Here is a 114870-nt window from a genome sequence, read left to right on the forward strand (position 1 = left end):
GAGCGCAACCCTTGTCTTATGTTGCCAGCATTTGGTTGGGGACTCATGAGAGACTGCCGGGGTCAACTCGGAGGAAGGTGGGGATGACGTCAAATCATCATGCCCCTTATGTCCAGGGCTTCACACATGCTACAATGGTCGGTACAACGCGCAGCGACACTGTGAGGTGGAGCGAATCGCTGAAAGCCGGCCTTAGTTCGGATTGGGGTCTGCAACTCGACCCCATGAAGTCGGAGTCGCTAGTAATCGCAGATCAGCAATGCTGCGGTGAATACGTTCCCGGGCCTTGTACACACCGCCCGTCACGTCATGAAAGTTGGTAACACCCGAAGCCGGTGGCCCAAACTTGTTAGGGAGCCGTCGAAGGTGGGATCGGCGATTGGGACGAAGTCGTAACAAGGTACCCGTACCGGAAGGTGCGGGTGGATCACCTCCTTTCTAAGGAGCTTTTATTTTTCGGGTGCAGTTGCACCCTTGGTTGGTTGAGTATGCGAGTGTCATGCTGCCGGCCTTTTATTATTGAAAATTGTCCGGGTGAAACACACACCGATGAGGCAAAACCAAGTGTTTGAATGGCGCTTTGTGACACACGTTGTCCATGCACAGTTGAACAAGAAATAATGTTGTTTGTATGTTGGTGCATTGTTGGGTGTCTGGGGCATTATCCCCTTTTTTGTGCCTGACCATAAGGCTTGTTGACACGGTTCGTGTTGGCAGGGTGTGGTTGGGGTGTTGTGTGAGAACTGTATAGTGGACGCGAGCATTAAACACAGATGAATGGGCCGTGTGGTTTGTTTGTGTGTGTTTGTGTGATTTCTTTTTTCTTTAATCAATTTTTTGTCAAGTTCACTTGTGTGGCCACCTGCGCTTTTTGGTGTGGGTGGTTTGTGTGTTCGTTATTAAGGGCGCATGGTGGATGCCTTGGCATGCTGAGCCGATGAAGGACGTGAAAGGCTGCGTTAAGCCTCGGGAAGTTGTCAATTGAGCGTTGATCCGAGGATGTCCGAATGGGGAAACCTGGCCCTGGTTATGTGGGGTTACCCTTCAGTGAATTCATAGCTGTTGTGGGGGTTTACGCGGGGAAGTGAAACATCTCAGTACCCGTAGGAGGAGAAAATAATAATGATTCTGCTAGTAGTGGCGAACGAACGTGGATGAGGCTAAACCGTGTGCATGTGATACCTGGTAGGGGTTGTGTGTGCGGTGTTGTGGGCCCCAATTGACGGTGACTACCATCATCGTGCTCGTGTGTTGTTGTTAGGTGAAGTGGTTTGGAATGGCCTGCCGGAGAAGGTGAGAGTCCTGTAGTTGAAGACAATGGCATGTGGGTTGTTGGGTTGCCCGAGTAGCAGCGGGCTCGTGGAATCTGCTGTGAATCTGCCGGGACCACCCGGTAAGCCTAAATACTCAGTGTGACCGATAGTGTATGAGTACCGTGAGGGAATGGTGAAAAGTACCCCGGGAGGGGAGTGAAATAGTTCCTGAAACCATGTGCTTACAATCCGTCAGAGCACCGTGTGTGTGTGTGTGTGATGGCGTGCCTTTTGAAGAATGAGCCTGCGAGTCAGCGGCATGTCGCGAGGTTAACCCGTGTGGGGTAGCCGTAGGGAAACCGAATCCTAATGGGGTGCAAAGTGGCATGTCCTGGACCCGAAGCGGGGTGATCTACCCATGGCCAGTGTGAAGCAGCTGTAAGAGGTTGTGGAGGCGCGAACCCACGTAGGTTGAAAACTGCGGGGATGAGCTGTGGGTAGGGGTGAAAGGCCAATCAAACTCCGTGATAGCTGGTTCTCCCCGAAATGCATTTAGGTGCAGCGTCGTATTATAGCTTGGTGGAGGTAGAGCGACTGGTTGGTTGAGCGGGACTACAATCTTAGCAATGTCAGCCAAACTCCGAATGCCACTAATTGTGTTGTACGGCAGTGAGACTGTGGGGGATAAGCTTCATAGTCGAGAGGGAAACAGCCCAGATCGCCGGTTAAGGCCCCTAAGGGTGTACTAAGTGGAAAAGGATGTGGGATCGCGAAGACAGCCAGGAGGTTGGCTTAGAAGCAGCCATCCTTGAAAGAGTGCGTAATAGCTCACTGGTCGAGTGGTTCTGCGCCGACAATGTAGTGGGGCTCAAGTACACCGCCGAAGCCGCGGCAAACATTTTTTGTTTGGGTAGGGGAGCGTCGTGCATGGGTGGAAGCGTTACCGTAAGGAGGCGTGGACTGTGTGCGAGTGAGAATGCAGGCATGAGTAACGAATTGATAGGTGAGAATCCTATCCGCCGGATGACTAAGGGTTCCTGGGTCAAGTTCGTCTTCCCAGGGTGAGTCGGGACCTAAGGCGAGGCCGACAGGCGTAGTCGATGGATAACCAGTTGATATTCTGGTACCCGTACATGCGCGCCCATGATAAAGCACTGATACTAACCACCGCGGATGCACTGCTAGTCTTCTTTGAAGATTGGTGGTGTTGATGTCGTGGGGCCTGATGTGTGGTTCAAGTGATGGGGTGACGCAGTGAGGTAGCCACGCCACTTATTGGATTGGTGGTGTAAGCGTGCAGATCGTGTGGTAGGTAAATCCGCCACACATTTGGTTGAGACGTGATGCGTAGACCCACAAGGGTTGATGGTGGTGATCCTGTACTGTCGAGAAAAGCCTCTAGCGATGTGTGTGTATGGCCCGTACCCTAAACCGACACAGGTAGTCAGGTTGAAAATACTAAGGCGTTCGGGTGAACTGTGGTTAAGGAATTCGGCAAAATGCCCCCGTAACTTCGGGAGAAGGGGGGCCTCACGACGTGAAGGTCTTTGCGGCTGGAAGCGTTGTGGGGTCGCAGAGAATAGAGGGAAGCGACTGTTTATCAAAAACACAGGTCCATGCGAAGACGTTAAGTTGATGTATATGGACTGACGCCTGCCCGGTGCTGGAAGGTTAAGAGGACCGGTTAGTAGTCTTTGACTGCGAAGCTGAGAATTTAAGCCCCAGTAAACGGCGGTGGTAACTATAACCATCCTAAGGTAGCGAAATTCCTTGTCGGGTAAGTTCCGACCTGCACGAATGGCGTAACGACTTCTCTGCTGTCTCAACCACAGGCCCGGTGAAATTGCACTACGAGTAAAGATGCTCGTTACGCGCGGCAGGACGAAAAGACCCCGGGACCTTCACTATAGCTTGGTATTGGTGTTTGGTTCGGTTTGTGTAGGATAGGTGGGAGACTTGGAAGCTATCACGCTAGTGGTGGTGGAGTCGTTGTTGAAATACCACTCTGATCGGATTGAGCATCTAACCTTGGCCCATGATCTGGGTTGGGGACAGTGCCTGGTGGGTAGTTTAACTGGGGCGGTTGCCTCCCAAAATGTAACGGAGGCGCCCAAAGGTTCCCTCAGCCTGGTTGGCAATCAGGTGGTGAGTGTAAGTGCACAAGGGAGCTTGACTGTGAGACAGACATGTCGAGCAGGGACGAAAGTCGGGACTAGTGATCCGGCACCTACTTGTGGATGTGGTGTCGCTCAACGGATAAAAGGTACCCCGGGGATAACAGGCTGATCTTCCCCAAGAGTCCATATCGACGGGATGGTTTGGCACCTCGATGTCGGCTCGTCGCATCCTGGGGCTGGAGTAGGTCCCAAGGGTTGGGCTGTTCGCCCATTAAAGCGGCACGCGAGCTGGGTTCAGAACGTCGTGAGACAGTTCGGTCTCTATCCGCCGCGCGCGTTGAAACTTGAAGAAAGCTGTCCCTAGTACGAGAGGACCGGGACGGACGTACCTCTAGTGTGCCAGTTATCCCGCCAGGGGTATCGCTGGTTGGCTACGTACGGAAGGGATAACCGCTGAAAGCATCTAAGCGGGAAGCCTGTTTTAAGATGAGGTTTCGTTAAGGTCCCCTAAAGACGATAGGGTAGATAGGCCAGACCTGGAAGCACTGTAAGGTGTGAAGGCTACTGGTACTAATTGACCACAACAAACACCAACACACATTGGTGTAACTCAACAAAAAAGTAAGAAGAAGAAACAGTCACTGTCGTGACCGCGTCCACTATGCAGTATCTGACACAACACCCGAAAGCACACCTAAGGGTTGGAATGCTTCGTATGTTTGTCGGTGGTCAATAGCTGCAGGGAAACGCCCGGTCCCATTCCGAACCCGGAAGCTAAGCCTGCACACGCTGATGGTACTGCAACCGGGAGGTTGTGGGAGAGTAAGTCACCGCCGACACCAAACAAAAACAAACAACAAAATACAGTATTAATGAGAAGGAGACGGCAAACCACCGTCTCCTTCTTTTTATGTTTTGCTATTCTCCTCACCATGGACCAAAAGCAAATTTCTTATGTGGTGGACCAGGTCGAGCAAGGAATTCTTGGCCTCGAAGGCGTCGATAAGCTGCTGGCTTACTTGGACAGCCTGCATCCGGATGATTTGGCCGGCGTGGATTTCCTCGTTGACCGCATGTTTGAGGAGGAGCGTAACCAGATATGGGAGCTCACGGAAGCGCTGAAGGAGTTTCTCGCGGATCTAAAGGAATGCCAGAAGTAGTGCAGACGTTTGACGAAGCAACCAACACCCTTGTAAACCCCTCAGGTTTGAATCTGACTGACCCCGACGATTCACGGGCGTATGCCGACCAGGTGTGGCAGGCGGGTGTGCTTTTGAATGTGGCAATTGATGAGCCTCAACGCCTGACCAGCGAAGGCGTCAAGTCAATAGAGCCTTGCGATATCTTTCCGGTCGCGCAACGGGCGCTAGAAGAGGTTCTGCTACAGTTGCCGCTGGTTAATGATCCGGTTGGGTCCGTGATCTGGTGCGCGGGGCGCTTGGCCCAGGAACTACCTCAGGCCGCCCAATTGGCCCAGGTTGACGGGCTGCGCTTAGCCGAGTGGCTCTTGGGCGTTCTTGAGTCGCCGTATGCGGAGCAGGTCGATATCGACCCCGTACAGTACGCGGAGGCTTTAGGGCCTGAAGGCGTCAAAGAGCTGCGCGAGCGTGCGCAGGGTGAGTATGTCGGTCGTCGGTTAGCGGTGCTTTCCGGTTCTGTCGAGGAGGTATTTCGTACCCACACGGACGGATACGAGCAGCTCATTAGCGGGCTTTCGGAGATCGGCCGGTTCGACCTTGCTTACACGTACTCGGAAGAAGCGATGCGAATCCTCCCCGCTGAGGAAACGTTCAACATTGCTGGTGGTTGGGCCGCGATTACCGACGTCCACTTTCCTCACCGCAGCCCTTACGTCAATGAGCGAGTATTCGACGCGTTTCCAACGCTTTCGAGAGCGAAAGGTCTTTTTGCGGCGGTGGGGGATAGCGCAGTGGAGCACATCGAGGCTCGGCTGCGCGATAAGCCCTGGGATCTTGCAATGTTTCAGTATCAGTGCCTACGCGATCCGCAACGAGCATGGGCGACAGCCTCGGACGCCGGGCTCCAACGCAATGTGGCAGAACGACTTCTTCCGTACCTGCCGGACGAGACCATTCCCGTTCTTATGCAGCTTATTGAGAAGAAGCTGGAAACAGAAGATGCCTATGGTCGCGACCAAGCGTATGGGTTGCTCGGGAAAGTTCAGAAAGCAGCTGAGCCGGCTTTATTTGAGGACTTCTTAGGTCGCCTGCAGCGGAAGTTTGCTGACTGCCCTGAAATTAGCAACCAGCTTGCCGACGCCGCCCAACCCTAAACCTTTGCTTTTACCCCTGCCAATGTGTGGGGTGCGATTCTGGGGTTCCCTGCGGATTTAGGGTATCCTATTCGAACATAAACACCCCCACACAAGGCACATGTCCACCAGCTGGGATACTATAAGGACGCTCGTTAGAAAACACATACGAACCCTGTTCTTCTCTTCTGGAGTGTCCCGTCCATGACTGCCACACTTGCCCCGCCCGAACCAGATACCACCCTCGACTACCCAGACACCCTCCTCATCGGTGACCACCCCGCAAACGCACACGACACCGATTCCCTAGACGATGGTGATATGCCGGAAGTGTTCTACACCACCAACGCACCCGGCAACCACATCGGCAAAGCCGGCACCTACACACGCAAAACCTCCTGGTTCCTCTACCGCGCCATCCTCCCCCAACTAGACGACGACGTTGACCTGAGCCTCACCAGCCTCGCCAAAGACCTCGGCATCTCTTACCACAAGCTTCTAGGCTTCCTGCGCGCTCACTTCCGCATGCGCCAACTACCCCTCGTCACCGAAGTCCAAGGCCACCATTGGATACTCGACCTGACCAAACTGCGCATCATCGACCGAGAACTTACCCGCCTAGAAGACAACCCCGACCACCTCGAAGCCATCGACGCCGCACTCGCAGACTTTCTGACCCCCACCACACCCAACCAAACAGTCCCCACCGATGCGGATCTGCGCCGGTTTATCCGCACTTTCATCGACACCCACCTGCGCCCCGAAGACAAAGAAGACAAACCCGAACCGCGACTGCGCATCAACTACAACCCCGATAACACCACCACACTATCGCTTACCTGCGTTAGTGCCACCGCCACCATCATCGCCCGCCACATCGACGCTTACACCAACCAGGCCGAAACCACCGCCGCACAAGCACTCATCGACCTCATCTTGGAAGACACCCACACCAGCGTCGCCATCAACACGTTTACCACCAACCCCGACACCAACCTCGTCTATCACCCCGGTGCCGGATGGATAAACCTCAACCATGCCCCCACAGACAACACCTTCATCCGCCGACTCAACGCCGACGAGGCAGACTCCTACACCCCCAGCACCGACATCCGCGCCTACACCCAAGGCAGAGACGCTACCTGCCGCTGGCCCGGCTGCACCGTCCCCGCCACCAGATGCCAACTCGACCACCGCATCGAATACCATCTCGGCGGGCCTACCAGCCCAGACAATCTAGTAAACCTCTGCCAACACCACCACAACATCAAAACCGACCGCAGAATCCACTACATCCTCGACCCCATCACCGGAACCATCGCCTGGCTCCACCGCGACGGCACCTACCAACTAGACCACCCCACCACACACACTGGAACCACACCTGGGCCCAGTACCTCACACACCAACAACAACGAACAGAAAGGAAGACCTCCACAGGGTAGGGGACGCCGTTAAAATGGGCTGATAGCGTACCGAGGAGGCTAGTCTCATGAGCCCACAGGCTGTCATCGCCTTGCCATTTTTTCAGAGTAGGACCCGATCCTTTCTTGATGAGGATCGGGCAGCTAGACGTGCACTGAAAATGCAAGATGGAATTGGCGTGCTCGATTTTGCCGTGGAGGACCCTTCGGAGGATCCAGCCCAAGTCTTCTCGGTTGTGCAAGAAGCGCTGGAGATTGCCGTAGATGTGATAGCCAATGCGGATGACTCACTTGGCATGTTAAGTGAGGTTGTTGAAGAGCTTATCGAGCTCCATGCTAAGAGCGCACAGCGCGCCAAGCCTGCGCCAATGGAGCTGGCCGAGTGGTTCATTGATTTCCATGAGAGCAACGAGGTTGATTACTTCGATCTTGACCCTGTTGCATATTCAACGCTCCTCGGAGAAGACGGCCTGACTCGGGTGCGCGCTTGGGCGGAAAACGCAGATGTTATCCGCCGTAAGTATATGGAGAAGCGCTTTGCGGTTTTAGATCAAGACGTCGAAGCAATTATTCGTACACACTTGGCTGAGGGTAGCTACGCGGTTTATTTCGAAGAGGCAGCTAAAGCCTTAGAAGAAATCGGTGAGAATGACGCTGCGTGGGAGTACGCGAAGCGTGGAACCGAATCTGATCCAGATTGGCAGGCGCGGTCTTGCGGGCAATTCTGGGTGGAACTAGCGAGGGATCATTTCCCCGAAGGGGAGGAATGTGAAGTCTCGAGACATCGTTCCGGTCGATGCCTCGAGATTTTTCGTTTTCAGTTGCCCTGTTGGGGGTCAAGTTCGTTGTCTTTCTTGTTGTAATAGATCTTTTCTTCGGCGAGTGTGTAGGCGGCGATTTGTGCCCCAGTGGTGGTTATTTTGATGCTTACGCGGTTGTCGATGCAGACCATGGTGATTGGTTCGCCGCCCCATCGGCGCCCGATGTAGAGGCGGCGTAGTTTGCCACCCCATCGCAGGGTTGTCTTGCCGTTGGTGCCTACTTTGTCAGTGCGTAGGCGGTAGTCGTGGTCTGGTTTGATGTCTGCTGGGAGAGCTTTGGGCAGTGCTGTGTAGGCTTCTGCGGGGGTGGTTCTGTTTAGGGCTCTATGGGGGCGTTTGTGGTTGTAGTATTCGATGATTTCTTTTAGCTGAGAGTTGAGTTCATCGAGACTTTGAGCTGGTATTTTGCTTGCTAGGGCTAGTTTAAGGGTGTAGTGGAAGCGTTCAACTTTTCCTTGTGTCTGGGGGTGGTAGGGTTTACCGTTTTTCTGCTTGATTCCTAGGTCTATGAGCAGTTGCTCGAATCCGTTTCGCGCGGGGTTTGTCCGGTCTGTGCTGGTTGTGAATGCTCGGCCGTTGTCGGTGAGGGTGGATTGCGGAAAGCCGTGTATTTGCCCTGCGTTAATGAAACTTTCCATGACGTTTGCCACGGTAGCGTTGTTGTAGGCGTGGCACGAGATGATGAACCGGGAGTGGTCATCCAAGATGGTGAGGATGACTACGCGCTTGTGTCCTGCGATGGTCCAGTCACTGTAGTCCATTTGCCATGTTTCGTTAGGTTGATCGGCTTGGAATCGTGTCCATGAGCTGCGGGGACGCTTTTGTGGCTGTGGTGTGACGTGACCGTTGTTTGTCAGAACTCGGTGGATTGTTGACGGTGCTGGTGGTGGGTCGATTCCATCTTGTTGTAGGTGCCATCGAATGGTGTGGGCACCGGCATCGGTACCGCGTTTTGTGAGGTCTTGGCGCAGTTGAAGGATGCGGTCGACAGTACTGGGATCGAGTGCTCGAGGATTCGTGCGAGGGCGTTTAGATCGTGGTTCTAGCGCCTTGATTCCGCCGTCTCGGTAGCGGGCTTGAAGTGTTCGGATCCATCGTGTGCTGACATTGAAGTGTTCAGCTGCTTCGGCCTGGGTCATACCGGTGGCGAGCATGGTTTCGATGATGATTTTTGGGCTTGGTTTTGAGCTCTTCTCCATTTTTAAAGCATGGAGGATCGATGTCTCGACACATCGCTTTTCGCCATCTCTGGGCAGTTTTAGCCTCACGGCTTTCTACCGGATCGATGTAATGAGACATTAGTGCTGGTTAGACCGGAACTATCTCATAAGACATGCGGAACGATGTCTCCGAACCAGACACCCGAAGGGGAGGAAGAGGTCGCCCAGATAGTTCTCAACAAGTGGCCGGACCCGCTCCTAGAAGTAATGCTGTACCCAGAAAGGTTTATGGAGTCCTAGAGAACTAGAAGGTCGAACTTCGTGGCCTTCACGTCGGAAAGGCGCTTGCGGGCGCGCTCGAGGCGCTGCCATTCCTCCTGGGGGATGGACTTTCGGGCGATGGTGACGGTCTCGGCGTCGGGGGTGCCCCAAGCGATGGGCATCGGGGTAATTTGCTGCCAGTGGTTATTGTCCGCGCGGCCGGAAACAGCGGCGACGGGAACCTTGGTGCCCACGGTTCGCTGGATGCCGGGAATGGCAGTCACGGTGCGCAGGCAAGCAGCCCAGCGGGGAGGCAGGGAAGGATCCACGTTGGTGTTGACCAGGGCGAGCAGGACCATGTCGCGCTCGTTGACCTCAGCGATGACAGCCGGAGCAAGGGGATAGGAGTCATAGAGTTGCTGGGCGGTGCCGACTTTACGGGCGGCGGCGAAGCCGACGATGGCCACCATGATTCCGAAAAGGATCATGCCGAGGCCGATGGTAATGCCCCAGGAAAATCCCCACCAGATGGCCGCGCCGCCGATGATGAGCAGGATGCCCAGTACGAGGCCGGAGATGCGAAGGCGGTTGGAATCGCGCAAGAGCTCGTTGTTGGCCTTGGCAAAGGACTCGTCTACGTCGAACTTGAAGATTTTCATTGTTCTAAGTCTAGTGCGTCGATAAGCCGGTAGGCATATCCCTGCTCGGCGAGGAAGCGTTGGCGGTGCACGGCGTAGTCCGCGTCGAGGCTATCGCGGGTGACCAGCGAGTAAAAGAGAGCCTCTTCTTCCTTCGGGCGGAGTAGTCGGCCGAGGCGTTGGGCCTCTTCTTGGCGGGAGCCGAAGGTGCCGGAGACCTGGATGGCTAGGGCCGCCTCGGGAAGGTCGATGGAGAAATTGGCCACCTTGGACACGACGAGTACAGGGAGCGTGCCGTCCCGGAATTGTTGGAAGAGGCGTTCGCGCTTGGCGGTGGAGGTGGAGCCGTCGATAACGGGGGCGTCGAGATGCGCGCCGAGCTCTTTGAGCTGGTCGACATAACCGCCGATGATGAGCGCCTGCTGTGGGTGGCGGGCCAGGATCTTGTCCACCGCACGGAGCTTGGCGGCGGCTTGGGCGGCGATGCGGTAGCGGTCGCGAGGTTGGGCGGTGGCGTACAGCATGCGTTCCTCGGCGTCCATATCCACGCGGACCTCGATGCATTCGGCGGTGGCGATATAGCCGGCCATTTCGAGTTCTTTCCACGGGGCGTCGTAGCGCTTGGGGCCGATAAGGGAGAAGACGTCGCCCTCGCGGCCGTCCTCGCGCACGAGGGTAGCGGTAAGCCCTAGCCGACGCCGCGATTGAAGGTCCGACGTCATGCGGAACACCGGGGCGGGAAGGAGATGGACCTCGTCGTAGATGATGAGGCCCCAGTCGCGGGAATCGAAGAGCTCGAGGGCGCGGTATTCGCCCTTGGTTTTGCGCGTGACCACCTGGTAGGTGGCGATGGTGATGGGCTTGATTTCCTTCTTTTCGCCGGAGTATTCGCCGATTTCGTTTTCGGTCAGGGTGGTGCGGCGCAGGAGCTCGTCGCGCCATTGGCGGCCGGCGACGGTATTGGTGACCAAGATGAGCGTGGTGGATTCTGCCTTGGCCATTGCAGCGGCGCCGACGATGGTTTTGCCAGCGCCACATGGGAGTACGACGACGCCGGAGCCGCCGGACCAGAAGGCCTCGGTGGCGTACTGCTGGTAGTCACGCAGCTGCCAGCCGTCGTGATTGAGGGCGATCGGATGGGACTCGCCATCGACGTAGCCGGCGAGATCCTCGGCTGGCCAGCCAGCCTTGAGGAGGGCTTGTTTAAGGCGGCCGCGCTCGGAGGGCGGGACGGCGATGGAGTTCTCGTCGATGCGCGCGCCGAGGAGTTTTCCGGTAGCGCCGCGGGTAAGTTCTTCGAGGATGGGCGGCTCATCGGACTCGAGGATGAGGCCGTGGGCTGGGTGGGCGTGGAGGCGGACGCGGCCGTAGCGGGACATGGTTTCGGCGACGTCGACAAGCAGGGCTTGGGGGACGGGAAAGCGGGAGTAGTTTTCCAGGACGTCGACGACCTGCTCGGCGTCGTGCCCGGCCGCGCGGGCATTCCACAACGCGAGCGGGGTGATGCGGTAGGTGTGCACGTGCTCGGGGGCGCGCTCGAGCTCCGCAAAGGGAGCGAGCGCGGCGCGGGCCTCGGAGGCTTGGGCGTGATCCACCTCGAGCAGAACGGTCTTATCCGACTGCACAATCAATGGTCCATTCATGGCTCCAGCGTAACGGAGGTGATCCGGTGCAAGGGAAACCGGATGGTAGAGCCATCGGCCGCGCGAGCGTCGATCTGCCCGCCCGCCACGGTCAGCGGGGTGACGGTGCGCTTCTTTTCGTTGCCGTTTTTGTCCGCATAGCCGATGGTGATCGGCCGGGCAGTGCGTGCGGCGGCGTGGACTATATCGAGGCTGGGAGTGGAAGGTGCGGCGTCGTCGCGCAGGGTGCGCATCGCCTTCGCGATGTCCGGGGAAGCGGTGGCTCGGCGGGCGGTGGGGGTTGGCAAGGTAGCCGGTTCGGGCGCGACGTTAAGGCTGGCGCCGCTTTCGTCCTCGGCTGCGGGAGAGAGTCCGTGGTCGCGTAGTCGTTCTAGCAGGTCGTGCACCGGCAATTGAGACACCGCGACGGTGGGCGCGAGCAGGCGCAAAGGCGCGGCCTTGAGCGCAATCTGGAGGAGCGCCGGGTCCTCGCTGCGCAGGTAGGACAGCGCCGGGCCCGAGCGCAGGGTGCCATGGCGCTTGGCGACGTCCCCGATGTGGAACTCCAGCGTCTGCGGCACCTCCCCGTGGGCGGCGAAAAAGGCCTGGATTTCCTCCCCAGTCATGCCGCGATCCAGTCCGCGGCGCAGGGAAGCATCCGAGATGCGATAGACGCTGGCCAGGCCGGGGGACTCGAGGTCGGCGACTGATTCGAGCCGCTGGTGGGTCTCCGGATCGAGCGGGCCGGGAACCAATACGGTCATATCCGCTTGGATGAGAAAGTAGTCGACCGTGTCGGGGGTGAGGCGGGCAGCGGCGTCGGGGGCGTCGATAAGCACGCTGGTGGGGTGCTCGAGGGCAATGGCGCCGATCCACTCGGCTTCCGCGCGGAGTTCGGCGATGGTCTCGTCCGAAGTGTGAGTGGCAAAGAGCGGAAAGTGGAAGCGTAGGGATTCTTCGAAGGTGGGTTTCGCCCCACGCAGGTAGACCTGCAGGACCCTTTGTCTAAATTCCGGCAGTCGGTCATTGGTGTGCGCTAGCGTGCGGCCCTCCTTTGTCCATGGGGAGGCAGTCCATGCCTCGAGAAGAAGTTGCCATTTTTCTGCGAGGCCCGCATCGATCCAGGTCTGGGCGAGCTCCGTTGGCGCGAGGAAATTGCCGTCGAAGTTTTTCGGCTCGCCGCGGCTGAGCAGGCGGGCGCTCATGCCCAGGCCGATGAGGCGGCGTAACTCCTGCTCATCAAGGTTGAGGGTTTTGCTCAGGTTGGTGAGCTGGCGAACGCCGACGGTCTTGTCCTTGAGCAGTTCTATCGGCCGCCTGCCTAGGGCGTCAATGACGCGCTGCATGCCGCGCACGGCAGAAAGGCCGGCCGCGGTACCGGCATCATCGGCCTTGGAATCCGGGGTAGGGGATTCGGTGATTCCTTCCACCGGGATTGGTGCGGTGGGCTTGCCGTTGAGCGCCAGGTGCACGGGGCGCGGCAGGCGGACGGTGGTCGCGTCTACGCGCTGGAGCAGCTGCTTGGCGATGAGCCGCGGAATCGGCCGGGCCGGATCCGCATCGATGGCCGCGTCTCGCGTGGTGCCCAAGCCATTGGAACGCGACAGGGTCTCGAGAACCTTCCGTTCTTCGTCCGGCAGCTCGGCGATGTCCTCCGGGCTGATCTGGACCTGGTCGAGGAGTGACCAGCCTGTGGGAAGGGCAGGCATGACCTCGGGCGGGATGAGGATGTTGCCGTAGGCCAGGCCGCGCTCCTTGAGCTGGCGGGTGATATCCGGATTAAGGTCTTCTACTTCTTCGAGTTCCCCTCCGCGGCGCGCGATGTCTTCAATTTCCGCAAGCTGCCGTGCAGTGCAGTCCATGAGCGCCCGCGCGATAGAAGTGCGCAGTAGCAGGCGGGTAGCGAGCGCGGCGATGCTCGGGGGTAGCGGATTGAGCACATCCGGCCGGTTGCGGAGGATGGTGGCCAGCTCTTCTTCCTCAAGGGAGGCGAGCCACGTGCGGAAATGCGGGAGGTGGGAAGACTGAGTCATGATGTCACCCCAGTTTAGTTATCGTTTGAGTTACGTTTTTGCGCAAGGTTTGAAATAATAAGGGCTATGTCGAATGAGAAGAAGGGTCACGTTTCCCCGGCTTGGCCGAAGAACGAAAACCGCGAGCACGCAATCACCGAAATCTCTGCGCCTTTTGCTGGTGCATCCAGCCCCTACGGCGATGATCTGATCTTGCCCATGCCGGCAGAGAAGCTGAACTACGTTCACCCTTATACTCGCATCAATCGCTAGAGTATTTCCCCGCTTTAGAGCGGGGATTTTTCTTTCATACAAAAAGGGCCCCTTGCTACTGCAAAGGGGCCCTTTATCGCTATGTCTTAGCGGGTGATGTTCTCAATCATCTGCGCAATCGGGTCGATGACGTTGCGGTTGGCAGAGTAGAAGTTGTTGAAGTCGTGGCGGTTAGCCTTGTACAGCTCGGTGAACTGCGCAGGCAGTGCCAGGCCGTAGGAGTTAGCGGCATTCTTGATGGTGTTGTACAGAGCATCAACAGCCAGCTCGTCGGACTTCTGAGCGGCAGCCTGCTTGACCGGAGCCGGTGCCTGGGCCGGAGCCTTAGGGGCAGCGGACGGAGCGGTGCGCTGGGTCGGAGCGGAGTTCAGGCCAAGGGAAGCGGAGCAAGCCGGCCATGCGCCCCAGCCCTGGGAAGCAAGCACGCGCTCGGCGACGACAATCTGCTGCTCGCGGGTAGCCTGGTCAGCGGTAGCAGCGAACTGGCCGCCACCATTAGCCTGCCAGGTCTGCGGGTTGAACTGCAGTCCGCCCTGGTAACCGTTGCCGGTGTTGATGTGCCAGTTGCCGCCGGCCTCGCACTGTGCCAGGCGGTCCCAGTCGGAATCTGGGGCAGCGGATGCGGTCGGTGCCATGATGGCAGCGGCGGCGCCGAAGGCGACGGTGCCGGCGGTGAACTTAGCGGCCATACGGTTCTTAGCGGAGTGGCGTCCCATGTAGTTAGTCCTCTCTGTGTGCCCGCATTAAGTGCAAAGAATATGTACCAAAAAGAAAGGGCGGGCGAGGGCAACTTTCTTAACGGCTCTTAAGTGTCTAGGGGACAGCGTAGCGGTTTATAACGAAAGTGTCACGTTATGGGCACTAAACGGGAAAGAAAAGGGACAAATGTGGTGGGTGAGGGAACATTTTTGCAGGTGAGCAATAATCTGTGATCTGTATCACGTAACGCGGGTGTGTCGCGGTAGAGTGCGCGACTTCTGTTGTTTTGACCAGGCGGCTAAAATAAAGATTTTCCCCTAGAGAAGAGGTGGGTACCTATGCCTATTGGCAAAGTGAAGTGGTATGACGCCGAGAAAGGTTTCGGTTTCGTCAGCAACCCGGGCGATGAAGACGTCTATGTTGGCCGCAACGTGCTGCCCAAGGGAGTAGAGGAACTGTTCCCCGGCCAGCGCATCGACTTCGATTTCGCGGCCGGGCGCCGCGGTCCGCAGGCGCTGCGGGTCAAGGTATTGGATAAGCCGCGTCGCCGCACGCCGGCCCGCAAGCCGGAAGAGCTCGGCAGCATGGTCTCTGACGTGATGACCTTGCTGGAGTCCCAGATTCAGCCGGTGCTTAATTCCGGCCGCTACCCGGAGCGCAAGACTGGGCGCCAGGTAGCAGAAATCCTCCGCGCAATCGCGAAGGATTTGGATAGCTAATCAGAAGCCTTCGTGGATTCCTCCGCGGAGGCTTCTCGTTCTTTATCGGTCATCGTGGTAAGTGACCACACGGTGGCCAAGGGGGTTTCGTCACCGTTGTCATCGGTGCCGATCATCATGGAGGAAATTTCCACCACCTTGAGGCGGGGACGCTTGCCGGTGGAGGCCTTGATGGGTTCTACCGAGCCTGGGATCGATACCTCGGTGGTCTCGTTCGCGCCGTGTGCGGTTTCATCGTTGGCGGCGGGGTCATCGTAGATGGAAAGAATCTTCCACTCGTGGTCGGAGATTTCTTCGGGGATCTCCAGTCTGAGGGTGTCATCATCCCCCACGGTGAGGTTCGGGACCTCGCCTTCCGGGCATTCGGTGCCGGGCTCGCATGCAATGTACGGGGCGACGTCGATGGACTTATCGCCCACGGAGGCGGTGACCTTGATGTCGCGGGGATCGGGACCCGGGCGCTGGTTCCACCAGTTTTGGAAGATCACTACGGCGGCGACGATGACCGCCACGACCACGATGAGGGCCAAGATCTGCAGCAGCGACTTTTTCCTTGCTTCCTTACGGGTTGCCATGGGCCTTTACCTTACTCGAACGTGGAAGAGTTACTCGAACGTGGAAGAGTTCTTCCCACCGCTTGCCGGTAAGCCAGAACTCATCGCCTGTGATGTGTGCGATGCCGTTGAGGACATCATCGGGGTCGGTATAGCGGGATTTATCAATCGCGTCGGTGGAGATTATGGCGGTTACGCGGCCGGTGGACGGATCGATGCGGTAGATGTTGTCATCCATCCAGACATTGGCGTAGACGGCATCGTCTACGCACTCGAGTTCATTGATGTCTTCGAGGGGCTTTCCCTCTAGGGTGACGTCGGTAGTAGAGCGCTCCGCGAAGGTCTCGGGGTCCATATGCCGCAGGGTCGCGGAGCCATCGGACAGGAGGAGATCCTCGCCGGTATTGCACAAGCCCCAGCCCTCGCCCGAGTAGGCGGCGGTATCTACCTGGCGCAGGTCGTGATCGTATTTCAGGGCTTGGCCGGACTTCCAGGTCAGCTGCCAGATGGAATCGCCGGCTTGGGTAATGCCCTCGCCAAAATAGTGGTTATCCAGGCGCGTTTCGGCCAAGGTTTCGCCGGTTTCGGGGGAGAAGCGCTCCAGGCGGGATTCTCCCCATTGGCCGGTGCCTAGAAGCAAGTTGCCGTCTGGATCCGTTTCGAGGCCCTGCGTAAAGGAATTGGGCGGCAGGGAAGCGGTGCCGAGAACCTCGACAGAGAGGTGCTCTACTTCGGGTTCTGCTGGTGTAGAGGAACAGGCGACGAGCGTGCAGGGGAGGAGAATGCAGGCGGCGCGGGAAAGAAACGACATGCACCATATGTACCATCGCGTGCGCTCCATAATGAATAATGAGGGGCGTGAGTAAGCGAAAAGCAAATCCGTTGATCGATTCCCGCGCCGTGCGCATCGCGCGCGAGGCGTTGGATGAGGTGGGGGAAGGGGGCGTCGGCAAGCATATCGGCGTCGCCGGGATGGGCCGAAACGTTGCTACCCACCGATTTGAAGCAGAAATGCCTGGCTACCCCGGCTGGGAATGGCAGGCGGTGCTCGCCTGCGCGGAGGGATCGCGCTACGTCACCGTCAATGAGGTGGCGCTGGTGCCGGGCGGGGAGGCCCTGCAGCCGCCGGAATGGGTGCCCTATGAGGACCGCGTGCGCCCCGGTGACCTTGGACCCGGAGACCTGATGCCCCCGGCCGTGGATGATTCCCGCCTAGATGGCAATAACCTATCCACGTCCGGCCTAGAAGACGCCAAGAAGCGCTGGCGCACCGAGTTCGGCCCAAATACGGATATGGCGGCCAAGGCGCGCCTGCAATGCCGCACCTGCGCGTTTTATGTGCAGCTGATGGACAACTACGGCGTCTGCGCCAATGAGTACTCGGCGGACGGCCGGGTGGTGCACTCGCGCTATGGCTGCGGCGCGCATTCGCAGACGCGCGTGCGGGAAGAAAAGAACCCGGAAGTGGCCTTCGATGATGAAAAGCCCATCTTCCAGGATTTTGAAATCGAGGATTAAGGCAGCACACTTATGGCGTAAGACTCGCTGTACGTGAAAGGCGCAGGCGTTGAAAGTCACTCTCGATCGCTACTTCCATATCTCTGAACGTGGTTCCTCCATTGGAACCGAGCTACGCGCGGGAACGGTCTCGTTCTTCGCCATGGCCTATATCATCCTCTTGAACCCGCTCATCCTCGGTACTACCGAGGACGCGGAAGGCTACGCGCTGGGCGTGCCACAGGTCGCCGCCGCCACCGCGCTGGTCGCCGGCGTCATGTCCATCCTCTTCGGCGCCATTGCCAAGTATCCCTTCGCCATGGCCGCCGGCTTAGGCATGAATACCTTCGTGGGCGTGAGCATGGTCGCCACCAGCGGGCTGACCTGGCAAGAATCCATGGGCCTGGTGGTCATCGAGGGCATTATCATCGTCCTGCTGGCCATCTCCGGCTTCCGCACCGCCGTCTTTGACGCCATCCCGCAGTCCATGAAGGCGGCAATGGGCGTGGGCATCGGCATGTTCATCGCCATGATTGGCCTCGTGGATGGTGGCTTTGTCACCCGCGTGCCGGACGCCGCGCACACCACCGTGCCGGTGGGCCTGGGCATCAATGGTTCGATTTCTACCTGGCCGGCGCTGGTCTTTGTCATCGGCCTCATTATCTGTTCCTTCATGGTCATCCGGAACGTGCCGGGCGGGCTCTTCATCGCCATCGTGCTCACCACCGTCATCGCGTTTATTATCCAGGCGTTTACCGGCTCCGAGGACTGGGGCATGGCCGCGCCCGTGAAGCCGGAGGCGCTCGGCGGCATTCCGGATCTGTCCATCGTGGGCGATGTGAACCTGGTGGGCGCGTTTACGAAGATCGGCGTGGTCTCCACCATCCTGCTGATTTTTACCCTGTTGCTCACCAACTTCTTCGACGCGATGGGCACCATGACCGGCCTGGGCAAGCAAGGCAAGCTTGTCGACGCCGACGGCAACCTCCCCGATATGAAGAAGGCCCTCGTCGTTGAGGGCTTTGGTGCAGTGGCCGGCGGCCTGGGCTCTGCTTCTTCGAATACCGTCTTTGCGGATTCCTCCGCCGGTATTGCCGATGGCGCCCGCACGGGCCTAGCCAACCTCATGACCGGTGTGCTGTTCCTCGCCGCGATGTTCCTGACCCCGCTCTATGAGATCGTGCCCATCGAGGCCGCCTCTCCGGTACTCGTCATCGTGGGCGTGATGATGGCCGCGCAGCTGACCGAGATCCGCTGGACCAAGATGGAGATCGCCATCCCCGCCTTCCTCACCATCGTGACCATGCCGTTTACCTATTCCATTGCCAACGGCATCGGCGTGGGCTTCATCTCCTTCGCGCTCATGTCCACCTTCGCCGGCAAGGCCAAGGACGTGCACTGGATCATGTGGCTCTTGGCTGGCCTCTTCGTGATTTTCTTTGGCATGGATCCGATTTCCAATGCCATCGGCTAGCCTAAGGGCATGCTGATTACTGACCCCGCAGACCCTCGCCTGGACGATATTCGGAACCTCAACAAATCCGATAAGTCCGGCGAGGGTCTCGTCATTGCAGAGGGCCCGCTGGTGGTCTCCCGGCTGGCCGAATCCCGGTTCCCCATGCGCTGCCTCGTGGGCTTTCCCAAGAAGGTAGAGGCCTATTTTTCCGAGTACGGCGAACCCGAGTGCCCCATCTACGAGGTCTCTCGCGAGACCCTGGCGGAGGTGGCCGGCTTCGATATGCACCGCGGGCTGGTCGCCGCCGCGGACCGCGCTCCTGAGCCGGAGGTAAGCGAGATCGTGGAATCTGCCCAGACCATCGCCGTGCTCGAGGGCGTGGGCGATCATGAAAATATCGGCGCCATCTTCCGGCACGCCGCCGGCATGGGCGTGGACGCGGTGCTGCTGGGCTCCGGTGCGGCGGATCCGCTCTACCGGCGTTCGGTACGCGTGTCCATGGGGCACGTGCTGCGCTTGCCCTTTGCCCATTTAGAAGGCGGGTTTACTACCTGGCAGCGTTCCTTGCAGGCGCTTGCCGACGCCTCCTTTACCCTCATTTCCTTAACCCCCAACCCCGAAGCGGTGCACTTGGCCGAGGCCATGCACGGCCTGGATAAGGTGGCGATGCTCGTCGGAGCGGAGGGCCCCGGCCTTACCGAACACGCAATGAAGGCCACCGATATACGCGCACGCATACCGATGGCCCCTGGCACCGATTCTCTTAATGTGGCGACCGCCGCCGCCATTTCCTTTTATGAGCGCCAGCGCTCCTTGAGCGACTTAAACGTCTGAGCGCTCCAATTGCCAATGAGCGATCCCAAGTGCTTGGCGGTGGAGATGATTTCCTCGCCGGTGGATTCCGGCTCGGCGCTATGGTCTTCGTAATCGTCGTAGTCGTTCAGGCCCAGCTTATTGGCCGACTGCGCGGCTAGTTCTCCCACGGTCCGCTTCGGCTTCGGCGGGTCGATCTTTGGCTCTGGGCGGCCATCGACGGCGTAGCCCACGACGTCTAGGTCTGGGCCATCGTGCCCGACCTCGATGTCGAGCCAGTATTCCTGCGCCGCTTCCATGATGCCCTGCGGCTCGAAAGGCAGGGAGATTCCGCCCAGCGGCTCGTATTTTTCGCCCGCCCAGTAGGGCGCCTCAAAGGGTTCGGGCAGGCCGGTGTCCTCGTAGAGGTGCTCGCGGGTAGCGCACAGGCAGCGCTTGAGATCGCCGCCCTCCCACAGGGCGAAGCCGGCGTAGCCTTCCTTCTCATTGCTCGCCAGCGCAATGACGCGCTGGGCGGGCACCGCGTTGAGCAGCGTGTCCGGCAGCTGGGAAAGGAGAACAGAATCCCCCTCGCAGACCGTTTGCACCACGGTGATGCCGGGGTAGCCGCCGATGTAGTACTCGTTCGGATCCGTCTGCGCGGAACGGTTAAGCGGGAATTGCCCAATCGGCGTGACCGGAAAGGTCGGATCCAGCTGGGCGAGGAATTTCCGGCCAAAGCCGCGATCCGCCTTGGGCTCGGTCTTCAACACCTCTTCCGCATTGGGCTGAGAGATGTACCAGAGAGTAAGTACTGCGTGAGAGATGTCCACGATTAGTCCCTAGGGCGCTTGGTATTGGAGCGAACGCCGAGCAGCACGTCCTCCCAATGCGGGGTGACGGCCTTGCGGCGGCGCTTGGTGGGCTTTTCTTCTGGCGAGGGGTTCTGCAGGAACTCCTCTTCCTCCGGCTCTTCCGGAGGGGTGGTCGGCGCGGTGAGGTCCGTGACGTTGCTGGGCTGGTCGCCGTCGATAGCTTCGTCATAGCGGCCGCTGCCCAGCGAGGTCAGCGAGCGCACCGGCTGCACGAAATCCGGGTCCGTCAGGTCCGCGGCCACCGAGTTGCGAGCCTCCACCGTGGCAGGCGAGGACATGGACTGCTTGAAGTACCACTCGGCCTCGTTCTCGGACAGGCCGGCCTTCCACGTCACGCGCACGATCCAGGCCTCGCCCTGGTGGCGGTAGGCATCCCAGGTGGACTCGGAGAGCGAGTGGCCGCGGGCGGCAAAGGCGGTGGCCAGAACCTCCCACAAGGTGAGCTTGGCCGGTCCGTCCTCGCGGACGGGGTGTGCCTGCTTGGCAATCTCCGCGATGCGATTGCGCTCCAGCATGACCGGGTAGGCGAAAGGCTCGATGCGAGATTCGGTCACGCCCATTTCTTCCGCCAGCTCCGCCGCGGAGGCGCCGGCGCGAATGCGGTTTTGGATCTCCGCCGGGCGGATCTTTGTCTCTTCCACCGGTTCCGGCTTGGCGGGCTTGGCCAGGCTGATGGCCGGAGCCGCCGGTTCCTCTTCCGGGGTTTCCTCCTGCTCGCCCTGCAGGGCCTCGCGCAGCTCATCGGTGATGGAGAGGAAAAACTCTTCGCCGTCTTCGGTGCGCAGCACCAAAGAGGTTTCGGTCGACTCGCTGTCAACTGGGAACAGCTCGCGCATAATAGGGCGCTCCTTTTGCCTATCGACGGCGGACATATCTGTGATGCATTCAACTATAACGTGAAAATGCCCCGCGGCCTGCGAGGCGGCGGGGCATGTTGGGTGAGATGCGTTATTTCGCATCCAAGACGTAGTCGATGCACTGGGTCAGCTGGGCGATATCGGCCGGATCAATAGCCGGGAACATGCCGATGCGCAGTTGATTACGGCCCAGCTTGCGGTACGGCTCCACGTCCAGGATGCCGTTGGCGCGCAGGGTGGCGGCGAGCGCTGCGGCGTCGACGGACTCTGCGAAGTCGATGGTGCCCACCACGAGCGAGCGGGACGCAGGCTCCGCGACGAAGGGAGTGGTCTCCGGGCGGGATTCGGCCCAGCTATACAGCGTGGTGGAGGATTCCGTAGTGCGCTCAACCATGCCGTCCAGGCCGCCGTTGGCATTCATCCACTGGAGCTGGTTATCCAACATGAGCAGGGTGGCGATTGCCGGGGTGTTATAGGTCTGGTTCTTGCGGGAGTTATCTACTGCCGTCTGCAGGTTGAGGAAGGTGGGGATATAGCGCTCGGAGGCGTTGATTTTCTCAATCCGCTCCAGTGCGGCGGGGGACATGGCGGCGAGCCACAGGCCGCCGTCGGAAGCAAAGCACTTTTGCGGCGAGAAGTAGTAGACGTCCGTATCGGAGATGTGCACGGGCAGGCCGCCTGCACCCGAGGTGGCGTCCACGACCACCAGCTGCTGATCGTTGCGGGGGTGCGGGCGGGTGACTTCCGCCATCGCGCCGGTGGAGGTTTCATTGTGCGCCCAAGCGACAACGTCCGCCTCCGCAGAAAGATCGTGCGGGTCGGGTGCGGTGCCCACTGGGGACTCCACGATGGATGGGGCATCGAGCCAGGGTGCACCCGCGGCGGCCTTGGCAAATTTGGTGGAAAACTCGCCAAAGGTGAGGTGGGCGGAGTGGCGTTCAATGAGCCCAAAGGTGGCCGCATCCCAGAAGGCGGTGGCGCCGCCTAGAGAAAGGACAATCTCGTAGCCCTCTGGCAGGGAGAAAAGATCGCTCAAGCCTTCTCGCACCGAACCTACGAGGTTCTTTACCGCCGGCTGGCGGTGGGAGGTGCCCATGACCGCGGGGTCAATGGCCGCAAGCTGGTCGGGGCGAACCTTGGAGGGGCCGCAGCCAAAGCGGCCGTCGGCAGGCAGGAGGTCGGCAGGCAGCGTAAGTTCGGGTGTGCTCATGTAAGTCAGTGTAGAACAGTTCCGGTCGAACGGCAGTTATTTTAGCCGGCCAAATCCTGTTGGCGGCGTCACAAAGTTTGCTAAAGTGTGAAGAGGTATCAAGCTAGCTTCCTTAAGTTAGTGCTTAATAGTGACTCTTCACATAGAGAAAGGAACTTCCGTGGCTTCTGAAGACAACAAGGTAGTGCTCCAGTACCCAGGCGGCGAGTACGAGATGGACATCAAGCAGTCCACCGAGGGCGACTCCGGCTTTGACATTTCCAAGCTCCGTAACGAGACCGGGCTCGTTACCTTCGACCCTGGTTATACCTCTACCGGTTCCACCGAGTCCAAGATCACCTTCATTAACGGTGAAGAGGGCATCCTGCGCCACCGCGGTTACGATATCGCGGACCTGGCGGAAAACGCTTCCTTTAACGAGGTTTCCTACCTGCTGATCAAGGGTCATCTGCCTAACGAGGAAGAGCTCAGCCACTTTAACCGCGAAATCCGCCACCACACCCTGTTGGATGAGGACTTCAAGGCCGCGTTCAATATCTTCCCGCGCAACGCGCACCCAATGGCCGTGCTGGCTTCCTCCCTTAACATTCTTTCCGCGTACTACCAGGATCAGCTTGACCCGCTGGATCCGGAGCAGCTGGATAAGGCCACCGTCCGCCTGCTGGCTAAGGTTCCAATGCTGGCGGCCTATGCTTACCGCGCTTCCCAGGGTAAGCCTTATATGTACCCGGATAATAGCCTGAACGCCCGCGAGAACTTCCTGCGCATGATGTTCGGCTACCCCACCGAGGAGTACGAGGTTGACCCTGTTGTAGCTAAGGCCCTGGATAAGCTGCTAATCCTGCACGCTGACCACGAGCAGAACTGCTCCACTTCCACCGTGCGCATGATTGGTTCCGCTCAGGCTAATATGTTTGTCTCCATCGCCGGCGGCATTAACGCCCTGTCCGGTCCGCTGCACGGCGGCGCAAACCAGGCCGTTCTGGAGATGCTGGAAGATATCCAGAACAACCACGATGGTGACGCTACCGACTTCATGAACCGCGTGAAGAATAAGGAAAAGGGCGTTCGCCTCATGGGCTTTGGCCACCGCGTGTACAAGAACTACGACCCACGCGCGGCAATCGTCAAGGAGACTGCTCACGAGATCATCGATCACTTGGGCGGCGACCCAATGCTGGATCTGGCCATGAAGCTGGAAGAAATTGCGCTCAATGACGATTACTTCGTCTCCCGCAAGCTCTACCCGAACGTGGACTTCTACACTGGCCTGATCTACCGCGCTATGGGCTTCCCGACGGACTTCTTTACCGTCCTCTTCGCCATCGGCCGCCTGCCGGGCTGGATTGCTCAGTACCGCGAGCAGCTGGAGATCAACACCAAGATCAACCGTCCGCGCCAGATTTACACCGGCGAGTCCCTGCGTAAGGTTACCCCGCGCAACGAGCGCTAAAGCGCCCCGCGGGTCTGTCGAATTAAGCCGAATCGGGTGGTAGCACCTATAATAGGTGCAGCTCGGTTCGGTTTTTAATGCGACCGCACGAACAAACTAGATTTCCCAAGGAGAATAATCCCCATGGATAAGCCTGTTATTGAAGCCCAGTCTGGCCCAGCGCCGACCGACCTTGTCGTAGAAGACATCGTCGTCGGCGACGGTGCTGAGGCGCAGCCTGGTGCCGTAGTGGAGGTCCACTACGTCGGCGCTGAATACGAGACCAACCAAGAATTCGATTCCTCGTGGGACCGTGGCCAGTCCATCGAGTTCCCGCTGACCGGTCTCATCGCCGGCTGGCAAGAGGGCATTCCGGGAATGAAGGTGGGCGGTCGCCGCAAGCTCATCATCCCGCCGGAAAAGGCCTACGGCCCCGCCGGCGGAGCGCACCCGCTGTCCGGCCGCACCTTGGTCTTCATCATTGACCTCATCCGCGCCGACTAAAAGCGTTCAACCCCAGGGTTTGCCCTGGGGTTTCGTCGTTTTCGGCGCGGTCAGAAAAACTGCGGCACAATGGAGGGCATGACTGTGCCAACCGTAACTTTCAATGATGACCGCGAAATGCCCCAGCTGGGCTTGGGTACGTACAAGCTATATGACGAGGAATGCATCCGCGTCATCCGCGAGGCCATCGATTTGGGCTACCGCCACTTCGATACCGCCACGCTCTACAAGAATGAAGAGGCGGTAGGCACCGCCCTGAAGCAGGCAATGGATGCCGGCGACGTCACCCGCGATGAGCTCTTTATTACCTCCAAGGTGTGGCACTCCCACCAGGGTGCGCACAAGGTAGAAGAGGCATTCCAGCAGTCGCTAAAGGATCTGCAGCTGGACTACCTCGACCTGTATCTTATCCACTGGCCGTGGCCGCAGGGTGGCCTATACAACGAGACCTTTGAGGCTATCGCCCGCCTGCAGGGCATGGGTTAGATTGCGTCCATCGGCGTGGCTAATTTCTACGAGGACGTGCTCAAGGACCTAATTTCCACCACCGGCATTTCTCCGGTGCTCAACCAGGTGGAAATCCACCCGGGCTTTACCCAGTCCAGCCTGCGCGCCTTCCACCACGATAATGACATCGTCACCGAGGCATGGGCCCCGCTGGCGCGCGGCGTTGTGCTCAATAACCCTGTGATTGAGCAGGCTGCTGCTGACCATGAGGCCACCGAAGGCCAGGTCGTACTGGCTTACCTCATGTCCAAGGGTATATCCGTCATTCCGAAGTCCGCGCGCACCGAGCGACTGAAGGAAAACTTGGCCGCCACCGAGCTAGAGCTCACGGCGGAGGAGGTATCCGCCATCGACGCGCTTGAGGGCCAGGAGGGCTTTGGCCGCATGTTCAATGACCCGCGCGAATTCCCAGGCAACGAAGAGTAACGTCAATCGCAGATTAAGCCCCCTCACGGGGGCTTTTTCTTTTGCCAAGCGGCTGTTAACAATCTTTACAAGGGGTAAAAGATTCTTCCTTCGGGGGTAGTTTGCTAAAGATGTTATTCCAGTTCAGTGAAGCCTATGGGGTTAAAAGGGTGGGAGAGTGGAAGGTTTTCTTGGCAGAGTTTACAACCTTGCAGAAAATGTTCTGTAACTTACAGATCAACGTGGATAGTGAGCAGTGACACACTATCTCGTGTGACCTAAGTTCCTCTCACCCAAGGAGACGATGCTCTATGAGTGACGTAGCTGCAGCTCCTGTCTCGCGCCGCGAACCCACCGGTAGCGAGTTCATTGCGATGCGCGACTCCGCCCAATTCGGCGAGCTGCGCCGCACCTACCGGAGTTTTACCTTCCCTATGACCGTGGCCTTCTTTGTGTGGTACGTGGTCTACGTTCTTGCCGCCGTGTTTGCTCCTGATTTCATGGCAACCGAGCTCGGCGGCGGTTGGAACATCGGCCTCGTCTTCGGCCTTGCTCAGTTCCTTACCACCTTCATCATCACGTGGATTTACGTGAAGTACGCCAATAAGAATATCGAGCCGAAGTCGGCCGCCATCCGTGAAGAATTGGAGGGCAACTAATGACTACCACCACCCTTGCCGCCGAGACTTCCGCCGGCAACCCCATCCTGAATATTTCCATCTTCGGTCTCTTCCTCATCATCACCATGGCAGTGGTGCTGCGCGCCGGAAAGACCACGAAGAAGGCCTCGGACTTTTATACCGGCGGCGGCAGCTTCTCCGGACGCCAGAACGGTCTGGCCATCTCCGGTGACTACCTCTCCGCTGCATCGTTCCTGGGCATCGTCGGCGCTGTGGCGCTCAACGGCTACGACGGCTTCTTGTACTCGGTGGGCTTCTTCGTTGCCTGGCTGGTAGCACTCATGCTCGTTGCCGAGCCCATGCGTAACGTCGGCCGCTTTACCATGGCGGACGTCCTGTCCTTCCGCCTGAAGCAGAAGCCCGTGCGCGTGGCGGCGTCTATCGCCACCCTCTTCGTCACGCTTTTCTACCTCATCGCGCAGATGGCCGGCGCCGGCTCGCTGGTGGCCGTGCTGCTAGATATTCACGACTTCAAGTGGCAGGCCCTCGTCGTCGGCATCGTGGGCGTGCTCATGATTGTCTACGTCCTAGTCGGCGGCATGAAGGGCACCACCTACGTGCAGATGATCAAGGCCGTGCTCCTGGTAGCCGGCGTGGTCATCATGTGTTTCTTGGTCTTCATCGCCCTGCGCGGCGGCTTCAGCACCCTGTTTAATAACGCCATCGACATGCACGCCGCCTCCGAGCAGATTAAGGAGAAGGGCTACGAGGCTAAAGACATCATGGCCCCAGGCCTGAAGTACGGCGCCACCACCGCCACCAAGCTGGACTTTATCTCCTTGGGCATTTCCCTGGTGCTCGGCGTGGGTGGCCTGCCGCACGTGCTGATGCGCTTTTATACCGTGCCCACCGCCACCGAGGCGCGCCGCTCCGTTACCTGGGCCATCGTTATCATCGGTGCCTTCTACCTCATGACCCTGGTCCTGGGCTACGGTGCAGCTGCGCTGGTGGGTCCGGACCGTATCTTGGCCGCGCCGGGCGGAGCCAATGCTGCGGCACCGCTACTCGCATTGGAGATTGGCGGCTCTATCTTCATGGCGATTATTTCCGCCGTGGCCTTCGCTACCGTGCTCGCTGTGGTTGCCGGCCTGGCCATTACCGCCTCTGCGTCCATTGCGCACGATATCTACCACGCGGTTATCCGCAGCGGCGAGTCCACCGAGGCTGAGCAGGTCCGCGTCTCCCAGGCCACCGTGGTGATCCTTGGCATCGTCTCCATCATCTTGGGCATCCTGGCCATGACCCAGAACGTGGCCTTCTTGGTCTCCCTGGCGTTTGCGGTTGCGGCCTCCGCCAACCTGCCGACCATCCTGTACTCCCTGTACTGGCGTCGCTTCAATACCGCGGGCGCGGTGGCCTCCATGTACACCGGCGTGGTGTCCTGCCTGGTGCTCATCTTCTTCTCCCCGGCAGTCTCCGGTTCTGAGAGCTCCATGTTCCCGGGCGCGGACTGGGCCATCTTCCCGCTTTCCTCGCCGGGCTTGGTCTCCATTCCGCTGTCCTTCTTCGTTGGCTGGTTGGTGTCCATCATGACCAAGCCGGATAACTTTGAGGAGCTTTCCGCAGAGATGGAAGTTCGCTCCCTTACTGGCGTGGGCGTGGAGGCACCCGTGCAGCATTAATTGCTTGAAAAGTGCACAGACCCGGTAATGTGGTTGGACGTGCTTAGAACGTCTGTGACCCGCAAGGCGGCATCAGTTAAGGCTGGTGCCGCTTTAGCCGTATGCATGCTCGCCTTGACCACCACCGCGTGCAGCAATAGCGAGCGTGAAAGCGACGCGCTTGCCGACGCCCCCTCGGAAGCAACAGACACCAACCGCGATGTCCCACCGGAAACCAATGAGTTCCTGGAGGGCGATGAGGGTCATTCAATTACCTATATCCGCCTGCATGATGGCATGCACATGGGCTCTGCCTCGGAGCACGAGGCCCGCCCGGCGCTAAGCCTCATCAAGCTCTATATCGCCACCTACGTAATCGAAAAGGGCGAGTACGAGGACAAATATGAGGCGCTGGATATGATCGCTAGCTCCTCTGATAAGTCCGCCGAAGACCTCTTTGACAAGTACCCGGATTCCATCGACGCGATTGCCGATGAATTCCACCTCGAATCCACCAAGGCCGGTGAGCAGTGGGGCTACTCGCAAACCTCCACGTATGACGTAGCCAGCTTCATCTCGCAGCTCATTGACCGCGATGAAACCCATCCAGTGCTGGTAGCTATGGCGCATGCCGATCCCATCTCTGAGGATGGCTACCTTCAGAACTACGGCACAGCCAAGCTCTCTAACGTAGTAGGCAGCAAGTGGGGCTGGTCCAATGATAAGTCCATTAACTCTTCGGTTTCCTTTGGTGAGAACTTCGTCGCCGCAGCCTCTATCACCGGCTCATCCGATGACCTCACCGACTACGTCAAGGACGAGGTGACGGGGAAGAATCTGGGCAAGGCCACCGAGCGCTTCCTTAAGTACAAAGACGGCGAGGACGTTCCACCGATCGAGACCTCCACTTCAGAGACCCCCACCACGTCCTCCAACAAGAAGGACAAGGACGAGAAGTCCGGCAAGGGCAAGAAGGATAAGACTTCGTCGAAGGAGCCCACCAGTGAATCCACTACGTCCAAAAAGAAGGACAAAGGCAGCTCCGATAAGAAGTCCACAGATAAAAAGAAAAGCTCAGAGAAAACCTCCGAGCCTTCCAAGAAGTAGTACTACCGCGCCTTAGAGACCGTTTCTGCGACGATCTTCGCTAGCTGACGAATCTGATCGTTGCTCAACGTCTTGCCATTAAAGTTCACGCCATTGGCGGTGACCTGCGGAAGTTTCGGTAGCTCCGGGTGCTTGCTCTGTAGCTGTGAGCTCAGCTGATTGACTAGGTCGGACGAGCCATTGCTTGGGGCCTTGGTCTGCGGCTGCGGCTTTGGCTGTGGTTTCTTGGTGGTCGGCTTCTTTGCCGGTGCAGGTGCCGCGGACTTGCCAGGCGTCCACTGTCCCCAGTCCTCGGCATAGACCTCATTGACGTCAACGATGACGCCTCCAATGGTCTGCTGCTTGCCGTGCGGCAGCTGGTGAATAGTGGTGCGCGGGTGAATCTTGCCGTTGGAACCCCAGTCATGCATCCAGAAGTATTTGCCGATGCCATCCTGTATCGCCCACTCGATGGTGTTGTAGTTGCCGTAGATGCCCGTCTGGTAGCCGGCCAGCTCTAGCGTCTTGGAGAATGCCTGCAGGTATGGGCGAATTTGGCGGGTGTACTGCTCGCGGGTGGGGTTATCGTCGATCGCGATGTAGATCGGGCGTTTGGTAGGACCGCCTGCCTTCTTGTGTAGCGCAATCGCCTTCGGTGCGTGTACTGCCGCACCTGCTGCGCCCTGCTTCCAATCGGCAGTTTCCGCACGGCCGAATTGGTATACCGACGCAGTGGGCAGGCCTGCTGCTGCATTGGCCTTAGTCTCCTTGAGGGTTACCGGCTTGCCGGTCATCCAGGTCGCGCCGGGGCGCTTGTCGGAGACGTAGCGAATCGCACCCATATGGCCGGCATTCTTAATCGCCTGCGGGGAAGGTACGCCGGCGGAGAAATCAATGATGGTGCCGCGCACCGGTCCGAGCGCCGCCGCGCTCGGGACGGCAGCGCCGATAGCGCCTGCGGTCAGGACGAGAGCGCCGGCCTTAAATAGGCCGCGACGGGAGAAAGATGGTGACATGTTGAGCTCCTGCAGTAATCACATTTGTCACAGTAGTTAACAACTGCACCATAGCAGCGGGTCTGGGGTCATCCCCGGAGCGAAACCGCATGTCGCGCTTCTATTTCGGGAAACTATTTCGAGTCGTTCCTAAACGCCACTTGAGTGGGATTCTCAACCGTGCGTAATACCGTGCAGTCCTTCTCATGGGAAATGCGAATCAGGTTGTCCACGAGCTTGCGTGCCTGGTCGCCCTCGGGGGTATCCGGGAACGATAGATCGAAACCCACGCGAACCTCCGACAGGCGCGATGTGCCATCCTCGTTTACCCGGTCGCCTGAAGTGCCCCAGGTTTTGTTCCGTTTGAGTAGATGGGAAAATTTGGAACATGCCGAGAAAATTTGATCAGGATGCGAAGGACCGTGTGGTCCGCCTCGTGGAAGACCGCATCCTGGCGGAGAACATTTCCATGCAGGCAGCCTGCAAGATCGTGGCACCAAAGCTGGGTGTGTCGTGGCACACGGCGAGGCAATGGACGCAGGCCGCTCGTCGCGAAGGACGTGTTGTGGAATCAATGCCCGAGGACCTTGCTGCAGAAAACGCACGGTTGCGGCGCGAGAATCAAGAGTTGCGGGACACCAATGAGTTGTTGAAAGCCGCCTCAGCTTTTTCGCATCCGAACTCGACCCGAAACGTCGGAAATGATCCGATTCATCGATGAGCATCGGAATCGTTTCTCAGTCGAGTTCATCTGCCAGACGTTAAACACGCATCGCGAAGGCGGCTTCCTTACTTCGCGTGGGTACCGCCAATCCAAGGCCCGGGGCTTAAGCTCCCGTAGTCTTCGCGACGCTGTTTTCGTGGAGCATATTCGTGATGTGCATTCCGAAAACTACAGCGTCTACGGCGTGCGGAAGATATGGCGCGTGCTTCACCGCCCAGGGCAGTGACAGTGGACGCGAGTAAACAGCCTGTCTGATGCGCAGCGCTGGACTGTCCGGCAAGAACAAAGGTGGGGCACCAATCACAACGCATAAAACCCAAGGGCTCGGTTCTTTGCCCAGACTTGGTACATCGTGATTTTAGGGCTCCTAGCCCTCATCGGCTGTGGGTGGCAGGCATTGCTTATGTGCGCACCAAGAAAGGCTTTGTGTACACCGCGTTCGTGACCGATGTATTCTCCCGGAGGAATGTCGGGTAGGCGCTGTCGGATTCGATGCGCACCGAAGCCTTGCCGCTGCAGGCGTTGAACCAGGCGATCATGTGCGCCAAGGAAACAACGGGCTTGATTCACCATTCAGACCACGGCTTACAATATGTGAGCATCGTCTACAACGAGCGCCTGGCCGAGCACGGTATCGCAGCCTCCACTGGGACGGTGGGTGACTTCTATGACAATGCTTTGGCTGAGAACGTCAACGGCTCCTACAAGAATGAGCTGATTCATAGGCGAACGTGGGCCGATGTCGTCGACGTGGAAATCGCCACGTTCGAGTGGGTTAACTGGTGGAACGAATCACGGCTTCACCAGAGCTTGAACTACCGCACGCCGGCCGAAGTAGAAAACGATTTTTGGGAACACCACCCCAGTCGAGGAATAATGGAAATCAAGGCACAAGCCTAGGAACAAAACCCGGGGCACTTCACACCGGCAGGTGAAATGCCTCAACAACATCCTTGAAGGCGATCATGGTCGGCTGAAGCGGATCCTCGGGCCGAAAGGCGCGTTTAAGAACCGGACATCTGCATATCGGACGTTGAAAGGGATGGAGGCGATGCACTCCTTGCGGAAAGGGCAAGGCACGATGTTTGCCTACGGGCAACCGAACCCAGACGCGGTGATCGTCAGCCGGATATTCGAGATAGCTTAAGCACCCCGGAGCAGGGACAACTGATGTCTTGAGGTTGGGCTTTTCGACCCTGGCCCAACTTTGCAACAGCACCCAGACGCATAACGCTGGCCGCACGATAAAAATGGAGCCTTCTTGGCTCACACCCCAAGTTTGCAACACCACCCTGAAAACTAACTCGAAATCTTATCCAGAAAAGGACGTAGAATGAATATTGAGAAGGTAGCTGTCAACGAAATAAACCAACTACTCGAATCCTGTGACCATCTGGAACCGCTCATCGACGCCAACGACCGTACCCCTCTAACTGATGGTCATATTTCCCTCTACTCAAATGCGTCGGATAATCATTCGAAAGAGAACTTTCTGGGTCGAGTTGATGTACAGGTCAAAGGAAAAACTCTCAAGGATCCTTCGAGACTTCAGACCTATCCGGTAGATCGTTCCGATCTTGAGGGCTACGGCAAGATGACCGGCGTCCTCTTCTTTGTCGTCGCTATTCGAAGAAGCAATAAGAGGAAACAGGCTTACTATTCGATTCTCAGTCCCTTCACGATCGCCAACATCCTTGCGGAGATGAATCCTTCCCAAAAGAAGAAGTCTCTTCCTTTTAAGAGATTGCCCTCCACTCCCGAGAATATTGAGCGAATCGTGGACCTCGCCATCAAGAAAGGCCGCGAGGATCCACAACTGGGATTTGAGACTATCCCCCAGGAGAACGTGCGAGGGGTAACGCTCTATACCACCGACGAGCTTGATCTTTCAGCACCGGCGAGCCTCAAGCGGGGCGAACTGGATTTCCTCGTTGAGATAGAGGCCGAGGACGGCAGCCGCTTACCGATAGACGCCGACATCGAGCTCATCCCCCACACCTATCTGCCACAACAATGTGCGATGGACATCGAGAGTGGCGATTTCAAGATCAGCGAATATCAACGGCGTCGCACCGGCCCCCACACTGTGGAGAACAAACTTACGGACGGGATTGCGATCACGCTGGAACGTGAGGGGGATAAGTTCCGCTATTCGCTTACCTATACTGCCAACGATAACCTTGCCCAGCGTCTGTTTGACCTCGGCTTCCTCACCCACTGGCTGGACAGTCAAGAACTGAGGATCGAGGGTAAGGTTGTCCCTTTCCCTTTAGCCTGGCCCCAGGGTAGAGGGGAGCTAGACGCCGAACTGGGATTCTTCCGCAAGATTGAACAGTTGTTCACCACCTTGCGGGTCGACCCTCGACTGATATCTCTCGAGGACGTCACCGATAAACAGTGGTGGCAGCTTGAAATGCTCTACGCCAACATGGTCGAAGGGGAAGAGCTTACCCAGCAGTTCACCGAGGCTGGTCGAGTGCTTCAACCCGTGGGCCCCTGGTTTATTGAACTGATTGCGCAAACTGGGAAGACACCCAATCATTGGAAATATCACGGACTCACGGATCTAGATGCCGGCGTGTTTGCTTTACGTGAGCCCGAGGCGGAAGGCGGGCGGTTTCTCGCTGTCACGCCCTACGAGCTCATCGACCCCTCACGACTGCCCCTGACCTTGAACCTGCGGCCCGATACCATCGTGAAGCAATACGAACGAATCAAAGAGCACAAGAACACCTTCTCGATGGCCAACTGGTGCGTTCTCCGTCTCATCAAAGCTGCAGACCTCCAACCGAAGCGACGCACGGAGCTGTTGCTCATGGCGCAGTCACTCAATGACTGGCTCATCGGCAATGACGGGAATAAGCCGCACCACCTGGTGAATCAGTGGCAGATTACGGCCAGAGAAAAGGACTTGTCGGTGGATGACCTTAAGTCCATCCGGCAGCTTCGGCGCCAAATCCAGCGGAATGAGCCTGACCTGTTAGTAGAGCTAGGCTGTTCCATCCTTTTGGGGGACAGGCCTGAAGTCGAAGATCTCTACGAGGAGTTGGAGGATGAGCAACGGTCCCAGCTGCAGGAATGGCCAATCTGGACTCTCTGGAATAGTGTTTCCCCTTAGGGAAACCACCATTTTCCCAATTGCATTTCCTTCGAAGATGGTCATTCGGCGTTGCAGAAACCGCCACCCGAAGGCAAGCGGTCATTGGCAGGACCTGCCACCCCTACCTGTCGATTTGAGGTACACCCTAAGTGAACAGTTCGGGAATTGCATCCATCGCGTTTAACCTACTGTTCGCTAGGATGGGTTCATGAGTAATGAAACGGAACCGTCACTACCTCTAGACATTCCCGAACAGTCAGAGGTGATTAAGGGTCAAAAAATTGGTTACGCGCGTGTTAGTTCCAAAGACTAGAATCTTGACCGGCAAACCGCAGCATTAAAGAAGGAAAAAGTCTTCCGCATCTTCACTGACACGGTTAGTGGTTCGTCCACCCAGCGCCCCGGCTTAGATGGGGCGCTTAATTATCTGCACGCCGGCGATCAACTCATTGTAGTCAGCATGGACATGCTTGCCCGCTCCCTTATCGACCTCCACCGCCTAGTCGATGAACTCACCGAACGCGGAGTATCCGTCAAGTTCCTCAAAGAGGGGCAGGTGTATTCGCAGGATTCCATTCCGATTACCAAACTGATGCTCGGCCTACTCGGGTCAGTGGCGGAGTTTGAACGCGCGATTTTTCGCGAGCGCCAGGCAGAAGGGATTGCCAAGGCGAAAGCCCACGGTGTCTATAAGGGGCGTGCGAACGTCCTCAGCGAGGAACAAATAATGCAGGCGCGTACCGGGGTGAACGAGGGGATTCCGAAGGCAGAGGTTGCCCGCCGACTCGGGATAGGGCGCACCACACTGTATAAGTACCTCAACCAGTAAGGCCTGACGCACCACGCAATACCTATTGCTATAGGTATTGCTATGCCGGTTGCTATTTGTAGCGTTATGAGCATTATTGTCGCTGGCAGTGCACACTTATGCCCGGCGGTTACGCCGGTAGGAACAAGGGGCGTCGAGGACAGTTGCTAGTGTTTGAGATGGTCCACAAACACCCTGTGCTTTAGGTGTGGGGTGCACGTAGCGTCCTCGTCGGTGCATGATTGGTCCGCGCGTGTACGTAGGCTGTTTCCGTGCGTCTTGTTAGGCGAGAGAACGATCCTACGACGCTAGGGAAGTAGACGCTTCAATGACTTGGTTCGTGGTATGTTCCAAGCCTCGATTACTAGGGGCTTGAACGCGGAAATGGACGCCCACCTGGGCTATGGCCCTGGCGGCCGGGACGCTAAAGTGGCTGTTGGTACCAATAATCACCGCAACGTCACGCGAATCCCTCGACGAGGGCGACTTCGACACCCAGTACGGCTGCCCCCTCAACGAAGTCGAGAACACCATCACCAACTGGGCAAACTCCTAGCCCATCCCGCCACCGCCATTTGGTGGGGCTGTCGGGTTGTTGCTGCACACACGCTTCGTAAGCTAGAGGGCAACAACCCACTATCCCAGGAGGCTCCAATGACTTCCGCAGCGTTTACCGCCGCCAGCACCACCCTCGCCACCCAGCTCGCCACCATCGACCGCGAACTTGAAAGCGACCGCCGCACGAGCCCCGAAGACCAGCTGAAAGTCCCCGTCTCCACATTCCTGACCACCATCGGCGACCAGCGTCCCGCACAGGTCAACGTGTTCACAGAACACCGCCAGTTAACCGGCGACAACGTCCAGGGCGTGCGCCTCGACATGGCCATAAAAGACGGCTTCGGCCGCCTGGTCGGCCACATCGAGCTGAAAGCCCCCGGAAAATCCGCCAACCCCCACCGCCAGGCAGGCTGGTCAAAACACGACAAAGCCCAGTGGAAACGACTAGAAAACCACGCCAACCTCGTCTACACCAACGGCTGGGAATGGACCCTGCTCCGCCACGGCATGGACCGGCCGGTAGCCCACGTCCTGCTCAGTCCCAACACCGACGGCACCCTGCCGGAGGGGCAGGTGGAGCAACTGTCCAACCTGCTCGACCAGTTTCTTTCCTGGAAACCCACCACCCCCTCCAACCCACGCGGCTTGGCCGAACAGCTCGCCCCACTGGCACGCCTGCTGCGCGACTCGGTTAAAGAAATCGTCACCGACAAAACCCCAGACGCGCTCGACAGCCTCTATGAGCACTGGCAAAAAGACCTCATGCCGCGCGCAACACCCGCCCAGTTCGCCGACAGTTTTGCCCAAACATTCACCTACGCCCTCCTTTTGGCGCGCGTCGAATCCGACCTGCCCTCCAGCCAGTTCACCGCCAACGCCATCACCCCAGCATTGCGCCGCAACGGTCACCGACTAATCGGCTCCGTGCTGGAGTTGATGGGACAAGACCAAAACCGCTCCCTGGTCGACGGGCCAGTCTCCCTGCTGGAGGCAACCATCGGATCTGTGGACGTGGACAAATTCACCGCCAACGCCGACCCGTGGCTGTACTTCTACGAAGACTTCCTCGCGGCCTACGACCCGAAAATGCGCGCCGAGGCGGGCGTGTACTACACCCCTGTCGAAATCGTCGAAGCCCAAGTACGACTGCTGGACACGGTGCTGAAAACCCGCTTCGGCCGCCCCGACGGGCTGGGGGATGACAACACGAAACTGCTGGACAATGCCTGCGGAACAGCCACATATCCATTGGCGGTTGCCCGTCACGTCATCGACAATTCCGCCGCGCCGCAAGACGAGGCCCGAAGCCTTGCCAAACGCCTCCACGCGTTCGAAATTCTGATGGGGCCATACTCGGTGGCCCACATGCGCCTCACCCAACTGCTGGAATCCACCGGCATCCAACTCGGCAAAGACGGCGTGCAAGTGTTTCTCACCAACTCGCTTACCGATCCGGGGGAAGTGTCCGCCGACCACCAGCAAATCTCACTGTGGGAGGTCATGGAGGACATCAACGAGGAAAACCGTCGTGCGGGACTCGTTAAAGACGACCACACTGATATAAGGATAATTTTAGGAAATCCGCCGTACCACCGTCTCTCACGTGCGGAAGCGCTGGGTTCTGCGTCTGGTACATATCAGAATGTTGTTTTGGAAGAGGCGCGCGGCAACCGCCCCCTCCTCGACGATTTCATCGAACCGCTCAAAGCCCACGGACTTGGCGGCCAAGCCAAAAACCTCTACAACTCCTACATCTTTTTCATGCGCTGGGCCATCTGGAAAGCCTGCGAACAGCACAAAAACGAAACCGGCGTAGTCAGCTACATTACCGCCTCGTCCTACCTGCGCGGCCCCGGCTTCGCGGGCGTGCGCGAATACATGCGCCGCGTCTTCGACGAAGTCTGGATCATCGACCTGGGCGGCGAGGGCCGCGGTGCCCGCACTGAGGAAAACGTTTTTAGCATCGGAACCCCCGTAGCCATCTTCCTGGGCATACAACACCCCAATACCTCAACCGGCACACCCAAACGCCACGCCGACCGCATCAAACAGAAAGCCGCCGTCTACTACCAGCGCATTTCGGGAACGGGCCTGACCCCCGGAAAGTGGACACGTCGGGGGTTAGCTATGCTGCTCTAGTCAGTGTAGCTGAATTCTCGGCTTCAAAGACGTCAGGAGCTGAAAGATTGCACCAGGAGTGCCGTCGGCGTGTGTTGTAGCGCATGCACCACCGGAAGACTTCTTGGCGGCAGGAGATCGGATTGTCAAAGACTTTCCTGTCACGCAAGATTTCCCGCTTGAGCGTGGCGTTAAACGATTCTGCTAGGGCGTTATCAGCACTCGTTCCTACCGCTCCCATAGACTGGCGCACACCCAACGACGAGCAATAGTTCCTAAAGGCTTGTGAGGTGTACACGCTGCCGTGATCAGAATGGAAAATTGCCCCTTTAAGGCTTCCGCGGACTTTCCTGGCATGGGACAAAGCTTCGATAACCAGTGATACCCGCATGTGATCGGCGAGTGCATGTCCGACAAGTTTGCGCGAGTAGACGTCGATGACCGTGGCCAGGTACATGTTCTTGCCGCCCTTACACGGCAGGTACGTAATGTCGCCTACATAGACGTGGTTTGGCCTGTCAGCTGTGAATCTGCGGCCTACTAGATCTGGCATGACGCGGTGACCAGGCTTACGCCTGGTAGTGACGCATCGGCGGCGTTTGGTAAAGCCTTTAAGTCCCATGGATTTCATGATTCGTGCGACTTTCTTGTGATTTATCGGGCCAAAGCTCGTATCGGCTTTAAGGCTTGCAGCGATGCGTTTAGCACCATAAAGCCCGTATTCATCATCGAAGATGGTCTTGATTCTTGCACCAATAAGAGCATCCGAACACGTCTTTAACCTGCGTTCTTCGCGGGTTTGCACCCATTTGTAGAACGAGGAGCGATTGAGCTTTAACACCTGGCACATCCGCTTAACCGAGAATTCGGTTCGGTGGTCATAGACAAACTGGAAGCGGATCACCAGTGAGTCTCTTCGGCAAAATATTTCGCGGCCTTGCGCAGGATGTCACGTTCTTCGCGCAGCTTTGCGTTCTCTTTTTCTAACTGGCGGATCCGTTCGGAATCATTCGCTGCTTGGACCTTGTCGCGCATGCTTTTTGTGCGGGCACGTTTGCCGGTGCCGTACTTCTTGATCCAAGAATGCAGCGAGGCACGGTTGATACCGAGCTCTGCTGATGCTGAGTTCAGTGAGAGGTCCTCATTGTTTTCGTAGAGGGCCACGGCATCGCGTTTGAACTGTTCGGAGTACCTGGACATGGTGGTAGATTACCTTTCTTCCAGCCCGACTGGGCTGGATATCAGGTGTCCACCAAACAGGGGTCAGGTCCAACCCGGACAGAAAAACTGTCCGCACTCCAATTCGTCGACACCCCAGAAAACGACGATAAGTGGCTACAACTGCCCAACGAAGACTGGGGAGACAAATTCGTTCCCTCCAGCGCAGCGGCCCTATCGGACGGCGTACCCCTCGACAACGTTTTCCCGTGGTACTACTCAGGGTCTAAAGCTGGTCGAACGTGGGTTATTGCACCCACAGAAGCAGCACTGAAATCTAGGCTGCAAACCTTACAATCAGTCGCTGACTCTGCCGAGGGAAAGACCTTGTTCGACGAGTCGCCCTCCGGCCGGAAGTACGATTCCTCCAGCTCCTCGAACCTAATTCCAGCGTCCGCGGATCGGAGCGCAGCAATCAGCACGGATGCGGATTTGGACAAAGCTGCGACACAACGCTACGGATACAGATCTTTCGACAGACAGATGGCCATTGCCGACCATCGGTTGGTAGATCGCCCTGGAGCATCGTGGCAAATAGTTAGCAACAACCAGATATTTTTAACCTCGCTATCCACCACAGCTCTAGGCAACGGCCCTGCCGTCACCGTGAGTCCATATGTTCCCGACCTTCATTTTTTCCGTGGCTCTTTCGGTGCGAAAGACATTCGTCCCCTCTACCGCACCGACAGCACCTCCCAGCCGAACATTTCCGCCAGCCTGCTCCAGGCGCTGGAGAACGCTTACGGGCAGCCGGTGGATGCTTTCGACGTGGCCGCCTACGTGGTGGGCCTGCTGGGCACCTCTGCCTACACCGCACGTTTTGAGGAGGAACTTTCCGAAGCCCCGGCACACGTCATTTTCACCGCCGACAAGACCCTGTTTGACCAGGTGGCCGAGTTCGGCCGTACCATCATTTTTGAGCAAAGCTGGGGCGAGCGCGGCGCGAAACTCAACCAGTTCGGCCAGCCGGTCGGCCAGCGGTTCCGTGGCAAAGCCAGCCTGGGTGTGGCCACACCGGCCGATGATTACCCCGAGTCGTGGTCGTATGACGAAGACACCCACCAGCTCACCGTCGGCGGGGGTCGCTTCGACCATGTTTCCCCCGAGGTTGCCCACTTTGAGGTTTCCGGCATGAACGTGCTGCGCTCCTGGCTGGGCTACCGCATGAAAAACCCTGCGGGGAAATCGTCGTCGCCGCTCGACCAGATGCAGGCGGCAACATGGCAGCACGACGGGGAACTGCTGGAGCTTCTGTGGCAGCTGGAGTTTATGGTGGCGGCGGAGCCGCGCGGTGCGGAACTGCTTGACCGTGTGATTACAGGCGAAAAAATCACCCCCGCGGAGTTGGGGGTTCCGACGGCGGCGGAGATGAAAGCCCCGCCGAAGAAACAGCAGGGAACCATGTTTGAGTAAAGCTGCAAACAGCTCGGGCGGTCGGGCTAAAATCCCCACGGTGTGCAGGGGTACACGATGGTGTGTAGTCCGTCGAAAGTGCCCCATGGGCCATACCCACGTGTGCGGGGGTAAGCATTCATTATCCACTAGAATCCGCCCTCTGACGCTTCCCATTGCTCGAGAAAACGGTGAAGGATAACCGAGAAGCTCTCGAGATTAGAGCCGAGAGCTTAAACTAAATCCCTGTTGATGCTGGTCAACGGGGAATTTTTGTGAAAGAATTTGTGCCCCAGAGTGTGTCTGGTTCCATGACATCGTTCCGCATGTCTTATGAGATCGTTCCGGTTTGTCCTGCGGGAATGTCTCGTTACATCGATCCGGCAGCACGATTTTGGGCGGGAGTGCCCCGCGGGGGTGAACCGGCATGTCTGAGAGTGTCTGATGGTTTGTGTGTGGGTTTCCAACCTGCATAAGGAGATAAGCCAGAATGACTACTGTGACAAGACGAGATCCGGCCGATAAGGCCAAGATTGACGCGATTGAAAAGAAGCTGCTTGCTAACCCCGAAATCGCGAAACTGATTGATGACCTAGGCACATCGACAACGGATGCCAACGACCTAGTTCGGGGCATGCTGCAAGCCTCAATCACCAGAGGTTTGAATGCTGAAATGGATGCCCACCTTGGCTACGAGTCCGGCGACAGGAGCGGCAAAGCTGCAGCTGGGACAGACAATCACCGCAACGGGTCGTACACAAAGACCGTGGATTCGAACTACGGGCCGGTAACCGTTGATGTCCCTAGGGATCGGGCGGGAACATTCTTGCCGACTATGGTCCCTAAAGGCTCGAGGCGATTGACTGACGTTGATGACATGATTGTCAGCTTGTACGCCGGTGGAATGACCATTAGGGATATCCAGCACCACATGGCAACTGCGATGCGGGTTGATATCTCTCATGAGACGATTTCTGCGGTTACTGACGCCGTCTTGGATGAGGTCATGGTCTGGCAAAACCGCCAGCTAGACGAGTTCTACCCGGTCATTTTCCTGGACGCACTACGCATTAAAGTCCGCGATGGAGGCCGAGTTGTCAACAAGTCCGCGTACATGGCAATCGGCGTGGACCTCGACGGGATCAAGCACATTTTGGGATTGTGGATTGCCAAGGAAGAAGGTGCCTCCTTTTGGGCGCAAGTGTGCGCCAACCTTTCCAATCGTGGCGTCAAAGACGTCTTTATCGTCTGCTGTGACGGGCTGAAAGGCCTACCAGAAGCAGTAGAGGCAACCTGGCCGAACTCTATGGTGCAAACCTGTATCGTGCACCTGATACGTGCCGCGAACCGGTGGGTGGCCTACGGTGATCGCCGGGCTGTATCCGCCGCGTTGAAGAAGGTCTACACCGCCGCAGACGAGTCCACAGCCAAGGCAGCTTTAGCCGAATTCGAGGCTTCCGAGTTGGGTGAGAAGTATCCACGCTCAGTCAAGGTCTGGCAGGACGCATGGGGGCGGTTTGTCCCGTTTCTGCAGTTCCCGCCAGCAGCGAGAAAGGTCATCTATACGACGAACTCCATTGAATCGTTTAATAATGAGCTGCGTAAAGCTACCCGCAACAGGGTGCAGTTCACCAATGATGAATCCGCGCTGAAGACGCTGTGGTTGATGATCTGCAACATTGAAGATAAACGAGCGGCAAAGAGGGCAAAGGAGGGCAAACGGGTCTCCGCGACAGCCGGCAGACTCATGGAAGGAGCCCGAGTTTCCGGTTGGAAACAAGCCATCAACCAAATGGCCGTGGCCTACCCCGACCGCTTCGACAAATACCTATAAACCCAGCCCCACACACAAACAACTTGACGCTGATAATGGGAATACAGGATCGGAACCACGTGGAATGACCCACTTCTTGACTGGCCATGATCTCCTCATGTGCCTTCAGCGTGATCTGTCTTCCATGTTAGTTCCGACCCTGTACCGCAATCTGGTGAATCCGCCCATGACCTTATAGGAGCGTGACGTCTCCACCGTGACCACCCCGGCAGGTGTCTAGTGTAGTCGTCCCATCAGCGTCTTGTCTGCCCGGAAACCCCGGATCGCGGGTCACCCGCACGTTTGCTCACAGACAGGACCTGATCCCCAATGTCTACCACTTTCGACTGCCCCACCGGCCCCGTTGCCGGAATCGACACCCACACCGATACCCACACTGTTGCCGTTATTTCGGACACCGGCCGGCACATCGCCACCGACACCTTCCCCGCCACCAACCCTGGCTACGTGGCGATTTCAGAGTTCATGGCAACCTACGGTGTCACCACCGTCGGTGTGGAAGGAACCAGCTCCTATGGAGCAGGCCTGACACGCCACCTTCGCACCCAGAAATACTCAGTCGTAGAAGTCTTACGCCCTACCCGGGCCGTTCGACGCCGGGACGGCAAATCAGACCCCGTTGATGCTGTCGCTGCCGCCCGCCAGGTGCTCACCGGGGAAGCCTTAAGCATCCCGAAAGACACTTCCGGGCCAGTGGAATCCCTCCGTGGGTTGCAGATCACCCGCCGTCAGCTCGTGATGACAGCAGCGAAACTGATGACAACGATCAAATCGTTGCTGGTCACAGCACCCGATGAGATTCGACGCCGCTATAGTGCGATGTCCACATTGGTCATGGTGGAGGCCTTGTCCCGGTGCCGACCATCAGCTGACCTGGCCGACCCCAGAAATGGGGTGCTCCTCGCGTTGAAGACATTAGCCACCACCTATCGTGATTTACAGAAACAGGGTACGCAGCTGGAAAAACACATCAGTATCCTGGTTGAGATGATCAATCCGCATGTGACCTCGATATTTGGGTGTGGTTCCGTGGTGGCTGCTGATCTGATTGTCAGTGTGGGGGATAATCCAGGCCGGATTCACTCCGAGGCAGCATTAGCTCATCTGTGCGGGGCCGCACCGATTCCGGCTAGTTCTGGACGGACTCATCGGCACCGTCTCAACCGGGGTGGTGATCGTCGGGCGAATTCTGCGTTGCATCGGATCGCGTTGGTGCGGATGCATCATGACCAACGCACCAGGGACTACGTAGCCAAACGCACCAAGGAAGGATTGTCGAAAAAGGAGATCTTACGGTGTCTGAAACGCGCCATTGTCAGGGAGGTCTACCGGGTGTTGTGCTTGGGTCAGGCCGTTCTTCCAACGGGCCAGGTAGAGGTTGATGAACTCAAAGCTCGACGGATCGAGAGGCAGTTATCGCAAGCCCAGGTTGCTGAAAAACTCGGGTGTGCCCCGGCGAGAATCAGTGATATCGAAACCGGCAAGCGCCCTTTGCCGGAGTTGAGGTTGGCTTATGAAGAACTTCTCAAATCAGCTTGACACAACATAGGAGCATCACGCTCGGGCGAAATGCTTTTGAAAAAGTCTTGAGTACGTACAAAATTCAGCAGAAAAACGGCCGCCCAGGCCACCCACAAACGCAAGGAAAAATTGAGAGATTCCACCAAACACTCAAAAAATGGATCACCGCCAGACCACCCGCGAAAACTATAGGTGAGCTGCAAGAACAACTAGATGAATTTCGCGACTACTACAACATTCACCGCCCTCACCGAGCGCTTGGCAGACGCAGCCCGCACCACAGCTACACGACAGGACCCAAAGCCAGCCCAAGTGATAATCCAAAGCAAGAATGGCGCACCTGAGGTTACCCTCGTTTAGTGGACACCCTATTTGTGCGGATCTTGTGTCCGTAGGAGAGGATGTTCATTGTGAGTCAACAGCGCAAGAAGTACACGCCGGAGTACCGGCGTGAAGCCGCGAACCTTGTAATCGAGTCAGAGCGCCCGATCGCTCATGTGGCTAAGGAGATTGGCGTCTCCGCCGGGCTTTTAGGCCGGTGGGTCAAACTCGAGCGTGAACGCCGAGGGGCCTCGGATGGGATGAGTGAGGCTGATCTTCGTGCTGAGAATGCTCGTCTGCGCCGTGAGTTGGCGGAAGCCAAGATGGATAATGAGTTCTTGTCAAAAGCGACAGCCTTCTTCGCCGCGAAGCAACGCGAGCAGAAAAGTTCGAATTGATGCAGCAGGAGAAGGCAAACTACAGCATCAAACGCATGGCACGGCTATTAAAAGTGTCTCGGTCTGGATACTACAAATGGGCTGATACGCAGCAGAAGCGACTATCTGGCGAAAATGATCGTGCTGCATTTTACGATGGCGTTGACCGAAAGATTCATCAGATTTGGAAAGACTCCGATGAGGTTTATGGTGCTCCGCGGATCACCGCAGAACTTACCGAGCGCTACCAGATCACCCTGAATCGCAAGACTGTGGCTAAGCGGATGCGCATGATGGGCATTGAAGGGATTTCACCGCGTGCCTTTGTCCCGGTGACAACGATTCAATCCAAGCGTAAGTCAGCTCTTCCTGACCTGGTCAAGCGCATGTTTGATACTGGTGAGCTCAACCGAGTGTGGATGTCGGATATTACCTACCTACGCACCAGCGAGGGATGGTTGTACTTGTGTGCGGTCCGCGACGGCCATTCCCGCAGGGTGCTGGGATGGGCAATGGATAGCGTTCAAGATACATGCCTGGTCGAACGGGCCCTGCGGATGGCACATACACTGCGCGGTGACGTTCCTAATGGGCTGGTGTTCCACGCTGACCGCGGAACGCAATTTACCAGCGAGAAGCTCTGGGAAGTCTGCCATAACCTGGGCATTGCTCAGTCTGTGGGGCGTACTGGTGTGTGCTTTGATAACGCGATGGCTGAGTCGTTCTGGTCGACGCTTAAAACCGAGTTCTACGACCGTAAGCGTTGGCCTACCCGCGATGCTGCGCGCAAGGCCGTTGCCTACTGGATGGAAGTCGTTTACAACCGTCGGCGCCGGCACTCTGCACTAGGGAGGACCTGACCCCTGTTTGGTGGACACCTGATATCCAGCCCAGTCGGGCTGGAAGAAAGGTAATCTACCACCATGTCCAGGTACTCCGAACAGTTCAAACGCGATGCCGTGGCCCTCTACGAAAACAATGAGGACCTCTCACTGAACTCAGCATCAGCAGAGCTCGGTATCAACCGTGCCTCGCTGCATTCTTGGATCAAGAAGTACGGCACCGGCAAACGTGCCCGCACAAAAAGCATGCGCGACAAGGTCCAAGCAGCGAATGATTCCGAACGGATCCGCCAGTTAGAAAAAGAGAACGCAAAGCTGCGCGAAGAACGTGACATCCTGCGCAAGGCCGCGAAATATTTTGCCGAAGAGACTCACTGGTGATCCGCTTCCAGTTTGTCTATGACCACCGAACCGAATTCTCGGTTAAGCGGATGTGCCAGGTGTTAAAGCTCAATCGCTCCTCGTTCTACAAATGGGTGCAAACCCGCGAAGAACGCAGGTTAAAGACGTGTTCGGATGCTCTTATTGGTGCAAGAATCAAGACCATCTTCGATGATGAATACGGGCTTTATGGTGCTAAACGCATCGCTGCAAGCCTTAAAGCCGATACGAGCTTTGGCCCGATAAATCACAAGAAAGTCGCACGAATCATGAAATCCATGGGACTTAAAGGCTTTACCAAACGCCGCCGATGCGTCACTACCAGGCGTAAGCCTGGTCACCGCGTCATGCCAGATCTAGTAGGCCGCAGATTCACAGCTGACAGGCCAAACCACGTCTATGTAGGCGACATTACGTACCTGCCGTGTAAGGGCGGCAAGAACATGTACCTGGCCACGGTCATCGACGTCTACTCGCGCAAACTTGTCGGACATGCACTCGCCGATCACATGCGGGTATCACTGGTTATCGAAGCTTTGTCCCATGCCAGGAAAGTCCGCGGAAGCCTTAAAGGGGCAATTTTCCATTCTGATCACGGCAGCGTGTACACCTCACAAGCCTTTAGGAACTATTGCTCGTCGTTGGGTGTGCGCCAGTCTATGGGAGCGGTAGGAACGAGTGCTGATAACGCCCTAGCAGAATCGTTTAACGCCACGCTCAAGCGGGAAATCTTGCGTGACAGGAAAGTCTTTGACAATCCGATCTCCTGCCGCCAAGAAGTCTTCCGGTGGTGCATGCGCTACAACACACGCCGACGGCACTCCTGGTGCAATCTTTCAGCTCCTGACGTCTTTGAAGCCGAGAATTCAGCTACACTGACTAGAGCAGCATAGCTAACCCCCGACGTGTCCACTTTCCGGGGGTCAGGCCCGGATGGTCAGCCCCGTCGACTTCGAAAACCACATTGGTCTAACCACCAGTAGAAAAGAAATAGCTGCCTAAGCACTAGGTAGCCCCACTACGTGTCCACGATTTGCGGGCAACCCCACACCAGAAACGACATTGTCTGGGACAACGGCAAAGTCACCGTGCGCTACGCTGGCAAGCTTTTCCACCTAGGCATTGGCAGAGCCTTTAAACGACAAAAAGTCCTCATGGTCATCGCCGACAATCACGTCATCACGTCACTAGCCGAAACCGGCGAAGTAATCACCGAGCACTACATCGACACAGCCCGCGACTATCAAAGGCCCTACTGGAAACAAGGAGACCCACCCCAAGCCACAAAATAAAAGAAACCGGCACCCCAGAACAAAAAGCAACTGGAATGCCGGTTTGTCAACGATGTCGCGACTCATCTGTCAAACATGTCGCGTGGGGTTGACCGCAATTCGTGGACACGTAGTGGGGCTACCTAGTGTTTAGGCAGCTATTTCTTTTCTACTGGTGGTTAGACCAATGTGGTTTTCGAAGTCGACGGGACTGACCATTCCTAGTGCAGAGTGCCGGCGCCGACGGTTGTAAACGACTTCCATCCAGTAGGCAACGGCCTTGCGCGCAGCATCGCGGGTAGGCCAACGCTTACGGTCGTAGAACTCGGTTTTAAGCGTCGACCAGAACGACTCAGCCATCGCGTTATCAAAGCACACACCAGTACGCCCCACAGACTGAGCAATGCCCAGGTTATGGCAGACTTCCCAGAGCTTCTCGCTGGTAAATTGCGTTCCGCGGTCAGCGTGGAACACCAGCCCATCAGGAACGTCACCGCGCAGTGTATATGCCATCCGCAGGGCCCGTTCGACCAGGCATGTATCTTGAACGCTATCCATCGCCCAGCCCAGCACCCTGCGGGAATGGCCGTCGCGGACCGCACACAAGTACAACCATCCCTCGCTGGTGCGTAGGTAGGTAATATCCGACATCCACACTCGGTTGAGATCACCAGTATCAAACACGCGCTTGACCAGGTCAGGAAGACTCGACTGACGCTTAGCTTGAATCGTTGTCACCGGGACAAAGGCACGCGGTGAAATCCCTTCAATTCCCATCAGGCGCATCCGCTTAGCCACAGTCTTGCGATTCAGGGTGATCCGGTAACGCTCGGTAAGTTCTGCGGTGATCCGGGGAGCACCATAAACCTCATCGGAGTCTTTCCAGATCTGATGAATCTTGCGGTCAACGTCATCGTAAAATGTTGCACGATTATCTTTTCCGGATAGTCGTTTCTGCTGCGTATCAGCCCATTTGTAGTATCCAGACCGAGACACTTTTAATAGCCGTGCCATGCGTTTGATGCTGTAGTTTGCCTTCTCCTGCTGCATCAATTCGAACTTTTCTGCTCGCGTTGCTTCGCGGCGAAGAAGGCTGTCGCTTTTGACAAAAACTCATTATCCATCTTGGCTTCCGCCAACTCACGGCGCAGACGAGCATTCTCAGCACGAAGATCCGCCTCACTCATCCCATCCGAGGCCCCTCGGCGTTCACGCTCGAGTTTGACCCACCGGCCTAAAAGCCCGGCGGAGACGCCAATCTCCTTAGCCACATGAGCGATCGGGCGCTCTGACTCGATTACCAAGTTCGCGGCTTCACGCCGGTACTCCGGCGTGTACTTCTTGCGCTGTTGACTCACAATGAACATCCTCTCCTACGGACACAGGATCCGTACAAATAGGGTGTCCACTAAACGAGGGTAACCTCACGCGACTCATGACATTTGTGCCCCAGAGTGTGTCTGGTTCCATGACATCGTTCCGCATGTCTTATGAGATCGTTCCGGTTTGTCCTGCGGGAATGTCTCGTTACATCGATCCGGCAGCACGATTTTGGGCGGGAGTGCCCCGCGGGGGTGAACCGGCATGTCTCGAGACATAGTTCCGCCATGCTGAATAAGTGGAGAACAACTCGAAACCCGCCCCTAAAATCATCATTGAAACAATGCTTGCTACCGGCATGACTCAAGCTGAAACAGCCGAACACTTCAACATCAGCACCAGATGGATCCGAACCCTTCAGCGCCGCTATCACAACGGCGGAATAGAGGCCTTAGAACCCCGGTCCAAGCGCCCACACACCAATCCCCGAGCCCTAGCCCCCACGGTGGTTGACCGAATTCTAAAGCTACGACAAGAACTCATAGAGCAAGGCACAAACGCAGGAGCACATACTATTGCGTGGCACTTGCAACGCGACGGCATCAATCCTGCCCCTGCACCATCAACCATTCACCGAGTACTGGCCAACAACGGACACATCACCCCACAACCGCAAAAGCGTCCCCGCAGCTCATGGAGACGGTTTCAAGCAGACCAGCCCAACGAAACCTGGCAAATGGACTACAGCGACTGGACAATAACTGGCCATAGAAAAGTCGCTATCTTAACCATCCTCGATGACCACTCAAGGTTCATCATTTCCTGCCACGCCTACACACACGCCACAGTAGAAAATGTCTTAGAAAGCTTCATCCACGCAGGAAAACGTCACGGATATCCACAATCAACCCTCACCGACAACGGTAGAGCCTTCACCACCAACTGTGACCGCACTAAACCCACCCGCAACGGCTTCGAACAACTCCTAGTAGACCTAGCAATTATCCAAAAGAACGGAAAGCCATACCATCCCCAAACCCAGGGAAAAGTAGAGCGCTTCCATCACACACTTAAAGTAGCCCTTGCAAACAAAGCCACAGCTAAAAGCATCGAAGAACTCAATGAACAGTTAACCGAAATCATCGAATACTACAACTACAAACGCCCACACAGAGCGCTACACCGCTACACCCCAGCCGAAGCCTACAACGCACTGCCTAAAGCTAGACCCGCATCCATCAAACACACACATGAATTTCGCTTACGCACAGACAAAGTAGGCAAAAACGGCAAAACTACACTGCGGTGGCGCGGAAAACTACGCCGCCTATACATCGGGCGCCGATGGACAGGAAAACCCATCACCATGACATGCAAAGATGAACACGTCACCATCAAAATAGCTGCAACCGGGGAACAAATAGCCGCCTACACGATGGAAGCCGACAAGGTCTACTACAACCAAAAAGACAACGAAATCACCGCCACCCGGGGCACAACAAAAACGAAAAATCTCGAGACACCATAGGAACGATGTCTCGAGACTTCACATTGTGCCCCAGAGTGTGTCTGGTTCGGAGACATCGTTCCGCATGTCTTATGAGATAGTTCCGGTCTAACCAGCACTAATGTCTCATTACATCGATCCGGTAGAAAACTCTGAAGTTAAATTTGCCCGGCCGCGACAAAAAGTGATGTCTCGAGACATCGATCCTCCATGCTTTAAAAATGGAGCAGAAATCAAAACCAAGCCCAAAAATCATCATCGAAACCATGCTTGCTACCGGCATGACTCAAGCCGAAGCAGCTGACCATTTCGGCGTCAGCACCAGATGGATCCGAACACTTCAAGCCCGCTACCGAGAAGGCGGAATCAACCGCCTAGAACCACGCTCTAAACGCCCGCGCACTAATCCCCGAGCGCTCAACCCCAGCACTGTCGACCGCATACTTAAACTGCGCCAGGACCTCACAGAACGCGGCACTAACGCCGGAGCCCATACAATTCGCTGGCACTTGCAGCAAGAGGGAATCGACCCACCACCAGCACCATCCACAATCCACCGAGTGCTCGCAAACAACGGTCACGTCATCGCCCAACCACAAAAGCGTCCTCGCAGCTCATGGATACGATTTCAAGCAGATCAACCCAACGAAACATGGCAAATGGACTACAGTGACTGGACCATCGCAGGTCACAAGCGAGTAGCTATCCTCACCATCTTGGACGACCATTCCCGGTTCATCATCTCCTGCTGTGCCTACAACAATGCCACCGTGGGAAACGTCATAGAAAGCTTCATTAATGCAGGCCAGACACACGGCTACCCCCAGTCCACCCTCACCGACAACGGCCGAGCATTCACAACCAGCACAGACCGGACAAACCCCGCGCGAAACGGATTCGAGCAACTGCTCATAGACCTAGGAATCAAGCAGAAAAACGGTAAACCCTACCACCCCCAGACACAAGGAAAAGTTGAACGCTTCCACTACACCCTTAAACTAGCCCTAGCAAGCAAAATACCAGCTCAAAGTCTCGATGAACTCAACTCTCAGCTAAAAGAAATCATCGAATACTACAACCACAAACGCCCCCATAGAGCCCTAAACAGAACCACCCCCGCAGAAGCCTACACAGCACTGCCCAAAGCTCTCCCAGCAGACATCAAACCAGACCACGACTACCGCCTACGCACTGACAAAGTAGGCACCAACGGCAAGACAACCCTGCGATGGGGTGGCAAACTACGCCGCCTCTACATCGGGCGCCGATGGGGCGGCGAACCAATCACCATGGTCTGCATCGACAACCGCGTAAGCATCAAAATAACCACCACTGGGGCACAAATCGCCGCCTACACACTCGCCGAAGAAAAGATCTATTACAACAAGAAAGACAACGAACTTGACCCCCAACAGGGCAACTGAAAACGAAAAATCTCGAGGCATCGACCGGAACGATGTCTCGAGACTTCACATTGTGCCCCAGAGTGGATTCGAACCACCGACACCGGCTTTAGGAGAGCCGTGCTCTATCCCCTGAGCTACTGGGGCGGGGTTGCGTGTGCAACTTGGCTAATCATAGCAGTGGGGCGGGGGCGCCCCGAAATGGCTTAGTTCTCCGCCAATTCCTTCTGCTTATTGCGCACGGAGGAAGCCGGCGGGTTGGTCTCGTGGGTGCCGTCGGAGTAGAGGACGGTGGGGATGATGCGGTTGCCGTCGTTGACGGATTCGATCCAGGCGTTGATGTCTTCGGTGTTGTCACCTTCGACGTCGACAAGCTCGTATGGGGTCTCGGTGCGGTCCAGGTTCTTGATGAGCTTGGCGCAGAATGGGCACCAGTCGGCGTAGAAAATGGTGACGTCGGAGTTGGTTTCGGGGGTTTGTACAGTCATTAGGCTGCGTCCTTTCGGTCGTAGGTTAAAAAGCGGTACTTGATGGGAAGATCGCTGGCTTCTTTATCCGGCAGGGCCAGGTGGCCCTTGGCGGAGGTGAGCCAGTCGGTGCTGTGGGCGAGGCCGAATTCCTCGGGGATGTCGGGGGCATAGATGGATTTATCGCCATAAACATTGCCGATATTGACGCCCATGAGCGTGACCTCAATGCGGTCCACCTGGTCCAAGGTGGCGGTATAGATTTGGCCACCGCCGATAACCCAGGCGTCGGAAAGCGAGGGCATTTCGGTGAGGACTTGGGCGCCGGCGGACCACTGGCCGGGGGCGCGGGAGGAGAGCACGTAGTTCTCGCGGCCGGGAAGCGGGCGGAACTTGGGGTTGAGGGACTCCCAGGTTTTCCGGCCCATGATGACCGGCGCGCCCATGGTCACGTCCTTAAAGTGCTTGAGATCCTCCGGCACGTGCCAAGGCATCTGCTCGCCATCGCCAATGATGCCGTCCAGGGACTGCGCCCATATTGCGCCCAACATTAAACGGACACCTGCGCCTTGATGGTGGGGTGGGGGTCGTAGCCTTCAATCTCAAAGTCGGCGAAGTCATAGGAGAACATGTCCTCCGCCTTGTGGAGGTTGAGCTGCGGGTACGGGCGCGGTTCGCGGGAAAGCTGCTCTTTGACCTGTTCCACGTGGTCGTTATAGATATGGCAATCGCCGCCGGTCCAAATGAGCTCGCCCACCTTGAGCCCGGCCTGCTGGGCAAACATGTGGGTCAGCGCCGCGTAAGAGGCGATATTGAAGGGCACGCCCAAGAACATATCGGCCGAGCGCTGGTAGACCTGCATGGACAAGGTGCCATCAGCCACGTAGAGCTGGAAGAGCAGGTGGCAGGGCATCAGCGCCATCTGGTCGAGCTCCGCGACGTTCCACGCGGAGACCAAGTTGCGGCGAGAATCCGGGTTGTTTTGCAGGGTGTCGAGCGCCTGCTGGATCTGGTCAATGTGCTGGCCGTCCGGGGTGGGCCAGGAGCGCCACTGCACGCCGTAAACCGGGCCCAGCTCGCCGTTCTCATCCGCCCATTCATTCCAGATGCGGACTTTATTGTCCTGCAGGAACTTGATATTGGACTCGCCCTTGAGGAACCACAACAGCTCGCCCAGCACCGCATGGAAGTAGACCTTCTTGGTGGTCAGCAGCGGGAAGGACTCGGCCAGGTTATAGCGCAGCTGCGCACCGAAAATGGAGCGCGTGCCGGTGCCGGTGCGATCGCCTTTGGGCGTGCCGGTCTCTAGGACCTTTCGCAGAAGATCCTCGTATGGGGTCTCAATCATGGGCATTAGTTTAGAATCCGCCATGCTCCGCGGCAAAGGCCTGGGCGTGCTCCAAGATTTCATCCTTGAGCTCGGGGCGGCAGATGAGGATATCCGGGATGAAGGTGTCCTCATTATTGAAGCGGATTTCGGAGCCGTCGAGACGGCAGCAGTGCAGGCCGGCCGCCTGGGCGACGCCCACCGGGGCGGCCTGATCCCACTCGTACTGGCCACCGGCGTGGATATAACCGTCATAATCGCCGAGCAGCACGTGCATGGCCTTGGCGCCCGCGGAGCCGACGCCCACGACTTCATAGCCCATTTTCTCCGCAATGTAGTCGGCTACCTTGGGCGGGCGATTGCGGGAGACGACGAACTTCTTAGACAGCGGGCCGGTGACTGCTCGAACGTCCGAGGACTTGAAGGTAACGCCGAGATCCGGCAGGCCCACCGCCGCGTGGATGGGGATGCCATTTTCTACGAGGGCAATATGTACCGCCCAGTCCTGGCGGCCGGTGGCAAATTCTTTGGTGCCGTCGAGCGGATCCACGATCCACACGCGGTCCTTCTTCAAACGGGCTAGGTCATCGGAGGCTTCCTCAGAGAGCATGCCGTCCTGGGGACGGTGCTGCTCGAGGACGCGGGCGATCCATTCTTGGGCGGCTTCATCGCCGGCGTCGCCAAGCGAAAGGCCCCGTAGCAGGCCCCCGTTGCGCACGCCTTTCAGGATCTCACCGCAGCCCTGGGCGAGGGAATTGGTCAGGCGGGAATCAGAAATCTCGACGGTCATGGTGCCCACATTACAACGCAGACTAGAGTGTGGGCATGCCAGAAAACATCCTCGACCGCTTCCGCCCCCAAGTAGCGCAGTGGTTTCAGGATGTATTTGCTGATCCTACCGCCGTGCAGGCGCAGGCCTGGGCGAGGATTTCCCGCGGTGAGCATGCCCTTGTGGTGGCCCCCACCGGCTCTGGTAAGACCCTCGCCGCATTCTTGTGGGCGCTGAATAATTTGGTTGAGCGCGAGGGCCAGCTGGCGCTGCCGGTGGGCTCTGGGACTGCTGGATCCGCCGCCGGGGTGAAGGTGCTGTATATCTCGCCGCTCAAGGCGCTGGGCGTGGATGTGGAAAATAACTTGCGCGCCCCGCTGACCGGCATTGCGCGCACCGCGGAGAACCTAGGGCTGGACGTACCGGATATTTCGGTGGGCGTGCGCTCGGGCGATACGCCGTCTGCCGAGCGCGCGCGGCAGGTGCGCAAGCCGCCGGATATCTTGATCACCACCCCGGAGTCGGCCTATTTGATGCTGACCTCCAAGGCGGCGGGGATTTTAAAGACGGTGGATACCGTCATCATCGATGAGATCCATGCCCTGGCCGGTACCAAGCGCGGCGTGCACCTAGCGCTGACCTTGGAGCGCCTACAGCAGGTGGCGGGTAACTTCCAGCGCATTGGGCTTTCCGCCACCGTGCGGCCGCTGTCTGCGGTATCAAACTTCTTGGGCGGCAACCGGCCGGTGGAGATTGTGGCCCCGGATGCGGAAAAGAAGTGGCAGCTGGACGTGCACGTGCCCGTGGAGGATATGTCCGATCTTCCAACGCCGGAGCAAGGCTCCACCATCGGGGAGATGACCGTGGATGATGCCATCGGCATTAGCGCGCCCTCCGTGGATGAATCCGCGCTGCCCACGGCCAAGTCCATCTGGCCGTATATCGAGGATGACCTCTATGCGGAGATCATGGCGCACCGCTCCACGTTGGTATTTGTGAATTCCCGCCGCACCGCCGAGCGGCTGACCAGCCGGCTCAATGAGCTCTATGCGGCCGAGCACGATCCGGAATCGCTCTCGCCGGAGACTCGGCGCGACCCGGCCCAGCTGATGAAGCAGGTCGACGTCGCCGGCAAGGCCCCGGCCGTCATCGCCCGCGCCCACCACGGCTCGGTGTCCAAGGACGAGCGCGCGATGACAGAGACGATGCTGAAGGAGGGCACGCTCAAGGCCGTGGTGGCCACGAGCTCGCTGGAGCTGGGCATCGATATGGGTGCCGTGGAGCTGGTGGTGCAGGTGGAATCGCCGCCCTCGGTGGCCTCCGGCCTGCAGCGCGTGGGCCGCGCCGGGCACTTTGTGGGCGCGGTATCGCACGGCTCCTTTTATCCCAAGCACCGCGCGGATCTAGTGCAGTCCACACTGACGGTAGCGCGCATGCGCGCCGGGCTCATTGAGGAGATGCATACCCCGCGCAACCCGCTGGACGTACTGGCGCAGCAGACGGTGGCGGCCGTGGCCGCAGCCGGGGACGATGGGCTCGATGCCGATGAGTGGTACGAGATGGTCCGCCGGGCTTGGCCCTACCGCGATCTGGCGCGCGAGGTCTATGACTCCGTGCTGGACCTGGTCAGCGGCGTGTACCCGTCCACGGACTTTGCCGAGCTCAAACCCCGCGTGGTCTATGACCGTGTTTCTGGTGTGATGACCGCGCGGCCTGGTGCCCAGCGCGTGGCCGTGACCAGCGGCGGCACGATTCCGGATAGGGGCATGTTCGGCGTATTCCTCTATACCGGCGCTGGTGAGGGCACCGCGGGCACGCCGCGCCGGGTGGGCGAGCTGGATGAAGAGATGGTTTACGAGTCCCGGGTGGGCGATGTCTTCACCTTGGGTGCGACCAGTTGGCGCATCGAGGACATCACGCGCGACCAAGTACTGGTCACCCCCGCGCCGGGGCATACCGGCCGCCTGCCCTTCTGGAATGGCGATGGCGCAGGTCGCCCCTATGAGCTGGGCAAGGCACTGGGCGAGTACCGCCGCGAGGTTTTTAGCTCGCCGGAGACAATTGCGGATGCCGACGATAATGCGCGCTCCAATATCGTGGCCTACCTGCAGGAGCAAAACGAGGCCACCGGTGTTATTCCGGATGAAAAGACTTTGGTGCTCGAGCGCTTCCGCGATGAGCTGGGGGACTGGCGCGTGGTGCTGCACACCCCGTTTGGCCGGCCGGTGAACTCCGCGTGGGCACTTGCGGTAGGCGCCCGGGTGGGCGAGCGCACCGGCATGGATCCGCAGGCGGTGGCCGGTGATGACGGCATCGTGCTGCGCCTGCCGGAGTCAGAATCCGATCCCGATGGATCCATCTTCGCCTTCGATGCCGATGAGATTGCCGATATCGTGGCCGAACAAGTGGGCAATTCCGCGCTCTTTGCCTCCCGCTTCCGCGAGTGCGCCGCCCGCGCGCTGCTTTTGCCCAGGCGCAATCCCGGCAAGCGCGCGCCGTTGTGGCAGCAGCGCCAGCGCGCCGAGCAGCTTTTGGACGTTGCCCGCAAATACCCGTCTTTTCCCATCATCTTGGAGACGGTGCGCGAGTGCGTCCAGGACGTCTACGACGTTCCTGCGCTCACGGAGGTCATGCGGGAGCTGGGCCATCGGCGCATCCGCATCGCGGAGGTCACCACCGAACAGCCTTCGCCTTTCGCCTCCTCGCTGCTGTTTAACTACACCGGCGCGTTTATGTACGAGGGCGATTCCCCGCTGGCGGAAAAGCGCGCGGCCGCCCTGGCCCTCGACCCAGCGCTTTTGGCCAAGCTGCTGGGCACGGTAGAGCTGCGCGAGCTGCTCGATCCAGAGATCATCGCCGAGGTCCACGCCCAGCTCCAGCGCACCGATCCCGCGCGCCGGGCCCGCACCACCGAGGAGGTGGCGGACGTGCTGCGCGTGCTCGGTCCGATTCCCGTGGACGAGCTGGGCGAACATACCGACGTCCCGCTATCCGCCCTGGACCAGCTGGGCGCCCGGATTATGCGCGTGCGCATTGGCGGGCGCGAGCACCTAGCCCAGGCTCAGGACGCACCCCTGCTTCGCGACGCCCTGGGTATCCCCATTCCTCCCGGCATCCCCGCCCAGGTGGCCACCATTTCCGATGCCCTGCCGCAGTTGGTCTCGCGCTGGGCGCGCACGCGTGGTCCGTTTGTGCTGCGCGATCTCACCGAGGCCTTCGGCATATCTGTCTCCGCCGCGCACACCGTCCTCGGCGCGCTCGACGGGGTAGTAGAAGGCCGCTACCGCCAGGGAGTGGAGGAGCAGGAGTACTGCGCCGCGGCTGTGCTCAAGACTATTCGCTCGCGCTCGCTCGCCGCAGCTAGGGCGGCCACCGAGCCGGTCTCGGGCGCTACCTTCGCCCGCTTCTTGCCGGAGTGGCACAGCATCGCCCCGGCCGGCAAGCGCCCCGCGCTGCGCGGTGCCGATGGCGTCTTTTCCGTCATCGAACAGCTCGCCGGGGTGCGCCTGCCTGCCTCCGCGTGGGAATCGCTCATCCTGCCCGCCCGCGTGGGCGATTATTCGCCCACCATGCTCGATGAGCTCACCTCCAATGGCGAGGTGCTCATCGTCGGCGCCGGCAAGGCCGGTGCGGCCGACCCCTGGATCATGCTGCTGCCCTCGGACTATGCCGCCCAACTCGCCCCAGAAACGGATGCCGAGGGCGTGAGCATGCTGCAGCGCGCCATCCTCGATGTCCTCGGTCGCGGCGGGGGCTTCCTCTTTGCCGATATCTCCGCCGAGGCCCCCGGCACCACCGAGGAGACCCGCGAGGCCCTCTGGGGGTTAGTGGAGATGGGCCTGGTAAGCCCCGATTCCTTCGCGCCGATCCGCACCCGGCTGTCCTCCGGCGGCTCGCGCTCAGGCCGCACCGCGCACCGCTCGAAGCGCCGGCCTACCCGCTCGCGCCTGCGCATGGGGCGCACCTCCTTCGCCCAAGCGCAGAACGCCGCGGGCGCGGGGACCCCGCCCGATGTCATGGGCCGGTGGTCGCTTGCCGTGTCTGCCGCCACCGATGCCACCTCCCGGTCCGTCGCCCACGGCGAGGCCTGGCTCGACCGCTACGGCGTGCTCACCCGCGGCTCCGTCGTGGCCGAGGACGTGCTCGGTGGTTTCGCGCTGGCCTATAAGGTGCTCTCCGGTTTTGAGGAATCCGGCAAGGCCATGCGCGGCTACGTCATCGATGGGCTCGGCGCCGCGCAATTCTCCACGCCCGCCATCATCGACCGCCTGCGTGGGCTGGCCGATTCCCCGGATGTTACCGGCTGGCCGTCTGGTACCACCGAGCCCGAGACCTTTGTCCTCTCCGCCTGCGACCCGGCCAATCCCTACGGTGCGGCCCTGCCGTGGCCGCAGCGCGACGACGCCGACGGCAAAGCCACCGGCGGGCCGACCCGTTCGGCAGGCGCGCTGGTAGTGCTTATCGACGGCCTACCCATCGCCCACCTCACCCGCGGCGGCAAAACCCTCACCACCTTCCTGGAATCGCTGCCGGGTGGTATCGACCCAGCAGAGGTATATCCCCGCTTGGTAAGCGCGCTCACGGACATGGTGGCGAGGGGAGCGTTGTCCCCGTTGGTTATCGAAAAGTGCAATGGCAGCCCCATCCATAAAACCGATGCGGCGGCCCACCTGCGCGAAGCCGGCGCCGGAATTACGCCTAAGGGCGTGCGCATCTCTGCCCGCGCCGCTGCTCCGCGCACCCCACGTGCAGGACGCCGCGCGAGCGAGGCCATCGAAGAACTCAGCTTTGATGATCCGCCGCCCGCACCGCGCAATAATGGTGGCTTCCGCCCGCGCGGCGGGTACCGTCGCTAAAGATCCACTGGAGGTGTTATGCCCGAAGGCGATTCCGTCCTGCAGCTATCCAACCGCCTGCAGTTCATGGCCGGACGCGAGGTTACCGGCTGTTCCGTGCGCGTACCGCGCTATGCCACCGTGCATCTAGAAGGCATGGTGTGCGAGCGCGTCTGGCCTTATGGCAAGCACCTCTTCATGCAATTCGACCAGACCATCGTGCACACCCACCTCAAGATGGAAGGCACCTGGGCCATCCATTACGCAGGCGACCGCTGGCGCAAACCCGGACATACCGCGCGCATCGTCCTGCAGCTAGCCAACGCCCCGCGCGATATTGAGGTCGTAGGTCACCAGCTGGGCTTCGTGGATATCTATCCCGCCGACCACTACCACCAGCGCATCGCGCGCCTCGGTCCGGATATCCTCGACCCCCACTGGGACCGCGAGGAATCCCTGCGCCGGCTTAATGCCCGGCCCCAGCGCGCCATCGGCGCGGCGCTGCTCGACCAAAAGGTCGTCGCCGGCATCGGCAATGAATACCGCGCCGAGGCCTGTTTCCTATCGGGGGTCCACCCGGCCACACCAGTATCCGAGGTGGATACCGCCCGCATCCTCGACATCTCTCGGCGCATCATGTGGGCCAACCGCACTTCCCCGGTGCGCGTAACCACCGGCGTGCGCCGCGCCGGGGAGACGACCTATGTCTTCGGCCGCAACCGCAAGCGCTGCCGCCGCTGCGGCACCTTCATTACCAAGGGAGTGCTTGGTGGCGTGGATGCCGGCGGCGATGAAGGCGAACTCGAGCGCATCATCTGGTGGTGCCCGTACTGCCAGCCGCTTCACCCCGCGCAATAAGATTCCCGCGCTAGTGTGGGGGACATGCGTACCTTTCTTAACATCGTTTGGTTTATCACCGGCGGGTTCCTCCTAGCCCTTGCCTATTTCCTCTTTGGCATTATTGCCTGCATCTTCATCGTCACCATTCCAGCGGGCGTGGCGTCGTTCCGCATGGCTAATTTCGCCCTGTGGCCATTTGGCCGCTCGGTAGTGCAGCCGGTCAAGGGCAGCGGCTCCATGTCCACCTTCTCCAATATCGTCTGGTTCGTGGTCGCCGGCCTGTGGCTGGCCATTGGCCACGTCACCACCGCGGCGGCACAGGTAGTGACCATCGTGGGCATCCCGGCCGCGCTGGCCAACCTGAAGATGATCCCGGTGACTTGCTTCCCGTTCGGCCGCCGGATTGTGAACTCGGAGGACATTCCCTTCGGCTGGGAGCCGATGGTTAAGCTCTAAACCGCATTCCGCTGACACAACAAGCACGTTTCGCCCGATTTCGCGCTGATTTGGGGCAGAACGTGCTTGTTTTACATCGCCGTGGGGCGAGCGAGGCCATAAAGCAGCCGCGTTATCCGCCCCGCCGAGTGGGTGGGAGGGGATAACGCGGCTCAAAGTGGGCTTTAGCGGTTGGAGCGGTACCAACCGATGAGCTCATCGGTGGACTGGTCGCCGGAGTCGGCAGCCTCAGCGCCGGAGACGGCCGGGGCCAGGTCATTGGCCTGCTGCTTGCCCAGCTCCACGCCCCACTGGTCGAAGGAGTTGATATCCCAGATAACGCCCTGGGTAAACACGATGTGCTCGTAGAGGGCGATGAGCGCGCCGAGCACGGCGGGGGTGAGCTCCTCGGCCAGGATGGTGGTGGTTGGGCGATTGCCCGGCATGACCTTGTGCGGCACGACGGCCTCGTCTACGCCTTCGGCCGCGATTTCCTCTGCGGTCTTGCCAAAGGCCAGTACCTTGGTCTGGGCAAAGAAGTTGCCCATGAGCAGGTCATGCATGGAGCCGGAGCCATCGGCGGTGGGGAAGTCCTGCTTCGGGCGGGCAAAGCCGATGAAGTCCGCCGGGATGAGGCGCGTGCCCTGGTGCATGAGCTGGAAGAAGGCGTGCTGGCCATTGGTGCCCGGCTCGCCCCAGTAGATTTCCCCGGTGGATGGGGCGGTAACCGCGGTGCCATCGCGGCGCACGGACTTGCCATTGGATTCCATGGTCAGCTGCTGCAGGTAGGCCGGGAAGCGGCCAAGGTCCTGCGAGTAGGGCAGCACGGCGTGGGTCTGGGCGCCGAAGAAGTTGGTGTACCAAACGCCGAGGAGGCCCATGAGCGCCGGGACATTTTCTTCCAGTGGGGTGGTGCGGAAGTGCTCGTCCATGGCGTGGAAGCCCTCGAGGAAGCGCATGAAGTCCATCGGGCCGATGGTGCACATGAGGGACAGGCCGATGGCGCAATCCACGGAGTAGCGACCGCCGACCCAGTTCCAGAACGGGAACATGTTCTCGGTATCGATGCCGAACTCGGCTACCTTCTCCGCGTTGGTGGATACGGCGACGAAGTGCTTGGCCACGGCGGATTCATCACCATCGAATTGCTCGATGAGCCAGCGGCGCGCGGCGTGCGCATTGGTCAGCGTTTCCTGAGTGGTAAACGTCTTGGAGGCGATGATGAATAGGGTAGATTCTGCATCCAGGCCATCGAGCGTGGCGGCCATATCGGCCGGGTCAACGTTGGAGACGAACTCGGCCGAGATGCCAGCGACCTCATAGGAGCGAAGTGCCTTGGCCGCCATGGCCGGACCAAGGTCGGAGCCACCAATGCCGATGTTGACTACCTTTTTAATGGTGTGGCCGGTATGCCCCAGCCAAGCGCCGGAGCGCAGCGCGGTGGCAAAATCACGCATGCGGCCCAAGACCTCGTGGACATCGGCGGCAACATCCTGGCCGTCAACGGTCAAGTCATCTTCGGCCGGGATGCGCAGCGCGGTATGCAGCACGGCGCGGTCCTCGGTGTTATTGATGTGCTCGCCGGCGAACATGGCGTCGCGGCGGGCCTCAAGGTCGGCGGCCTTGGCTACCTCAACCAGCTGCTTGACGATGTCCCCGTCGATCAGGTTCTTCGACAGATCCACGTGCAGCCCGGCGGCGTCGAAGGTGAAGTTGCGGGCGCGGTCTGCATCGGCGGCAAAAAGCTCGTGGAGGTTGAGGTCCTTTTTGTCCTCATATACCTTCGCGAGCTCGCTCCACTGGGCAGATGCGGTGATATCCATGGTGGTAGGCCTTTCTGGCAACTAGCGCATTGGCAACATGTACCCCTCCCACCGTAGTCCAGAAAGGGCACCCGCGTCGGACCCTTCTAGAGGATGAGTGCGCCTGCCCAGCCGGCGATGAGCAGCGGAATATTGAAGTGGATAAAGGTGGGAATGACCGAGTCGCGGATGTGGTCGTGCTGGCCGTCCGCGCCGAGGCCCGCGGTGGGGCCGAGGGTGGAATCGGAGGCGGGAGAGCCGGCGTCGCCAAGCGCGCCTGCGGTGCCAATAAGCGCCACGGTGGCCGCGGGGCTAAAGCCCAGCGACATGCACAGCGGCACATAGATAACGGAAATGATGGGCAGGGTGGAAAAGGACGAGCCGATGCCCATGGTGACCACGAGGCCTACCACCAGCATCGCGCCGGCGGAGAGGACCTTATTGGTGCCAAAGAGGCTAGCGGTGGCATCTACCAGCGGGCCGACCTCATTGGTGGCCGTCATGACCGAGGCAAAGCCCTGGGCGGTGATCATGATGAAGCCGATGAGCGCCATCATCTTCATGCCATTGGTAAAGACATCGTCCGCGTGCTTCCAGTCCACCGCGCCGGTAAGCAGCAAAATGCCCAGGCCGGTCAGCGCGCCGACCATGAGGCCATCGGACTCGAAGTCGAGCGCCTGCATGACAATCTGCACCGCAAAGGTGGCAATGATGGCCACGACGGACACCCACACCTTATAGGCAGAGGGGGCCTCCTGGTGCTCCTCAGCCGCGATGGGCAGGTTTTCATAGTCGCGCGGCTTGCGGTAGCTAAAGAAGATGGCGATGAGTAGGCCGGCGAGCATGCCGAGCGCTGGCACGCCCATGACCTGCATGATATTGATATCGGAGGTATCAAGCCCCGCCTGCTGGATATTAAAGAGCAGGATGTCATTTAAGTAGATGGAGCCAAAACCCACCGGGATAAACATGTAGGTGGTGATAAGGCCGAAGGTCAGGCAGGTGGTAATCAGCCGGCGGTCCAGCCGCAGCTTATTCATCACTGTCAGCAGCGGCGGGATGATGAGCGGGATGAAGGCAATGTGGACCGGGATGAGGTTCTGGCTCATCACGGACATGGCGATGAGCCCGAGGATGAGCATCCACTTGGTGGCCAGGGCGGCTTTGGGGTCTGCTTCGCCGCTGCCGCCGAGCTTGCGGATGAGGAAATTAGCCAGGACCTGGGGCAGCCCGGCTGAGGCTACGCCCATGGCAAAAGCGCCCAAGAGGGCATAGCTCAGCGCAATCTTGGCGCCGCCGCCCAAGCCGTCTTGGAAGGCAACCATGGTGGCATCAAGCCCCATGCCGGACATGAGCCCGCCGACGATGGCTCCTAGGAAGAGCGCTACCACCACATGCACGCGCAGGAGGGCGAGCACGAGCATGACTATGACGGCGACGAGAACTGCATTCATGCTAATTCAGGGTACTGTATAGTATCGGCTGGCCAGTAATTATTCGGCTAACCCAGCCGGCCGCGGCCCATGCGCAGCAGCGCCGACGCGATGGTGGGTCCTTCCTCACCGAGTTCATCGCGGAACTGATTCAAAATGGCGATCTCGCGCGTGTGGACCAGGCGGGTGCCGCCGGAGTTCATGCGGGTGCGGCCAATGGCCTGGGAGACTTCCGTGCGGCGCTTGGCGGCATCCAAGATGATGCGGTCCATGCGGTTGATTTCTTCGCGATACTGTTGGATCTCCGCATCAGAAAGGGGATCATCCGTGCCCGAAGGCGTGCGGATGTCCAGGCCGTTATCGACGATGTCATTGTTTTCTTCTGCGGTCATAAGACCATATTGTGCCACCCGCCCGCGCAAAAGGAAATAGCAGCTCGCACGGCGGAAACGGGTCGTGTCCGGTGGGGCTAGTAGGTTGGAAGACACTATGAACGAAAACTCTCCTTTTAGCCCTTCCCCGTCCACCGGTGGTGCCTCGAACCCTAGCCCCTTTAGCGGCTTCGGCGCACCGCGCGTAGCGAGCCCGCAATCCGAATCCCCCGATGCTTTGACCGACGGCCTCAACCCACAGCAGCTTGAGGCCGTTACCCACTCGGGCAGCCCGCTACTCATCGTGGCCGGCGCTGGTTCCGGCAAGACCGCCGTGCTTACCCGCCGCATTGCCTATCTCATGCGCCATCGCGGGGTAAATCCGTGGGAGATCCTCGCCATTACCTTTACTAATAAGGCCGCCGCGGAAATGAAGGAGCGCGTGGGTGGGCTGGTAGGCCCCGTGGCAGAGCGGATGTGGGTATCTACCTTCCACTCCATCTGCGTGCGCATCCTGCGCCAAAATGCGCAGCTGGTGCCGGGTCTTAATACCAATTTCACCATTTATGATGGCGATGATGCCCGCCGGCTATTGTCCATGATTGCTAAGGATATGCAGCTGGATCTGAAGAAGTACACCCCGCGCGTGCTGGCTAATCAGATTTCTAATCACAAAAATGAGCTCATCGGTCCCGAATCCGCACTGGAAAAGGCGCAGCAGACCAAGAACCCATTTGAGACCACCGTGGCCCAGGTCTATGCCGAATACCAGCGCCGCCTGCGCGCGGCCAATGCCGTGGACTTTGATGATCTCATCGGTGAGGTGGTGCGGATCTTCACTCAGCACCAGCAGGTGGTGGAGTTCTATCGCCGGCGCTTCAAGCACGTGCTTATCGACGAGTACCAGGACACCAACCACGCCCAATACGCCCTAGTTGCCGCGCTCGTGGGCAGGGGAGAGCTCGGCCCCGATGCCCCCGAGTTGTGCGTAGTGGGCGATTCTGATCAGTCCATTTATGCCTTCCGCGGGGCCACCATCCGCAATATTCAGGAATTCGAGCGCGACTACCCCCAGGCGCACACGATCTTGCTGGAACAAAATTATCGCTCTACGCAGACCATTCTCAACGCGGCCAATGCCGTGATCGCCAAGAATGAGAATCGCCGCGAGAAGAACCTGTGGACCGCCCACGGTGAGGGCGAGCAGATCGTAGGCTATGTTGCCGATAATGAGCACGATGAGGCGCGGTTCATCGCCTCTGAAATCGACTCCTTGGCGGATAAGGGCCGCAGCTATTCCGATATCGCGGTCATGTACCGCACCAATAACGCCTCCCGTGCGCTGGAAGATATCTTCATTCGCTCCGGAATTCCGTACAAGGTGGTGGGTGGCACGCGCTTTTATGAGCGGCGCGAAATCCGCGATATGGTGGCCTACCTGCGCATCTTGGATAACCCGGACGATACGGTAAGCCTGCGCCGCATCATCAACGTGCCCAAGCGTGCCATTGGTGACAAGGCGCAGGGGCATATTGCCCTCCATGCGGAAAACCACGGTATTAGCTTTGGCAAGGCGCTTGCCGATGTCCCCCGGGGCGACGTTCCAGGCCTTGGCACTCGGGCCATTAACGCTGTCACCAAATTCAACGACATGATGGAGGGTATCCGCAATCAGATTCCTTCCATGCGCGATGAGGTTACCGGCCAACCGGATTTGGGCGAGCTGCTTTCCACCATTTTGGATGCCACGGGATACAAGGCGGAATTGGAAAATTCGAATGATCCGCAGGACGGAGCGCGCCTAGATAACCTCAACGAGTTGGTATCGGTGGCGCGCGAATTCACCTCGGAGGCGGCCAACCAGCTTGCCGCATCCGGTGCGGATGCAGTGGACCCCTCCGAGCTAGTAGAGGAGGGCGAAGCTGCGCCCGGTTCGCTGCAGGCATTCTTGGAAAAGGTGTCGCTGGTGGCCGATGCTGACCAGATCCCAGATTCCGAGACTGGTGTGGTCACCATGATGACTCTGCACACCGCCAAGGGCCTTGAGTTCCCCGTAGTCTTTTTGACCGGCTGGGAGGATGGCCAATTCCCGCATATGCGTTCACTGGGTGACCCGAAGGAACTAAGCGAGGAGCGCCGCCTCGCCTATGTGGGCATTACCCGCGCTCGCGAGCAGTTGTATCTTACCCGCGCTATTTTGCGCTCGGCGTGGGGCAATCCGGTGACTAATCCCGCCAGCCGCTTCCTCGGCGAGGTCCCAGAAGACCTCATCAACTGGCGGCGCGAAGACTCCGATAGTTCCCTGACCGGCGCGTGGGGCGAGGACGACTACCAATATGGTCGTTCCTACGGCCGCGATTGGTCCGGGTGGGGCAGCGGTGGTTCCCGGTCCGGGTCGCGCGGTGGAGGGCGCGCTGCGTCTTCCCCATCGCAGCGCACCAGCAAGCCGGCGGCGACCTCGATGCCTAAGAACAATAACCTCAACCTAGCCGTGGGTGACCGCGTCAATCACGCTAAGTACGGGCTCGGAACTGTCATTGAGACGTCCGGCTCCGGCAAGCGCGCCACGGTCACCGTGGACTTTGGTTCTTCCGGTAAGGTCCGGCTGATGCTCATCGGCGGAGTGCCGATGGAAAAGCTTTAGACCGAAATGCCGCGCTCGTTGAACCAGGAAACGGGGTCAACGGCGGCGCCTCCGCCTGGGTGAATCTCAAAGTGGAGGTGCGGGCCAGTGGAGTGGCCCTCGCTGCCAATGCCGGCGATTTCCTGACCCGCGGTCACGCGCTCGCCCACATTTACCTTGAGCAGGTCTGCCGGCATGTGACCGTAGACGGAGATGGTGCCGTCATCGTGCTGGATGCGGATCCAGTTGCCAAAGCCCTGCGCTGGACCGGAGTTGATGACGGTGCCGTCCATGACCGCGTGAATCGGGGTGCCCACCGGGTTAGCTACGTCGATGCCGTTGTGCATCGTGCCCCAGCGCGGGCCGAAGCCAGAAGTAAGCGTGCCGGAGGTAGGAAAGACCACGGTATTGCCCGCGGAGTCCGTGCCGCGCTTCGTGGTGAGTCCCGAGTGATTCCCCTGCGGTGCGAAAGCTTCCTTCAGGCCCGGTACAGTGCCCGGGTCTAGGACGATATTGACGCCGCCGGATTCGTTTCCATCTACCTGCGGAGTAGTCTCGCCGTTCAGTACGCCTACGGTGGTGGTGGCCAGGCCAACAAGGGCGTCGACCACGCCGGCGTTATCTACGTTCGTAGCGGTGGGCTCGGAAGAGCCGTCCGATACGTCCACGCTAGCCACTGGCTCTGCAGCAAAAGCGGTGGTGCCGGTAGCAAGTACGGTGCCAAGCGTAACGATGCTCAACGCCACGTTCTTGCGTGCGCGGTTCATGCGCTTCATAGTTAAAGTCCTTTTCATGGCTGTGCATGGTCTTGGGACGCCCGCATCCTGGAGGAGGGCGGCGTCTTTCAACTGCCAACCGCGACACGCCGAAAGTCGAAATGCTTGCGCTCGTGATCGCTCGTGGCAACGAGTTAAAAGTTAGCCCGCTCGAACGGCCCGCGCAATCTTAAAAAACGCTGGTAGAGGCGGAAATAATTCGAAATTATTCGAACATGCCAGCTTGTTGCGCGTGTTGCGAATGTGACTCTAGTGGCGTCTGTAAAGTACTGGTTTAGGGTCTGGGGGTAGGATTCGGGGGTGGGTGTGCCGCTCTGGAAATGGTGTGTTGTGTTCAGGCCCAGTGATTAGCTAAAAGTGTGCATTTACCTGCGACAAGGCTGCGCACTGGACTTGCCTGTGTGGCGCAATTTGTGTTTAGGGGCCGGTGGTGGGGCGCTTGTCCTGGCGGGGCTTGCCCTTTGGTGGAGGCGCAATGGGAAGGCTGGGACGCACTTGAGTAGTCTTGGGGAAGGTTGGCTGCAGCCTCGGTGGTCGGGAGCCGTCGCTGGTGTCTTTAGAGCAATTGTGGGCATGAAAAAGCGCCGCAGGAAAGCCACTGCGGCGCTTAACAAGAAGGTGTTGGGGTGGGGGTCTTAGAGGTCGATGCCTCGCTCAGCCAGCCAAGGCTGCGGATCGATTGCCTCGCCACCGTTCGGGTGAACTTCGAAGTGGAGGTGGGAGCCGGTGGAAAAGCCCATCGAGCCCATGCCAGCAATCTTCTGGCCGGCGTGCACATGCTCGCCAACGGCAACGTCAAGAGTTTGCATGTGACCATAAACGGTCATGGTGCCGTCGTCGTGCATGATGCGGATCCACTGGCCAAAGCCGGAGGCTGGACCGGAGTCGATGACCGTACCATCCATGACGGCAAGGATTGGGGTGCCGGGAGAGTTAGCGATGTCGACTCCCTTGTGGAAGGTGCCCCAGCGCATGGCGAATGGGGAGGTGAATGCGCCTTCTGCAGGGCGGGCTACGGACGGTGCGCGAGCGGCCTCGTCGGCAGCGGCGCGCTCTTCAGAAGCCTGGATGGCCTTGTTGAGCTGATCAGTCAGATCGGCAACTGGCTTAGCCTCGGCAACGTTGAGGATCTGCGGGGTGGTATCAACCGGAGTCGCAGCGGCATCCTCAACCTGGGTGGAGTCAGAGGCGAGCTCGAAGTCAACGGACTGCGTCTTGGTGGTGGCCGCGTCATCGGACTGGATGTTTGCGGCGGCTGCGCCACCCACGCCGGCGGTGGAAACTGCACCTGCCGCAACCGTCATTACGGCAATGCGGCCCTTCGCAGTCTGCGAGGTGACAATCTTGCGATGGCGGCCGGCGCCACGCTGAACTTTGCTTCGCATTAGGTCTTCTTTCGTCATTTTCACAATCTGCGCAGAACGAGTGTTACGTCCCCACCGAGTTAGTTACGAGATTGTGACCTTCTTGTTACCAACGAGATGTAACAGTAGCGTCTCGAAAAGATAACAGCAACCCAAATTAAGAAATTTTCTGGCTCGCCTCGGGGAAATTGTCCACGAGCAGGCAACATGTGGGACGCGGAATATTATTAGTGCGATAAAGATCCCACGCGATCTCCGCGTACGTCACGCAAAACTAGCCGCCTTTTCCTTCATAGTATTACAGCCAGAGTTAAGGGTGTGAAACCAGGGTAGATTTTATACTCCTTATATATTTGTATAGCCCAGGTGCAGGGGTTGCCACCGGTGATTTTGCGGGCGCCTCGTCGCGCCACCCCGATTTCACTTCCGGAAGGTGGCAAAGTGGACGCCGATGAACAAAAACACCAGCCCCCAATCTCGGTCAACGCCCCGCCCGCGTAGCCAGGCGCGGGGCCGTACGGTGCGCGCGGAGCGCACCCCACGCGCGCCTCATCCCAGTGGGTCCCGCCAGTCCTCTGGATCTGCGCAGCGCGTCGCTCGCAAGGCCGGCTCCAAGGCTAAGGCGCGCCGTACCCCCGCGCCGTTGACCAAAGCCGGGCGCATTCGCCGCATGCTTATCACTGCGGCAGTGCCCAACGTGGTTATTGTCCTTATCATTATGGCCATCGCGCTTGGCGGTCTCATGCTCGCCGGCTCTCCCATGGCGTGGTGGTACACCATCGTGGCGGAGGCCTGGATGGTCTTTAACCTCGCTCCGGTCTCTGCGGCCGATGTGCATATTTCCTTCCTGCCGGCCTTGCCAGCGCTCATCCTCGCCGTGGTGGTAGCGGTTCGTGTGCGCAGCGCGGTAAAACACAAGGTCAGCGTCAAGGACCTGCTGACTCTTCTGGCCTGCGTGCTTGGCGTGCCGGTGGTATTTACCATCATCGCCTGGCTGATGCTGTGGGATGCGGGCAAGGTCTATGACGTCTCCCCGCCAAACCTGGCGCAGGCGTTGTTGCGCGTTATTGTTCTGCATCTGGCCGCCATGGCTGCCGGTATGGGTTGGCGCTTGTGGCGGGCGTTGGCCAAGCGTTATGGAGTGCCGCGCCCGCTTGTCGACGCCACCCAGATCGCCCTTCGCTACCTCGCCTACCTGGCCATTAGTGCATCCGCAGTCTTTGCGGTGGTCTTCCTTGTCAATGTCTCCCGCCAGGGCGAGATGATGAATGACTATCCCACGATCTCCGGTTTAGGCATTGCCGGACTCGTGCTGCTGAGCGTGCTTTATATTCCCAATGCCATCGTGAGCACCGCGGCGGTATTGGTGGGTTCGGAGTTTTCCGTCGGCGAAGGCTCGGTAAGCCTCTTTAGCGCCCACCTCGTGCCGCTGCCACCGCTCCCCATTACCGGCGGCATTCCTGCATCCGCGCCCAGCTGGGCGGTGGCGCTATTGATCGTCCCCCTCGGCGCTGCAATCTATTCGTTGTATAAGAAGCGTCCGAACTTTCAGGACGTACTAGTAGCTACGGTGGCCGCCGCAGTAATCATGCTGGTTGCCTGCTTCCTTGTTAGCGGTGACCTTGGCTACTACGGCGCGACCGGCCCGCAGCTGTGGACTGCCGCAGGCCTTACCGCCCTGTGGATGGCCGTCGTTGGTTGCGCCGTTGCCGCAGGCTTCGCCTTCGTAGCCTGGCGCGCGGCCCGCACGGCACCTAGTGCGGACCCTGCCGACGCTGCCACCACTACCGAGGTAACCGATGCAGCCGCCGCCGAAACTGACGACACCCCCGTCGAGCCGGAGCGCGAGCCCATCACCGATCCGGAAATCGTTGATGCCGAGGTAGTCGAGGACGAGCCCCAGGATTCCGCATCTGCCGAGGCCGCGGAGGAACCGGAAGAAGAGCAGAAAAAAGAGGACACTCCAGCCGAAGAAACAGCGGAGGAGCCGAAAGAGGAACCGGAAAAAGAGACTGAGGAGGGCGATGAAAGGGGCGTCGCCAAGCCGCTGAGCCAACAGCTCAAAGACCAAATGGGGGAGAGCGAGCAGGACTCCTCGAGCGAAGATTCTCCCGAGGAGGGGGAGAGGGGCTAGGCTATAGCGCGTGACTTCACCGATGCCTCCGCGCTATGCCGCTGACCCTGAACGCCTCCGAGTGGTGGTGCTCGTTTCTGGAACGGGTTCCCTGCTACAAGCCATCGTGGATGCCCAGGCTGGGCACTACCAGGTAGTCAAGGTGGTGGCGGATAAGGAATGCCACGGTATTTCGCGCGCACAGGACCACGGTATTGATACCGAGGTTGTGGCGCTGGGTGCCGATCGCGCCGAATGGAATCAACGTCTGGTTGACGCAGTAGATGCTGCGCATCCAGACGTTGTTGTTTCTGCGGGCTTTATGAAGATTCTGGGCCAGGAATTCTTGGACCGCTTCGAAGGCCGCACCATCAATACCCACCCGGCGCTACTGCCTGCCTTCAAGGGAGCGCACGCGGTGCGCGACGCCCTGGATTATGGCGTGAAGATCACTGGCTCTACCGTCCACTTTGTGGACGCGGGCGTGGATACCGGCCCCATCATCGCGCAGCGCCCCGTTGCCATTAACGCCGACGATGACGAGTCCACCCTCCACGAGCGCATCAAACAAGTAGAGCGCGATCTCATCGTGGAGGTGCTGCGTGCAGCTAACGTCCACGACGAGAAACTTACTATTCAACTCGCAGACTAAGACTTTTCGAAAGGCTTAATCCTCCTCATGAGCGAAGACCGCAAGCAGGTAAAGCGCGCCCTTATCAGCGTGTACGACAAGACCGGGCTGGAGGATCTAGCCCGCGCCCTCGATAAGGCAGGCGTGGAAATCGTCTCCACCGGCTCCACCGCGAAGAAGATCGCGGACCTGGGCATCGAGGTCACTCCGGTAGAAAAGCTCACCGGCTTCCCGGAGTGCTTGGAAGGCCGCGTCAAGACGCTGCACCCGCGCGTGCACGCCGGCATCTTGGCCGATACCCGCAAGGATGACCACCTCAACCAGCTCTCCGAGCTCGAGGTAGAGCCTTTCCAGCTCGTCGTGGTCAACCTGTACCCCTTCCGCGAGACTGTAGCTTCTGGCGCGGACTTTGATGGCTGCGTGGAACAGATTGATATCGGCGGCCCGTCCATGGTGCGCGCGGCTGCCAAGAACCACCCGTCTGTTGCCGTCGTCGTGGATCCTTCCCGCTACGACGAGGCCGTGGAGGCCGTGAACAACGGTGGCTTTACCCTAGAGCAGCGCCGTGGCCTGGCGCGCGATGCCTTCCTGCACACCGCGGATTATGATGCGGCCGTCTCCGCGTGGTTCGTGGATCAGCTCAGCGAGGAGGGCCAAACCACCCCGCTGCGCTACGGCGAGAACTCTCACCAGGCGGCTACTGTCACCCGCATCGGTTCCAAGGGCCTTGCCAATGCCACCCAGTTCAATGGCAAGGAGATGAGCTACAACAACTACCAGGATGCGGATGCCGCGTGGCGCGCCGCGTGGGACCACGAGCGCCCCTGCGTTGTGATTATCAAGCACACCAACCCATGCGGCATTGCCGTGTCCGAGGAGTCCATCGCCGCCGCCCACCGCGCCGCCCACGCGTGCGACCCAATGTCCGCTTTTGGCGGCGTGATTGCCGTCAACCGCGAGGTCACCGTAGAGATGGCCGAGCAGGTAAAGGAGATCTTTACCGAGGTCATCGTCGCTCCTTCCTATGAGGACGGCGCCATTGACGTGCTTAAGGCCAAGAAGAACCTGCGCGTGCTGCAGGCAGAGCACGAAGACCAGCACGAGGAGCGCAAGTACATCTCCGGCGGCGTTCTCACCCAGGAGCCAGACACCTACCAGGCCGAGGGCGATAACCCGGCCAACTGGACCCTGGCTGCGGGCGAGGCCCTCAACGAGTCCGACTTGGCTGAGCTCGAGTTCGCCTGGCGCGCCGTGCGCGCGGTGAAGTCCAACGCCATCTTGCTGGCCAAGGACAATGCCACCGTGGGCGTGGGCATGGGCCAGGTCAACCGCGTTGACTCCGCCAAGCTGGCCGTCGAGCGCGCCAACACCTTGGCCGATGGTGCCAACCGCACCGAGGGCTCCTTCGCCGCTTCTGACGCCTTCTTCCCGTTCGCCGATGGTTTGCAGGTGCTTCTCGACGCCGGCGTTAAGGCCGTGGTCCAGCCCGGCGGCTCCATCCGCGACGAAGAAGTCATCGCGGCAGCGAAGGAAGCCGGCGTTACTTTGTACCTGACCGGTACCCGCCACTTCGCGCACTAGCCTAAGCTAAATGCCATGACATTCCCTATCCGCCGGGCCTGGGGCCCGGCAGCCGCCCTCGTCGCCTGCGCGCTCACCCTAAGCGCCTGCGGTGACGAGGACGCGGCGAATAATTCCCCTACCTTTGTCAACACCGAGGCCCGCGGCACGGCCGATCCCCTCTACGGTGAGACCACGTCCGCATCGCCCGCGGCCTCATCCGCAGCGCCAGCCGCCTCGTCTGCGCCTGCCTCTTCCTCGGAGCCATCGGCCGCGGCACCCGCCGGTGACGTCCAAGCCGTGCTCGACCGCATCGTGGCCGAACACGGCGATGTGGGCATCGCGGTCTCCGATGGCACGACCACCATTGAAGCGGGGCGCACCGCTCCCGAGGCCGCGTGGTCAACCTCCAAGGTGCCGGTGCTCATCGCGGCGAATCGCACGGGTGTGGCCGATAGCCAGCTGGTGTCCTCTGCAATCACCTACTCCGATAACGAGGCCGCCAAGGCCGCGTGGGCGGGGCTAGGGGAGGGCACCGCCGCCGCGCAGGCCGCGCAAAGCGTCATCGCGGAGGCGGGCGATACCGCCACCCAAGTCCAATCCCAGGTCACCCGCCCGGAATTCACGGCCTTTGGCCAAACCATGTGGAGCGTGGGCAACCAAGCAAAGTTCATGGCCGGGCTGCGCTGCGTTGAAGGCGCCCAGCCGATTATCGACGCCATGGGTGTCGCCGATCCCGCCCAAGCCTACGGCCTGCGCACCTTGCCGGGCGCCTTGATGAAGGGCGGCTGGGGCCCGAGCCCTGCCGGTTCCTACGACGTGCGGCAGATGGGCATCGTGCAGCTGGGCGGTCACGACGTCGCCGTGGCACTAATCGCCTCGTCTCCTGATGGCCAGTACGCCTCCACCCAAACCGTGCTTACCTCCATGGCCGAAGCCCTAGCGCAGGCCCAAACCCAGTGGCCCAGCCCCGCCTGCTAAGCCTGTCAGTAGAAAGGAAAACCCATGACTTCTCGCTTAAGCCTTCGCCCGCTTATCGCCGCAGGCTTCGTCCCGCTCGTGGCCGCCAGCCTCGCGCTGAGCGGTTGCAGTGACTCCACGGACGACGCTGCCCCAAGCTTCAAAGGCAAGGGCAGTGGAATGACCACGGTCAATAACTCCGACAAAGAAGAGGAGAACGCCGAGGAATCCACGCCCGCGCAAGAGACCGTAACCAAGGAGGAGGAAGCCCCTGAGAAACCGCCGGTAGTCACGGTCACGCAGACGGAAAAGCAGGAGGCCCCGTCTTCCTCCGGTGGGGGTCAGAAGACTGGTGTGGGAAACTACATTTCTGATTTCAACGAGTACGGATGGCTCGATGGCGGCTACGCCAACTGTCAGCGCTTTGAGCGTGCCTTGTTCGCTGGGGCTGGTCCCGACGGCAGAGCTATCATTTGCGAGACCGGAGGTGGCTACAAGTTCTATCGCTCGTCGATGTTTGATGGCCAGTTTGAATCGGGTGACGTTACCCAAGACGGCAATAACTACTACGTCAATGCGGATCCGTCGATCATTGTGGTGACGCCGAGTGGCGTAAGCGTGCGCGAGGGCGGCGGATTGGCCGCCACGGGCGAGTTCACGGAGTCGTGGCAGCGCTAACGCGGATAACGAGGGGCTAGCGCGACTTCTTCTTGCGGTCGGCCGCAGCAGCGGCGGCCGCAGAGATGGAGTCGTTGCGATTCTTGAGCAGCTCGAGGGTAGTTTCCTCGGCATTGTCGGGGACGGAGGCGCCGAGGACGGCCAAGGCGGCGTCGGCAAGCATGGCAGCAGTCTCCGGAACCGACTGGGAAGCGTCGAACGGCGGGGTGCCGTTATTGGGGCGCATTTCAATAACGGACAGCGCGATGTGGAAGGGCAGCTCCACGCGGGGGTCATCCTCGCCCACGATGGCGGCGGCGGTGGAGCGGAAATGGTTCTGCAGGCGGTCGCGTGACTCGTGATACTCGGAGAACTCCGGGGAATTGGCCACCGGCAGCTGATACAGGCGGCCCACGTTCCAGCCACTGGTGAGCAACAGACGCGATTCCGCGGCGACCAAAGACCACAGGCGCTGTGCCGGGTCCGCGTCGGTGCCCGCCAACTCATCGGCCAACTCCAAGGAGGGCTCGATGGTGGAATTGAGCAGCGTCAGGAAAATCTCCGTCTTGGACGGGAAGTGGTAGTACAGCGACGCCTGACGGATGCCCACCGCGTCTGCAATCTGGTGCGTGGACGTGGTAGCAAAACCCTGAGTAGTGAAAAGCTCAGAGGAGGCGTCCAAAATCTCCTCACGGGCGCTATTGCCCCTGCGCCGCGGGCTGTGTTTACGCGGCCTACCGACATTGCCTGCCATGCGGTGGGACGCCTCCTTTCACAAAAGAGAAATCGCTTTTAATAATCAACTGTACAATCTTATGCCCGACTAGGTACTGCTTCCGAATCCGCACCGTAGAGACTATTTATATTCTTCTGCCCGCCGGGAAATAGACTCAAACGCCGCCGAGACAATGCGGCACGCAGAACCATAAGCGGTGCGGTCCAGCGGCGGAAGATCGCGCAGCGTGACCGGGCGATCGCTAACGCCCTCATACCAACGGCGCAACTCTAACGCATAACCGGTGCGCCACGCTAGGTCCAAAGACTCTGCGTCCGCGGCGGTGAGCAAATCGCGTTCCACGCCGATCGCCAGCCGATCCACCGTCGGGCGCGGCCCCGGCGCTGCCCAGCGTGCGATTGCTGCGATGGGGGAGAGCAGCGTGGCCTTGATGTCTACCGCTGCATCGCGGTCCGGCAGCCCATCGACCATCTTGAGGGCAGGCGGACGCTGGGCCAAGGCTTCTTCCAGTAGTGCTTGTTCTCCGCCGTTTCCGAGGGGCAGGCCGGCGTCGACGCGCGCGGCGATGGAATCGGCGGCTGCGTGAGCTTGGAGACCGACATCGGCGAAGACGTCTTGGAGATCGGCATCGTCGCCCATCCACTCCACAGGCATGGACGGCAGCTGGTCGCCGCGGGCCGCAGCGCCGCTGAGGCGGACTGGGGAGTTGACCCCCGGGGAGCGAACAATATCCGTAATCAGCCGGGAATACCAGTGGGCCAATTCAATCTCATTGTCCTGGTGGGCGACCGCATTGCGCAAGATATCTTGGGCCTCTGCGAGCAGTCCGCGGGCCGTAGCGCGGGACTGGCAGTGCGGGGCGAGCTCGGAAAGATCGAGTAGGGATTGGTGCAGGGCCATTGCTCACTGCCTTTCACTAGTGCGGGGCCGGTGCTTTCCCGCCGGCTGCGGGGTGCACGAATGCTTTCAATCTAACACTTCGGCTCTGTGATCCGGGCATGTGGGCCACGAGGAAGGGGTGGGAGGGCTAAAACGACTTTCGCCGCCTGCCCTCGAGGAGGGAGGCGGCGAAAGCTTATGGTTCTTTTACCGTGTCACACTTGCCAGCGGCAAAAGTGCGCTGTTGATACCCAGCTACTGTTTAGCGGGTGGTGAACGGCAGGAGAGCCATTTCGCGTGCGTTCTTGACTGCGGTAGCAACCTGACGCTGCTGCTGCGGGGTCAGACCGGTGACGCGACGGGAACGGATCTTGTGACGATCCGAGATGAACAGACGCAGAGTCTTGGTGTCCTTGTAGTCCACCTTCTCGATGCCCTCAGCCTTCAAAGGGTTCTTCTTTGGGCGACGGCTCTGCTCCATACGGAACTTCTTTTGGTTATTGCGCTTATTAGCCATTGTGCAATTACCCCTTTACCAGCTGGACTTACGAACGCCCGGCAGCTCACCACGGTGAGCCATGCCGCGCATACGGACACGGGACAGGCCGAACTTGCGGAGGTAACCGCGTGGGCGGCCATCGGCAGCGTCACGGTTACGTACGCGGGCTGGGGAAGCGTCACGAGGCTGGCGGTTCAGCTCGAACTGAGCCTCCAGGCGCTCCTCATCCGGGGTGTTCGGGTTCTTGATGATCTTCTTGAGCTCAGCGCGACGCTCCGCGTAGCGGGCGACGATTTCCTTGCGCTGCTCGTTCTTAGCGATCTTGGACTTCTTAGCCATTGATTATCGCTCCTCGCGGAATTCGACGTGCTTGCGGGCAATCGGATCGAACTTCTTCAAGGTGATGCGATCCGGGTTGTTGCGCTTGTTCTTACGGGTCACGTAGGTGTAACCGGTGCCCGCAGTGGACTTAAGCTTGATGATTGGGCGGATATCGTTACGTGCCATACTTAAATCTTCTCCCCACGTGCGCGAATCTTAGCCACAACGGACTCGATGCCATCGCGGTCGATGATCTTCATGCCCTTGGTGGAAACATTCAGGGTGATGGTACGGCCCTCAGAGGGCAGGTAGTAGCGACGACGCTGCACGTTGGGGTTCCAACGGCGCGAAGTGCGGCGGTGCGAGTGCGAGACCTGCTTGCCGAATTCCGGCTTGCGGCCCGTTACCTGGCAAATAGCCGACATGGGTCTTCTTTCTCCTAGCCGCCCACATCATGGCTATAGACAATGAAGCGCCGACTGCCGTGTGAGGGTGGCAGTGCTCAAAAGTGAGGTGTGAGCGGGTGCGGCGCCATTGTCAAACACCAGTAGACGGGGCGTAAAACGTATATTTTGACAACAGCAAGGGAAAATCTTACAGCCTCGGACGCGAATTACCTAATCGCTATCTTGCTGTGGCAAGTGAGCCGTTTGCCGTGCTGGGGTGGTGTTTGCCTGTGGGGTGCCGCCAAGCGTGGCGCAAGAAACGTGAGTGAAATGAGTGGTCGCCGCTGGTCGGGGATTTCGTATATGGGTTAGTTGACTGTAGGATAATTCAGGTTGTTGACCCGTGCCACGCGGCGCGCGGTTAACAGAGTGAAATTTGTACGTCCCAACTCGGGCACGATCCACGCTAAGCGTGTGGAACCGACCCGTAGTCCAACCCTGAGGGAATATATATGAAGAAAGATATTCACCCGGATTACCACCCGGTAGTCTTCCGCGATGCTGGTACCGGTCACTCCTTTTTGACCAAGTCCACCGCTTCCTCCGACCGCACCGTTGAGTGGGAAGACGGCAACGAGTACCCACTGATCGTCGTTGACGTTACCGCTGAGTCCCACCCGTTCTGGACTGGTGCACAGCGCGTTATGGATACCGCCGGCCGCGTCGAGCGCTTCAACCAGCGCTTCGGTGGCATGGCACGCCGCAAGAAGAAGAACGCGTAAGGAGGAGAGTAGAAAATGGCAACTCCTAAGTTTAAGAAGTCCCGTGCGAACACCCACGCACGTCGTTCCCAGTGGAAGGCTGACAACGTAGCCCTCCAGGAAGTCACCATCGACGGCCAGACCGTCCGCATCCCGCGCCGCCTGGTTAAGGCTGCCAAGCTGGGCCTGGTTGACGTAGAGCAGTTCTAAGCTCGCTCTTAAATCTCCCCGTCCGCTCTCCTTAGAGGGCTGGGCGGGGATTTTTTAGCTTTAGAAACCTCCTATAAGCATGTTTTAACCGTATTTGGGGGGCTATGGGGGGTAAATATTTCTCTTAACTTCATGAAGTTGACTGCCATCAGTAATAATTAGGACTATGAAAATCCTTGTGGTGGATGATGAACAAGCCGTCCGCGAATCGCTACGCCGTTCCCTACGTTTTAACGGCTACGAAGTGCTGACCGCTAACGACGGCCTGGAAGCCGTCGAGACGGTGCGCGCTGAGAATCCAGAATTGTTGATTCTGGACGTCATGATGCCCAACATGGATGGCCTTGAGGTATGCCGCACCCTGCGCAGTGAGGGTTGGGACCGTCCAATCCTCGTTCTGACCGCGCGCGATGGTGTTTCGGACCGTGTGGCTGGCCTCGATGCCGGCGCGGATGATTACCTGCCAAAGCCATTCGCATTGGAAGAGCTCTTGGCCCGCGTGCGCTCCTTGGTACGGCGTGCCTCTGCAGATTCCATCGCGGCTGAAGCCCCGGTGGAAAGCAAGCTCAGCTTCGAGGACCTTGAGCTTGACGCCGATACCCGCGAAGTAAGCCGCGGTGGCCGCGCCATTTCCTTGACCCGCACCGAGTTTGCGCTGCTGCAATTGCTGATGGAAAATCCCCGCAAGGTTCTCTCCCGCAGCAAGATCCTGGAAGAGGTATGGGGTTACGATTTCCCTACCTCCGGCAATGCTCTCGAGGTCTATATCGGCTACCTGCGTAAGAAGACCGAGGGCGAGGGCGACGCTCGCCTCATCCACACCGTCCGTGGTGTGGGCTATGTTTTGAGGGAGTCTAATCCGTGATTTTAAGGAAGCCCGCTTCCCTTGCGGTGGCTTCCGGGAAAGCACAGTCCACCCCTCTTACCGAGTTCTCTGATAGTCAGGGGAGTTGGGCTTCACGGGCGCCACTGCGGTGGCGCCTTGCTACTGTTACTGGCCTTGTGGTGGCCGTAGCCGTTGCCTTGATGACGTTGGCAACGTATTGGGTAGTTTCTATGTCCCTTACCGCCTCCGTCGATGACCGCTTGGAGGCCAAGGCCGATGTCTTGTTGCGGCAAAGCCAAGACCCGCGGTTCATGGATAACGTGGACCAGGAAATCGAGGACTTTAAGTCCTATAACCCTGGCACCCGTGTAGCCCTATCACCGCCCTCCATGAGCTTTTCCTACGGCGACACCATTCCTGTGGGCGGGGACTTCCACCGGACGGAGAATTACACGGAAACTTCCGTGCGTACCGTCGGCGGCGAGCGGGTGTTGGCCAAGCGTCATGATCTCGGCTCTACCGTGGTCGTCGCTCAGTCTCTCGCATCTACGCAAGAGCTCATAGCCATCTTGGGCACGGTGCTACTGATTATCGTTGCCCTTGGTATCGTGCTCGCCATTTTTGCAGGCCTCATCGTGTCCAAAACCGGTATGCAACCCATCGCCCGGCTGAAGCGAGCGGTGGATTACGTGACGCAGACCAACGACCTGCGTCCTATTGAGGTCTCCAATAACGACGAGATGGCGCAGTTGACCACCTCCTTTAACCAGATGCTGGAGGCACTGCAGGAATCCCGTTCGCAGCAGTCTCAGTTCGTAGCCGATGCTGGACACGAGCTAAAGACCCCGCTGACCTCTATGCGTACCAATATTGAGCTTTTGATGATGCTCAATCGCGCCGGTGGTGGCTTTGGCATGAGCGATGAGGACCGCAAGGACCTCGAAGATGACGTCATGTCCCAGATGAATGAGCTCTCCACCTTGATTGGAGACCTCGTTGATTTGGCGCGCGAGGACGGCAATGAGCGCGAACCGGAACCGGTTGACCTTTGTGAAGTCATGATGGCTTCGCTGGAGCGTGCGCGCCGCCGCCGTCCCGATGTGGAGTTCTTGGTGCGCTTTATCCCGTGGGAGCTGGACGGCGACCCCTTCGCATTGGGTCGTGCCACGCTTAACCTCATGGACAATGCGGCTAAGTGGTCGCCGGCAACTGGCACGGTGCGCGTATCCATGGAGCAGCTATCCTCCCACGAGGTGCGCCTGCGCTTTGATGATTCTGGGCCTGGCATTGCTCCGGAGGAGCGGGAGAAGGTCTTTGAGCGCTTCTATCGTTCGGCAGAAGCGCGCTCCATGCCGGGATCGGGCTTGGGCTTGGCCATTGTGAAATCGGTAATTGAACGCCACGATGGCACGATCAAGATCCGCGAGTCTAATGATGGTGGCACCCGCATGGAAGTCATCTTGCCGGGCAAGCCTGTGCCGGGTGAGATTTTCGTGGACGGTTTGGCAGACCCGCATGAGGGGCTGCCGGGTGGTAAGGAAGACCCAAGCGACCGGGGTGAAATCTTTGCGCAGCGTTGGTTTAATCAGGGCTAGCGTACAAGCGTTTATACTGGTGAGGTAATACAGCAACCTTTCAGGAATTCCTAGTAGGTTGGCAGATCAGTATCAGTCTTGACCAAGCGAAGTGAGGCATAGTTTTCTCATGAACATGAGGAATGACGATTACCGCGGCTTTGATGGAAACTCCCCGGAGGGAGTGTCCCAGGAAGGTCCGGGTAGGGCCGAGCCGGTTCAGGGTGGTCCGAACTTTGGAGAAACCAACCAGCAAGATGCCGTGGCTGGCAATGCTGGACCCTACAGCGGCGACACTGGTCCTTATAGTGGCGCTGACGCGCAGGCACAAGAGACTGGCTCCTATTCACAAGGCTGGAATCAGCCGCGCGGCGGTGCACAAGGCGATGACCCACGAACACTAGGTTCGCTCGGGCCGTACCCGAACGGCCCACAGACCCAAAGCTTTAGCGGTCAGGGACAGGAAGGCCCGATGGTCACCCCTCTTCCTCCGCAGCCGGAGCAAAAGAAGAAAATCGGCTTGGGTGCCGCCACCGCTTTGGCGGCCGTTGCCGCCATCGCCGCAGGCTCGATTGCCGGTGCTGTGGTCGGTATGAGTTCCGGGGGAGGCAATAACGATACCTCTGTAGTCAATGAAGCCCTCAAGGCTGAGCCGGCCAACAATAGCACCGGTAAGGAACCGGAGCAGGGTTCCGTTGAAGAAGTTGCCTCTAAGGTTTTGCCGGCGGTGGTTTCTATCCAGACGATGACTCGTACTGGTGGGGCTGAAGGCTCCGGTTCTGTCATCTCCCCAGATGGTTATGTACTGACCAACCACCACGTGGTTGCCGGTGCTGAGCACGGTGGCATGATGCAGGTGACCATGAATGACGGCAGCAAGCATGAAGCTGACGTGGTGGCCTCGGATGCGAATACGGACGTTGCCATCGTGAAAATCAAGGACGTCAAGGACCTGCCGTTCTTGCAGTTCGGCGACTCCGATTCCGTTGCCGTGGGCCAAGAGGTGGTGGCCGTGGGCTCACCTTTGGGCCTGAACGCTACCGTGACCTCGGGCATCGTGTCGGCAAAGAACCGTCCCGTGCGCGCGTCCCAGGAGGGTGGCGAGTCCTCATTGATTGACGCCATTCAGACCGATGCTGCAGTTAACCCTGGCAACTCCGGCGGCCCGCTGGTGGATCGAGACGGCAATATCGTGGGCATGAACTCCATGATTGCTTCGCTGTCTAATGACTCCTCCGGCGAGGGCGGCTCCATTGGCTTGGGCTTTGCAATTCCATCCAACTTTGCCAAGCGCATGGCAGATGAGCTCATCAATGACGGCAAAGTTTCCCACCCAACCCTTGGCGTGAAGGTGCTAGCGCGCGACGACGGCAATGGTGCCCGCATCGCCGAGGTAGAGCCGGGCGGTCCAGCAGATAAGGCGGGTTTGAAGGATGGCGACATTGTCACCCGCGTCAACGACCGCCTGATTGAAAACGCTGATGCGCTCATCGCGGCGGCGCGATCGCAGGACTTTGGCGCGACGGTGACCTTGGAGGTTACCCGCGAAGACTCGGATGAATCTCGTCAGGTAGAGGTAACCCTCTCAGGCGAGTAAATTACTGTGCAAGACCTCATTAGGTGCTGAATGCGCCGTACCTCACCCCGCCACAAGGCCGTACTGCCTTAACTTAAGGAGAAAAATGCCAGATTCGCAGCACGATGTGACCGACTCCGCGCAGCCCGACGGCGCGAATAAGCGCGATTCCTTGATGGATGTTGCCGAACCCGATGATGCCTTCCTGCTGGCGAGCGAGCAGGAGGATAGCCTTGCCGCCCCGCGCCGCGGGCTCATCGTTATTGTCACCGATCATCCTGGTGAGCAATCCGATAGCACTTCGCAGCTGGTAAGCGAGTTGCTCGCGGAGGCCAATTTCCGCGTTGATGGCGCCATCGTAGTGCGTTCCAAGAAGTCCAAGATTCGCCAGGCCATTGAGACCGCCGTGGTCGGTGGCGTGGACTTGGTCCTCACCGTGGGCGGTACCGGCGTGGGCCCGCGCGATAAGACTCCGGAGGCTACCCGCTCCGTCATCGACAAGATGGTGCCGGGCGTGGCGCAGGCGCTGCGTTCTTCTGGCCAAGCCTGTGGCGCGGTGGATGCCTGCACGTCCCGCGGCCTATCGGGTGTTTCGGGCTCTACCGTCGTGGTCAACCTCGCTTCCTCGCGTGCTGCGGTCCGTGATGGCATGGCTACCTTGGCGCCTCTGGTGCACCACCTGATTGATCAGCTGCAGCAATCGAGCGTCCAGTAATAGCAGGGCATTTTCTATGACGTCGCGGAGAAATCGCCGGCGAGTATTCCGCCAATCCGATGCTGCCGGCTATGACCGTAGTGCTGATAAGCCCGGCGTACCCGCTTCCCACGGTGTTGATGAAGAGAGAATCGTTACCGTCGATGACGCGGATTCGGTGGCGGCAGAGGGGGAGTCTGGCCAGCGCGATGAACAGTTCTACCGAGAAAATCAGCCCCCACACTACGGCGGCTAGTGCCTAAGACAGGCTGCAGGTCTGCAGCCACAGAGGTACTTAAAAAGCCCGTGGTTTCTTCCGAAGAAGTGAAACCACGGGCTCTGTGCTGCGCAAGCAGCGAAGGGAACTAGGCCTGGTGGCGGCCGCCGCCGGTAGAACCGGAATCGGCGTCGGTAGCGCCGCGGGCGGAACCGTCGATGCCGGTACCCGGGATGTCCTTATCGGAGACATTCTGGGCCTCGAGCAGGTCGCGGATTTCCGCGAGCAGTTCCTCGGAGGTTGGGGCAGGGGCCTCAGGGTCCACACCGTGGCGGCGCTTAGCGGCCTCGGTGAGCTTGTTGATCGGCATGACGATGAGGAAGTAGACCACTGCGGCGATGATGAGGAAGTTAATCGCTGCGGAGATGACGGCGCCGAAGTCCACGAAGGTGTTTTCGGCATCTGTGATGTGGAAGCCAACGGCACCAACCTCAGCGGAGCCGAGGGAGTTAATGATCGGCTGGATGATGGAGTCCGTGACGGACTTGACGATTGCGGTGAAGGCAGAACCAATGATGACTGCGGTGGCAAGTTCGATGACGTTGCCGCGCATGATGAAGTCTTTGAAACCCTTGAGCATGGTGATATGCACAAACCTTTCTGGGAATAACTAAGGGTAGTTAAAAACCATGGACACCGCGAAACATTAGTGCAGCCGGTAACCAACCACAACTGCTGTGTCTGAAAAGGTCTAGCTCTGCTGTGGGTGGGCGCGGTCACCCACAATAACGACTGTGAGTGGTTGGCTTAACGACGCCGCGGCTACATCATTGGCGTGGTCATGGGGCAGCGCGAGCAAAACGGTCGAGGAAGAGGCCTCGCCTTCGGCGCTGGAGGTTGACACCACGCGCCCGCCGGTGGCGATAACGCGCGCGGTGGGTGCGGTGGGCGCCTCGCCCTCTCCAACATCAGAAGGGGAGGAGGCGGCATCGACGGCGGTTACCACGTCCACGGTATCGCCATGGTGTAGGTGGGGGATGATGTCTGGCTCGGCGAGCTTGACCGGGATCATCCGCGCGGCCGCGTCTTCGGAGCCGCCCACCAAGCTAGAGACAAGTTCTTCTCCTAGAAGGCGAGCATCGGTAATCACTTCGCCCTTGCCGGCTGCGGCGGTAATAACGCGGCCGGTGAGTTCTTCTGGCTTTGCCGCTACCGCGGAATCGGGGATGGAGGAGGAAGGAAGGCGGGCCAAGTCGACGTCGGCAAGCGCCAGCTCCGCGCCCGCAGGCAGATCGCGGCTAAAGACGGGAACGCGCGGCAGTTCCTTGGCCGCAGATAAGGCCGAAGCCAGCGCGGCAATAAGAAGGGCCACCGCAATGGCGCGGCGCACTACAACGCCGCGGCGGTGGCCAGGGGTACGAAGGGTGGAAACGAGGCGGGGCATACGCGAAGTGGGCATACTCTTTTAGACTGCCCGAAACCGCGCATGGTTCCCGCACCCTAAAAACTAGAAGCGGGTGATGCCCTCTGCGGTGACGGCGGCATCAACCTTGCGGTCATGGTCCTCGGTAGGCAGCTCGTCTACAAACTCGGAGGGGTAGACCATGGCGAAAACCGGCGGCTTGCCGTGGGGAAGCGGCTCTAGCGCGCGGTCATAGTAGCCGCCGCCCTTGCCCATGCGGTTGCCCTTGGCATCCACCGCCATGGCGGGGGCGAGCACCAGATCGCACTCGGCCAGCACGCTGCTATCAAAGCTTGGGCCCTGGGGCTCATTCAATCCCAGTGGGCTGGTGTGCATGGCTTCCTTGCCGCGGTATTCGGCAAAGGTCAACGTGCCATTCTCGCCGGAAATTGGCAGGAGGACGCGGGAGACATGCGCCTTGAGCCACGGCACAAAGTCCGCACCGCCGGGCTCGGAGCCCAAAGGCCAGTAGGCGGCCACGGTCATGGACTCGGTGAGCTCGGATTCGAGATGCTTGCGCACGGCGGCGGTGAAAGCATCGTGGTCCTCGGAGGAAAGTTCGCGGCGGGCCTGGACCAAGCGGGCGCGCAGCTCGTTTTTGGCGGTGATGGAAGAGGTCATAAATAAATCATAACCCCGCGGCGTAGCGGTGCACGGGAAAATAATGTGGCGTTGTACGCTATTGTGCATGGCTATAGAACGCGAAGATTCCGCCCGCGGAATCACCACGGTTGTAGTTCCAGCGGCAGGTATGGGCACCCGATTTTTGCCCGCCACCAAGACGGTTCCCAAGGAACTGCTGCCCGTTGTTGATACTCCCGGCATCGAACTCATCGCAGAGGAGGCGGCCTCTGTCGGCGCGCGCCGCCTTGCGGTGATTACCGCGCCCGATAAGCAAGAAGTCATGCGTCACTTCGAGGCATTCCCCGAGCTGGTAGAGACCCTTGAATCCCGCGGCAAGGACGAGCAGGTGGCCAAGGTCAAGCGCGCCAACCAGATCATTCACCCCGTTGCGGTGGAGCAGGAAAAGCCGCTGGGCTTGGGCCACGCGGTGGGTCTTGCAGAAGAGGTGCTTGGGGAAGACGAGGATTCCTTCGCCGTCATGCTCCCTGATGACATTGTGCTGCCCGCCACCGTTATGGCGGATATGGCGCGCGTGCGCGCGGCGTTGGGCGGCAGCGTGCTGTGCGCCTTCGAGGTCCCGCGCGAGCAGACCTACAACTACGGCGTCTTCGACGTGGAGGATACCGATGCCCCTGGCGTGAAGAAGGTCGTGGGCATGGTGGAAAAGCCGGCGGTAGAGGATGCTCCTTCTAACCTCGTGGCCACCGGCCGCTACCTTTTGGACCGCAAGATCTTTGATGCCCTGCGCCGCATTAAGCCGGGCAAGGGCGGCGAGCTGCAGCTTACTGACGCCATCGAGCTCCTCATCGAGGAAGGCGAGCCCGTCCACGTGGTAGTCCACCAAGGAAAGCGCCATGATTTGGGCAATCCCGGCGGCTATATCCCCGCCAACGTGGACTTTGGCCTGCGCGATGAAAAGTATGGTCCCACGCTGTATAAAGCGATTAAACAAATCATGGCCGAGTATGAGGACGAGCACGGCCTAGCCTAGGGATGTTCCCAGTGGCCAAGGACGTGGAAGCGAAGAAAGGGCGGGCATAGACCTTATGCGTTCAGTTGATGACCAGTTGGCGCTGGTAACGGATGCGGCGACGACGCCGGAGCCGGTGCGCATCGGTATTTCCAACGCGCTGGGTTTGATGTGCGCCGAGCAGGTACAGGCCAACCAACCCCTGCCGGGCTTCCCGCAGGCGGCCATCGACGGCTACGCCGTGCGCGCCGTCGATATCGGCGGCGAGCGGGGTCTGCGGGTGCGCCGCCACAAGGACCAGGAAGAACAGTCCGCCGAGGGCGAAGAGGATGCGGATTCCCCGCAGCCGGAGGTAGAGCGTTCCCTGCCCGTGGTGGGCGAGGTTCCGGCCGGCTCCAAGCAACCGCTGCGCCTGCAGCCTAAGCAAGCGGTGCGCGTATATACGGGTGCGCCTTTGCCCACGCTTGCCGACGCCGTCCTGCCCCTCGAGTGGACCGACCGCGGCCGCAAGCGCGTTACCGCCCACCGCCCGGTGCGCTCTGGTGACTTTGTGCGCCGGGTGGGCGACGATATCCAGCCTGGCGATGTCGCCGTATCTTCCGGCACCGTTTTAGGGCCGGCCCAGATCGGCCTTCTGGCCGCGGTGGGCCGCTCAAAGGTGCTGGTGTATCCGCGCCCGCGTATTACCATAATCTCCTTTGGCCGCGAGTTGGTTGACTTGGATCAGGAACCGGCACTGGGCCAGGTCTTTGACGTGAACTCTTATTCCTTGGCCGCCGCGGCCCGTGAAGCCGGGGCGGAGGTGCACCGCGTGGGCATTGCGGAGGGCGAGCCGCGCCGCATCCGCGAGGCGTTGGAAAAGCACATTGCCCGCAGCGAGGTGCTGGTTATCTCCGGCGCAGTCGGCGGCGCTGGTGCTGAGGCCATCCGCGAGATCCTCGACGATCTTGGTGATGTGGATACCTCCCGCGTGGCCATGCATCCCGGCTCCGTTCAGGGCTTTGGACTGGTGGGCGAGGAGCGCATTCCTACCTTCTTGCTGCCGTCCAATCCGGTGTCCGCGCTTGTGGTCTTTGAGGTATATATCCGCCCGCTCATCCGCTTGGCGCTGGGCAAGCGCAATGCGCACCGCCGCGTGGTGCGTGCGCGCGCGTTGAACCACATCGATTCCCGCCCCGGCCGGCGCGGCTTCATCCGTGCTCGCCTGATGCGCGATGCTGAAACCGCGGACTACTTGGTGGAAGGCCTCGGCGGTGCCGCAGGTGCCCCAGCCCACCTCTTGGCCGGCCTCTCAGAGGCCAACGCCATGATTCGCGTGCCGGAAGAGGTCACCGAAATCCGCCCGGGCGATGTGGTTGATGTGTTGTTTTTGACCCAGCGCAGCTAATGCTCGATCCTTTCGGCAACGCGGCGGATAGGTTCCGTCATCCTGCTACCGGCCCCGCCGATGACATGCATCCAGGGTGGCCGGAATCCACTCCTATTGTCCAGCTTCCCTCCTCTTCTGTTTTTCCCTCGGGGGCGCGGATGCGTTTGCGCCCCCTGCTGCGTTCCGACGGCCATGAGTGGCGGCGTCAGCGCATCGACGATGAAAGCTTCCTGCGCCCGGTCGAGCCGACCCAAGCCGCACCGTGGGCGGCGGCGCATAGCCAGCAGGCGTGGTGGAATCACCTGATGTACCTGCGCACGGCCGCCCGCGAGGCGCTGGTGATCCCGCTTGTCATTGAGGTGGAGGGGAAATTCGCAGGGCAGGTAACCCTGGGAAATATTCAGCATGGCAGCATTCGCGACTGCTGGATTGGCTACTGGGTCTATTCCGCAGTTCACGGTGCCGGGGTGGCTACGGCCGCCACCGCCTTGGGCGTGGACCACGCCTTCGGGCGAGTGGGTTTGCACCGCGTGACCGCCACCTATCTGGAGCACAACCCGGCCTCGGGGCGCGTCTTGGCCGCCAACGGGTTCCGGCATGAAGGGTATTTACGGCGCAATCTGCATATCGACGGCGCGTGGCAGGACCACCACTACGTGGCGTTGGTGAAAGAAGACTTTGCCTCTACGGCGGTGGAGCGTCTCCGCCAAGCTGGACGGTTGGCGTGAAATAGCGTCCCAATCGCTGGGAATCCGACCTCATTTTTCACATAAGTCACAACATTGTAATTTGCGCGAATTTGGGGTGCTACGGTGCGGTTTCACCGTTTAAGGTGGAGTAATCATCTGTATTCAAGGGGAAGGTCCTTTTCGTGTCGACAGCTGTGCCGATTATCGCGATCATCGTGGTGTGGCTCTTCGTGCTCGCACCGTGGCTACTGGGTAGGAATAACCGCCCAATGAGCCATACCGGTGAGGCCTTTGAAGATACCCGGGTCCTCTTTGAAGGAGATTCCGGCAAGGTCGCCGGCCGGCGTCGTCCGCGCCTGCGTGCCGGCGATGTCCACCGCCGCGACGATGAGGACGAGGCGGACTACGAAGTCGTCGAGGCTGCAGACGCTACCGACAGTGCATCCGATGCCGAGGTCACCAAGTCCTCGTCGCGCTCCGTGACCATTGCCGGTGCCGCACGCCGGGCCAAGTCCCAGCCCTTCGGTAGCGGCAGCCGTGCGTTTACTGCTGCATCTGCCTCCACCGCCGGTGAAGAATCCACGCAACAGGCAGAAACCATCGACGGCGAATTGGTGGAAGAAGCGATTGCAGAAGAAGGCGAGTCTGCAGTCGAGCCACAGGCAGCTGCGGTTCCTGCCTCCCAGCAGGATGATGCGGACAAGGAAGCCAACACCGCAGAGGCGGACGACGTCGACGATGTGCTCTTGGAGGACGAGGACGACGCCGCGGACGAGTCCACTAAGGACAATGCCTCCGATGTTGCTGCGTCCGAGGCTGAGGTATTTAGCGCCCCGGCAGTCTCTAGCGTGGCGAACGATGCCTATGCCTACGACGAAACCTATACCTCGCCGGTAGACCTCATGTATCCGGGCGCCGTTGACAAGGCCGAGGTCAATGAGGATGATTCCGTAGATGCTGCCAGCGCGGACGAGGTAGACGAGGCCGAGAGCTCCGAGAACCAAGCCGCGGCCACGGAAGCAGACGAAACCGGCATGGATACCGACTTGTCCGAGGACGAGGTCGAGTTCGCCCAGCGTCGCTTGGGCCGCGGTGGCTGGGACCCGGTAGCAGAAAAGGAAAAGTCTGCAACGCGCTACCAGCGCCGTCAGCGTACCCTGCTGGGGCTAGCCGTGGCCGTGGTACTCACGGTAGCCCTAGGAATCGTGGTCGGTGGCTGGACCTGGTGGTTGGCTGCCGTCGCCGGCGTGCTCACCGTGACCTACTTGATCGCCCTTCGCTCTCAGGTACGCCAGGAACAGGCACTAATGCGCCGCCGCGTGCGCCACCTGCGCCGCGCCCGTTTGGGCGTGCGCAACGCCGAGGACGAAGAGCTAAAGATTCCGCGCAACCTGCGCCGCCCAGGCGCCGTGGTGGTGGAGATCGACGATGAAAGCCCGGACTTCGTGCACCTTCCGCTGAGCTATAGCGATGGTGAGGACGGCGACTTTGACGGTCCGCACGCCGGGCCCGATGGTTATGGCCGTCGCGATGACCTAGCGGCCCGCCGCGCTGGATAAGCGCGCGAGGCGGACTAGCTAGCAGCGCCGTGAAGCTCGTCAGCGCCCGCTGTCTGCGAGTTCGCGAGCGCGTTGTATTCCTGCGCTAGGCCATAATTCGGCACGCCGCTCTCCAGCCACACGCCGGAGGTACCGCGGCGATGGGAGCCGATAAGGTGCGTATCAATCATGCCGATGGCCTCCATGAGGGCGAAACAGGTAACCGGGCCAACGAAGCGAAAGCCTTTCTTCTTGAGTTCGCGGGACATGAGCTTGGACTCGTAGCTCTTTTTCGGAATATCCTCCATCACGGTGGGGTAGAGGTTCTCCGGAGGTTGGTAGGCCCAGATGAACTCTGCCAGCCCGCCTTCCTCGCGCAGGGCGATGGTCGCCTTGGCGTTATTAATCGCGGCGCGGATTTTGGTTTCGTTGCGGATGATGGAGGCGTCGCCAAGCAAACGCTCCACGTCCGCCTCGCCGAATTGGGCGACCTTGTCCGGATCGAAGTTGCTAAAGGCCGCACGGAAAGCCTCGCGCTTCTTGAGCACCACCGCCCAGGAAAGGCCGGACTGGAAAGACTCGAGGCTCAAACGCTCGTAGAGTCCAGCTTCATCGAAAATGGGCAGGCCCCATTCGGTGTCGTAATACTCCTTCAACATCGGCGAGGACATCGCCCAAGGCGGGCGGCCCAGACCATCATCGTCATAGACCAAGGTGGTGCGCTCTTCGGACTGCGTAGTTGGTTCGCTCATGGTGTGTTCTCCTTTTATCTTTTGTGCGTGGCTCCCATTGAAACAGCCCGCGCGGCCGAGTTCTTTTCCTTCCCCCACCAAAGGGCGAATTTCCCAGGAGCATGGGTGTAGTCCATTGCCTTCGCATCGGGTGAGGGGTTCAGGGTAATCTGTTCAGCATGAATAGACCTGCCGTACGCGATGCCGCACTGCTTATTTTTCGAGCGGTCCTCGGATTAATCTTTATCGCACACGGCGTGGACAAGATGTTTATGACCGGCATGGATGAAACCGTGGGGCAATTTTCCGCCCTGGGGGTGCCGCAGCCACAGCTTTCCGGCTATATCGCCGCCATAGGAGAAATGGCCGGCGGTGCATTCCTCGTTGTCGGTCTGCTCACCACCTTTGTCGCCGGGGCACTCGCATTGCTCATGGGGTGTGCCCTGTATTTCGTGCACCTGGGCCACGGGCTTTTTGCTGCCGATGGTGGAATCGAATACCCACTGGTATTGCTGTTATCCCTGCTGATGATCGTAATTTTTGGCTCCGGTAGAGCCAGCATGGACGGGGTGCTCAGCAATGTTGACGCATAGTCAGGTCCAAGCGGCTATCTCCGCGCACATGGACGGCGAAGATTCCGATCTATCTCAGGACGTCATCGATACTCACCTGGAAAGCTGCGCCGAATGCCGCGCTTTCCGTGACAAGGCGGCTGCGCTATCGCGTTCACTGAGCTTTGTGGAGCCCGTGGATTCCGGCATGGCGCCGCCCACGGATCTTTCTGATGTCATCTTGGCCGGCGTGGAGCCGGAATGGCGGCGTACCTCGAGCGCGCGCCAAGCTAACCTCACGGTCGCGCGTGCCGCCATGGTTCTTATGGGGGCCGTCTTTGCGATCTGGGCAGTGGTGCTCATCGTGCACGCCTCCGGGCTCGTACCGTTGGGCGAGGAAGGAAAGGTTCTGGATCCCACTGCGGATCCGGAGCGAGCCAACCTGCTGATGGAGGGCGCGGCAGTGCGCTTTGGCATGGCCTGTGGTCTTTTCTTCAGCGCTTGGCGCCCCGCGGCGGTCACCGGATTGCTCCCAGTCTCAGCGACCATGTTTGCCTTCCTCTTCGGCTTTGGCATGCGCGATATAGCGCTGGGTACCGTAACCATTGAGCAGGTGTATTTCCTTATCGCCACCGCGCTGGCGACTCTGAGCCTGGCGTGGGCCTGGGCGGCAGAAAAGGGCTACCTGGTGCGCGCGTGGTGGAAGTCCCTCAACGCGCAGCCGCAATAAACTCCGCTCTGGCCAGGTTAAGTCCAGCTAGGCAGCCACATCATGGAGTGGTACCAGGAATCTGGAATCTTGTAGCCGTACAAAATGGGGGAGAAGTAGAAGAACATCGCCACTACTAGGGCTAGGTAGAACACGGCGGCGATGGTGCCCCAACGTACGGGGCCGCCGGCCAAGCTCTTCAGCCATCCCCACCGCACAGGCCTGCCATGCCCGATGAGCTGGCCTAAAGCTAACGCAATAAGCACGATGACAAAGGGGATAAAAGCCGTGGCGTAGAAGAAGTACATCTGGCGGTCAAAGGCCGCGAGCCAGGGCAAAAAGCCTGCCGCAAAGCCCACCAAGGGGATAAGAAAGGCGCGGTTGCGGCGAATAATGAGCGACCACAGGCCCCACAGCACGGCCGGGATGACCAGCCACCAGATGGCCGGGGTGCCAAAGAGGTAGAGCATCTTGCGGCATTCGTTACTGCCATCACCGCACTGCAGGTCGGTGGAGGAGTAGTACAAGATCGGGCGGGCGGCAACGAGCCAGGCCCAAGGCTTGGAATCCCACGGGTGATGATGGCCGCCGGAGGAGGTCAGGCTGGCGTGGAATTCCAGGACAGAGGAGTGGTAGTAGAACCAGCCGGCTAAGGAATCGGGCAGGTTCAGCAGCCACGATCCATCCTCGATGGTGCCATCCACCTTGGCATGGCGGTACACGGCGGTTTCGGAGGAAAACCACGCCCGCCAGGTCCAGGCGTAGAGCAGTACCGGCACGAGCACAAGGGAGGCCAAGGCAGCAGGGGTATCGCGCACCAGGGTGCCGAGGATATAGCGGCGTACCCCATAGCGCTTGCGCAAGGCAAGGTCGCTAAAGACGGACATCAGGCCAAAGAACATGATGAAGTACAGCCCGGACCACTTCACGCCCAGGGAAAGGCCAAGGCAGACGCCTGCAAGGAGGCGCCACCAGCGGAATCCAAAGCGCGGGCCGAAGGCGGACGAGCCCATCCGGTCCTTCACAAACGCGTTGTGGAGGCGCTCGCGCATCTGGTTATGATCGCGGGCGAGCGCCCAGGCGGCGGCTACTACGAAAAAGACTTGGAAGATATCCAGCATGCCGAACTTGGAGGAGACCAAGAGCACGCCATCAAATACGGCGATGAGGCCGGCTAGGGTTGCTACCTGCCAGGATAAGGAGACCCGGCGGGCCAGGGACATCGTCAAGAGCACGGTGGCTGCTCCGAAAAGCGCCGTCATAAAACGCCAGCCCATTGGGGAATAACCAAAGACCCATTCGGCAAGTGCCACGATCTGCTTGCCCAGCGGTGGGTGAACCACCAGCCCGTAGCCGGGGTTGGTTTCAATGCCGCCGATAAAAAGGTTATCCCAGCTTCGCACCATGTCCCAGGCTTGGGGAACATAGTGCTTTTCATCAAAGACGGGCGTGCCCTTGGAAACGGGCGCGGTAAGGCCGACAAAGCGGGTAATGAGTGCAAGGACGCCGACGACGCTAGTGCTTATCCAGTCAGCCTTGCCCCACTGATAGGCGCGGGGTGCTGGCGGAGCCACGGTGTCGTGCGTGGGGCGCGATGGGGCAGCGGTAGCAATAGTCACTTGGTTGAGTCTAGGCGACAACGTAGCGCAACCGCGCATTAGAGAGTATGGAATGCTAGAGGCATGTCTGTTTTAGGTCTGGATCCACTACCGCGCGGGGTAATCCTCGCCGCCACGCCGTTGGGAAACGTAGGAGATGCCTCCGCGCGTTTAATGCATGCCTTGCAGCATGCGGACGTCATCGCGGCCGAAGATACCCGGCGCGTGCGCAATCTGGCCCAGGCCTTAGGGATCGAGATTTCCGGGCGAGTGGTGTCCAATTTTGACCACAATGAAAAGGACCGGGCCCAGCAGCTTATCGACGCCGCCGCGGCTGGCACCGTCCTCGTCGTCACCGATGCCGGAATGCCGATTATTTCTGATCCGGGCCTGTCCCTTGTGTCCGCTGCAGCCGAGCGCGATATTCCCGTGACCTGTTTTCCCGGCCCCTCCGCGGTGCCGACGGCCCTGGCGCTTTCGGGCCTGGGCGTGGGGCACTTCCTTTTCGACGCCTTTCCTCCTCGCAAGCCCGGTCCCCGCAAGGCGTGGCTGGAGTCACTGCGCAACGAAAAGCGAGCCATCGTCTTCTTCGAATCTCCTCACCGCGTGGCCGAAACCCTGGCCGAGGCAGCGGAAATTCTCGGCGCCGACCGCCCGGCCGCGGTGTGCCGGGAGCTGACCAAGACCTATGAGGAAATCCGCCGCGGCAATTTGGGTGAGCTTGCCGAGTGGGCAGTAGACGGTGCTCGGGGAGAGATCACCGTGGTGATCGAGGGCGGTACAGCCGCTGCCGCTACCGCCGCAGACTTGGTGCCCAAGGCGCTCGAGCTAGCGGAGGCGGGGATGCGGCTGAAGGACGCGTGCAAGCAGGTAGCCAAAGGTACTGAGGTTTCCAACCGCGAGCTTTATGATGCCGCTTTGGCAGCTCGCGAGGGCTAGTCCCCACCGCTTATTCGATTACGTCACACCCCGTAGCGCGCGTAGACGGCTTCACCAACGGGGGCTTTGTAATTGAATTGTTATAGTGCTCGGGCGTGTGGGCGGCTTAAAGCGGTATTTACATGGGGAAATGAAGCGTAAAAACCTTTCAAATTATCGTGGAAAATCCCTGGGAAACGGCGTTGAGCAGCGAAGTTTCTACGTGCTTCGTTTGATAATTGAGCAGTTCCGCACCACTGTATAGCTCATGACAAACTCGGAAAATATGGGCACAGGCGTGCCAGAAGAAGGAAAGGAACCGGTCGGCGCACAGGCGCAGCCGGCCTCTGCTTCTTCGAGCGGGCAGCCTATTGAGAATTATCAGACTGTAGACGAACAGCTGGACGCACAATCTGCCACCGGCCAGCTTCAGGATATGATTCACTCCGATGGCTTCCACCCGGAGCGCTATGACGATCCTGAGGTGGAAATCGCGGCCGATCGTGACAATATGCCAATCGATTGGTCCATCGTCGGCATCGCCGGAGTTCTGGTCGCCGCGATCGTTGTGTGGGGCCTGGCCGCCCCGGACAACTTTGCCAACTTCTCCTCTTCGGCCCTGACCTGGGTCGTGGACAACTTCGGTTGGGCCTATATCCTCTTCGGCACCGTCTTCGTGGTGTTCGTTGTCTTTATTGCCGCCTCCAAGTTCGGCTCCATCAAGTTGGGCCACATCAATGAGGAGCCGGAATTTTCCACGCCATCGTGGATTGCCATGATGTTCGCCGCCGGTATGGGCATTGGCCTGATGTTCTACGGCGCTTCCGAGCCGCTGGCTAACTACCGTGACGGCACCCCAGGCCAGGGCACTGGCAACGTTGGATCGTCCATGGCCTATGCCATGTTCCACTGGACGCTGCACCCCTGGGCGGTCTACGCCATCGTTGGCTTGGCCATCGCGTACTCCACCTTCCGCATTGGCCGCAAGCAGCTATTAAGCCAGGCCTTCGTGCCGCTTATCGGCGAGCGTAACGCCAATGGTGCGGTGGGCAAGTTCATCGATATCCTGTCCATCTTCGCCACCGTCTTCGGTACCGCCTGCTCCTTGGGCCTGGGTGCCCTGCAGATTCAGGCCGGCTTGAAGGCATCCGGAATCATCGATAACCCCACCAATTCCGTGGTTATTGGCATCGTTCTGGTCCTTACCCTCGCATTCCTCCTGTCTGCGATGTCCGGCGTGGGCAAGGGCATTCAGTACATTTCCAACGCAAACATGGTCCTCGCCGCAGTGCTGGCCATCTTCGTGTTCATCTTGGGTCCGACCGTTACCATCCTCAACCAGATTCCTGGCTCCATCGGTAACTACCTCAACTACTTCACCGAGATGATTGGCCGCACGGCCGAGTCCGAAAACGGCGCCGCCGGTGAGTGGCTGTCCGGCTACACCATCTTCTACTGGGCATGGTGGGTTTCCTGGTCCCCATTCGTGGGCATGTTCCTGGCACGCATCTCCCGCGGTCGTTCCGTCCGCGAGTTCTGCCTGGGTGTCCTGCTTATCCCAGCCGGCGTATCCACCCTGTGGTTCGCTATCTTCGGCGGTACCGCTATTCATATGGAGCAAAACGGCGAATCCATCACCGGTGAGTCTGCTGAGGAGGAGCTGTTCAACCTCCTGCAGTCCATGCCGGGCGGCTTCGTTGCCGGTATTGTTGCAGCGGTCCTTCTGGCTACCTTCTTCGTCACCTCTGCGGACTCCGCATCCACGGTGATGGGCTCCATGTCCCAAAATGGTGCTTCTACCGCTAAGCCGTGGCTATCCGCGGCATGGGGCGCACTGACTGCCTTGGTAGGCCTGACCCTGCTTCTGGCTAATGAGGACGCACTGTCTAACCTGCAGAACGTCACCATCGTTGCTGCACTGCCATTCTTGTTCATTGTCGTTGGCCTGATGTTCGCCATCTACAAGGCACTGAGCGAGGATGTTATTTACCTCGAGTACCGCGAGGCACAGCAGTTCCAGCGCAAGATGGCCCGCGAGCGCCGCCTGCACCGCGAGTACCAGCGCACGCAGGTCCTTAAGAAGCGCCGCAACGAGCGTCTCAAGCACCCGATGAAGCGCAAGTAGCTAGCGCCCTTCACGGTTGCTTTCATAGCGCCCATCGTTTCCTCAGCAGTGGGGAAGCGGTGGGCGCTTTGTTCTGAAATTGCGGTTCACCTGCGGAGTAAATGTCTGCCCTAATCGTGTGGGCACGAGCTGGCTTCGATACAGTAGAACCCATGACTGAGTCTGTAGTAGTAAATGTTGCTTGGCCCTATGCCAACGGCCCGCGCCACATCGGTCATGTGGCCGGCTTCGGTGTTCCTTCTGACGTCTTTGCACGTTTCCAGCGAATGCGTGGCCGCAACGTACTCATGGTCTCCGGTACGGACGAGCACGGCACTCCGCTATTGGTTCAAGCGGACAAGGAAGGCGTGTCCGTTCGCGAGCTCGCAGACCGCTACAACCGCCAGATCGTCACCGACCTAGCCAACCTCGGCCTGTCCTACGATCTCTTTACTCGTACCACCACCCGTAACCACTACTCCGTGGTACAGGAACTCTTCAAGGGCCTGTATGCCAATGGCTACATGCTCAAAGAGACCACCCAGGGCGCTATTTCTCCGTCTACCGGACGCACCCTGCCGGACCGCTATATTGAGGGCACCTGCCCTATCTGCGGCGCGGATGGCGCCCGCGGTGACCAGTGCGATGAGTGTGGCAACCAGCTCGACCCGGTGGACCTGATCAACCCTGTATCCAAGATCAACGGCGAGACCCCGAAGTTCATTGAAACCGAGCACTTCCTACTGGATCTGCCCGCCATCAAGGAGGAGCTACAAAAGTGGCTTTCCACCCGCGAGGACTGGCGCCCGAACGTCTTGAAGTTCTCCCTGAACTTGCTGGAGGATATGCGCCCGCGCACCATGACGCGCGATATTGACTGGGGCATTCCGATCCCGGTTGAGGGCTGGCAGGACAATAACGCCAAGAAGCTCTACGTGTGGTTCGATGCGGTCATCGGCTACCTGTCTTCCTCCATCGAGTGGGCATACCGCACTGGTCAGCCTGAAGCCTGGAAGGACTTCTGGCAGAACCCGGAGGCCCGCCACTATTACTTCCAGGGCAAGGACAACATCACCTTCCACTCCCAGATCTGGCCGGCCGAGCTTTTGGGCTATGCCGGCAAGGGCAACAAGGGCGGTGAGCTTCACCAGTACGGCGAGCTGAATTTGCCAACGGAAATCGTCTCCTCGGAGTACTTGACCATGTCCGGCTCCAAGTTCTCCTCCTCCAAGGGCGTTGTCATCTATGTCAAGGATTTCTTGGCGGAGTTTGGCCCAGATGCCCTGCGCTACTTCATCGCCGTGGCCGGTCCGGAGAATAACGACACGGACTTTACCTGGGATGAGTTTGTCCGCCGTATCAATAATGAGCTGGCCAATGGCTGGGGCAACCTGGTCAACCGCACCGTTTCTATGGCGTTTAAGAACTTCGGTGAGGTTCCAGCACCAGCAGCGCTGGAAGAAAAGGATAAGGAAATCCTGCAGCTGGCGGAAGAGACCTTCGAGACCGCCGGTTCTTTGCTGGAACAGTCCAAGTTCAAGCAGGCGATTACCGCCATCATGCACGTCGTCGGCGAAGCCAACGCTTATATTGCAGACCAAGAGCCGTGGAAACTGGCCAAGGATGAGACCCAGCGCGAGCGTCTAGCTACCGTGCTGTGGACTGCTCTTCAGGTGGTCTCTGACTGCAATGTCATGCTCACGCCGTACCTGCCGTTTACCGCGCAGAAGGTCCATGAAACCTTGGGCCGCGAGGGCGTGTGGGCGGCCCAGCCGGAGGTCCATGATGTCAAGGACGATATCCCGGTAGAGCTCGTCGGTGCTGGCTTGCCGCCAGAGGGCCACGAGTATCCGGTCATCATGGGTGACTACACCCAGCAGCAGGCAAAGTGGGAGCGCATCCAGGTAGAGCCGGGCACCGCCTTGGCCAAGCCGAAGCCGCTCATCTCTAAGCTTGACCCAGAGCTGGGCGAGACTGGCCCGGAGTGGGCGCCTGTTACTAAGTAATAGCACCTAAAACGGCCGCGTTATTGCCTCTTTTCCAACAGAGAAAAGGGCGTAACGCGGCCGTTTCTGTATTCCGGTTTGGAAGGAAGGAGTACGAAATACCCGAATCCTTGCCAGGAAGGGTGGTTTAGCGCTCGAAATCGCGCTGGAGGTGCACCAGGCCGAGGCGGACGCCATCCTTGGTATGGATATTTGGCATGCGGCCGGTCTCGGTGAAGCCGAACTTCTTGTGCAGGGCGATAGAACCCTCGTTGGTATCGACGATATAGGTGATCATCGTCTGCACGTAGGTATCGTCGGCGGCGACGTCCATGAGGGCGTCGAGAAGCTCGGAGCCCACGCCCTTGCCCTGAGCGGAGGGGGCGATGTAGACGGAGTCTTCCACAGTGCCGTAATAGATGGCGGGGGTTACGAACTGGAAGTAGGCCGCCCAGCCAATGACCTCATCATCATGCACGGCTACGAAGACCGGGGAGCCGGCCTTAAACATTTCCTTGAGCCACTCTTCGCGGTCGGACACGTCTTCTTGCCATGTGACCAGGTTAGCGGCGGGTTTCGCTGCGGAGCCGGCGTTGTAGATGGCGGTGAGCGCGGGGGCGTCGGCAAGCTCAGCAGGACGGATATGCATAGAAATTCCTTTACACCAGAAGTTGTAGGTGGGTGAGGCTCAACCAGTGATCGAACTTGTAGCAAACCTCTTTAAGAGTACCCACGTTTTCAAACCCGAACTTTTCATGCAACTTCAGCGATGCCACATTGGTGGAAACGATGAGCGCGAGCAGGGAATGCACCTTGTCATCGGCGCGGGCCGCATCCACCAAGGCGCCCAGCAACGCGGTGCCCACGCCTTGGCCCTGAGCGGCGGGGGAGAGATAGATGGTGGTCTCATAACAGCCGGTCCACACCTGCGGATCGCGGTAAGGGTGGTAGAGCACCCACCCCAGGTAGGCACCGGAATCGGACTCCGCGATGAAGCACGGGCAGCCCTCTTCCCAGATATGGCGCAGGTAGGCCTCGCGTTCTGCGATGCTGGCCGGGGTAGTGCGGAAGATGACGTCGGTGTGCTCGATGGCCCAGTTGAGGGTCTCGGTCATGGCGGGCACATCCGCAAGGCCGGCGGGTCTGATCAACATGGCAGCCAATATTACAATTGCCCGTATGGCTAAAAAGAAGCGACGTCCCACTCCCGTTCCGGCACCGGGCCTAAGCGGCCTCATCGATGCGCACACGCACCTGTTTTCTCACAAGGACACCGATGAGGTTCTGGTTAATCGCGCGCGCACCGCCGGTATTAGCCGCATGGTGACGGTGGGCGATGACCGCCGTGAATCAGCAGCGGCGCTGGCTACCGCGCATGTCTTTCCGGATGTCTATGCCGCCTGTGCCATCCACCCGGTACGCGCCAATGAGTTGGATGCACCCACGAAGGTGGCGCTGGAGGAGATGGTGGCGGATCCGCGCTGCGTAGCAGTGGGAGAGACCGGCCTCGATGCCTATTGGGTCCACCACGAGCCGGAGACCACCGCGACCATGGCCCAGCAGGAGGAATCCCTGCGCTGGCATATTGACCTTGCGGTGCGCCATGGCAAGACGCTGATGATCCACAACCGCGAGGCGGATGCGGACCTGCTGCGCATTCTTGCCGACGCCCCCTCACCCGACACCGTTATGCTGCACTGCTTTTCCTCGCCGCTGAAAGTCGCCGAGGAAGCCTTGGAGCGCGGCTACGTATTGTCCTTTGCCGGCAACGTCACCTTCAAGCGCAACGCCGAGCTGCGGCAGGCGGCGGCGAAGGCACCGGCCGGCCAGCTTCTGGTGGAAACCGATGCGCCATATATGACGCCAGAGCCTTACCGGGGCCAGCGCAATGAACCGGCTCTTATCGGGCACACATATGAATGCATCGCTCGCGTGCGCCACCAGACGGTGCAGGCGCTAGCAGCGGAGGTAAACGACACTTTTGATCGCGTTTACGGCCTGGGTTAACGCCTAGGTGACGGTTTTCACAAAAATAAAACCCGCTGGTCAGAAGTTGCGGGGGTGCTTAGTGTGGCGGTTGTGTGTCCAGTGAGGCGTGTGGTGGATTGGTCCTCGACTTTGTGGTGCTGTTATCGTATCGTTATTAATCGTTCGTTTAGGTTTTGGGATCCTGCAGCGCCACCCTCGGTGCGGCAGCAGCGGATCTTAGTAGGGCAAACGCCTGCGTGGACAACTCTGCTGGCCTAAACTCTTGTAATTGTTGAAACCTGCACTACCGGAGATTCATTCAGCATGTCACCTCATCAGATCAAGCGCCTCAATAACTCCCGCTCGCTGCCACTGCGTCTGGCAACGGGTGGCGTATTGGGCACCCTGGCCGTCGGCGGCGTGGTAGCCGTTGCGGCACAGAAGGACGTTACCGTGGACATCAACGGTGACAAGGTGGAGTTGGCTACCTTTGCCAAGGATGTCGACGGCGCGCTGGAGGCAGCCGGCGTGCAGGTGAGCGAGGAGGACATCGTCTCCCCGGCCCCGTCCGAGTCCGTGGGTGATGGCGATGAGATCTCCGTGCGCACCGCCAAGCCAGTAGCCGTGACCATCGATGGCGTGCAGCAGCAGCTGTCCACCACCGACCTCACCGTTTCTGACCTGCTGGGTAACCTCGACGGCGTAGTCAAGGGTGCTTCTGTGAAGTCCGGTGATGCTGACGTGGACGAGGACGCCCAGCTGGAAGAGGGCATGGACCTTGAGGTTGTGTCCCCGAAGATCGTCAAGATTAATGATGGCGGCAAGGTAACCTACACCAAGATTGCCGCTAAGACCGTTGAGGACGTCCTCAAGGCCCGCAATATCGACGTTGATGACGATGACCGCGTCTTCCCGTCCAAGGAGACCAAGGTTACCGAGGGCATGTCCATCAAGGTGGACCAGGTGTCCACCACTACCTATGACTCGGAAGAAGAGTTTGACGCTGAGCCCAACTTTGTCGATGACCCGGAGCTGGAAGAGGGCACCGAAGAGGTCCGCGAGGAAGGCGTTAAGGGCAAGCGCGTTATTACCCACAAGCTGGTAATGAAGGACGGCGCTAAGGAATCCAATGACGTCATCAAGGAAAAGGTGACCGTCAAGCCTAAGGCTGCCACCATTGCCCGCGGCACCAAGAAGGCTGAGGAGGAAAAGCCGGAGGAGGGCGGCAACTCCGGTGCTGCTGCTCCGGCGGTGGCCGATGGCTCCGTCTGGGATTCCATTGCACAGTGTGAGGCCACCGGTAACTGGGCTATTAATACCGGCAACGGCTTCTCCGGCGGCCTGCAGTTCACCCCATCCACCTGGGCAGCATTCGGCGGCACCGAGTACGCACCGGAGGCATGGCAGGCTTCCCGCGAGCAGCAGATCGCCGTGGCAGAAAAGGTGCAGGCCGCGCAGGGCTGGGGCGCATGGCCGGCATGTACTTCCAAGCTGGGCCTGCGTTAAACCGCAGCGCCTCTTGGCCGCACACCCACTGTGGTGTGCGGCCTTTTTGTCTCTTCTACTAAGTTAGAAGGCATGACTAATTCCACCGGCGCCGCGCTTTTGGGCCCCGTAGAGATCCGCGCCCTCGCGGAGAAGCTCGACATCGTGCCCACCAAGAAGCTGGGGCAGAACTTTCTGCATGACCCGAATACCATCCGGCGCATCGTCGCCGCGGCGGAGTTGGATCCCACAGATCGCGTCCTCGAGGTAGGCCCCGGACTGGGATCGCTGACCCTTGGCCTCGTAGAGGCTGTGGGGGACGTGACCGCTGTAGAGATCGATTCCCGCCTGGCAGCGCAGCTGCCCGATACCGTGGCCGAGCGCGCCCCTGAGTACGCGCAGCGCCTGCGCGTAGTGGAAAAGGACGCGTTGCGCGTGACGGATTCTGACGTCACGGAGCCGACTGCCCTCGTGGCCAACCTGCCGTATAACGTCGCTGTGCCGGTTTTGCTGCACTTGCTGGAGACCTTCCCCTCCATCCGCCGCGTGCTGGTGATGGTCCAGCTGGAGGTGGCGGACCGTCTCGCTGCGCAGCCGGGCAGCAAGGTTTATGGCGTGCCCTCGGTCAAGGCGGGCTTTTATGGCAAGGTCTCCAAGGCTGGCACGATTGGCAAGAACGTCTTTTGGCCCGCGCCCAATATTGAGTCCGGGCTGGTGCGCATCGACGTCTTTGCGGACGCCCCCTGGCCGGTTACCGATGAGTCGCGGGATAAGGTGTGGCCGGTTATCGACGCCGCCTTTGCCCAACGCCGCAAGACCCTGCGCGCGGCATTGTCCGGCCACTTTGGTTCGGGTGCCGCCGCTGAGGAGGCCCTGCGAGCGGCGGACATCGATCCGAAGCAGCGCGGCGAGAAGCTCGCCGTGGAGGACTTCGTACGATTGGCAGGAATCTAAATGAGTGCACCGCTAGATAACGAACCATTCGTCTATACCGCGCGCGCTCACTCCAAGGTCAATATTCACCTCGGTGTGGAGGAGCCGCGCGAGGATGGGTTCCATGAGCTTGCCAGCGTCTTTCAGTCTTTGGAGCTGCATGACACCGTGACGCTCACGGACTTGGGTAATCCCGAGGTGGATGAGCCGCGCATTCAAGGCTTAAAGGTCACAGGCCCTCACGCACAGGGCGTGCCAGAAGACTACACAAACCTGGCGTGGACCGCGGTTAACCGCATCATGCAGTACCTATACACCACCCATGGGCCGAAGGCGCTGCCGGAGGTAGCGCTGGAAATCCACAAAGCCATCCCTACTGCCGGAGGCATGGCGGGTGGCTCTGCTGATGCGGCAGCCGCGCTGCGCTTAGCCGAGCGCTGCTATGGCGGCTACTACGGCATCGACTCGGTGGGCGAGCCGATCCTGGACGCGCTGGGCGCGGCGTTGGGCTCGGATGTTCCCTTTACTTTGCTGGGTGGCACCGCGCTCGGTACGGGGCGCGGCGAGCAGCTTACCCCGATGATGGCGCGCGGTACCTACCATTGGGCGCTTATCGCCTCGGACCGCGGGCTATCTACCCCGCAGGTCTTTCACAAGCTGGATGAAATGCGAGAAAAGGGTCGCGGCGGCGAACCGCACATGGATACCGCAGCAGTATCGCAGGCGCTTATCTCGGGCGACCCGCACCGGGTGGCAGAGCACTTGCATAATGACCTGCAGCCGGCGGCGCTTTCCCTGCGCCCGGACCTGCGCAAGACGCTGGAGGCGGGTGTGGCCGCCGGAGCCCTCGCGGGCATCGTCTCCGGCAGTGGCCCGACCTGTGCCTTCCTCTGCGCTGGGGCAGAGGAGGCTAGAGAAGTGGTCTCCCAAGTGACGGTAGAGATTCCCGGAACCAAGGGCGTGGCTACCCATGGACCCGCTAGCGGCGCTGTGGTGCTGTAGCTAGAGCACCGTCATCTCGGTGGGCTCGATGTCGAGGTCGAAGCGGTTGACTTCCTTTTCTTGGAGGAGGTCGATGACCACGAGCTGCTTCTTTTGGGCGTCGGTAATAAAGGCGTAGCCATCGGCAGCCTGCAGGATGGGCCCCGGCTGCTGCCATTCCTTATTTTCCTTCCACCTGGAGATGGCATCGATCTGCGAGGTGATTTCGCCGGAATCTGGGTCGATGATGTTGAGTTTGCCGTCGGTGGTGAGCACCAGCGCCTCGCCCAGCGGGCCGCGGGCTAGGGAGCGGAACCAATAGGAAGCATCGAGGTCAACCTTCTTCGCGGAAAAGTCCTTGGTGTCCACCAGGGTCACGGAGGTGGGGCGCTCGATTTCTGCATCCTTGTCGGTCTTTTTATCGGCCAGAATGACATCGGATTCCTCCGAACCGGCAGCATTGCCGGAGCGCTGGTAGCCGCCTGCGCCGGCATAGGCGGAGGCATCTACCTTGTGGAACTTTGCGCCATCGAAGACTACAGGGCCGTCCTCGCAGCCGAAGAAGATATTGCCGTTACCCGCGGTGGCCTCGCCGTGCACGCCAGGGCACTTGGTGGTTTCAGTAAGGACCTTGCCCTCTTTGTCCAGATGCTGGATGGTGTGGCGCTCGTCCTCGGTTCCCTTAGTGATAACCACCGAGCCATCCTTGAGAGGTACGGCCACGCCGTGATGGGCGGCGCCGGTGTCTACAGTATTGACCGGCTGGGCATCGTCTTTGCCCATGTCTTCGGTCTTGTAAATCTTCGCTACGCCATCGCCATCGGAAAATAGTGCGGTAAAGCCGTCGTGGTGGACCACGTGGCCGGCGTGCGGGGCCTTGATAGGGGCGTCGCCAAGCGAGGGCTCAGCGGTGTAGTAGTGGTTGTGATCGCCGTGGCCCTTGGTAATGCGCCCGGTGTCGTAGGTGAGGAAGCTATCGCCTTTGGTGACCATGACGTGGCGGTTATCGCCGGCATCGCTCAGGCGCAGGAAGGCATTCATCTTGTCCTCGCCGATTACCTTGCCCGTCTTGGCGTCATAGGCGCGCAGTCCGTCTGCGTGGGAAATGACAATGCGGGTGGGCAGCTGGGCTACCTCGGTCTCGCCCTCCTCGGCTTCGAAACCTTCGTGCGAGTGTCCGGCGTGGTCATGGCCGTGCTCATGCTCATGGTCATGGGCGTGCTCGTGAGCGTGGTCCTCCTCGCTGTGGGCGTGGTCGTGGGAGCGTAGGGAGTCCTTTTCCTCCTCGGTGGGGGCGGAACAGGAGGCAATGGCTACTGCCGCGGCAGAGAGCACCGCGCAGAGAGAAAGTGTGTAGTGCTTCATACATAAGGACACTATTGGACGTGAAAATCAAGAGCAATAGTTTGGAGAAATGCGGGGGTATGCGCAGGGAGGTATTAAGATGGACACTCGTTATGGCAAACCTGATTAACCTCGAGCAAGTCAGCAAAACTTATGGATTAAAAACCCTCCTAGACGGGGTATCCCTAGGTGTGCAAAGCGGCGATCGCATCGGCATCGTCGGCGTTAATGGCGGTGGCAAAACCACCCTGCTGGAGGTGCTCACAGGCATCGAGCCGCCCGACGCCGGCCGCGTATCCCATACTTCTGATTTGCGCATGGCTGTGGTCACGCAGCGCTTTGACCTGCCCGATGAGCTGACCATCGCGCAAGTGATTATTGAGCCGCTGGAATTGGAGACCTATGAGTGGGCCTCTAATGCCAAGGTGCGCGATGTCTTAGGCGGGCTGGGCATTGTAGATCTTGGGCTCGATACTCCGGTGGGTTCGCTCTCCGGTGGCGAGCGTCGCCGCGTGAACCTGGCCGCCGCGCTGGTGCAGGATTTGGACCTCGTGGTGCTCGACGAGCCGACCAACCACCTCGACGTGGAAGGCGTGCAGTGGCTCGCAGACCACCTGCTCAAGCGCAACCTGGCCGTGGTCGTGGTCACCCACGATCGCTGGTTCCTCGATACCGTGGCCACGTGGACCTGGGAGGTACACGATGGCGTGGTCGATACCTACGAGGGCGGCTACAACGATTGGACTTTTGCCCGCGCCGAGCGTGCCCGCCAGGCCGATGCCATGGAACAGCGCCGCAAGAACCTCGCCCGCAAGGAGCTGGCCTGGCTGCGCCGCGGCGCACCGGCGCGTACCTCTAAGCCGCGCTACCGCATCGAGGCCGCCGAGGCGCTGATCTCTGACGTCCCGGAGCCGCGCAATAAGGTCGAGCTCATGGCCTTTTCCAAGCAGCGCCAAGGTCGCGTGGTTATCGAGCTAGAGGATGCCACCGTGCAGTCCCCGGACGGTCGCACCTTGGTAGATCACCTCACTTGGCGCCTAGCCCCCGGCGAGCGCATCGGTTTGGTGGGCGTTAATGGCTCCGGCAAGACCACCCTGCTGCGCACCCTGGCTGGCGATTACGAGCTGGCGGCCGGCAAGCGCATCGAGGGCCAAACCGTGCGCCTCGGTTGGCTGCGCCAGGAACTCGATGACCTAGATCCGGAGCGCCGGCTTATCGACGCCGTCGAGGACGTCGCCACCTACGTCCAACTCGGCAAAAAGGAACTTTCCGCCTCCCAGCTGGCCGAGCGCCTGGGATTTTCCGCCAAGCGTCAGCGCACCCCGGTAGGCGACCTCTCTGGTGGCGAGCGCCGCCGCTTGCAGCTCACCCGCGTACTGATGGCCGAGCCCAATGTGTTGCTGCTGGACGAGCCCACCAACGATCTCGATATCGATACCCTGCAGGAGCTGGAGTCCCTCCTGGACTCCTGGCCAGGCACCCTGGTGGTCATTTCGCACGATCGCTACCTCATTGAGCGCATCGCGGATAACACCTACGCGCTCTTTGGTGATGGCAAGCTCACCAACCTTCCCGGCGGCATCGACGAGTACCTGCGCAAGCGCGCCGCACTTGAGGCTCAGCAGAGCTCCGGAGTGCTCAACCTGGGAGAAAAGAAGGCAGACAACGCTGCACCGAAACCAGAAAAGAAGCTCTCGTCCCAGCAAGAGCGCGAAATCACCAAGAAGATGAACGCCCTCGAGCGCAAGATGCAGAAGCTGGAAAAGGCGGCCGCGCAGATCAATGAGAAGATGGCCACCGCCGCGGAAAAGGTTGATACCCAGGCCTTGACCGAATTGGATGGAGAACTAAAGGAAAACCGCAGCGCCTACGAGGAATTGGAGATGGAATGGCTGGAGTTGGGGGAGAAGCTCGAAGGGTAGAAGCCCGCATCGCCGATATTGTCAGCCACCTCGACCTGTGGGGCATTATCGGCGCCGCAGCGCTATTTACCCTGGGACTTACCCCATCCATTCTGCCGCGCGATTGGCTCTACCAAGGGCTCGTTTCCGGCATTGCCGCAGGGCTCGGCTATACGCTGGGCATCGCCCTCAAGCTCGTGTGGTACCGGCTGGTGGTGCGCTTTGTGGCGCCCCGGCATGCCTGGCTTGATGCCACCACGTGGCCAGCTCGGCGCTACCGCCTAGCCTCCCGCATCGCCACCGCCGCTTTTGTGGTGTGGATGATAGGCTTCGCGATCTTTGCCGTGCGGTGGCAGCGCCAACTTGCAGACGCCCTGTCCGCACCGGCACCCACCATTGCCAGCTATGTGCTGGTGGTTCCGTTGGCGCTTGCGGTATTTACCGCCTTCCTTTTCATCCTGCGCGTGCTGCGCTTTTGCGTGCGCTGGCTTTCTAGTCACTTCCCCCAGCGCTTCCGCGCCGCCTACCGCGTTGTGGGCGCGGTACTCATCGTGGCCGTGGTGGGTACGTACACCGTGGAAAACCTCATCCCCGGCGCCATTGTGGGTGTGGGGGAAAGAATCTTTACCGCCCAAAACGCCGAGCCCGATCCCGCAACGCAGCGTCCCACGTCTGCTGAACGCAGTGGCTCCCCAGACTCCCGCGTGGACTGGAATGGGGTGGGGCTGCAGGGCTCACGTTTCCTCTCCTCCGGTGCGCACCGCGCGGAATTGGAAGAGGTAACCGGAAAGCCCGCCGAGGAACCCATCCGCGCCTATGCCGGCCTGGGCAATCGCGCCTCCAATGAGGAGCGAGCGCAGCTGCTTATCGACGAACTCGAGCGCACCCACGCCCAAGACCGCAAGGCCCTGCTTCTCATTATGACCACCGGAACGGGATGGGTGTCATCCTATTCCGCCCAGGCCTTCGAGCTGCTCTACGGCGGCGACACCGCCATCGCGGCCGCCCAATACTCCGCCATGCCTTCAGCCCTGCATTTCCTGTCCGGCGGTGGTCAGGTAGAACGCGCCGGGCAGGAGTTCATAAACCCCATCGTGGACTGGTGGAACGGCCTGCCGGAGGAGAAGCGCCCGAAGCTCTACCTCTACGGCGAATCCTTGGGCACCACGGGCATTGAAGCGGCCTTTTCCGGGGTGCGCGATATCGCCAATTCCGTCGACGGCATCTTGTTGACGGGGCCGCCGCACTTTAATCGCTTGCGCACCCAGTTTGTGGAGCGCCGCGACCCTGGCTCTTCTGAAATTTCCCCTGAATACGCCGGCGGCCTCGTCGTGCGCTTTGCCAATGATGATGCGCAGGTGCGCCAATGGGGCACGGTGCCAGAAGAGGAGTGGGGACGCACCCGCATGCTCTATATCCAACACCCCTCGGACCCGGTGGCCTGGTGGTCGCCACAGATGGCCTTCAAGGAGCCGGATTGGATGCGCGAGCGAACCCCGTATTCTGCCGAGCGCGTGATGCAGTGGATGCCCATCATCTCCTCCCTCCAAGTAGCCGCCGATCTGCCCGGCGCAAAGGACGTACCCGATGGACACGGTCATAACTACGGGGCATCGGTGCTCGACGGCTTTGCCGCCATCGCTGGTCCAGACGTGGCGGGAGCCATTGACCCCGATGCGCTGCAGCGCGAATTTGCCGCGCTCGACGTCGGCATATATTAAGTGCGCTTTAGCCAAATAAGGCAGCGATGGCCAGCATCGCAGGAAGCGACAGGAAGGTAGTGAGAAAGACCGTATCTCGGGCCACGGTTTCTCCTACCTCATAGGTAGCGGCATAGTTATACACATTCTGCGCCGTGGGCAAGGCCGCCAAAATCAACGCCGCGTATAGCTCCGCGCCATTAAGGCCCAGCGCTGCGCCCACGGCCAGCGCGATTGCAGGCATGCCCACCAACTTCAATACCGTCGCGGTAATGGTGGGCAGACGGTCTTCTTCCAATAGCCCGTCGCCCTTTAACGAGGCACCAAAGCTCATCAGGATCATAGGAATGGAAGCGCCACCCAAAATCTCCAGCGGCTTCATCACCACATCCGGTACCTGCCACTGCGCTGCGGAGACAATAAATCCCGCCACCGCAGCTAACACCACCGGCGCGGTAACCCCCGAGACAACGGAGCTCCATATCGATCGCAGGCTCGTTCCCTGCGCATTGAGCCCTGCAATGATAAAAGGGGAGAGCACCGCCATCTGGAGAACCAAGGCTGGGATGACGTAGGTGGCATCACCGATGACATAGGTGGCAATGGGCAGGCCAATATTGACCGAGTTGTAATAGCTCGCCGCCGCGGCACCCGCCATGGTTTCGGCGCCGCTGCGTGGAAAGAGTAGCCGGCTGCACAGCCAGTACACCGCCATGGTGGCGACGGACGCAGCGGCAATGACGGCCACCACTGGGGACGCAAACGCGGAGGTATCGGATGTAGCCACGCTGGAGAAGATAAGTGCCGGCGTGGCCGCCCAAAAGGCCGTGCGATTGAATTGCAAGCGCGCCTCGCCCTTGCCAATAACGCCCCTGTGGGCCAGCACAAACCCGACGCCGATGACTACGAAAATAATCGCAAACCCGGTCAATACGTCCAGCAACAGTCAACAACCTTTCGCAGTACTCAAAAATTGCGCGGTGAGGATATTGTCCCACCATCCGCATTTCCTCAAGACCCCAGGGACCATAACAAAGTGGTATCGAATTTCCTGCGCAGCCCGGAAACTCCTTCCAGACTGCCGGCCACTTATGGCACGGTGGAGGGCATGAAGCTTTCTCACCGTGCCACCGTAACCGCCCTGTCCACCGCTCTTGTCATTACTGCTACTTCCACCATGGCCTCTGCTCAGCCGGCCTTGCCGCCGCAGATTCAGCAGGCTTCTTCGCAGGCTCAGCAGCTTTCTTCTGATCCTTTCGCTGCTGTGCAGGATTTCCGCCTCACCTTGCCACCGCAGGCTTACGAGCTGGCCGAGAAGTACAATATCTCGCTGCCAGAATTCCTGGCCAAGCCAGCGGGCCACGCGCCCAAGGTCGCTGGTGAGTTGGGGGCCGCCACCACCGCCCACCTCGAGAAGGCTGGGCACCGCAAGGATTCCCACGCGACCGCCATCGCCCAGGAATGGGCCAACCAGGGTGCCGCCGGCAAGCTCGACTACAAGGGCGGGGTAGCCCACGGCCTGAATCACAAGGACGAAGGACAGGGTTCTGTTCACCGCCTCACCGAGCAGCAAGCACAAGACCGCCTGAACTGGTTCAACCGCGATGTGCCAGTCAATGCTGGGTCCCCACACGGCTTTGGCGTAGCAACTGCTTATGACGGAACCTACATCTACGTTGCGGAATTCTTCCTCAATTAAGCTTTTCTCTACTAGCCCCGATTTCACCGCATTCGTGGCCCCATCTGCGACGATGACGAAGCTACACGGTGCCGGTAGAATCGGGGCATGATTTTGATCAACGTACAGTTCCACGTCAAGCCCGAATACGCAGAAACCTTCCTCGATGAAATCAATTGGTACACCGAGGCCTGCAATGCAGAGCCGGGCTGCATCGACTTCAAGTGGTTCCGCGATCCAGAAGATCGTCAGCGCTTCCTGCTGCTGGAGTCCTACGCAGATGGCAAGGACGTAGAGCACGTCCAGAGCGAGCACTTCCAGCGCTCCTGCGAGGAATTCCCGAAGTACCTCGTGGAAACTCCGGACATCATTAACGTTCACATCGAAGGCCGCACCGGCTGGGACAAGATGGGCGAGTTCTCCGTCGATTAATCCCAACGAATAAAGCTCGCCCTCTACCGCGATGTAGAGGGCGAGCTTTTTCTATGCCTAGGCGCACCAGCACCCTTCGCGCTCACTGCGGATGATGTTTCTAGCGGAGTACACCTTCCGGTGAGCGCGAAGGGCGGGAAGGGGAGGAGCTAGGCGCTTTCCGACGCCCCGCCCCGCGCCCGCCGTTCCTTTACTGCGGCACGCACTGCGAAGACACGGTCTTGTCGCCATTCGAGTACTGCTTTAGCGCATCGTAGAAGGCATCCGAGTACTCGCCGGTGCGTTCCGGCATCGGGTGGACGCCATCGGAATAGAGGATTGCAGGGTCGCTCTGTGCGTGTCCGCACCAGTCCGCGACATATACATTGTCGTATTCCCTGGCTGCGTCGAGGACATCCTGTTGGGACTGGGCCATCCACTCACGGTCACCATAGGGGACAGCCATGACAACGGTGTGGTCTTCGCCGATGATATCTAGCGCTTCCTTGATCTGGTCCGGGAAGGCAGGGCCGTTAGTGCCAAACCCGAGGAAGACGGTATCGCGCAGCTGACCGGAATCCTTAAGCTGCTGCAGAATCTGGATACCCGCAGTGTAGTGGCGGGATACAGCTGCATCGACGTAAATCTGCGGGAAGCGCTGCTTGAGGGCGTCACTAGAAGCCAGCATCACCGAGTCGCCGACAGCGGTGATGTCTTTGCCCTGCGGCATCGGGCGGGTCTTCTTATCCTTCGCGGCCGCCTTATCGTTGTTGTCCTCAGCAGGCGGCTGTGGGGCAGCATCATTCGGCTGCGCCGGGGCATTGTTGCTGCTCTGGTTCTGCTGCTGAAGCTGCTCCAGCTGCTGCTCCAACTCGGTCTTATCACTGGAATTAACAACGCCGTAGACTACGCCGGCTACAGAGGCAATGACTAGGAATGGGACTAGCGGCCACATGGTCTTGCCAAAGCCATCGCGCAATTCGCTAAATCCTGGGCGGGAGGAACAGTAGGTCTTCCACGTCTTCTTATAGCCGCCGCGGCGGAAAGGATTCTCAATAAACTGATAGGAAATCTCGGACAGAAGCAGCGAAATAGGCACGGCTACAAGGCCTAGGATCCACGATTCATCGGAGTTCTGGTTGCCCTCGAAAAGCGCCTTGAGCATCATGATGACAGGCCAGTGCCAGAGATACAGCGAGAAGGATCGCTGGCCAAACCAGCGCATGACCTTGGTCCTAAAGAGCGGGGTCATAGGGCCGTATTCGCGAACCACGCCCCACACCATCAGGACACCAAGCACGCTGGTGAGGAAGAGTCCACCCCGGTAGGTGATCTCCGCGTCATCCGGCATGAGGAATAGCTGGGCACCGTAGCCGATGAGCGCCAAAGTGCCGATGATTCCGGCGATGCGCGATTCGACTTTGCCTGCCGCTGCCCACGAATCCGCCTGTGGGTCGGACTTGGTAGAGGTCATCAGCAGCGACAGCACGGCGCCAGTGAGCAGGCCGAAAGCATGGGTATCGGTGCCGTAGTAGACGCGCGTCGGGTCTTCACCCGGCACGTAAATGAGTGCCATAGCCACGGCGGAACCGATAGCTAAGACCGCGGCTACGAGGATAGGAAGCCGGCGCGGCTTGCGGCGAGAAATCAGGAAAACGCCAGTGATAAGAAGCGGCCAGATGACATAGAACTGCTCCTCCACGGCCAACGACCAATAGTGGGCAAAGACCTGAATCTCATTGTCCGCAAAGTAGGACTGGGAGGTGGCGATCTGAGTCCAGTTATTGACAAAGAACAGGGTGCCCAAGAACTGCTGGCGCAAGCCGACCGCGAGGTCCCCGCCTATCCATGCCACCAAAGCGGTACACATGACCAGGACGGATATTGCGGCCGGGAGGATGCGCCGGAATCGTCGCACCCAGAAGTCCTTCAGGCTGATTGTGCCGGAGGTACGGAATTCGCGCACCAGCAACGAGGTGATGAGGAATCCGGAGAGGACGAAGAAGAGGTCAACGCCCAAGTAACCACCGGGGAGCAGGGAAGGGAAGAAGTGGTACAACACCACGGCAATAACCGCGAGACCGCGCAGTCCATCCAGCCCCTTGACCTGGCGCAGGCGGGCGTGGCGCTTCTTCTTAACTACCTTGCTCTCAGGCGGCGTAGCCAGCGCTTCAGGGTCCTTGTCCTGCTTTTGTAGCGGATACTTAGACTTGGTATCTACCTGCGCGGCCGAGTCCTTCTGCGATGCTGGCTTCTGCGCAGCCTGTTGTGGCTGGCGCGGTGCGGCCTTTGCCTGTGGCTTGTCGGGCGCTTGCTGTGGAGATTTAGACGGCTGTGCCTGATTCCGCTTTTTCTCAGCAGCGGAAGCGGCGGCGGCCGTACCCGCTCCGGCTGCTACAGCGCCTGTAGCCGCGGACTTTCCCTTCTGTGCAGGCGGCGTCTTTGGAGCAGCTTGAGTCTCCGCCTTGTTCGGCTGGGGCTGTTCAGTCTGCTGCTTTGCCTTGGGCTTTTGGGCAGCTCGCGACGGCTTTTGCTGCGCTGTGGAAGGAGTGCCCACCTGTTGTGATTTGCGGGCCAATCCGCGACTAATATCGGAGGGCTTAACCTGGGGGCGGCGCTTTGTTGCCTTCTTGGTCTTGTTCTGCGGCGTCGCTTCCTTTGCCTTCGGCTGTGGCTGTTGCGTCTTCGCCTCTTGCTTGGGCAGGTTGCCCTTAGAGGGTGCGCCTTGCTGCGATTTCGGCTGGACTACCTTGTTTCCATCCTGGGTAGTCTTGTTCTGCGTCGACCGAGCTTTCTGCTGAGAAGCATCGGCTGCAGTCTTTGGCGAAGCTACCTTCGGCTTGGGGGCAGTTGTGCCCTTCTTTGGCTTTGTAGCGCTAGGCGTCGAGGCCTGTGTGGCAGCCTCCTGCTTTGCAGTTTCAGGAGTACGCGCTGAGCCCTGGCCCTTCTGCGGTTGTGAAGGCTTAGACGGCTGCGCATTTTTCTTCGGCGCAGGTTGCGGCTGTGGTTGCTTCTTTGCCGAGTTTGCCGGTACGCGCTTGGGAGAGTCAGGCTTCTGCGCTTGCTGCTGGCCGGTGGCCGGCTTCGAATTAGCCGGCTGGGATTTCTGCGGCTTGGCCGGTTGCGGGGAAGCCTTCTTCGCGCTGGAAGAAGACGATGGTTTGGGTGTCTGCTTCGGCTTCTGGGTAGTGGGTTGAGCCTGAGGTGCGGGCTTTACCGCGTCTTTCTGAGAGGGTTGGGTGACAGGCTTCGCGGCCGGCTTCGGGGAATTACTGCGGGTAGATGGAGTCTTTGGGGAGGACTTAGACGGGGTAGTACTAAAGCTTGCACCGCGGCGCGGTCGCTGAACCGGTTCGTGCGCTTTGCGCTGCGGCTTCTTGTCCTGAGCGGGGGAGTCTTGTTGCTTTTTAGCAGCTGCTTTGGGGGAGGGCTCTGCCTTGTTTTGTTGTGCGGCGGTTGGCTTAGCGGAAGATTCTTGGGCTGCAGGCTTGGCTTTCGGCGCCTTGGCGGCAGGCGATGGCGAGGTCGACTTAGGCTGCTGCGGCTTTGCGGAAGTGGCCTTGCTTGCCTGTGGCTTTTCGGTGCTGGGGTGAGTGGTGTCCTTAGCCGCGGGCTTGGCGGCAGGCTTCGCATCCTTAGGCTTAGCAGCAGCAGGCTTGGATTCGGAAGCCTGTGCAGGCTTCGCCGGGGTGGGCTTGCGCGCAGGTGCCTGCTTAGCCTGGTTCTTGGACTCGCCGTCTTTTGCGGTGCGGTCCTGGGGCTTGCCCTTCGGCGCGGTGGACTGTGCACCCGTGGTGGATTCGGTGTTGGCCGATTTCTGGGGCGCAGAATCCTTTTTATTAGGGGTCTGAGTCGCACTGGTCGAGCCAGCTTTGGGCTGTACTGGCTGATAGACCGGTGTGCGTGGTTCGTTCGAACGCCCAGGTTTCTTCTTCCCCAGCAGTGAGCGCAAAATTTGCTTCACAAAAACTCCCAAAGCACTACGTATATTTTCTAAACGGACTATTTTAGCCTGCGCACCAGCACTTCTCCCCATGCGGGGGAGTTATGGTGCGGCGCGCGGGGCGGAGGCGAAAATTCGAGTCTAGGACTCTTCGCTGTCAAAAAGCTGACGCAGAACTGTCATGACCCCATATTCGGTATTGGGTGGGGCAATGTGATCGGCGATTTCCTTCAACTTTGGGTGCGCATTTTCCATTGCGATGGCAGTGCCCGCCTCGCGGAGGAGCTCGTAGTCATTGAGGAAATCGCCAAAGGCGGCGGTGCGAGAAATGGGAACCGAGAGAAGCTCGGCCATGGTGTGTAGTGCTACGCCCTTGTTGACTCCAGCGGCCATGACATCGAGCCATACGGCACCAGAGATGGCGATATTGTGTTCCGGGACGGCCGCAAGAAGGGGCTGGTGGAGGTGCTTTTCGCTGCCGTCGGCACAGTAAGCGGCGATTTTGATGATGTCTGCATCCAGTAGCGCATCGAGGTCATCTACCCATTCCACTGACCTGTAGTACTTGGCAATTTCAGCACGGGCCTGTTCATTGGCGCCTTTGTGTACATAGGCGGTATCCGGCGTGCATAGCACTACGGTATGCGGGGTCTCGACGGAATGGAGTGCGGCCACGGCGGAGCGCACAGCTGCGTTGGGCAGGGTAGTGGCGCTGATGACGCGATTATCGTGCACGACCACGGATCCGTTTTCGGCGATGAAGGTGTCTTCGTGCGGAAACATCTCTTGTAGGGTGGCGAGCTGGCGGCCCGAGGCGGGTACTAGGATGACGCCGAGCTGGTGGGCACGGGTGCTGATCGCGGCGAAATCTGGTGGAAGCTGGCCGTTGCCGTCCAGTAGGGTGCCGTCCATATCCAGGGCGATGAGCTGTGGGAGCAAAATTCCGAACCTATCTGTGAATTGGCTGATGGTGGATAGGTGCATGCGTTTTGTGTCACACTAGGGGTTATGACTAATACTGCACCTATCGTTTCCTCAATCCGTAACCATACCGGAGTCATTGAGCTCAACCGCCCCAAGGCTCTCAATTCCCTCACCCCGGAAATGATCCACCTCATTGCGGAGTCGCTGGCGCAGTGGCGCGACAACGATGTGGTGGAACAGGTGTTGTTTACCTCGACTAGTCCCAAGGCATATTGCGCCGGCGGCGATGTTCGCT

General features: G+C 59.5%; 99 protein-coding genes, 1 tRNA gene, 3 rRNA genes and 6 pseudogenes (1 of these 109 only partly in view). 69 read left to right on the forward strand and 40 right to left on the reverse strand.

Annotated elements, in window-relative coordinates:
- From BJ985_RS00005 to BJ985_RS00035, 7 genes are all read left to right on the forward strand, one after another.
- A 16S ribosomal RNA gene (locus tag BJ985_RS00005) occupies positions 1-438 on the forward strand; the annotation flags it as partial.
- 451 nt (positions 439-889) lie between these two features.
- Positions 890-3963, forward strand: a 23S ribosomal RNA gene (locus BJ985_RS00010).
- Between the two features lie 128 nt (positions 3964-4091).
- Positions 4092-4209: ribosomal RNA gene (rrf, locus tag BJ985_RS00015) — 5S ribosomal RNA — on the forward strand.
- Positions 4210-4302: 93 nt separating this feature from the next.
- Positions 4303-4530: a hypothetical protein gene (locus BJ985_RS00020; RefSeq protein ID WP_005323886.1), complete on the forward strand. Its 228-nt coding sequence runs from the start codon at positions 4303-4305 to the stop codon at positions 4528-4530.
- Positions 4530-5663: a hypothetical protein gene (locus BJ985_RS00025; RefSeq protein WP_236587059.1), complete on the forward strand. Its 1134-nt coding sequence runs from the start codon at positions 4530-4532 to the stop codon at positions 5661-5663. Before BJ985_RS00020 ends, BJ985_RS00025 begins: the two co-directional genes overlap by 1 nt.
- 183 nt (positions 5664-5846) lie before the next feature.
- The gene (locus tag BJ985_RS00030) at positions 5847-7100 is read left to right on the forward strand and encodes an HNH endonuclease signature motif containing protein (RefSeq protein ID WP_236587060.1); all 1254 of its coding nucleotides are present in this window, start codon (positions 5847-5849) and stop codon (positions 7098-7100) included.
- A gap of 34 nt (positions 7101-7134) precedes the next feature.
- Positions 7135-7929 (forward strand): DUF6880 family protein, encoded by a 795-nt coding sequence (locus BJ985_RS00035; RefSeq protein ID WP_236587061.1) that lies wholly within the window; start codon positions 7135-7137, stop codon positions 7927-7929.
- Here the strand turns inward: BJ985_RS00035 and BJ985_RS00040 are convergent.
- The 4 genes from BJ985_RS00040 to BJ985_RS00055 all read right to left on the reverse strand — a co-directional run bounded on the left by BJ985_RS00040 (position 7884) and on the right by BJ985_RS00055 (position 13601).
- Positions 7884-9086 (reverse strand): IS481 family transposase, encoded by a 1203-nt coding sequence (locus BJ985_RS00040; protein ID WP_179386187.1) that lies wholly within the window; start codon positions 9084-9086, stop codon positions 7884-7886. The two genes, BJ985_RS00035 and BJ985_RS00040, sit on opposite strands and share 46 nt — an antisense overlap.
- A gap of 257 nt (positions 9087-9343) precedes the next feature.
- Positions 9344-9967 carry a DUF3239 domain-containing protein gene (locus tag BJ985_RS00045; RefSeq protein ID WP_005323881.1) on the reverse strand — a complete coding sequence of 208 codons (624 nt, stop codon included), beginning with the start codon at positions 9965-9967 and terminating at the stop codon, positions 9344-9346.
- Positions 9964-11589 (reverse strand): DNA repair helicase XPB, encoded by a 1626-nt coding sequence (locus BJ985_RS00050; protein WP_179386188.1) that lies wholly within the window; start codon positions 11587-11589, stop codon positions 9964-9966. Before BJ985_RS00050 ends, BJ985_RS00045 begins: the two co-directional genes overlap by 4 nt.
- Positions 11586-13601 (reverse strand): helicase-associated domain-containing protein, encoded by a 2016-nt coding sequence (locus BJ985_RS00055; protein WP_179386189.1) that lies wholly within the window; start codon positions 13599-13601, stop codon positions 11586-11588. The genes BJ985_RS00050 and BJ985_RS00055 overlap by 4 nt, the downstream gene beginning before the upstream one ends.
- 66 nt (positions 13602-13667) lie before the next feature.
- Here BJ985_RS00055 and BJ985_RS00060 point away from each other — a divergent pair, with 66 nt between their 5' ends.
- Positions 13668-13853, forward strand: a complete 186-nt coding sequence (locus BJ985_RS00060; RefSeq protein WP_023022020.1) for a hypothetical protein — start codon at positions 13668-13670, stop codon at positions 13851-13853.
- 86 nt (positions 13854-13939) lie between these two features.
- Here BJ985_RS00060 and BJ985_RS00065 read toward each other — a convergent pair whose 3' ends face one another.
- Positions 13940-14569 (reverse strand): resuscitation-promoting factor Rpf1 domain-containing protein, encoded by a 630-nt coding sequence (locus BJ985_RS00065; RefSeq protein ID WP_179386190.1) that lies wholly within the window; start codon positions 14567-14569, stop codon positions 13940-13942.
- 321 nt (positions 14570-14890) lie between these two features.
- On the opposite strand from BJ985_RS00065, the gene BJ985_RS00070 reads away from it, so the two are divergent.
- The gene (locus tag BJ985_RS00070) at positions 14891-15271 is read left to right on the forward strand and encodes a cold-shock protein (RefSeq protein WP_005323875.1); all 381 of its coding nucleotides are present in this window, start codon (positions 14891-14893) and stop codon (positions 15269-15271) included.
- On the opposite strand, the gene BJ985_RS00075 is transcribed toward BJ985_RS00070, so the two are convergent.
- Entirely contained in the window at positions 15268-15846 is a 579-nt protein-coding gene (locus BJ985_RS00075; protein WP_179386191.1) for a DUF2771 domain-containing protein, read from the reverse strand. The two genes, BJ985_RS00070 and BJ985_RS00075, sit on opposite strands and share 4 nt — an antisense overlap.
- A complete protein-coding gene (locus tag BJ985_RS00080) occupies positions 15833-16636 on the reverse strand; it encodes a glutaminyl-peptide cyclotransferase (RefSeq protein ID WP_179386192.1) in 804 nt (267 codons plus the stop codon). Before BJ985_RS00080 ends, BJ985_RS00075 begins: the two co-directional genes overlap by 14 nt.
- Positions 16637-16674: 38 nt before the next feature.
- Here BJ985_RS00080 and BJ985_RS00085 point away from each other — a divergent pair, with 38 nt between their 5' ends.
- From BJ985_RS00085 to BJ985_RS00095, 3 genes are read left to right on the forward strand one after another with little or no spacing between them, the layout of a single operon-like run.
- A complete protein-coding gene (locus BJ985_RS00085; RefSeq protein ID WP_179386193.1) occupies positions 16675-17343 on the forward strand; it encodes a DUF3027 domain-containing protein in 669 nt (222 codons plus the stop codon).
- A 49-nt stretch (positions 17344-17392) separates the two neighbouring features.
- Entirely contained in the window at positions 17393-18796 is a 1404-nt protein-coding gene (locus BJ985_RS00090; protein WP_179386194.1) for an NCS2 family permease, read from the forward strand.
- Positions 18797-18805: 9 nt separating this feature from the next.
- Positions 18806-19612, forward strand: a complete 807-nt coding sequence (locus BJ985_RS00095; protein WP_179386195.1) for a TrmH family RNA methyltransferase — start codon at positions 18806-18808, stop codon at positions 19610-19612.
- On the opposite strand, the gene BJ985_RS00100 is transcribed toward BJ985_RS00095, so the two are convergent.
- From BJ985_RS00100 to serC, 3 genes are all read right to left on the reverse strand, one after another.
- A complete protein-coding gene (locus BJ985_RS00100; RefSeq protein ID WP_179386196.1) occupies positions 19573-20403 on the reverse strand; it encodes a DUF6928 family protein in 831 nt (276 codons plus the stop codon). The genes BJ985_RS00095 and BJ985_RS00100 overlap by 40 nt on opposite strands.
- Positions 20404-20405: 2 nt before the next feature.
- The gene (sepH, locus tag BJ985_RS00105) at positions 20406-21281 is read right to left on the reverse strand and encodes a septation protein SepH (RefSeq protein WP_179386197.1); all 876 of its coding nucleotides are present in this window, start codon (positions 21279-21281) and stop codon (positions 20406-20408) included.
- 112 nt (positions 21282-21393) lie between these two features.
- Positions 21394-22512: a phosphoserine transaminase gene (gene serC, locus BJ985_RS00110; protein WP_179386198.1), complete on the reverse strand. Its 1119-nt coding sequence runs from the start codon at positions 22510-22512 to the stop codon at positions 21394-21396.
- A 160-nt stretch (positions 22513-22672) separates the two neighbouring features.
- Here serC and BJ985_RS00115 point away from each other — a divergent pair, with 160 nt between their 5' ends.
- From BJ985_RS00115 to BJ985_RS00140, 6 genes and pseudogenes are all read left to right on the forward strand, one after another.
- Positions 22673-23965 (forward strand): citrate synthase, encoded by a 1293-nt coding sequence (locus BJ985_RS00115; RefSeq protein ID WP_179386199.1) that lies wholly within the window; start codon positions 22673-22675, stop codon positions 23963-23965.
- 123 nt (positions 23966-24088) lie between these two features.
- Complete coding sequence (locus tag BJ985_RS00120) at positions 24089-24448, forward strand: FKBP-type peptidyl-prolyl cis-trans isomerase (RefSeq protein ID WP_005323855.1); 360 nt, start codon at positions 24089-24091, stop codon at positions 24446-24448.
- A gap of 69 nt (positions 24449-24517) precedes the next feature.
- Positions 24518-25381: pseudogene (locus BJ985_RS00125) on the forward strand (aldo/keto reductase).
- 290 nt (positions 25382-25671) lie between these two features.
- Entirely contained in the window at positions 25672-26019 is a 348-nt protein-coding gene (locus tag BJ985_RS00130; RefSeq protein WP_179386200.1) for a DUF485 domain-containing protein, read from the forward strand.
- The gene (locus BJ985_RS00135) at positions 26019-27662 is read left to right on the forward strand and encodes a monocarboxylic acid transporter (protein ID WP_179386201.1); all 1644 of its coding nucleotides are present in this window, start codon (positions 26019-26021) and stop codon (positions 27660-27662) included. Before BJ985_RS00130 ends, BJ985_RS00135 begins: the two co-directional genes overlap by 1 nt.
- Positions 27663-27689: 27 nt before the next feature.
- Positions 27690-28748 (forward strand): hypothetical protein, encoded by a 1059-nt coding sequence (locus BJ985_RS00140; RefSeq protein ID WP_179386202.1) that lies wholly within the window; start codon positions 27690-27692, stop codon positions 28746-28748.
- A gap of 2 nt (positions 28749-28750) precedes the next feature.
- Here the strand turns inward: BJ985_RS00140 and BJ985_RS00145 are convergent, their stop codons facing one another.
- Positions 28751-29743, reverse strand: coding sequence for a DUF1906 domain-containing protein (locus BJ985_RS00145; RefSeq protein ID WP_179386203.1), 993 nt, complete (start codon positions 29741-29743; stop codon positions 28751-28753).
- A 321-nt stretch (positions 29744-30064) separates the two neighbouring features.
- On the opposite strand from BJ985_RS00145, the pseudogene BJ985_RS00150 reads away from it, so the two are divergent.
- The 8 genes and pseudogenes from BJ985_RS00150 (at position 30065) to BJ985_RS00175 (ending at position 37051) form a co-directional block, all read left to right on the forward strand.
- Positions 30065-30443, forward strand: a pseudogene (locus BJ985_RS00150) (transposase).
- Positions 30424-30672, forward strand: coding sequence for an IS3 family transposase (locus tag BJ985_RS11840; protein WP_373366761.1), 249 nt, complete (start codon positions 30424-30426; stop codon positions 30670-30672). The pseudogene BJ985_RS00150 and the gene BJ985_RS11840 overlap by 20 nt, the downstream one beginning before the upstream one ends.
- 266 nt (positions 30673-30938) lie before the next feature.
- Entirely contained in the window at positions 30939-31346 is a 408-nt protein-coding gene (locus BJ985_RS00155; protein ID WP_179386205.1) for an integrase core domain-containing protein, read from the forward strand.
- A gap of 22 nt (positions 31347-31368) precedes the next feature.
- Positions 31369-31593: pseudogene (locus BJ985_RS00160) on the forward strand (DDE-type integrase/transposase/recombinase); the annotation flags it as partial.
- Positions 31594-31779: 186 nt separating this feature from the next.
- Entirely contained in the window at positions 31780-33564 is a 1785-nt protein-coding gene (locus BJ985_RS00165; protein ID WP_179386206.1) for a hypothetical protein, read from the forward strand.
- A gap of 310 nt (positions 33565-33874) precedes the next feature.
- Positions 33875-34222: pseudogene (locus BJ985_RS11890) on the forward strand (recombinase family protein); the annotation flags it as partial.
- A complete protein-coding gene (locus tag BJ985_RS11895; protein WP_444546587.1) occupies positions 34208-34375 on the forward strand; it encodes a helix-turn-helix domain-containing protein in 168 nt (55 codons plus the stop codon). The pseudogene BJ985_RS11890 and the gene BJ985_RS11895, both read left to right, overlap by 15 nt.
- A 633-nt stretch (positions 34376-35008) precedes the next feature.
- Entirely contained in the window at positions 35009-37051 is a 2043-nt protein-coding gene (locus BJ985_RS00175) for an N-6 DNA methylase (RefSeq protein WP_179386207.1), read from the forward strand.
- Here the strand turns inward: BJ985_RS00175 and BJ985_RS00180 are convergent.
- A protein-coding gene (locus tag BJ985_RS00180; protein ID WP_100067808.1) for an IS3 family transposase occupies positions 37038-38230 on the reverse strand; the annotation gives its coding sequence in 2 pieces (ribosomal slippage) (positions 37038-37951 and positions 37951-38230; 1194 coding nt in all). The two genes, BJ985_RS00175 and BJ985_RS00180, sit on opposite strands and share 14 nt — an antisense overlap.
- Positions 38231-38275: 45 nt before the next feature.
- Here BJ985_RS00180 and BJ985_RS00185 point away from each other — a divergent pair.
- The 7 genes and pseudogenes from BJ985_RS00185 to BJ985_RS00215 form a co-directional block, all read left to right on the forward strand.
- Positions 38276-39661, forward strand: a complete 1386-nt coding sequence (locus BJ985_RS00185) for a type ISP restriction/modification enzyme (protein WP_179386208.1) — start codon at positions 38276-38278, stop codon at positions 39659-39661.
- 469 nt (positions 39662-40130) lie between these two features.
- Positions 40131-41474: an IS256 family transposase gene (locus BJ985_RS00190; RefSeq protein WP_179386209.1), complete on the forward strand. Its 1344-nt coding sequence runs from the start codon at positions 40131-40133 to the stop codon at positions 41472-41474.
- 309 nt (positions 41475-41783) lie between these two features.
- Positions 41784-43013, forward strand: coding sequence for an IS110 family RNA-guided transposase (locus tag BJ985_RS00195; RefSeq protein ID WP_005324630.1), 1230 nt, complete (start codon positions 41784-41786; stop codon positions 43011-43013).
- 23 nt (positions 43014-43036) lie between these two features.
- A pseudogene (locus BJ985_RS00200) lies at positions 43037-43333 on the forward strand (integrase core domain-containing protein); the annotation flags it as partial.
- A gap of 63 nt (positions 43334-43396) precedes the next feature.
- Positions 43397-44553 (forward strand): IS3 family transposase gene (locus BJ985_RS00205; protein ID WP_179386210.1). Its coding sequence is split into 2 segments (ribosomal slippage): positions 43397-43658 and positions 43658-44553, totalling 1158 coding nucleotides; the frame shifts between segments, so codons are not numbered across the junction.
- Positions 44554-44616: 63 nt separating this feature from the next.
- Positions 44617-45809, forward strand: a protein-coding gene (locus BJ985_RS00210) for an IS3 family transposase (RefSeq protein WP_100067808.1) whose coding sequence is annotated in 2 segments (ribosomal slippage) — positions 44617-44896 and positions 44896-45809 — 1194 coding nt in all. Because the reading frame shifts where the segments join, the coding sequence is not laid out codon by codon here.
- Positions 45810-45968: 159 nt separating this feature from the next.
- Positions 45969-46208: pseudogene (locus BJ985_RS00215) on the forward strand (IS481 family transposase); the annotation flags it as partial.
- Positions 46209-46337: 129 nt separating this feature from the next.
- Here BJ985_RS00215 and BJ985_RS00220 read toward each other — a convergent pair.
- Positions 46338-47554, reverse strand: a protein-coding gene (locus BJ985_RS00220) for an IS3 family transposase (RefSeq protein ID WP_096030703.1) whose coding sequence is annotated in 2 segments (ribosomal slippage) — positions 46338-47293 and positions 47293-47554 — 1218 coding nt in all. Because the reading frame shifts where the segments join, the coding sequence is not laid out codon by codon here.
- A gap of 296 nt (positions 47555-47850) precedes the next feature.
- Here BJ985_RS00220 and BJ985_RS00225 point away from each other — a divergent pair.
- Positions 47851-49035 (forward strand): IS481 family transposase, encoded by a 1185-nt coding sequence (locus BJ985_RS00225; RefSeq protein ID WP_179387548.1) that lies wholly within the window; start codon positions 47851-47853, stop codon positions 49033-49035.
- A 200-nt stretch (positions 49036-49235) separates the two neighbouring features.
- Positions 49236-50438: an IS481 family transposase gene (locus BJ985_RS00230; RefSeq protein ID WP_005323622.1), complete on the forward strand. Its 1203-nt coding sequence runs from the start codon at positions 49236-49238 to the stop codon at positions 50436-50438.
- Between the two features lie 53 nt (positions 50439-50491).
- Here the strand turns inward: BJ985_RS00230 and BJ985_RS00235 are convergent.
- The 5 genes from BJ985_RS00235 to BJ985_RS00255 all read right to left on the reverse strand — a co-directional run bounded on the left by BJ985_RS00235 (position 50492) and on the right by BJ985_RS00255 (position 53001).
- A tRNA-Arg gene (locus tag BJ985_RS00235) sits at positions 50492-50564 on the reverse strand.
- 59 nt (positions 50565-50623) lie between these two features.
- Complete coding sequence (locus BJ985_RS00240; RefSeq protein ID WP_179386212.1) at positions 50624-50905, reverse strand: glutaredoxin domain-containing protein; 282 nt, start codon at positions 50903-50905, stop codon at positions 50624-50626.
- Positions 50905-51435 (reverse strand): dihydrofolate reductase, encoded by a 531-nt coding sequence (locus BJ985_RS00245; RefSeq protein WP_179386213.1) that lies wholly within the window; start codon positions 51433-51435, stop codon positions 50905-50907. Before BJ985_RS00245 ends, BJ985_RS00240 begins: the two co-directional genes overlap by 1 nt.
- Complete coding sequence (locus BJ985_RS00250; RefSeq protein WP_373366762.1) at positions 51435-52238, reverse strand: thymidylate synthase; 804 nt, start codon at positions 52236-52238, stop codon at positions 51435-51437. Before BJ985_RS00250 ends, BJ985_RS00245 begins: the two co-directional genes overlap by 1 nt.
- 4 nt (positions 52239-52242) lie before the next feature.
- Entirely contained in the window at positions 52243-53001 is a 759-nt protein-coding gene (locus tag BJ985_RS00255; protein ID WP_179386215.1) for a 3'(2'),5'-bisphosphate nucleotidase CysQ, read from the reverse strand.
- A 35-nt stretch (positions 53002-53036) separates the two neighbouring features.
- Here BJ985_RS00255 and BJ985_RS00260 point away from each other — a divergent pair, with 35 nt between their 5' ends.
- Genes BJ985_RS00260 through BJ985_RS00270 form a run of 3 tightly spaced genes read left to right on the forward strand, consistent with a single transcriptional unit; the run spans position 53037 to position 59111 of the window.
- Positions 53037-57836 (forward strand): ATP-dependent helicase, encoded by a 4800-nt coding sequence (locus tag BJ985_RS00260; protein WP_179386216.1) that lies wholly within the window; start codon positions 53037-53039, stop codon positions 57834-57836.
- Positions 57837-57854: 18 nt separating this feature from the next.
- A complete protein-coding gene (locus BJ985_RS00265) occupies positions 57855-58673 on the forward strand; it encodes a DNA-formamidopyrimidine glycosylase family protein (protein WP_179386217.1) in 819 nt (272 codons plus the stop codon).
- A gap of 24 nt (positions 58674-58697) precedes the next feature.
- Positions 58698-59111, forward strand: a complete 414-nt coding sequence (locus BJ985_RS00270; RefSeq protein ID WP_034668289.1) for a YccF domain-containing protein — start codon at positions 58698-58700, stop codon at positions 59109-59111.
- Positions 59112-59275: 164 nt separating this feature from the next.
- On the opposite strand, the gene pgi is transcribed toward BJ985_RS00270, so the two are convergent.
- The 3 genes from pgi to BJ985_RS00285 form a co-directional block, all read right to left on the reverse strand.
- Positions 59276-60913 carry a glucose-6-phosphate isomerase gene (gene pgi, locus BJ985_RS00275; protein WP_179386218.1) on the reverse strand — a complete coding sequence of 546 codons (1638 nt, stop codon included), beginning with the start codon at positions 60911-60913 and terminating at the stop codon, positions 59276-59278.
- A gap of 86 nt (positions 60914-60999) precedes the next feature.
- Entirely contained in the window at positions 61000-62346 is a 1347-nt protein-coding gene (locus BJ985_RS00280) for a Na+/H+ antiporter family protein (protein WP_179386219.1), read from the reverse strand.
- A gap of 47 nt (positions 62347-62393) precedes the next feature.
- Positions 62394-62717: a chorismate mutase gene (locus tag BJ985_RS00285; protein WP_179386220.1), complete on the reverse strand. Its 324-nt coding sequence runs from the start codon at positions 62715-62717 to the stop codon at positions 62394-62396.
- 97 nt (positions 62718-62814) lie between these two features.
- On the opposite strand from BJ985_RS00285, the gene pcrA reads away from it, so the two are divergent.
- Positions 62815-65340: a DNA helicase PcrA gene (gene pcrA, locus BJ985_RS00290; RefSeq protein WP_179386221.1), complete on the forward strand. Its 2526-nt coding sequence runs from the start codon at positions 62815-62817 to the stop codon at positions 65338-65340.
- Here pcrA and BJ985_RS00295 read toward each other — a convergent pair.
- Positions 65337-66095: a M23 family metallopeptidase gene (locus tag BJ985_RS00295; protein ID WP_179386222.1), complete on the reverse strand. Its 759-nt coding sequence runs from the start codon at positions 66093-66095 to the stop codon at positions 65337-65339. The two genes, pcrA and BJ985_RS00295, sit on opposite strands and share 4 nt — an antisense overlap.
- Before the next feature lie 635 nt (positions 66096-66730).
- Positions 66731-67480, reverse strand: a complete 750-nt coding sequence (locus BJ985_RS00300; RefSeq protein WP_179386223.1) for a M23 family metallopeptidase — start codon at positions 67478-67480, stop codon at positions 66731-66733.
- A 430-nt stretch (positions 67481-67910) separates the two neighbouring features.
- Here BJ985_RS00300 and BJ985_RS00305 point away from each other — a divergent pair, with 430 nt between their 5' ends.
- The 5 genes from BJ985_RS00305 to BJ985_RS00325 are packed head-to-tail and all read left to right on the forward strand — an operon-like array spanning position 67911 to position 73401.
- Positions 67911-69593 carry a cell division protein PerM gene (locus BJ985_RS00305; RefSeq protein WP_218840658.1) on the forward strand — a complete coding sequence of 561 codons (1683 nt, stop codon included), beginning with the start codon at positions 67911-67913 and terminating at the stop codon, positions 69591-69593.
- A gap of 22 nt (positions 69594-69615) precedes the next feature.
- On the forward strand, positions 69616-70224 hold the full coding sequence (gene purN / locus BJ985_RS00310; RefSeq protein WP_179387550.1) for a phosphoribosylglycinamide formyltransferase: 609 nt from the start codon (positions 69616-69618) through the stop codon (positions 70222-70224).
- Positions 70225-70251: 27 nt separating this feature from the next.
- Positions 70252-71784, forward strand: a complete 1533-nt coding sequence (purH, locus tag BJ985_RS00315; RefSeq protein WP_179386224.1) for a bifunctional phosphoribosylaminoimidazolecarboxamide formyltransferase/IMP cyclohydrolase — start codon at positions 70252-70254, stop codon at positions 71782-71784.
- Positions 71785-71799: 15 nt separating this feature from the next.
- Complete coding sequence (locus BJ985_RS00320; RefSeq protein WP_179386225.1) at positions 71800-72744, forward strand: serine hydrolase; 945 nt, start codon at positions 71800-71802, stop codon at positions 72742-72744.
- A gap of 24 nt (positions 72745-72768) precedes the next feature.
- Positions 72769-73401: a hypothetical protein gene (locus BJ985_RS00325; RefSeq protein WP_179386226.1), complete on the forward strand. Its 633-nt coding sequence runs from the start codon at positions 72769-72771 to the stop codon at positions 73399-73401.
- Between the two features lie 16 nt (positions 73402-73417).
- Here BJ985_RS00325 and BJ985_RS00330 read toward each other — a convergent pair whose 3' ends face one another.
- The 6 genes from BJ985_RS00330 to rpmB all read right to left on the reverse strand — a co-directional run bounded on the left by BJ985_RS00330 (position 73418) and on the right by rpmB (position 76240).
- Entirely contained in the window at positions 73418-74134 is a 717-nt protein-coding gene (locus tag BJ985_RS00330; RefSeq protein ID WP_150850908.1) for a TetR/AcrR family transcriptional regulator, read from the reverse strand.
- 102 nt (positions 74135-74236) lie between these two features.
- Entirely contained in the window at positions 74237-75016 is a 780-nt protein-coding gene (locus BJ985_RS00335) for a putative nucleotidyltransferase substrate binding domain-containing protein (protein ID WP_179386227.1), read from the reverse strand.
- A 241-nt stretch (positions 75017-75257) separates the two neighbouring features.
- A complete protein-coding gene (gene rpsR, locus BJ985_RS00340) occupies positions 75258-75512 on the reverse strand; it encodes a 30S ribosomal protein S18 (protein WP_005279904.1) in 255 nt (84 codons plus the stop codon).
- A 15-nt stretch (positions 75513-75527) separates the two neighbouring features.
- Positions 75528-75833: a 30S ribosomal protein S14 gene (gene rpsN / locus BJ985_RS00345; protein WP_005279906.1), complete on the reverse strand. Its 306-nt coding sequence runs from the start codon at positions 75831-75833 to the stop codon at positions 75528-75530.
- A 3-nt stretch (positions 75834-75836) separates the two neighbouring features.
- A complete protein-coding gene (gene rpmG / locus BJ985_RS00350) occupies positions 75837-76001 on the reverse strand; it encodes a 50S ribosomal protein L33 (protein ID WP_005279910.1) in 165 nt (54 codons plus the stop codon).
- A 2-nt stretch (positions 76002-76003) separates the two neighbouring features.
- Positions 76004-76240, reverse strand: coding sequence for a 50S ribosomal protein L28 (gene rpmB / locus BJ985_RS00355; protein ID WP_005279911.1), 237 nt, complete (start codon positions 76238-76240; stop codon positions 76004-76006).
- A gap of 473 nt (positions 76241-76713) precedes the next feature.
- Between rpmB and BJ985_RS00360 the strand changes: the two genes are divergently transcribed.
- The 7 genes from BJ985_RS00360 to BJ985_RS00390 all read left to right on the forward strand — a co-directional run bounded on the left by BJ985_RS00360 (position 76714) and on the right by BJ985_RS00390 (position 82098).
- A complete protein-coding gene (locus BJ985_RS00360; RefSeq protein WP_005323793.1) occupies positions 76714-76983 on the forward strand; it encodes a type B 50S ribosomal protein L31 in 270 nt (89 codons plus the stop codon).
- A 15-nt stretch (positions 76984-76998) separates the two neighbouring features.
- Complete coding sequence (rpmF, locus tag BJ985_RS00365) at positions 76999-77172, forward strand: 50S ribosomal protein L32 (RefSeq protein ID WP_005279913.1); 174 nt, start codon at positions 76999-77001, stop codon at positions 77170-77172.
- 166 nt (positions 77173-77338) lie between these two features.
- A complete protein-coding gene (locus BJ985_RS00370) occupies positions 77339-78037 on the forward strand; it encodes a response regulator transcription factor (RefSeq protein WP_005323792.1) in 699 nt (232 codons plus the stop codon).
- Positions 78038-78228: 191 nt separating this feature from the next.
- A complete protein-coding gene (locus BJ985_RS00375; protein ID WP_236587063.1) occupies positions 78229-79593 on the forward strand; it encodes a HAMP domain-containing sensor histidine kinase in 1365 nt (454 codons plus the stop codon).
- 109 nt (positions 79594-79702) lie between these two features.
- Positions 79703-81169 carry a S1C family serine protease gene (locus BJ985_RS00380; protein ID WP_179386228.1) on the forward strand — a complete coding sequence of 489 codons (1467 nt, stop codon included), beginning with the start codon at positions 79703-79705 and terminating at the stop codon, positions 81167-81169.
- Positions 81170-81254: 85 nt separating this feature from the next.
- On the forward strand, positions 81255-81863 hold the full coding sequence (locus BJ985_RS00385; RefSeq protein WP_179386229.1) for a MogA/MoaB family molybdenum cofactor biosynthesis protein: 609 nt from the start codon (positions 81255-81257) through the stop codon (positions 81861-81863).
- A gap of 16 nt (positions 81864-81879) precedes the next feature.
- Positions 81880-82098: a hypothetical protein gene (locus tag BJ985_RS00390; protein ID WP_005329139.1), complete on the forward strand. Its 219-nt coding sequence runs from the start codon at positions 81880-81882 to the stop codon at positions 82096-82098.
- 109 nt (positions 82099-82207) lie between these two features.
- Here the strand turns inward: BJ985_RS00390 and mscL are convergent, their stop codons facing one another.
- From mscL to BJ985_RS00405, 3 genes are all read right to left on the reverse strand, one after another.
- On the reverse strand, positions 82208-82699 hold the full coding sequence (mscL, locus tag BJ985_RS00395; RefSeq protein WP_034668586.1) for a large-conductance mechanosensitive channel protein MscL: 492 nt from the start codon (positions 82697-82699) through the stop codon (positions 82208-82210).
- Between the two features lie 111 nt (positions 82700-82810).
- Positions 82811-83518, reverse strand: coding sequence for an SAF domain-containing protein (locus BJ985_RS00400; protein WP_373366763.1), 708 nt, complete (start codon positions 83516-83518; stop codon positions 82811-82813).
- A gap of 48 nt (positions 83519-83566) precedes the next feature.
- A complete protein-coding gene (locus BJ985_RS00405; protein WP_005329136.1) occupies positions 83567-84142 on the reverse strand; it encodes a 5-formyltetrahydrofolate cyclo-ligase in 576 nt (191 codons plus the stop codon).
- 67 nt (positions 84143-84209) lie between these two features.
- On the opposite strand from BJ985_RS00405, the gene BJ985_RS00410 reads away from it, so the two are divergent.
- The 4 genes from BJ985_RS00410 to sepX all read left to right on the forward strand — a co-directional run bounded on the left by BJ985_RS00410 (position 84210) and on the right by sepX (position 88732).
- Positions 84210-85136, forward strand: coding sequence for a UTP--glucose-1-phosphate uridylyltransferase (locus tag BJ985_RS00410; protein WP_179386230.1), 927 nt, complete (start codon positions 84210-84212; stop codon positions 85134-85136).
- Positions 85137-85191: 55 nt separating this feature from the next.
- On the forward strand, positions 85192-86502 hold the full coding sequence (gene glp, locus BJ985_RS00415; protein ID WP_005329134.1) for a molybdotransferase-like divisome protein Glp: 1311 nt from the start codon (positions 85192-85194) through the stop codon (positions 86500-86502).
- A complete protein-coding gene (locus BJ985_RS00420; RefSeq protein WP_179386231.1) occupies positions 86502-87212 on the forward strand; it encodes a GNAT family N-acetyltransferase in 711 nt (236 codons plus the stop codon). Before glp ends, BJ985_RS00420 begins: the two co-directional genes overlap by 1 nt.
- A 143-nt stretch (positions 87213-87355) precedes the next feature.
- Complete coding sequence (gene sepX, locus BJ985_RS00425; protein WP_179386232.1) at positions 87356-88732, forward strand: divisome protein SepX/GlpR; 1377 nt, start codon at positions 87356-87358, stop codon at positions 88730-88732.
- A 14-nt stretch (positions 88733-88746) separates the two neighbouring features.
- On the opposite strand, the gene BJ985_RS00430 is transcribed toward sepX, so the two are convergent.
- A complete protein-coding gene (locus BJ985_RS00430; protein WP_179386233.1) occupies positions 88747-89463 on the reverse strand; it encodes a DNA-3-methyladenine glycosylase I in 717 nt (238 codons plus the stop codon).
- A gap of 158 nt (positions 89464-89621) precedes the next feature.
- On the opposite strand from BJ985_RS00430, the gene BJ985_RS00435 reads away from it, so the two are divergent.
- Both BJ985_RS00435 and BJ985_RS00440 read left to right on the forward strand, forming a co-directional pair.
- Positions 89622-90035 (forward strand): DoxX family protein, encoded by a 414-nt coding sequence (locus BJ985_RS00435; protein ID WP_049379053.1) that lies wholly within the window; start codon positions 89622-89624, stop codon positions 90033-90035.
- A complete protein-coding gene (locus tag BJ985_RS00440) occupies positions 90022-90723 on the forward strand; it encodes a zf-HC2 domain-containing protein (RefSeq protein WP_179386234.1) in 702 nt (233 codons plus the stop codon). The genes BJ985_RS00435 and BJ985_RS00440 overlap by 14 nt, the downstream gene beginning before the upstream one ends.
- A gap of 17 nt (positions 90724-90740) precedes the next feature.
- On the opposite strand, the gene pmt is transcribed toward BJ985_RS00440, so the two are convergent.
- Positions 90741-92360 carry a protein O-mannosyltransferase gene (pmt, locus tag BJ985_RS00445; RefSeq protein ID WP_179386235.1) on the reverse strand — a complete coding sequence of 540 codons (1620 nt, stop codon included), beginning with the start codon at positions 92358-92360 and terminating at the stop codon, positions 90741-90743.
- Positions 92361-92384: 24 nt separating this feature from the next.
- Between pmt and rsmI the strand changes: the two genes are divergently transcribed.
- The 3 genes from rsmI (at position 92385) to metG (ending at position 97328) form a co-directional block, all read left to right on the forward strand.
- Complete coding sequence (gene rsmI / locus BJ985_RS00450; protein WP_179386236.1) at positions 92385-93239, forward strand: 16S rRNA (cytidine(1402)-2'-O)-methyltransferase; 855 nt, start codon at positions 92385-92387, stop codon at positions 93237-93239.
- 247 nt (positions 93240-93486) lie between these two features.
- A complete protein-coding gene (locus BJ985_RS00455) occupies positions 93487-95343 on the forward strand; it encodes a BCCT family transporter (RefSeq protein ID WP_179386237.1) in 1857 nt (618 codons plus the stop codon).
- Between the two features lie 152 nt (positions 95344-95495).
- Positions 95496-97328, forward strand: a complete 1833-nt coding sequence (gene metG, locus BJ985_RS00460; RefSeq protein ID WP_179386238.1) for a methionine--tRNA ligase — start codon at positions 95496-95498, stop codon at positions 97326-97328.
- Between the two features lie 127 nt (positions 97329-97455).
- On the opposite strand, the gene BJ985_RS00465 is transcribed toward metG, so the two are convergent.
- Together BJ985_RS00465 and BJ985_RS00470 are read right to left on the reverse strand one after the other, a co-directional pair.
- Entirely contained in the window at positions 97456-97956 is a 501-nt protein-coding gene (locus BJ985_RS00465) for a GNAT family N-acetyltransferase (protein WP_005329121.1), read from the reverse strand.
- 10 nt (positions 97957-97966) lie between these two features.
- On the reverse strand, positions 97967-98461 hold the full coding sequence (locus BJ985_RS00470) for a GNAT family N-acetyltransferase (protein WP_179386239.1): 495 nt from the start codon (positions 98459-98461) through the stop codon (positions 97967-97969).
- Between BJ985_RS00470 and BJ985_RS00475 the strand changes: the two genes are divergently transcribed.
- The 4 genes from BJ985_RS00475 (at position 98460) to BJ985_RS00490 (ending at position 102695) form a co-directional block, all read left to right on the forward strand.
- On the forward strand, positions 98460-99314 hold the full coding sequence (locus tag BJ985_RS00475) for a TatD family hydrolase (protein ID WP_179386240.1): 855 nt from the start codon (positions 98460-98462) through the stop codon (positions 99312-99314). The two genes, BJ985_RS00470 and BJ985_RS00475, sit on opposite strands and share 2 nt — an antisense overlap.
- 285 nt (positions 99315-99599) lie before the next feature.
- A complete protein-coding gene (locus tag BJ985_RS00480; protein ID WP_179386241.1) occupies positions 99600-100781 on the forward strand; it encodes a resuscitation-promoting factor in 1182 nt (393 codons plus the stop codon).
- A gap of 72 nt (positions 100782-100853) precedes the next feature.
- Positions 100854-101714, forward strand: coding sequence for a 16S rRNA (adenine(1518)-N(6)/adenine(1519)-N(6))-dimethyltransferase RsmA (rsmA, locus tag BJ985_RS00485; RefSeq protein WP_179386242.1), 861 nt, complete (start codon positions 100854-100856; stop codon positions 101712-101714).
- Positions 101715-102695, forward strand: coding sequence for a 4-(cytidine 5'-diphospho)-2-C-methyl-D-erythritol kinase (locus tag BJ985_RS00490; RefSeq protein WP_179386243.1), 981 nt, complete (start codon positions 101715-101717; stop codon positions 102693-102695).
- Here the strand turns inward: BJ985_RS00490 and BJ985_RS00495 are convergent, their stop codons facing one another.
- Positions 102696-104039, reverse strand: coding sequence for a hypothetical protein (locus BJ985_RS00495; protein WP_179386244.1), 1344 nt, complete (start codon positions 104037-104039; stop codon positions 102696-102698).
- A gap of 92 nt (positions 104040-104131) precedes the next feature.
- Here BJ985_RS00495 and BJ985_RS00500 point away from each other — a divergent pair, with 92 nt between their 5' ends.
- Positions 104132-105940, forward strand: a complete 1809-nt coding sequence (locus BJ985_RS00500) for an ABC-F family ATP-binding cassette domain-containing protein (RefSeq protein WP_179386245.1) — start codon at positions 104132-104134, stop codon at positions 105938-105940.
- Entirely contained in the window at positions 105907-107640 is a 1734-nt protein-coding gene (locus BJ985_RS00505) for an alpha/beta-hydrolase family protein (protein WP_179386246.1), read from the forward strand. Before BJ985_RS00500 ends, BJ985_RS00505 begins: the two co-directional genes overlap by 34 nt.
- Before the next feature lie 7 nt (positions 107641-107647).
- On the opposite strand, the gene BJ985_RS00510 is transcribed toward BJ985_RS00505, so the two are convergent.
- Complete coding sequence (locus tag BJ985_RS00510; protein WP_005329097.1) at positions 107648-108562, reverse strand: AEC family transporter; 915 nt, start codon at positions 108560-108562, stop codon at positions 107648-107650.
- A 165-nt stretch (positions 108563-108727) separates the two neighbouring features.
- On the opposite strand from BJ985_RS00510, the gene BJ985_RS00515 reads away from it, so the two are divergent.
- A complete protein-coding gene (locus BJ985_RS00515; RefSeq protein ID WP_179386247.1) occupies positions 108728-109318 on the forward strand; it encodes a hypothetical protein in 591 nt (196 codons plus the stop codon).
- 87 nt (positions 109319-109405) lie between these two features.
- Positions 109406-109729, forward strand: a complete 324-nt coding sequence (locus tag BJ985_RS00520; RefSeq protein ID WP_005323747.1) for a putative quinol monooxygenase — start codon at positions 109406-109408, stop codon at positions 109727-109729.
- A 190-nt stretch (positions 109730-109919) separates the two neighbouring features.
- Here the strand turns inward: BJ985_RS00520 and BJ985_RS11655 are convergent, their stop codons facing one another.
- Both BJ985_RS11655 and BJ985_RS00530 read right to left on the reverse strand, forming a co-directional pair.
- Positions 109920-113672, reverse strand: a complete 3753-nt coding sequence (locus tag BJ985_RS11655; protein ID WP_236587064.1) for an acyltransferase family protein — start codon at positions 113670-113672, stop codon at positions 109920-109922.
- 120 nt (positions 113673-113792) lie between these two features.
- Positions 113793-114635: an HAD family hydrolase gene (locus BJ985_RS00530; protein WP_179386249.1), complete on the reverse strand. Its 843-nt coding sequence runs from the start codon at positions 114633-114635 to the stop codon at positions 113793-113795.
- 24 nt (positions 114636-114659) lie between these two features.
- On the opposite strand from BJ985_RS00530, the gene BJ985_RS00535 reads away from it, so the two are divergent.
- On the forward strand, positions 114660-114870 hold the beginning of the coding sequence (locus BJ985_RS00535) for a 3-hydroxyisobutyryl-CoA hydrolase (protein ID WP_179386250.1). 833 nt of this gene lie beyond the right edge of the window; 211 of the gene's 1044 nt are visible here — the first part of the coding sequence; it begins with the start codon at positions 114660-114662; the stop codon falls past the right edge of the window.

This window comes from Corynebacterium tuberculostearicum (assembly GCF_013408445.1).
Taxonomy (GTDB): Bacteria; Actinomycetota; Actinomycetes; order Mycobacteriales; family Mycobacteriaceae; genus Corynebacterium; species Corynebacterium tuberculostearicum.

What these genes read in the sequence shown, in the direction of transcription:
- BJ985_RS00020 (WP_005323886.1), top strand. Translation starts at nt 4,303, where the DNA reads ATGGACCAAAAGCAAATTTCTTATGTGGTGGACCAGGTCGAGCAAGGA.
- BJ985_RS00030 (WP_236587060.1), top strand. Translation starts at nt 5,847, where the DNA reads ATGACTGCCACACTTGCCCCGCCCGAACCAGATACCACCCTCGACTAC.
- BJ985_RS00035 (WP_236587061.1), top strand. Translation starts at nt 7,135, where the DNA reads ATGAGCCCACAGGCTGTCATCGCCTTGCCATTTTTTCAGAGTAGGACC.
- BJ985_RS00040 (WP_179386187.1), bottom strand. Translation starts at nt 9,086, where the DNA reads ATGGAGAAGAGCTCAAAACCAAGCCCAAAAATCATCATCGAAACCATG.
- BJ985_RS00045 (WP_005323881.1), bottom strand. Translation starts at nt 9,967, where the DNA reads ATGAAAATCTTCAAGTTCGACGTAGACGAGTCCTTTGCCAAGGCCAAC.
- BJ985_RS00050 (WP_179386188.1), bottom strand. Translation starts at nt 11,589, where the DNA reads ATGAATGGACCATTGATTGTGCAGTCGGATAAGACCGTTCTGCTCGAG.
- BJ985_RS00055 (WP_179386189.1), bottom strand. Translation starts at nt 13,601, where the DNA reads ATGACTCAGTCTTCCCACCTCCCGCATTTCCGCACGTGGCTCGCCTCC.
- BJ985_RS00060 (WP_023022020.1), top strand. Translation starts at nt 13,668, where the DNA reads ATGTCGAATGAGAAGAAGGGTCACGTTTCCCCGGCTTGGCCGAAGAAC.
- BJ985_RS00065 (WP_179386190.1), bottom strand. Translation starts at nt 14,569, where the DNA reads ATGGGACGCCACTCCGCTAAGAACCGTATGGCCGCTAAGTTCACCGCC.
- BJ985_RS00070 (WP_005323875.1), top strand. Translation starts at nt 14,891, where the DNA reads ATGCCTATTGGCAAAGTGAAGTGGTATGACGCCGAGAAAGGTTTCGGT.
- BJ985_RS00075 (WP_179386191.1), bottom strand. Translation starts at nt 15,846, where the DNA reads ATGGCAACCCGTAAGGAAGCAAGGAAAAAGTCGCTGCTGCAGATCTTG.
- BJ985_RS00080 (WP_179386192.1), bottom strand. Translation starts at nt 16,636, where the DNA reads ATGTCGTTTCTTTCCCGCGCCGCCTGCATTCTCCTCCCCTGCACGCTC.
- BJ985_RS00085 (WP_179386193.1), top strand. Translation starts at nt 16,675, where the DNA reads ATGAGGGGCGTGAGTAAGCGAAAAGCAAATCCGTTGATCGATTCCCGC.
- BJ985_RS00095 (WP_179386195.1), top strand. Translation starts at nt 18,806, where the DNA reads ATGCTGATTACTGACCCCGCAGACCCTCGCCTGGACGATATTCGGAAC.
- sepH (WP_179386197.1), bottom strand. Translation starts at nt 21,281, where the DNA reads ATGCGCGAGCTGTTCCCAGTTGACAGCGAGTCGACCGAAACCTCTTTG.
- serC (WP_179386198.1), bottom strand. Translation starts at nt 22,512, where the DNA reads ATGAGCACACCCGAACTTACGCTGCCTGCCGACCTCCTGCCTGCCGAC.
- BJ985_RS00120 (WP_005323855.1), top strand. Translation starts at nt 24,089, where the DNA reads ATGGATAAGCCTGTTATTGAAGCCCAGTCTGGCCCAGCGCCGACCGAC.
- BJ985_RS00130 (WP_179386200.1), top strand. Translation starts at nt 25,672, where the DNA reads ATGAGTGACGTAGCTGCAGCTCCTGTCTCGCGCCGCGAACCCACCGGT.
- BJ985_RS00135 (WP_179386201.1), top strand. Translation starts at nt 26,019, where the DNA reads ATGACTACCACCACCCTTGCCGCCGAGACTTCCGCCGGCAACCCCATC.
- BJ985_RS00140 (WP_179386202.1), top strand. Translation starts at nt 27,690, where the DNA reads ATGTGGTTGGACGTGCTTAGAACGTCTGTGACCCGCAAGGCGGCATCA.
- BJ985_RS00145 (WP_179386203.1), bottom strand. Translation starts at nt 29,743, where the DNA reads ATGTCACCATCTTTCTCCCGTCGCGGCCTATTTAAGGCCGGCGCTCTC.
- BJ985_RS11840 (WP_373366761.1), top strand. Translation starts at nt 30,424, where the DNA reads ATGATCCGATTCATCGATGAGCATCGGAATCGTTTCTCAGTCGAGTTC.
- BJ985_RS00155 (WP_179386205.1), top strand. Translation starts at nt 30,939, where the DNA reads ATGCGCACCGAAGCCTTGCCGCTGCAGGCGTTGAACCAGGCGATCATG.
- BJ985_RS00165 (WP_179386206.1), top strand. Translation starts at nt 31,780, where the DNA reads ATGAATATTGAGAAGGTAGCTGTCAACGAAATAAACCAACTACTCGAA.
- BJ985_RS00175 (WP_179386207.1), top strand. Translation starts at nt 35,009, where the DNA reads ATGACTTCCGCAGCGTTTACCGCCGCCAGCACCACCCTCGCCACCCAG.
- BJ985_RS00190 (WP_179386209.1), top strand. Translation starts at nt 40,131, where the DNA reads ATGACTACTGTGACAAGACGAGATCCGGCCGATAAGGCCAAGATTGAC.
- BJ985_RS00195 (WP_005324630.1), top strand. Translation starts at nt 41,784, where the DNA reads ATGTCTACCACTTTCGACTGCCCCACCGGCCCCGTTGCCGGAATCGAC.
- BJ985_RS00225 (WP_179387548.1), top strand. Translation starts at nt 47,851, where the DNA reads ATGCTTGCTACCGGCATGACTCAAGCTGAAACAGCCGAACACTTCAAC.
- BJ985_RS00230 (WP_005323622.1), top strand. Translation starts at nt 49,236, where the DNA reads ATGGAGCAGAAATCAAAACCAAGCCCAAAAATCATCATCGAAACCATG.
- BJ985_RS00240 (WP_179386212.1), bottom strand. Translation starts at nt 50,905, where the DNA reads ATGACTGTACAAACCCCCGAAACCAACTCCGACGTCACCATTTTCTAC.
- BJ985_RS00245 (WP_179386213.1), bottom strand. Translation starts at nt 51,435, where the DNA reads ATGTTGGGCGCAATATGGGCGCAGTCCCTGGACGGCATCATTGGCGAT.
- BJ985_RS00250 (WP_373366762.1), bottom strand. Translation starts at nt 52,238, where the DNA reads ATGCCCATGATTGAGACCCCATACGAGGATCTTCTGCGAAAGGTCCTA.
- BJ985_RS00255 (WP_179386215.1), bottom strand. Translation starts at nt 53,001, where the DNA reads ATGACCGTCGAGATTTCTGATTCCCGCCTGACCAATTCCCTCGCCCAG.
- BJ985_RS00260 (WP_179386216.1), top strand. Translation starts at nt 53,037, where the DNA reads ATGCCAGAAAACATCCTCGACCGCTTCCGCCCCCAAGTAGCGCAGTGG.
- BJ985_RS00265 (WP_179386217.1), top strand. Translation starts at nt 57,855, where the DNA reads ATGCCCGAAGGCGATTCCGTCCTGCAGCTATCCAACCGCCTGCAGTTC.
- BJ985_RS00270 (WP_034668289.1), top strand. Translation starts at nt 58,698, where the DNA reads ATGCGTACCTTTCTTAACATCGTTTGGTTTATCACCGGCGGGTTCCTC.
- pgi (WP_179386218.1), bottom strand. Translation starts at nt 60,913, where the DNA reads ATGGATATCACCGCATCTGCCCAGTGGAGCGAGCTCGCGAAGGTATAT.
- BJ985_RS00280 (WP_179386219.1), bottom strand. Translation starts at nt 62,346, where the DNA reads ATGAATGCAGTTCTCGTCGCCGTCATAGTCATGCTCGTGCTCGCCCTC.
- BJ985_RS00285 (WP_179386220.1), bottom strand. Translation starts at nt 62,717, where the DNA reads ATGACCGCAGAAGAAAACAATGACATCGTCGATAACGGCCTGGACATC.
- pcrA (WP_179386221.1), top strand. Translation starts at nt 62,815, where the DNA reads ATGAACGAAAACTCTCCTTTTAGCCCTTCCCCGTCCACCGGTGGTGCC.
- BJ985_RS00295 (WP_179386222.1), bottom strand. Translation starts at nt 66,095, where the DNA reads ATGAAGCGCATGAACCGCGCACGCAAGAACGTGGCGTTGAGCATCGTT.
- BJ985_RS00300 (WP_179386223.1), bottom strand. Translation starts at nt 67,480, where the DNA reads ATGCGAAGCAAAGTTCAGCGTGGCGCCGGCCGCCATCGCAAGATTGTC.
- BJ985_RS00305 (WP_218840658.1), top strand. Translation starts at nt 67,911, where the DNA reads ATGAACAAAAACACCAGCCCCCAATCTCGGTCAACGCCCCGCCCGCGT.
- purN (WP_179387550.1), top strand. Translation starts at nt 69,616, where the DNA reads ATGCCTCCGCGCTATGCCGCTGACCCTGAACGCCTCCGAGTGGTGGTG.
- purH (WP_179386224.1), top strand. Translation starts at nt 70,252, where the DNA reads ATGAGCGAAGACCGCAAGCAGGTAAAGCGCGCCCTTATCAGCGTGTAC.
- BJ985_RS00320 (WP_179386225.1), top strand. Translation starts at nt 71,800, where the DNA reads ATGACATTCCCTATCCGCCGGGCCTGGGGCCCGGCAGCCGCCCTCGTC.
- BJ985_RS00325 (WP_179386226.1), top strand. Translation starts at nt 72,769, where the DNA reads ATGACTTCTCGCTTAAGCCTTCGCCCGCTTATCGCCGCAGGCTTCGTC.
- BJ985_RS00330 (WP_150850908.1), bottom strand. Translation starts at nt 74,134, where the DNA reads ATGGCAGGCAATGTCGGTAGGCCGCGTAAACACAGCCCGCGGCGCAGG.
- BJ985_RS00335 (WP_179386227.1), bottom strand. Translation starts at nt 75,016, where the DNA reads ATGGCCCTGCACCAATCCCTACTCGATCTTTCCGAGCTCGCCCCGCAC.
- rpsR (WP_005279904.1), bottom strand. Translation starts at nt 75,512, where the DNA reads ATGGCTAATAAGCGCAATAACCAAAAGAAGTTCCGTATGGAGCAGAGC.
- rpsN (WP_005279906.1), bottom strand. Translation starts at nt 75,833, where the DNA reads ATGGCTAAGAAGTCCAAGATCGCTAAGAACGAGCAGCGCAAGGAAATC.
- rpmG (WP_005279910.1), bottom strand. Translation starts at nt 76,001, where the DNA reads ATGGCACGTAACGATATCCGCCCAATCATCAAGCTTAAGTCCACTGCG.
- rpmB (WP_005279911.1), bottom strand. Translation starts at nt 76,240, where the DNA reads ATGTCGGCTATTTGCCAGGTAACGGGCCGCAAGCCGGAATTCGGCAAG.
- BJ985_RS00360 (WP_005323793.1), top strand. Translation starts at nt 76,714, where the DNA reads ATGAAGAAAGATATTCACCCGGATTACCACCCGGTAGTCTTCCGCGAT.
- rpmF (WP_005279913.1), top strand. Translation starts at nt 76,999, where the DNA reads ATGGCAACTCCTAAGTTTAAGAAGTCCCGTGCGAACACCCACGCACGT.
- BJ985_RS00370 (WP_005323792.1), top strand. Translation starts at nt 77,339, where the DNA reads ATGAAAATCCTTGTGGTGGATGATGAACAAGCCGTCCGCGAATCGCTA.
- BJ985_RS00375 (WP_236587063.1), top strand. Translation starts at nt 78,229, where the DNA reads ATGTCCCTTACCGCCTCCGTCGATGACCGCTTGGAGGCCAAGGCCGAT.
- BJ985_RS00380 (WP_179386228.1), top strand. Translation starts at nt 79,703, where the DNA reads ATGAACATGAGGAATGACGATTACCGCGGCTTTGATGGAAACTCCCCG.
- BJ985_RS00385 (WP_179386229.1), top strand. Translation starts at nt 81,255, where the DNA reads ATGCCAGATTCGCAGCACGATGTGACCGACTCCGCGCAGCCCGACGGC.
- BJ985_RS00390 (WP_005329139.1), top strand. Translation starts at nt 81,880, where the DNA reads ATGACGTCGCGGAGAAATCGCCGGCGAGTATTCCGCCAATCCGATGCT.
- mscL (WP_034668586.1), bottom strand. Translation starts at nt 82,699, where the DNA reads ATGCTCAAGGGTTTCAAAGACTTCATCATGCGCGGCAACGTCATCGAA.
- BJ985_RS00400 (WP_373366763.1), bottom strand. Translation starts at nt 83,518, where the DNA reads ATGCCCACTTCGCGTATGCCCCGCCTCGTTTCCACCCTTCGTACCCCT.
- BJ985_RS00405 (WP_005329136.1), bottom strand. Translation starts at nt 84,142, where the DNA reads ATGACCTCTTCCATCACCGCCAAAAACGAGCTGCGCGCCCGCTTGGTC.
- BJ985_RS00410 (WP_179386230.1), top strand. Translation starts at nt 84,210, where the DNA reads ATGGCTATAGAACGCGAAGATTCCGCCCGCGGAATCACCACGGTTGTA.
- glp (WP_005329134.1), top strand. Translation starts at nt 85,192, where the DNA reads ATGCGTTCAGTTGATGACCAGTTGGCGCTGGTAACGGATGCGGCGACG.
- BJ985_RS00420 (WP_179386231.1), top strand. Translation starts at nt 86,502, where the DNA reads ATGCTCGATCCTTTCGGCAACGCGGCGGATAGGTTCCGTCATCCTGCT.
- BJ985_RS00430 (WP_179386233.1), bottom strand. Translation starts at nt 89,463, where the DNA reads ATGAGCGAACCAACTACGCAGTCCGAAGAGCGCACCACCTTGGTCTAT.
- BJ985_RS00435 (WP_049379053.1), top strand. Translation starts at nt 89,622, where the DNA reads ATGAATAGACCTGCCGTACGCGATGCCGCACTGCTTATTTTTCGAGCG.
- BJ985_RS00440 (WP_179386234.1), top strand. Translation starts at nt 90,022, where the DNA reads ATGTTGACGCATAGTCAGGTCCAAGCGGCTATCTCCGCGCACATGGAC.
- pmt (WP_179386235.1), bottom strand. Translation starts at nt 92,360, where the DNA reads ATGCGCGGTTGCGCTACGTTGTCGCCTAGACTCAACCAAGTGACTATT.
- rsmI (WP_179386236.1), top strand. Translation starts at nt 92,385, where the DNA reads ATGTCTGTTTTAGGTCTGGATCCACTACCGCGCGGGGTAATCCTCGCC.
- BJ985_RS00455 (WP_179386237.1), top strand. Translation starts at nt 93,487, where the DNA reads ATGACAAACTCGGAAAATATGGGCACAGGCGTGCCAGAAGAAGGAAAG.
- metG (WP_179386238.1), top strand. Translation starts at nt 95,496, where the DNA reads ATGACTGAGTCTGTAGTAGTAAATGTTGCTTGGCCCTATGCCAACGGC.
- BJ985_RS00465 (WP_005329121.1), bottom strand. Translation starts at nt 97,956, where the DNA reads ATGCATATCCGTCCTGCTGAGCTTGCCGACGCCCCCGCGCTCACCGCC.
- BJ985_RS00475 (WP_179386240.1), top strand. Translation starts at nt 98,460, where the DNA reads ATGGCAGCCAATATTACAATTGCCCGTATGGCTAAAAAGAAGCGACGT.
- BJ985_RS00470 (WP_179386239.1), bottom strand. Translation starts at nt 98,461, where the DNA reads ATGTTGATCAGACCCGCCGGCCTTGCGGATGTGCCCGCCATGACCGAG.
- BJ985_RS00480 (WP_179386241.1), top strand. Translation starts at nt 99,600, where the DNA reads ATGTCACCTCATCAGATCAAGCGCCTCAATAACTCCCGCTCGCTGCCA.
- rsmA (WP_179386242.1), top strand. Translation starts at nt 100,854, where the DNA reads ATGACTAATTCCACCGGCGCCGCGCTTTTGGGCCCCGTAGAGATCCGC.
- BJ985_RS00490 (WP_179386243.1), top strand. Translation starts at nt 101,715, where the DNA reads ATGAGTGCACCGCTAGATAACGAACCATTCGTCTATACCGCGCGCGCT.
- BJ985_RS00495 (WP_179386244.1), bottom strand. Translation starts at nt 104,039, where the DNA reads ATGAAGCACTACACACTTTCTCTCTGCGCGGTGCTCTCTGCCGCGGCA.
- BJ985_RS00500 (WP_179386245.1), top strand. Translation starts at nt 104,132, where the DNA reads ATGGCAAACCTGATTAACCTCGAGCAAGTCAGCAAAACTTATGGATTA.
- BJ985_RS00505 (WP_179386246.1), top strand. Translation starts at nt 105,907, where the DNA reads ATGGCTGGAGTTGGGGGAGAAGCTCGAAGGGTAGAAGCCCGCATCGCC.
- BJ985_RS00515 (WP_179386247.1), top strand. Translation starts at nt 108,728, where the DNA reads ATGAAGCTTTCTCACCGTGCCACCGTAACCGCCCTGTCCACCGCTCTT.
- BJ985_RS00520 (WP_005323747.1), top strand. Translation starts at nt 109,406, where the DNA reads ATGATTTTGATCAACGTACAGTTCCACGTCAAGCCCGAATACGCAGAA.
- BJ985_RS00530 (WP_179386249.1), bottom strand. Translation starts at nt 114,635, where the DNA reads ATGCACCTATCCACCATCAGCCAATTCACAGATAGGTTCGGAATTTTG.